The 115,343-nt window shown below is 44.7% G+C and carries 93 protein-coding genes and 2 tRNA genes (2 of these 95 running past the window's edge); 34 read left to right on the top strand and 61 right to left on the bottom strand.

Going from position 1 to position 115,343, the window contains the following annotated elements; translation table 11 throughout:
• The 8 genes from BMZ72_RS27100 to BMZ72_RS27065 all read left to right on the top strand — a co-directional run.
• On the top strand, positions 1 to 472 hold the 3' end of the coding sequence (locus BMZ72_RS27100; RefSeq protein ID WP_177222945.1) for a serine hydrolase domain-containing protein. It extends 1,163 nt beyond the left edge of the window; the window shows 472 of its 1,635 coding nt (coding positions 1,164-1,635); its start codon lies off the left edge, out of view; the stop codon is at positions 470 to 472.
• 213 nt (positions 473 to 685) lie between these two features.
• Positions 686 to 1,552 (top strand): diaminopimelate epimerase, encoded by an 867-nt coding sequence (dapF, locus tag BMZ72_RS27095; RefSeq protein ID WP_089812975.1) that lies wholly within the window; start codon positions 686 to 688, stop codon positions 1,550 to 1,552.
• Between the two features lie 473 nt (positions 1,553 to 2,025).
• Positions 2,026 to 2,607 carry an RNA polymerase sigma factor gene (locus BMZ72_RS27090; RefSeq protein ID WP_089812973.1) on the top strand — a complete coding sequence of 194 codons (582 nt, stop codon included), beginning with the start codon at positions 2,026 to 2,028 and terminating at the stop codon, positions 2,605 to 2,607.
• 77 nt (positions 2,608 to 2,684) lie between these two features.
• On the top strand, positions 2,685 to 3,788 hold the full coding sequence (locus BMZ72_RS27085; protein ID WP_089812971.1) for a FecR family protein: 1,104 nt from the start codon (positions 2,685 to 2,687) through the stop codon (positions 3,786 to 3,788).
• Positions 3,789 to 4,008: 220 nt separating this feature from the next.
• On the top strand, positions 4,009 to 7,395 hold the full coding sequence (locus BMZ72_RS27080; RefSeq protein ID WP_218155290.1) for a SusC/RagA family TonB-linked outer membrane protein: 3,387 nt from the start codon (positions 4,009 to 4,011) through the stop codon (positions 7,393 to 7,395).
• 10 nt (positions 7,396 to 7,405) lie between these two features.
• Positions 7,406 to 8,791 carry a RagB/SusD family nutrient uptake outer membrane protein gene (locus tag BMZ72_RS27075; RefSeq protein ID WP_218155289.1) on the top strand — a complete coding sequence of 462 codons (1,386 nt, stop codon included), beginning with the start codon at positions 7,406 to 7,408 and terminating at the stop codon, positions 8,789 to 8,791.
• 86 nt (positions 8,792 to 8,877) lie between these two features.
• Positions 8,878 to 9,963, top strand: a complete 1,086-nt coding sequence (locus tag BMZ72_RS27070; protein WP_177222944.1) for a TlpA disulfide reductase family protein — start codon at positions 8,878 to 8,880, stop codon at positions 9,961 to 9,963.
• Between the two features lie 20 nt (positions 9,964 to 9,983).
• Positions 9,984 to 12,791 (top strand): M16 family metallopeptidase, encoded by a 2,808-nt coding sequence (locus BMZ72_RS27065; RefSeq protein WP_089812964.1) that lies wholly within the window; start codon positions 9,984 to 9,986, stop codon positions 12,789 to 12,791.
• A gap of 62 nt (positions 12,792 to 12,853) precedes the next feature.
• Here the strand turns inward: BMZ72_RS27065 and BMZ72_RS27060 are convergent, their stop codons facing one another.
• Positions 12,854 to 13,288: a hypothetical protein gene (locus tag BMZ72_RS27060; protein ID WP_089812962.1), complete on the bottom strand. Its 435-nt coding sequence runs from the start codon at positions 13,286 to 13,288 to the stop codon at positions 12,854 to 12,856.
• Between the two features lie 1,759 nt (positions 13,289 to 15,047).
• Between BMZ72_RS27060 and BMZ72_RS27050 the strand changes: the two genes are divergently transcribed.
• On the top strand, positions 15,048 to 16,136 hold the full coding sequence (locus BMZ72_RS27050; RefSeq protein WP_089812960.1) for a 3-oxoacyl-ACP synthase III family protein: 1,089 nt from the start codon (positions 15,048 to 15,050) through the stop codon (positions 16,134 to 16,136).
• Between the two features lie 944 nt (positions 16,137 to 17,080).
• Here the strand turns inward: BMZ72_RS27050 and BMZ72_RS27040 are convergent.
• The 4 genes from BMZ72_RS27040 to BMZ72_RS27025 all read right to left on the bottom strand — a co-directional run bounded on the left by BMZ72_RS27040 (position 17,081) and on the right by BMZ72_RS27025 (position 23,209).
• A complete protein-coding gene (locus BMZ72_RS27040; protein WP_089812955.1) occupies positions 17,081 to 19,969 on the bottom strand; it encodes a hypothetical protein in 2,889 nt (962 codons plus the stop codon).
• Positions 19,970 to 20,828: 859 nt separating this feature from the next.
• Positions 20,829 to 20,912 (bottom strand) — tRNA-Leu (locus tag BMZ72_RS27035).
• 160 nt (positions 20,913 to 21,072) lie between these two features.
• Entirely contained in the window at positions 21,073 to 22,224 is a 1,152-nt protein-coding gene (locus tag BMZ72_RS27030; protein WP_089813815.1) for a glycoside hydrolase family 76 protein, read from the bottom strand.
• A gap of 172 nt (positions 22,225 to 22,396) precedes the next feature.
• The gene (locus BMZ72_RS27025; protein ID WP_089812953.1) at positions 22,397 to 23,209 is read right to left on the bottom strand and encodes a 2,3,4,5-tetrahydropyridine-2,6-dicarboxylate N-succinyltransferase; all 813 of its coding nucleotides are present in this window, start codon (positions 23,207 to 23,209) and stop codon (positions 22,397 to 22,399) included.
• A gap of 90 nt (positions 23,210 to 23,299) precedes the next feature.
• On the opposite strand from BMZ72_RS27025, the gene BMZ72_RS27020 reads away from it, so the two are divergent.
• The 5 genes from BMZ72_RS27020 to miaA all read left to right on the top strand — a co-directional run bounded on the left by BMZ72_RS27020 (position 23,300) and on the right by miaA (position 28,166).
• Entirely contained in the window at positions 23,300 to 24,430 is a 1,131-nt protein-coding gene (locus tag BMZ72_RS27020; RefSeq protein ID WP_089812951.1) for a glycosyltransferase family 4 protein, read from the top strand.
• Positions 24,431 to 24,433: 3 nt separating this feature from the next.
• The gene (locus BMZ72_RS27015) at positions 24,434 to 25,003 is read left to right on the top strand and encodes an L-threonylcarbamoyladenylate synthase (protein ID WP_089812949.1); all 570 of its coding nucleotides are present in this window, start codon (positions 24,434 to 24,436) and stop codon (positions 25,001 to 25,003) included.
• A gap of 30 nt (positions 25,004 to 25,033) precedes the next feature.
• Positions 25,034 to 26,467 (top strand): CCA tRNA nucleotidyltransferase, encoded by a 1,434-nt coding sequence (locus BMZ72_RS27010; protein WP_177222943.1) that lies wholly within the window; start codon positions 25,034 to 25,036, stop codon positions 26,465 to 26,467.
• Positions 26,468 to 26,587: 120 nt separating this feature from the next.
• Positions 26,588 to 27,163 carry an IS1096 element passenger TnpR family protein gene (locus BMZ72_RS27005; RefSeq protein ID WP_089812944.1) on the top strand — a complete coding sequence of 192 codons (576 nt, stop codon included), beginning with the start codon at positions 26,588 to 26,590 and terminating at the stop codon, positions 27,161 to 27,163.
• 100 nt (positions 27,164 to 27,263) lie between these two features.
• Complete coding sequence (gene miaA / locus BMZ72_RS27000) at positions 27,264 to 28,166, top strand: tRNA (adenosine(37)-N6)-dimethylallyltransferase MiaA (RefSeq protein WP_089812942.1); 903 nt, start codon at positions 27,264 to 27,266, stop codon at positions 28,164 to 28,166.
• A gap of 143 nt (positions 28,167 to 28,309) precedes the next feature.
• Here miaA and BMZ72_RS26995 read toward each other — a convergent pair whose 3' ends face one another.
• Both BMZ72_RS26995 and BMZ72_RS37115 read right to left on the bottom strand, forming a co-directional pair.
• Positions 28,310 to 29,896 carry an OmpP1/FadL family transporter gene (locus BMZ72_RS26995; RefSeq protein ID WP_143087798.1) on the bottom strand — a complete coding sequence of 529 codons (1,587 nt, stop codon included), beginning with the start codon at positions 29,894 to 29,896 and terminating at the stop codon, positions 28,310 to 28,312.
• Positions 29,897 to 29,987: 91 nt separating this feature from the next.
• A complete protein-coding gene (locus BMZ72_RS37115) occupies positions 29,988 to 31,010 on the bottom strand; it encodes a hypothetical protein (protein WP_143087797.1) in 1,023 nt (340 codons plus the stop codon).
• Between the two features lie 232 nt (positions 31,011 to 31,242).
• Between BMZ72_RS37115 and proS the strand changes: the two genes are divergently transcribed.
• From proS to BMZ72_RS26975, 3 genes are all read left to right on the top strand, one after another.
• Positions 31,243 to 32,724: a proline--tRNA ligase gene (proS, locus tag BMZ72_RS26985; protein ID WP_089812936.1), complete on the top strand. Its 1,482-nt coding sequence runs from the start codon at positions 31,243 to 31,245 to the stop codon at positions 32,722 to 32,724.
• Positions 32,725 to 32,794: 70 nt separating this feature from the next.
• Positions 32,795 to 35,722, top strand: a complete 2,928-nt coding sequence (locus BMZ72_RS26980; protein ID WP_089812934.1) for a sensor histidine kinase — start codon at positions 32,795 to 32,797, stop codon at positions 35,720 to 35,722.
• Positions 35,719 to 36,480: a LytR/AlgR family response regulator transcription factor gene (locus tag BMZ72_RS26975; RefSeq protein ID WP_012793534.1), complete on the top strand. Its 762-nt coding sequence runs from the start codon at positions 35,719 to 35,721 to the stop codon at positions 36,478 to 36,480. The genes BMZ72_RS26980 and BMZ72_RS26975 overlap by 4 nt, the downstream gene beginning before the upstream one ends.
• A gap of 134 nt (positions 36,481 to 36,614) precedes the next feature.
• Here BMZ72_RS26975 and BMZ72_RS26970 read toward each other — a convergent pair whose 3' ends face one another.
• The gene (locus tag BMZ72_RS26970; protein WP_089812932.1) at positions 36,615 to 38,153 is read right to left on the bottom strand and encodes a trypsin-like peptidase domain-containing protein; all 1,539 of its coding nucleotides are present in this window, start codon (positions 38,151 to 38,153) and stop codon (positions 36,615 to 36,617) included.
• A gap of 309 nt (positions 38,154 to 38,462) precedes the next feature.
• Entirely contained in the window at positions 38,463 to 39,458 is a 996-nt protein-coding gene (locus BMZ72_RS26965) for an acyl-CoA reductase (protein WP_089812930.1), read from the bottom strand.
• 95 nt (positions 39,459 to 39,553) lie between these two features.
• Between BMZ72_RS26965 and BMZ72_RS26960 the strand changes: the two genes are divergently transcribed.
• The 5 genes from BMZ72_RS26960 to BMZ72_RS26940 all read left to right on the top strand — a co-directional run bounded on the left by BMZ72_RS26960 (position 39,554) and on the right by BMZ72_RS26940 (position 44,083).
• The gene (locus tag BMZ72_RS26960) at positions 39,554 to 39,901 is read left to right on the top strand and encodes a 4Fe-4S dicluster domain-containing protein (RefSeq protein ID WP_012793531.1); all 348 of its coding nucleotides are present in this window, start codon (positions 39,554 to 39,556) and stop codon (positions 39,899 to 39,901) included.
• A gap of 180 nt (positions 39,902 to 40,081) precedes the next feature.
• Positions 40,082 to 41,071, top strand: coding sequence for a D-alanine--D-alanine ligase (locus tag BMZ72_RS26955; RefSeq protein ID WP_089812928.1), 990 nt, complete (start codon positions 40,082 to 40,084; stop codon positions 41,069 to 41,071).
• A 37-nt stretch (positions 41,072 to 41,108) separates the two neighbouring features.
• On the top strand, positions 41,109 to 41,930 hold the full coding sequence (locus BMZ72_RS26950; RefSeq protein WP_089812926.1) for a PASTA domain-containing protein: 822 nt from the start codon (positions 41,109 to 41,111) through the stop codon (positions 41,928 to 41,930).
• 57 nt (positions 41,931 to 41,987) lie between these two features.
• A complete protein-coding gene (locus BMZ72_RS26945; RefSeq protein ID WP_012793528.1) occupies positions 41,988 to 42,296 on the top strand; it encodes a rhodanese-like domain-containing protein in 309 nt (102 codons plus the stop codon).
• 155 nt (positions 42,297 to 42,451) lie between these two features.
• Positions 42,452 to 44,083: an FAD-dependent oxidoreductase gene (locus BMZ72_RS26940; protein ID WP_089812924.1), complete on the top strand. Its 1,632-nt coding sequence runs from the start codon at positions 42,452 to 42,454 to the stop codon at positions 44,081 to 44,083.
• Here BMZ72_RS26940 and BMZ72_RS26935 read toward each other — a convergent pair.
• The 8 genes from BMZ72_RS26935 to BMZ72_RS26900 form a co-directional block, all read right to left on the bottom strand.
• Complete coding sequence (locus BMZ72_RS26935; RefSeq protein ID WP_089812922.1) at positions 44,078 to 45,277, bottom strand: hypothetical protein; 1,200 nt, start codon at positions 45,275 to 45,277, stop codon at positions 44,078 to 44,080. The two genes, BMZ72_RS26940 and BMZ72_RS26935, sit on opposite strands and share 6 nt — an antisense overlap.
• A 41-nt stretch (positions 45,278 to 45,318) precedes the next feature.
• Positions 45,319 to 46,164: a type 1 glutamine amidotransferase gene (locus BMZ72_RS26930; RefSeq protein WP_089812920.1), complete on the bottom strand. Its 846-nt coding sequence runs from the start codon at positions 46,162 to 46,164 to the stop codon at positions 45,319 to 45,321.
• 17 nt (positions 46,165 to 46,181) lie between these two features.
• Positions 46,182 to 47,282 (bottom strand): carboxylate-amine ligase, encoded by a 1,101-nt coding sequence (locus BMZ72_RS26925; RefSeq protein WP_089812918.1) that lies wholly within the window; start codon positions 47,280 to 47,282, stop codon positions 46,182 to 46,184.
• A 215-nt stretch (positions 47,283 to 47,497) separates the two neighbouring features.
• Positions 47,498 to 48,619 carry an ATP-grasp domain-containing protein gene (locus BMZ72_RS26920; RefSeq protein WP_089812916.1) on the bottom strand — a complete coding sequence of 374 codons (1,122 nt, stop codon included), beginning with the start codon at positions 48,617 to 48,619 and terminating at the stop codon, positions 47,498 to 47,500.
• A gap of 81 nt (positions 48,620 to 48,700) precedes the next feature.
• On the bottom strand, positions 48,701 to 49,408 hold the full coding sequence (locus tag BMZ72_RS26915; RefSeq protein WP_089812914.1) for an alpha/beta fold hydrolase: 708 nt from the start codon (positions 49,406 to 49,408) through the stop codon (positions 48,701 to 48,703).
• A gap of 174 nt (positions 49,409 to 49,582) precedes the next feature.
• On the bottom strand, positions 49,583 to 50,428 hold the full coding sequence (locus BMZ72_RS26910) for a hypothetical protein (protein WP_089812912.1): 846 nt from the start codon (positions 50,426 to 50,428) through the stop codon (positions 49,583 to 49,585).
• A gap of 13 nt (positions 50,429 to 50,441) precedes the next feature.
• Positions 50,442 to 51,302 carry a hypothetical protein gene (locus BMZ72_RS26905; protein WP_089812910.1) on the bottom strand — a complete coding sequence of 287 codons (861 nt, stop codon included), beginning with the start codon at positions 51,300 to 51,302 and terminating at the stop codon, positions 50,442 to 50,444.
• A 228-nt stretch (positions 51,303 to 51,530) separates the two neighbouring features.
• On the bottom strand, positions 51,531 to 54,743 hold the full coding sequence (locus BMZ72_RS26900; protein ID WP_218155288.1) for a TonB-dependent receptor: 3,213 nt from the start codon (positions 54,741 to 54,743) through the stop codon (positions 51,531 to 51,533).
• Positions 54,744 to 55,195: 452 nt separating this feature from the next.
• Here BMZ72_RS26900 and BMZ72_RS26895 point away from each other — a divergent pair, with 452 nt between their 5' ends.
• Positions 55,196 to 56,398, top strand: a complete 1,203-nt coding sequence (locus BMZ72_RS26895; RefSeq protein ID WP_089812906.1) for a bifunctional 3,4-dihydroxy-2-butanone-4-phosphate synthase/GTP cyclohydrolase II — start codon at positions 55,196 to 55,198, stop codon at positions 56,396 to 56,398.
• A gap of 288 nt (positions 56,399 to 56,686) precedes the next feature.
• On the opposite strand, the gene BMZ72_RS26890 is transcribed toward BMZ72_RS26895, so the two are convergent.
• From BMZ72_RS26890 to ggt, 6 genes are all read right to left on the bottom strand, one after another.
• Positions 56,687 to 61,471: a translocation/assembly module TamB domain-containing protein gene (locus BMZ72_RS26890; protein ID WP_089812904.1), complete on the bottom strand. Its 4,785-nt coding sequence runs from the start codon at positions 61,469 to 61,471 to the stop codon at positions 56,687 to 56,689.
• 204 nt (positions 61,472 to 61,675) lie between these two features.
• Positions 61,676 to 62,554, bottom strand: coding sequence for a TraB/GumN family protein (locus tag BMZ72_RS26885; protein WP_089812902.1), 879 nt, complete (start codon positions 62,552 to 62,554; stop codon positions 61,676 to 61,678).
• Between the two features lie 2 nt (positions 62,555 to 62,556).
• Positions 62,557 to 63,603 (bottom strand): pyridoxal phosphate-dependent aminotransferase family protein, encoded by a 1,047-nt coding sequence (locus BMZ72_RS26880; protein ID WP_089812901.1) that lies wholly within the window; start codon positions 63,601 to 63,603, stop codon positions 62,557 to 62,559.
• Positions 63,604 to 63,610: 7 nt separating this feature from the next.
• Positions 63,611 to 64,054 carry a hypothetical protein gene (locus tag BMZ72_RS26875; RefSeq protein WP_089812899.1) on the bottom strand — a complete coding sequence of 148 codons (444 nt, stop codon included), beginning with the start codon at positions 64,052 to 64,054 and terminating at the stop codon, positions 63,611 to 63,613.
• Positions 64,055 to 64,059: 5 nt separating this feature from the next.
• Positions 64,060 to 64,590, bottom strand: a complete 531-nt coding sequence (locus BMZ72_RS26870) for a DUF1572 family protein (protein ID WP_089812897.1) — start codon at positions 64,588 to 64,590, stop codon at positions 64,060 to 64,062.
• A 21-nt stretch (positions 64,591 to 64,611) separates the two neighbouring features.
• On the bottom strand, positions 64,612 to 66,312 hold the full coding sequence (gene ggt, locus BMZ72_RS26865; protein WP_089812895.1) for a gamma-glutamyltransferase: 1,701 nt from the start codon (positions 66,310 to 66,312) through the stop codon (positions 64,612 to 64,614).
• Between the two features lie 194 nt (positions 66,313 to 66,506).
• Here ggt and BMZ72_RS26860 point away from each other — a divergent pair, with 194 nt between their 5' ends.
• The 3 genes from BMZ72_RS26860 to BMZ72_RS26850 all read left to right on the top strand — a co-directional run bounded on the left by BMZ72_RS26860 (position 66,507) and on the right by BMZ72_RS26850 (position 72,448).
• Positions 66,507 to 69,281: a TonB-dependent receptor gene (locus BMZ72_RS26860; protein WP_089812893.1), complete on the top strand. Its 2,775-nt coding sequence runs from the start codon at positions 66,507 to 66,509 to the stop codon at positions 69,279 to 69,281.
• Positions 69,282 to 69,454: 173 nt separating this feature from the next.
• On the top strand, positions 69,455 to 69,859 hold the full coding sequence (locus BMZ72_RS26855) for a toxin-antitoxin system YwqK family antitoxin (protein ID WP_089812891.1): 405 nt from the start codon (positions 69,455 to 69,457) through the stop codon (positions 69,857 to 69,859).
• 75 nt (positions 69,860 to 69,934) lie between these two features.
• The gene (locus BMZ72_RS26850) at positions 69,935 to 72,448 is read left to right on the top strand and encodes a M14 metallopeptidase family protein (protein ID WP_089812889.1); all 2,514 of its coding nucleotides are present in this window, start codon (positions 69,935 to 69,937) and stop codon (positions 72,446 to 72,448) included.
• Between the two features lie 227 nt (positions 72,449 to 72,675).
• Here the strand turns inward: BMZ72_RS26850 and BMZ72_RS26845 are convergent, their stop codons facing one another.
• The 10 genes from BMZ72_RS26845 to BMZ72_RS26800 all read right to left on the bottom strand — a co-directional run bounded on the left by BMZ72_RS26845 (position 72,676) and on the right by BMZ72_RS26800 (position 82,649).
• Entirely contained in the window at positions 72,676 to 73,278 is a 603-nt protein-coding gene (locus BMZ72_RS26845; protein WP_255373302.1) for a redoxin domain-containing protein, read from the bottom strand.
• 703 nt (positions 73,279 to 73,981) lie between these two features.
• Positions 73,982 to 74,953 carry a YihY/virulence factor BrkB family protein gene (locus BMZ72_RS26840; protein WP_177222942.1) on the bottom strand — a complete coding sequence of 324 codons (972 nt, stop codon included), beginning with the start codon at positions 74,951 to 74,953 and terminating at the stop codon, positions 73,982 to 73,984.
• Positions 74,954 to 74,966: 13 nt separating this feature from the next.
• Complete coding sequence (mltG, locus tag BMZ72_RS26835; RefSeq protein WP_089812883.1) at positions 74,967 to 76,025, bottom strand: endolytic transglycosylase MltG; 1,059 nt, start codon at positions 76,023 to 76,025, stop codon at positions 74,967 to 74,969.
• Positions 76,026 to 76,093: 68 nt separating this feature from the next.
• Positions 76,094 to 76,447 (bottom strand): preprotein translocase subunit SecG, encoded by a 354-nt coding sequence (secG, locus tag BMZ72_RS26830; RefSeq protein WP_089812881.1) that lies wholly within the window; start codon positions 76,445 to 76,447, stop codon positions 76,094 to 76,096.
• Between the two features lie 10 nt (positions 76,448 to 76,457).
• The gene (locus tag BMZ72_RS26825) at positions 76,458 to 77,732 is read right to left on the bottom strand and encodes a hypothetical protein (RefSeq protein WP_089812879.1); all 1,275 of its coding nucleotides are present in this window, start codon (positions 77,730 to 77,732) and stop codon (positions 76,458 to 76,460) included.
• Between the two features lie 47 nt (positions 77,733 to 77,779).
• Positions 77,780 to 78,295: an LptE family protein gene (locus BMZ72_RS26820; RefSeq protein WP_089812877.1), complete on the bottom strand. Its 516-nt coding sequence runs from the start codon at positions 78,293 to 78,295 to the stop codon at positions 77,780 to 77,782.
• Positions 78,296 to 78,337: 42 nt separating this feature from the next.
• Positions 78,338 to 79,597 (bottom strand): sigma-54 interaction domain-containing protein, encoded by a 1,260-nt coding sequence (locus tag BMZ72_RS26815; RefSeq protein ID WP_089812875.1) that lies wholly within the window; start codon positions 79,595 to 79,597, stop codon positions 78,338 to 78,340.
• Positions 79,598 to 79,668: 71 nt separating this feature from the next.
• Positions 79,669 to 81,090, bottom strand: a complete 1,422-nt coding sequence (miaB, locus tag BMZ72_RS26810) for a tRNA (N6-isopentenyl adenosine(37)-C2)-methylthiotransferase MiaB (RefSeq protein ID WP_089812873.1) — start codon at positions 81,088 to 81,090, stop codon at positions 79,669 to 79,671.
• Positions 81,091 to 81,175: 85 nt separating this feature from the next.
• Positions 81,176 to 81,799: a response regulator transcription factor gene (locus tag BMZ72_RS26805; RefSeq protein ID WP_089812871.1), complete on the bottom strand. Its 624-nt coding sequence runs from the start codon at positions 81,797 to 81,799 to the stop codon at positions 81,176 to 81,178.
• The gene (locus tag BMZ72_RS26800; RefSeq protein ID WP_089812869.1) at positions 81,783 to 82,649 is read right to left on the bottom strand and encodes a sensor histidine kinase; all 867 of its coding nucleotides are present in this window, start codon (positions 82,647 to 82,649) and stop codon (positions 81,783 to 81,785) included. Before BMZ72_RS26800 ends, BMZ72_RS26805 begins: the two co-directional genes overlap by 17 nt.
• A 683-nt stretch (positions 82,650 to 83,332) precedes the next feature.
• Here BMZ72_RS26800 and BMZ72_RS26795 point away from each other — a divergent pair.
• The 4 genes from BMZ72_RS26795 (at position 83,333) to BMZ72_RS26780 (ending at position 86,686) form a co-directional block, all read left to right on the top strand.
• Complete coding sequence (locus BMZ72_RS26795; RefSeq protein WP_089812867.1) at positions 83,333 to 83,830, top strand: lysozyme; 498 nt, start codon at positions 83,333 to 83,335, stop codon at positions 83,828 to 83,830.
• A 197-nt stretch (positions 83,831 to 84,027) separates the two neighbouring features.
• Positions 84,028 to 84,900 (top strand): helix-turn-helix domain-containing protein, encoded by an 873-nt coding sequence (locus BMZ72_RS26790; protein ID WP_089812865.1) that lies wholly within the window; start codon positions 84,028 to 84,030, stop codon positions 84,898 to 84,900.
• 300 nt (positions 84,901 to 85,200) lie between these two features.
• Entirely contained in the window at positions 85,201 to 85,671 is a 471-nt protein-coding gene (locus tag BMZ72_RS26785; RefSeq protein WP_089812863.1) for a hypothetical protein, read from the top strand.
• A 67-nt stretch (positions 85,672 to 85,738) separates the two neighbouring features.
• A complete protein-coding gene (locus BMZ72_RS26780; protein ID WP_089812861.1) occupies positions 85,739 to 86,686 on the top strand; it encodes a hypothetical protein in 948 nt (315 codons plus the stop codon).
• Here the strand turns inward: BMZ72_RS26780 and BMZ72_RS26775 are convergent.
• From BMZ72_RS26775 to BMZ72_RS26765, 3 genes are read right to left on the bottom strand one after another with little or no spacing between them, the layout of a single operon-like run.
• A complete protein-coding gene (locus tag BMZ72_RS26775; protein WP_089812859.1) occupies positions 86,631 to 87,194 on the bottom strand; it encodes an adenylyl-sulfate kinase in 564 nt (187 codons plus the stop codon). The two genes, BMZ72_RS26780 and BMZ72_RS26775, sit on opposite strands and share 56 nt — an antisense overlap.
• Before the next feature lie 4 nt (positions 87,195 to 87,198).
• Positions 87,199 to 88,149 (bottom strand): hypothetical protein, encoded by a 951-nt coding sequence (locus tag BMZ72_RS26770; protein ID WP_089812857.1) that lies wholly within the window; start codon positions 88,147 to 88,149, stop codon positions 87,199 to 87,201.
• A complete protein-coding gene (locus BMZ72_RS26765; protein ID WP_089812855.1) occupies positions 88,149 to 88,829 on the bottom strand; it encodes an aspartyl/asparaginyl beta-hydroxylase domain-containing protein in 681 nt (226 codons plus the stop codon). The genes BMZ72_RS26770 and BMZ72_RS26765 overlap by 1 nt, the downstream gene beginning before the upstream one ends.
• 113 nt (positions 88,830 to 88,942) lie before the next feature.
• Between BMZ72_RS26765 and BMZ72_RS26760 the strand changes: the two genes are divergently transcribed.
• Complete coding sequence (locus tag BMZ72_RS26760; RefSeq protein ID WP_089812853.1) at positions 88,943 to 89,395, top strand: hypothetical protein; 453 nt, start codon at positions 88,943 to 88,945, stop codon at positions 89,393 to 89,395.
• A gap of 17 nt (positions 89,396 to 89,412) precedes the next feature.
• Here BMZ72_RS26760 and BMZ72_RS26755 read toward each other — a convergent pair whose 3' ends face one another.
• From BMZ72_RS26755 to BMZ72_RS26705, 11 genes are all read right to left on the bottom strand, one after another.
• Positions 89,413 to 90,159 (bottom strand): hypothetical protein, encoded by a 747-nt coding sequence (locus BMZ72_RS26755; protein ID WP_089812851.1) that lies wholly within the window; start codon positions 90,157 to 90,159, stop codon positions 89,413 to 89,415.
• A gap of 59 nt (positions 90,160 to 90,218) precedes the next feature.
• Positions 90,219 to 90,956 (bottom strand): hypothetical protein, encoded by a 738-nt coding sequence (locus tag BMZ72_RS26750; RefSeq protein ID WP_089812849.1) that lies wholly within the window; start codon positions 90,954 to 90,956, stop codon positions 90,219 to 90,221.
• A gap of 66 nt (positions 90,957 to 91,022) precedes the next feature.
• Positions 91,023 to 91,949: a nucleotidyl transferase AbiEii/AbiGii toxin family protein gene (locus tag BMZ72_RS26745; RefSeq protein ID WP_089812847.1), complete on the bottom strand. Its 927-nt coding sequence runs from the start codon at positions 91,947 to 91,949 to the stop codon at positions 91,023 to 91,025.
• 18 nt (positions 91,950 to 91,967) lie between these two features.
• On the bottom strand, positions 91,968 to 92,561 hold the full coding sequence (locus BMZ72_RS26740; protein ID WP_089812845.1) for a hypothetical protein: 594 nt from the start codon (positions 92,559 to 92,561) through the stop codon (positions 91,968 to 91,970).
• Between the two features lie 121 nt (positions 92,562 to 92,682).
• Positions 92,683 to 94,248: a glycoside hydrolase family 28 protein gene (locus BMZ72_RS26735; protein WP_089812844.1), complete on the bottom strand. Its 1,566-nt coding sequence runs from the start codon at positions 94,246 to 94,248 to the stop codon at positions 92,683 to 92,685.
• Positions 94,249 to 94,431: 183 nt separating this feature from the next.
• Positions 94,432 to 95,526, bottom strand: coding sequence for a hypothetical protein (locus BMZ72_RS26730; RefSeq protein ID WP_143087796.1), 1,095 nt, complete (start codon positions 95,524 to 95,526; stop codon positions 94,432 to 94,434).
• A 45-nt stretch (positions 95,527 to 95,571) separates the two neighbouring features.
• Positions 95,572 to 99,465 carry a PAAR-like protein gene (locus tag BMZ72_RS26725; protein WP_089812840.1) on the bottom strand — a complete coding sequence of 1,298 codons (3,894 nt, stop codon included), beginning with the start codon at positions 99,463 to 99,465 and terminating at the stop codon, positions 95,572 to 95,574.
• 7 nt (positions 99,466 to 99,472) lie between these two features.
• Entirely contained in the window at positions 99,473 to 100,255 is a 783-nt protein-coding gene (locus BMZ72_RS26720) for a hypothetical protein (RefSeq protein ID WP_089812838.1), read from the bottom strand.
• A gap of 6 nt (positions 100,256 to 100,261) precedes the next feature.
• On the bottom strand, positions 100,262 to 100,750 hold the full coding sequence (locus tag BMZ72_RS26715) for a hypothetical protein (RefSeq protein ID WP_089812836.1): 489 nt from the start codon (positions 100,748 to 100,750) through the stop codon (positions 100,262 to 100,264).
• Positions 100,747 to 102,144 (bottom strand): DUF3289 family protein, encoded by a 1,398-nt coding sequence (locus BMZ72_RS26710; protein WP_089812834.1) that lies wholly within the window; start codon positions 102,142 to 102,144, stop codon positions 100,747 to 100,749. The genes BMZ72_RS26715 and BMZ72_RS26710 overlap by 4 nt, the downstream gene beginning before the upstream one ends.
• 14 nt (positions 102,145 to 102,158) lie before the next feature.
• Positions 102,159 to 104,000: a type VI secretion system Vgr family protein gene (locus tag BMZ72_RS26705; RefSeq protein ID WP_177222941.1), complete on the bottom strand. Its 1,842-nt coding sequence runs from the start codon at positions 103,998 to 104,000 to the stop codon at positions 102,159 to 102,161.
• Positions 104,001 to 104,186: 186 nt separating this feature from the next.
• On the opposite strand from BMZ72_RS26705, the gene BMZ72_RS26700 reads away from it, so the two are divergent.
• Complete coding sequence (locus tag BMZ72_RS26700; RefSeq protein WP_089812829.1) at positions 104,187 to 104,813, top strand: hypothetical protein; 627 nt, start codon at positions 104,187 to 104,189, stop codon at positions 104,811 to 104,813.
• Positions 104,814 to 104,904: 91 nt separating this feature from the next.
• Here BMZ72_RS26700 and BMZ72_RS26695 read toward each other — a convergent pair whose 3' ends face one another.
• From BMZ72_RS26695 to BMZ72_RS26660, 9 genes are all read right to left on the bottom strand, one after another.
• A complete protein-coding gene (locus BMZ72_RS26695) occupies positions 104,905 to 105,402 on the bottom strand; it encodes a hypothetical protein (protein WP_089812828.1) in 498 nt (165 codons plus the stop codon).
• Positions 105,371 to 105,901, bottom strand: a complete 531-nt coding sequence (locus BMZ72_RS26690; RefSeq protein ID WP_089812826.1) for a hypothetical protein — start codon at positions 105,899 to 105,901, stop codon at positions 105,371 to 105,373. Before BMZ72_RS26690 ends, BMZ72_RS26695 begins: the two co-directional genes overlap by 32 nt.
• Before the next feature lie 435 nt (positions 105,902 to 106,336).
• On the bottom strand, positions 106,337 to 107,023 hold the full coding sequence (locus tag BMZ72_RS26680) for a hypothetical protein (RefSeq protein WP_143087795.1): 687 nt from the start codon (positions 107,021 to 107,023) through the stop codon (positions 106,337 to 106,339).
• A 47-nt stretch (positions 107,024 to 107,070) separates the two neighbouring features.
• Positions 107,071 to 107,143, bottom strand: a tRNA-Gly gene (locus tag BMZ72_RS26675).
• A 118-nt stretch (positions 107,144 to 107,261) separates the two neighbouring features.
• The gene (locus tag BMZ72_RS36695; protein ID WP_177222940.1) at positions 107,262 to 107,420 is read right to left on the bottom strand and encodes a hypothetical protein; all 159 of its coding nucleotides are present in this window, start codon (positions 107,418 to 107,420) and stop codon (positions 107,262 to 107,264) included.
• An 8-nt stretch (positions 107,421 to 107,428) separates the two neighbouring features.
• Complete coding sequence (locus tag BMZ72_RS37225; protein ID WP_410492797.1) at positions 107,429 to 107,746, bottom strand: DUF6934 family protein; 318 nt, start codon at positions 107,744 to 107,746, stop codon at positions 107,429 to 107,431.
• 620 nt (positions 107,747 to 108,366) lie between these two features.
• A complete protein-coding gene (locus BMZ72_RS26670; RefSeq protein ID WP_089812820.1) occupies positions 108,367 to 109,119 on the bottom strand; it encodes a hypothetical protein in 753 nt (250 codons plus the stop codon).
• 258 nt (positions 109,120 to 109,377) lie between these two features.
• Complete coding sequence (locus BMZ72_RS26665) at positions 109,378 to 109,728, bottom strand: hypothetical protein (RefSeq protein WP_089812819.1); 351 nt, start codon at positions 109,726 to 109,728, stop codon at positions 109,378 to 109,380.
• A gap of 4 nt (positions 109,729 to 109,732) precedes the next feature.
• The gene (locus BMZ72_RS26660) at positions 109,733 to 110,137 is read right to left on the bottom strand and encodes a hypothetical protein (RefSeq protein ID WP_143087794.1); all 405 of its coding nucleotides are present in this window, start codon (positions 110,135 to 110,137) and stop codon (positions 109,733 to 109,735) included.
• A gap of 285 nt (positions 110,138 to 110,422) precedes the next feature.
• On the opposite strand from BMZ72_RS26660, the gene BMZ72_RS26655 reads away from it, so the two are divergent.
• Positions 110,423 to 110,974 (top strand): hypothetical protein, encoded by a 552-nt coding sequence (locus BMZ72_RS26655; protein ID WP_089812814.1) that lies wholly within the window; start codon positions 110,423 to 110,425, stop codon positions 110,972 to 110,974.
• A 205-nt stretch (positions 110,975 to 111,179) separates the two neighbouring features.
• Here the strand turns inward: BMZ72_RS26655 and BMZ72_RS26650 are convergent, their stop codons facing one another.
• From BMZ72_RS26650 to BMZ72_RS26630, 5 genes are all read right to left on the bottom strand, one after another.
• A complete protein-coding gene (locus BMZ72_RS26650) occupies positions 111,180 to 111,686 on the bottom strand; it encodes a hypothetical protein (protein WP_089812812.1) in 507 nt (168 codons plus the stop codon).
• Positions 111,687 to 111,730: 44 nt separating this feature from the next.
• Complete coding sequence (locus BMZ72_RS26645) at positions 111,731 to 112,354, bottom strand: FMN-binding negative transcriptional regulator (protein ID WP_089812810.1); 624 nt, start codon at positions 112,352 to 112,354, stop codon at positions 111,731 to 111,733.
• Between the two features lie 3 nt (positions 112,355 to 112,357).
• Positions 112,358 to 112,777, bottom strand: a complete 420-nt coding sequence (locus BMZ72_RS26640; protein ID WP_089812807.1) for a 4-fold beta flower protein — start codon at positions 112,775 to 112,777, stop codon at positions 112,358 to 112,360.
• A 65-nt stretch (positions 112,778 to 112,842) separates the two neighbouring features.
• Positions 112,843 to 113,622, bottom strand: coding sequence for a (Fe-S)-binding protein (locus tag BMZ72_RS26635; RefSeq protein ID WP_089812805.1), 780 nt, complete (start codon positions 113,620 to 113,622; stop codon positions 112,843 to 112,845).
• A gap of 27 nt (positions 113,623 to 113,649) precedes the next feature.
• Positions 113,650 to 114,972, bottom strand: coding sequence for a 4Fe-4S dicluster domain-containing protein (locus tag BMZ72_RS26630; protein ID WP_089812803.1), 1,323 nt, complete (start codon positions 114,970 to 114,972; stop codon positions 113,650 to 113,652).
• A 119-nt stretch (positions 114,973 to 115,091) separates the two neighbouring features.
• Between BMZ72_RS26630 and BMZ72_RS26625 the strand changes: the two genes are divergently transcribed.
• Positions 115,092 to 115,343, top strand: the 5' portion of a protein-coding gene (locus tag BMZ72_RS26625; RefSeq protein WP_089812801.1) for a phosphoribosyltransferase family protein. The gene runs 246 nt beyond the window's last position; 252 of the gene's 498 nt are visible here — the first part of the coding sequence; the start codon lies at positions 115,092 to 115,094; its stop codon lies beyond the right edge, outside the window.

Below are 115,343 nucleotides of genomic sequence, written 5' to 3'. Positions count from 1 at the left end.
CCTGTTTAGTCCGATGACAACAGCCGTACAAAAGTCGGAAGGTTTGCACCTGTTGAAATTCTTAATTAAACATTTTCCAGCAGATACTATCTGGCAAAGTCCTACCGCCTTTGATTTGATCGCTACGCTGGAAGATCGTGCTGTTTCGCGTTTTGCAGCTACAATTTCCCAAGCCCTTGTACGTGCCGGACAGCCTTTGCATCCGGCAACATTGTTTTACGCAGGCGTAATACAGGAAAAGCTACAGCACACAGCGGAGGCCATTAAGTTTTTTACCAGGCTTGCGCAGGGAGATGCTTATGATGAGCAGGGGTATAAGTTCGATGCATTAATGAAGCTGGCCAGGTATTTTCAGACATCGAACCCTACATTGTCCAAACAGTATCTGGGAAATCTAATGCGGTATAAAGAGTACATTAATGCCCAGGATGACCAGTATAAAGAAGCGAAAGCGTTAATGTCGAAGTTATAATGGGTTTTACAAAAAAATCGGATCATTACCAAGCAAGATGGAGATATCCGCTCCCGGTGAGGTTGATTGCGCTACATATTTTATTTAATGCCGCATGTAAATGCCATATATTTATATCTTTGAACCGGCAATGAAGGCGTGCTTTTTCAATGGCTTATTGGTCGTTAGCTTGCCCGTTTTAGTTATTTATCCAGGAAGTAAATTAATTAGTAAATGCAGAAGAATTCTTTTGTTAAGATCCATGGACTTGGTAATGAGTATATTGTAATTGATAGTCAAAATATTGGATTTGAGCTTACTACAGCGGCTATTCGGAGAATCTGTAATGTTAATTTTGGTATAGGCTCAGACGGTGTGCTGGTATTGGGTGGGTCTGAAACGGCAGATATTGGTTTGCGTATATTTAATCCCGATGGGTCTGAGGCGGAGAAAAGTGGTAATGGGTTAAGGATTTTCTGTAAGTATGTTTTTGATTACGGAGTAGTTACTAAAACAGCGTTTACTGTCGAAACGAAGGGTGGTATAGTAAGTGCGCAAATAGCACAGACAAGAAACCAGCGTGCGCATACGGTTACCGTAGAAATGGGAAAGGCTATTTTTGATGCAGCGTTGATACCTACGAAATTTGCATCAGAGCAGGTCGATGATACACTTATTTCAATAGAGGGTAAGTCGTTTTATGTGAATTGTGTTTCAGTCGGTAATCCACATTGCGTCGTACTCAAGGATGATTTAGTCATCGAAGAGATTAAGCATTATGGACCATTATTGGAGAACTATGAGATGTTTCCCAACCGGATCAATGTGCAGTTTGCGAAGGTGATCAACCGAAGTGAAGTTGAGATATTAATATGGGAAAGAGGCGCTGGCTTCACATTGGCTTCCGGCACCTCTTCCTGTGCAGTGGCAAGTGTATTGCGAAAAAAGGGGCTTATCGACGAACGCGTTACGATAAAGATGTTAGGAGGGACCCTGCAGATCACTGTTGATGATCTTTATAGGATCACGATGACAGGTGAAGTAAGGGAAATCTGTACCGGTGTGCTTAGCGACGAATTAATCGAGGACTTTAACAGTTAAATATATGCAGGTGATCGCACCATATTTATATGTTTTTATTGATCCGATGTTTTAAGATCAAGCAATGTCCAGTTAAGTTGTGATGCCCAGTCACCACCGTTGTATTTCAGTTTTGCTACATAATGCATTCTGATTATTGCTCCGAAGCTATTTTGGGCGTCAACATAGCTTTTTACGATGTATATGCCGTCGCCCTGTTATTCTGAGGTGAAATCCAGCATTGGGAAGTCTGCTGATCCGGGAGCTTTCTCCAGCTGAACATTCTTAAATGCTCATCCCTTCCCCAAATATAGATGAACCCTCCAATCGATACAGGGATAATGCAATTGAAAGCTACAGGTTTCATGTCCTATGGCGATATTATTATATGTATTGATCCTCAATTTGGAATGGTATTAATTGTATCTAAATAATTCTTAACATTTAACAATGATTTTTTATTTTGTTAACTTTATAGAAACAATTTTGCCGTTGTGAATGTATATCAGCAATTTACAGATCAGCAATTAGCGGACTTACTTAAGTCGGGGGACCAGCAGGCATATATTGAGATTTATAACCGATATATTTTCGTCTTACTGAACCATACTTATAATAAGACGGGTAATCGTGAAGAGGCAAAGGATATCGTACACGAAGTGTTTGCGAAACTTTGGGCCAACAGGGAACAGCTGCAGATCATGAGTAGTCTTGCGGGCTTCCTTTATACGTCTGCCCGTAACATTGTATTAAATCAGATTACGCATAAGAAGATAGAAGAGAAATACTTTAATTCCATTCAGCAATTTCTTGAACAACCTCAAACTATTACGGACCATCGGGTCCGGGAAAATCAATTGATTGCGCTCATTGAAAAAGAGATTGCCGCATTACCCCCTAAAATGCGTGAGGTCTTCGAACTCAGCCGTAAACAGCATCTTAGTCATAAAGAAATAGCCGAAAAACTGGATATTTCGGAGCAAACTGTCAGTAAACACGTCACCAATGCCCTGAAGATACTTCGTATTAAACTGGGCTTTTTCGCTTATCTGCTGTGGATCATCTACCCTAAATAAATTTTTTTTCATTTTACTTACCTGTTCCGCTTTAGTTAATTGTCATTCTAATATTAAGGAGACAATATCCTACTCTTATGCAGGAACAAGAACTTAAAGACCTTTTAGCAAGAATACATAACGGAACAGCTACCGATGCGGAAAGAGCCTTTCTGGAGACCTGGTATCTTCAATACCAGGAGCAACATCCTGCCGAGTACTCATCAGCCGAACTCGTAGAAGATGCAGATGCAGTCTGGGCAAGATTACAGCCGGCGATCATTCCTGCTAAACACAGCAGGCTCTGGCCACGGATAGCGGTGGCAGCTTCTGCATTAGCGGTGTTAAGTGTCAGTGCATGGTTGTTGCTCGATAGGAAAAATCAACCTGATCAGGCGGACAGGGATGTTGCCCCTTTCTCTGCTATGGCCATTCTGAAAACCGGCGGTAAGATCATTCTTCTGGACAGTACGGCCAATGGTAAGATCGAGCAGACCCAGGTAACGAAATCTTCAGGAGAGCAGCTGGCTTATGATGCTACGAATGGGGGATTCACTGCTGTCTATGATACAATAGAGATCCCTGCGGGGGGAAGGCCTTATACCGTAAAGCTCTCTGATGGCACCAGGATTACGTTGAATGCGGCCACTACCTTGCGCTATCCGGAGGCTTTTTCTAAAAACAGGAAAGAAGAGATTGAATTAATCAGTGGAGAGATATATGCAGAAGTGACGCACAATGCAGCTGCTCCGCTACAAATTAAAACCCCGGGACAGCTCATTACAGATATTGGCACTACATTCAACATTACTGCCTATACCGATGATCCTGACGCCCGTACAACGTTGATCGAAGGGGCTGTAAAAGTAAATGCTGCCGGACATGAAACGACTTTGTCGCCAGGTAGCCAGGCGATCTTCACAGGAGAGCGTCTTACGGAATCGAACGCTGATCTGACCCAGGCAACCGCATGGAAAGATGGGCTGTTCCGTTTCAATGGCGAATCCATCGATGCTATTATGCGTCAGATTTCCCGCTGGTATAATATAGAAGTCAAATATGAAGGGACAATCACCAATGAAGTTTTCTATGGCCGTGTGGCCCGTTCGCGCAACATCAGTGAGGTGTTGCGGATTTTAGAACGATCGGATAAAGTATACTTCAAAATAGAAGGAAGAAGGGTAACAGTATTAAGTAAATGATGAATCAACCAAATACCTGAAAAAAAACATCCCGGCGCCAACCAGGATGTAAGAAGGTCAACCAAAACGTTTAACATTTTAGAACCGCGCTCAGCCTCAGCCATCTTCGAAAATGCAAGGCAAAGCGCATTAAACCAACTTTGAACAAATGTACAATTTTTTCCCTGGAAATTCGGGGCGGGTGCGTTCGTGCCCCGCTGCCCGCAAACTCCTGCTGATCATGAAGCTTACCATTCTCCTATTGGCCACGGTCATGTTGCATGTAAGTGCGTCTTCCTTAGCACAGAAGGTCACGCTGACGGAAAAGAACGCGCCGTTGGTGGATGTATTTAATCACATCAGTAATCAGACCGGGTATGACTTTTTATTTACCGGTAGCGATCTTAAAAACGCGAAGCCAATTTCGATCAATATAAAGAACGTTGATCTGAATGACGTACTGGTCAGGATATTTGAAGGACAGCCATTGAATTATACGATAGAGAACAAGTCTGTTGTGGTGACCATAAAACGACCATCCATGATGGACCAGTTAACCGATCAGTTGAAGACAGCCCTTAAAGTACCTGCAAACATTGGCGGAACTGTAACTGATACATTGGGTAATCCTTTGGTGGGTGCATCTGTAGGGATAAAGGGAATAGCTTTTTCCGCGCAAACCGATAGTAAAGGGAATTTCAATATTCCGAATGTACCACAGGGAAAATATACGTTGGTAGCCACTTATATTGGGTATGAAAAATCGGAGGTCACCATTGTTAATAATGGCGCCGACCTGCGTATAGGGTTTATGTTGCGCCGGGGTACTTCTCAACTGGACCAGGTACAGGTGATCGCTTACGGGACAGCATTCAGACGTTACAATATCAGCTCAATGGCCACTGTTACTGCTGAAGATATCGAAAAACAGCCCGTCACCAATCCGCTGCTTGCCCTTCAGGGACAGGTGCCTGGATTGGCCGTCACTGCCACCAGTGGCATACCAGGATCGAAGGTGTTGGTACAGATCAGGGGACAAAATACATTGAATCTCAACCCTACGAATATCCCTTCCAAGCCTTATGATCAGCCTTTATTTATTATTGATGGTGTTCCGTTCGCTTCACAGAACAACAATGTCAATCAGTTTGCTTCCCTTGTGGCTGCACAATCCAATCCGGGCGGTGTTGCGCAGAGCGTTGGTCTCAGCCCTTTTAATAATATCTCTCCTGCGGATATCGAAAGTATCAGCATTCTGAAAGATGCTGCTGCCATCTCCATTTATGGGACTCAGGGCTCTAATGGTGTGATCCTGATCACCACAAAAAAGGGAAAACCCGGGCCTACTACTTTTAACCTGAATGTAAACACTGGTTTCAATTCAGTGGGTCGTCCCGTTAAGATGTTAAATACGGAGCAATACCTGCAATTGAGAAAAGATGCTTTTGCGGCAGACCAGCTTACGCCCAGTAGTAATCCAACCGATTATCTTGCTTATGCGCCTGATCTGACAATTTTTGATCAGCATAAATATACGAACTGGCAGAAAGTGATCTATGGACGTAATACCAGTAATGTAGATGTGCATGGAAGTCTTTCCGGTGGTTCTGCTAACAATACTTTTCTCATTTCAACCGGCTATAACAGGTCGAACTATAATTATCCGGGTGATTTTTCTGATCAGCGATATACCCTCCACAGCAATGTGACGCACCGGTCAAAAGATTACCGTCTTACAGTGGGTTTGACAACTGATTTTGGATATGAACAAAATAATTCCGCAGGATTTGGCGGTGCGAATGATGTAGTGTTACAACCTAATCTGCCGGATTTGCGGACTCCTTCCGGTAGCTTAAACTGGAATTATCAGGGGGTGGATTTGACTTCGTATCAGTTTTATAGTTCACTGAAGCAACCCACTCATCTGGAGAATTATAATTTCAATGCCGCATTCAATATATCTTACAAAGTGTTGAATGGTTTAACGATCAGTACGAATATCGGTTATAACCGGAACAATACGAATGAGCATTCCATAGAGCCAGGTGTGTCGCAGAATCCTTCGCGTATCAACAGACAGGCTAACTTTTCCACGAACAATTTTCAAACGATCAATATAGAGCCACAAATTAACTACAACAGGAATATAGGGAAAGGTAGTTTAAGTGTCTTGGTGGGTTCTACTTATAAAAAGAATACAAGCAATTCAAGTTATGTAACCGGACAGGGATATTCAAACGATAACTTTCTGGGATCAATTAATGGCGCTCCGATCGTAAACGCCATGGATGACGCTAATATTTACAGGTACAGTGCAGGTTTTGCCCGGTTGAACTATATCTATGATAATGAATTTATTTTTGATTTAACGGGGCGTCGGGATGGTTCCAGCAATTTTGGTCCGGGGAACCAGTTTGGTAATTTTGGTTCTGTCGGTGCTGGCTGGATCTTTTCTCAGCGGGAAATATTCAAAAAGATCGCGTCTGTATTCAGTTATGGTAAAATATCCGGTAGCTATGGTACTTCCGGGTCTGATGGTATAAAGGCATATCAATACCAGGCCTTATACAAGGGTTTCCCGCCTTATTTACCCAATTTCCAGGGGATCAATCCAAGTTATCCGGCAAACCTTTATAATCCTGATTATAGCTGGGCATTGAAAAAATCGTTGAATATATCTCTGGACCTTGGCTTTTTTGACAATCATCTTTTATTCAACACGACTTACTACAGAAACAGGGAAGGCGATCAGCTGGTAGATTATCCTCTGCCGATACAGGTTGGTTTGCCATCAGTATTGGGTAATTTGAATGCGACCGTTCAGAATAAGGGTTTTGAGTTCTCTATCAATTCTACTAATATTCAAAGAAAGAATTTTTCCTGGAGAAGTAATTTCAATATTTCATTCAACCGCAACAAACTGCTGGCATTCCCGGACCTGGCAAGTTCTTCTTATGCGAATGTGTATGAAATTGGTCAGCCAACGTCTATCGTCTATGGATACAGATATAAGGGCGTGAACGCGAAGACCGGTCTTTTTGAATTTTATGCCAAAGACGGAACTGTTACTTCCAATCCGATCTACGGGCCAGCTTCTACTGGTGGAGACCAGGTGCCTGTCGCCAATCAGGAGATCAAATATATGGGTGGCTTCGGGAACACGTTCACCTGGAAGCAGTTCAGCCTCTATGTTTTTTGTCAGTTTGCCAGTCAGAATGCGCCTAATTATCTGGCTGAAATATATAATGATAACCAACTGGGTTTTGCATATAATCAGCCTGTGGCCGTATTGGATAATTACTGGAAAGAGGCTGGTGATGTGAAACAGTTACAACGTCTGGGAAGCAGCTATAGTTCTGCTGCGATCGGCACCGCGCTGAAGTTTTCTCAATCGAGCGGCATTTATGGCGATGATACCTATCTGCGTGTGAAAACGTTTTCATTTTCGTACCAGTTACCCACTGCTTTTCTGAATAAGGCGCATATGAAAGGAGCAGGTATTTTCGTGAACGCGCAAAACCTGTTAACGTTTACAAACTATAAAGTAGGTGATCCTGAAACGCCGGGTTCATTCTCTAATTTCCCTGTACAACGTATCCTGGCATTTGGTTTAAATCTCAAACTTTAAGAAAATGATCATGCAGTTTAATATAAATAAAGTAATGATCAGTATGCTGATGGCTGCTGCTTCATTCACGTCCTGTAAAAAACTGATTACAATTCCAGAGACCCCACCTTCGTCCATAACGCAGCAACAACAATTTGCGGACAGTGCAACTGCCATCACAGCTGTTGCCGGTGTGTATGCGTATAACGTAGGAAATGGTTTTGCCTACAGCAGCGGTGAATTGACTACTTCCTGTGGCCTTTCATCTGATGAATTGTCGTACAACTATACAGATGACATGTTACAGTTCTACAGCTATAACCTTACCCCTTTGAACAATGGTATTATCAGTTTGTGGAGATATCCTTATCAAAGTATTTATCAGGTAAATGCGGTGCTGAATGGTATTAGCGGTAATGGTAATTTATCTGCCGGTTTCCGGCAACAGATTACGGGCGAAATGGAAGTGGTGCGTGCGTTGTATTATTTCAATATGGTCAATCTGTTTGGCGGCGTACCACTGGTAACTTCTATCTCCTATAAGGAGACACAGCGCCTGCCCAGGTCTTCTGCTGATGCCATTTATAACCAAGTGATAGCAGACCTCACGGATGCAAGAGGAAAGCTGACTGCCAGCTATCCATCAGCAAGACGGGCGCGTCCTAACGTATATACGGCTATTGCATTGCTTGCCAAGGTGAATTTATACCTGAACAACTGGCAAAGCGCCTACAATGAAGCCGATTCAGTGATTAAATCAGGTTTGTATGATCTGACGAACACGCCGCTGGCAGGCGTATTTCTCAGTGGTAGTCAGGAGGCCATATGGCAGATTCCCGGCAATCAGGGGTATTATGGTGTATCAGATGCACAGCATTTTGTTCCGAATTATCAGGGCGCTATTCCCAACTACATATTAACGACGTCTTTATTAACTTCTTTTGAAACCGGAGATAAACGTATGCAGTACTGGGTGGGCGTAACAACTGTAAACGGTACGACCATGTATTATCCGTATAAATACAAAAATGTATCGGCAGGCAGCACACCTACTGAGGATCAGATGGTCCTTAGACTGGCTGAGATGTATCTGATCAGAGCTGAAGCTGCTGCACATCTGAACCATCTTTCGGAAGCCCTGGCGGACGTAAATATCATACGGGCCAGAGCCGGATTAACTGAGAGTACTGCTGATCCGGCGTCGCAAGAGGCTGTGTTGAGTGCTGTGATGCACGAGCGCCAGATAGAGCTTTTTTGTGAATGGGCCAACCGCTGGTATGATCTGAAGAGGACCGGCACAGCCCAGACCGTACTGGATGCCGTAAAGACGGGTTTTAGCGCGAATGCTGCGTTATATCCTATTCCGCAGGCTCAGATACAGTTGAATAACTTATTGACCCAGAATCCGGGGTACTAAGCGTCCTTTTACTGACAATCATTCTTTTACAGGGTATGTTATATACCCTGTGGAGAGACCTTTATTTACACAAATCAAAATGTTATATGAAAAGAAAGCATTTATTAAGCGGTGTGCTGCTTATTTCATTGTCTTCATGCAGCTTGATAGCTGAAGCGCAGAATACAATACTTTCCGGTCAACTGAAAGGCTTATCCGGAGCAAACGTTGAAATCAGCTACAGGAAGAATGGTGTGCAGAAAACTGATACCGTTGCCGCTGTGAATGATATGTTCGTCTGGAAGGGTAATTTGAATGAACCGCAGTTGATTGGGATGACAATAAACCATAATGGTAATTTCTTCTATATAGAGCCGGGACATATTACGATCAGTGGTACAAAAGATTCTTCGGATTCGTTTGTCATAAAAGGCTCGCGGACGCAGGATGATGCGCATACTGTGGGGATGTCTCTTGAAAAATTATCAGCACAGCAAAATCTGTTACGGGCCGGATTTAAAGATGGATCAGCAACGGATAAAGCTGTATTAGATAAACAACTGAGTGATCTTCAGCTACAAAAGGAAAATGTGATCAGTCAATTTATTGCCAGTCATCCCAAAAGTTTTTACAGTCTGTGTCTGCTCGAACAGCGTATGTCATTTTCTACCGGGTACAATGAGTTGAAGCCTGTATATGACAAGCTTGATAAGTCGCTAAAACAGACTGACCTGGGTAAGAAGCTTGCGCAGACACTGGACTTATTGAAAAAAAGCCGGTTGGGAAAACAGATGCCGGATTTTGTACAGCGGGATACCAGTGGTGCTTCGATACGCTTTAACAGTTTCAGAGGAAAATATGTACTGGTGGATTTCTGGGCGAGCTGGTGCGGACCCTGTCGCGCAGAAAATCCTAATGTGCTGAAAGCTTATACTGCCTTTAAAGATAAAGGATTTACTGTCGTAGGCGTTTCACTGGATGACAAGGCCGCCAACTGGAAAAAGGCGATCCGCGATGATAAAATGCCCTGGACACAACTATCAGATCTGAAAGGATGGAAGAATGAGGTGTCTGCTGATTTTGGCATAGAATCTATCCCCAGTAATCTGCTGATTGATCCGTCAGGAAAGATCGTGGCAAAGAATCTCAGAGGCGATATGCTTGTGAATAAGCTGAAAGAGTTATTGAATTGATCATTCCTGAATAGAAAAAAATGAATATAAACTTTCGTATCACGTCGCTGACAATACTGGTGTGTACATCTCTTGCATCGTTTGCACAAACGTCTTCCAGACAGCCGAAAGCGCTGTCACTTGATCCGGCAGTACGTACCGGTAAATTATCTAATGGTTTTACTTATCATATCCGTCATAATGAAGAGCCTAAAAACCGGGTGATATTTTACCTGGCTACCAAAGCAGGCTCAATATTAGAAACAGATGAACAGCGCGGTCTTGCCCATTTTATGGAGCATATGAGTTTTAATGGGACCGCGCATTTCCCTAAAAATGAACTGGTAGATTATCTGCAGAAATCGGGTGTGAAGTTTGGCGCTGATCTGAATGCGTATACCAGTTTTGATGAGACAGTGTATCAGTTACCACTGCCATCTGATCAACCGGCATTGTTGCAGGGAGGATTGCAGATCATGCGTGACTGGGCCCATGAAGCTATACTGGACACGTTGGAGATCAATAAGGAACGTGGTGTTATACTTGAAGAAAAACGCCTGGGAAAAGGAGCTGGCCAACGGATGCGGGATGTGTATTTCCCTTTATTGTTGAATCACTCCCGTTATGCGGAGCGTCTTCCTATTGGTGTGGATACTGTATTGAATCATTTCAGGCCCGCTGTTCTAAAGGATTTTTATCAGGATTGGTATCGTCCTGATCTACAGGCGCTCATTGTAGTAGGTGATGTCAACGTGGATGAAATGGAGAAAAGCATTAAAGCGAAATTCGGTGATCTGAAGAATCCTGTGAAGGAAAAAGTACGCACTATTTATAGTGTTCCGCTGACAGGCAGGAATCAGTTCATTACTGTGACGGACCCGGAAAATAAATCCACTTTCGCTGAGGTCCTGATCAAACATCGTGAAGAAAAATTAAGTAGCGCTGCGGACTATCGTAACTCAATTATCCGTTCGCTATTCAACGACATGCTTAGCGCACGTTATGAAGAAATACTAAGACAGTCGGCTCCGCCTTATATTAACGGTGGTGGCGGTATCAGCAACTTTCTGAATAGTCTGGACGTCTACTCTGCAGTTGTAACAGCGAGACCAGGTGAATTGGAGCAGGGGCTGAAAGCATTATGGCGTGAAACTATAAGGGTAAAGCGATTTGGGTTTACTGCACCTGAACTGGAACGCGCAAAAAAGGGTTACCTGAATGTGATGGAATTCAATTTTAAAGAGCAGGGAAAAATTGCTTCCAACAGATATGTAAATGAATATCTGCAATACTTTTTAAAAGGCGTTGCTGCGCCAGGGATCGCGGAAGAATACCGGTTGACGCAAAGTTATCTGCCTACCATCAGTGTGAAGGAATTTGATGCGATTTCTAAAGAATATATCCGGTCAGTGGATCGGGATATATTAATCACGGCGCCAGAGAAGGAAAAGGCGGCTTTGCCTGACAGGCTTACTGTGGAAAAATGGTTGGCACAGGTGGAAGCAGAATCATTGCAACCATATAAAGACGAGGTAAGTAGTCTGCCGTTATTGTCGCATGTACCTGTAGCAGGTAAAATCGTTAAAGAGGAAAATGATGAGACGCTGCAGATCACTATGCTGACACTCAGTAATGGGGTTAAGGTGTTGCTAAAGCCGACGGATTTTCAGAATGAACAGATCATGTTCAATGGTTCTGCACCCGGGGGTAGTTCTTTGTATAGCGATGCTGATTTTGCCTCTGCCGCTTTTGCTTCTGCCGTTACAAGCATCGCAGGGGTTGGCAACTATAATGCGACCGAACTGAGGAAATATCTTAGTGATAAGCAAGCAGGAGTAGGGGTACAGATCAGTGAGCATTATCAGAGTATCAGTGGCGGCACGGTCATGAAAGATATGGAGACGGCGATGCAACTGGTATATGCCAATTTTACTGCGCCTCGTATAGATAAGGCGTTATTTGAGGGGTTTGTCAGCCGTAATAAGGCTAATCTTGCCAACCGGGCCAATGATCCCAATAGTGTCTTCAGCGATTCCGTTAACGCCGTCTGGAATCAGGGTAGTATGCGCCGTGCTGGTCTGTCAGTCAAGATGCTGGATCAGATCAATCCGGAGCGTTCGCTTGAAATCTACAAAGAGCTTTTCTCAGATGCCTCCAATTTTACGTTTATTTTTATTGGCAGTTTTAAGATAGATGAACTGAAACCGTTGCTGGAAAAATATCTCGGTGGATTACCTGCCACGCATCAGGAAGCACATTATAAAGACCTGGGTATACATCCGCCTGAAGGTCGGATTGAAAAGGCAATTTATAAGGGTACAGCAGCGAAAGCTACGGTCAACCTGGCTTTCTCAGGTCGTTTTGATTACAGTGCAGCCGAGAAAGTACAACTGGATGCCCTGAAGGAAGTGTTGCAGATCAGGCTCATAGAGCGCCTGCGCGAAGATGAAAGTGGTGTATATAGTCCCGGTGTGGGGCAATCTGTAACGAAAGACCCGGATGCACGTTACATGTTTACTATTTCATTTGGTTGTGCGCCGCAGAATGTTGACAAACTGATCGCGTCGGTATTGGATGAGGTAAATAAATTAAAAGTATCCGGACCTCCGCAGGTGAATGTCGATAAATATAAAGCAGAGTATCGGCGTACGCACGAGACCGAGCTGAAATCGAATCTATGGTGGTTTGATTATCTGGTGACCGGTTTGCAGAATCAGGCTGATTTGCATGAACTGAATAGCTATGAGCGTGATCTGGAGCAGGTGAGTCCGGCGAGTTTGAAGGTGCTGGCAGGCAAGTATCTGAGCGGTGAGAATTTTATAAGAATGGTGTTGTTGCCGGAAAAGTAAAAAAGGGTTGAGTGGAGTGATGAATACAGCGGCATTATCTTTAGGGATAATGCCGTGTGTCTTCAATTTCTTTCCTCAACGCTGATGTCCTCTATTTGATAAGAATTGTCAAGCTGGCAATATATATCCATATCCGGATACTCTTTTTTAGCTTCAAAAATGATAAGCACAATATTGTCAGGAAAGAAACACAGTCGTTCGACGAGCAGTGACGTTTCAAGATCAGCATAATCGCTCTCTGAAACCTGATAACCAGCACCACCATAAGCAGCATCGGTCAGTTCTTTGGCGATTTGTTTTTTTAGTATTTCAAAAGTCGCGGCGTTTAATCCTGTTGCCCAGCTGGTCGCGGTTGATATTAGCTCGGCAAAATCAGACGGTTCGGGGTGATCATGCTCTTCCAGATCGAATTCGGCGACAACTTTTAGAGACTCCGGCAGATTGAGATATCCAACCATGCGCCCGTCGTTTAATTGTAGATCATTGAATACTTCCATCTAGTTATCTATTTTGATTCATATTTAAATGTGGTTGAACTGGCTCTTTCTATTCTTAGCTATTCATACATTTTTGCTGCCATCAGGATATTTGCAAATGCTTTCCAATCTACATTTTGTGGAATAGGTAGATTCATATTTCTGTAATACCCATCTGAATCCTCTGTCCAATTTGCTATAACACCCAGATAAGATGCGAGATCTTTGTTTTCCTATTCACCTGGGTTGTTTTTTAAATTCCCCACTAACAATTCAACGAAATTAACAAAGTCTTCTTTTGTATTTAGATTATCTAGTTTTTCAATTAATGCTTTCATGATTTATTTTACAAGTTTATTTTTTCTGAACGTATATGCAATTAAGTGTGACCATACCATAAATTATCGACCGCTTCCCGGGGTAAATTCATTTTAGTTTTCTATCCAGTATGCAATTAAGTGATTTTTCAGTACATTTCTGATCCAGGGCTGTAAAAGCGCATACAGTTCAAGAAACTTGTTTTGTCTGGACATTTATCACCAGTTGCCTTTGGCTTTGTTGTACAAGTTGCGAAAGCTCATTAAATAGAGAATTTTCTATATTGTATACTTTTTGCTTTAGCCATTTCGTATTTATTAAGTATCCTCAAGACGTTACACCGTTTTTGGATATAGATTTTTCACTGAGCGCAATATAAAGTTAAATACATTTTTAGAATCAACTATATCAATAGCGTTTTGCAATGGCTATTTGTCATGCAATTTCATACATACATTAAAGTAATAGTGCCAGAAATAAAAAAGTGACCTATAGAGAATTGGATAGTCACGAGGGAAAGAGGGATGGAGATACTCAAGCCTACTAAACTTGAATATTTGAATTATGAAGATCTGATTACATTGAATGCTCTTCACAATGCCATGCAGTATGTTTTGAACATGTCTGTGAAATTAAAGACTTTTTTTATATTGGATCCAGAGACGGTGCGCAATCCTTTAAAGACTTTTTTTTAGCAGACATTGGTCCAGAAGAAGAAGTACTTCTAATAACCGATCCTCTGCATGATGAGAAAGTATTGGCGTATTTTAAAGCTGAAGATCTTTTTGATGTCTGTAATTGGTATGAAGCCACCTTGAAATGGAGCTTTTTTGACTATTCTGATTATTGTTTGATTATCCCGAGATTAAATCTGATTAAATTCCTGCACGATGAGCCTATTGTTATTGTCTATAAGGTAGACTAATTAGTTTCGCTGTCAAAAGAGAAGTTCATCTTTAAATCGGCTAACAATGCCCCTGATATAATGTCTGTAAAAGGTTTAGATATTTCTATAATGGCAAACGCCGGAGATTTTATCTCTGGCGTTTGCCATCACGTGCGCAGTAGCGGATTAATTTCGATTGCGCTGTGCAAAGTCCGTGAGGTGGGGATTTTTTTATGAAACACCTCGGAATTACCCGACAGGTAGCCAATCCTGTCCGACAAGGTCTAGTCAACTATCGGAAGCGAGTCTTGCGTAGTCATCTCTGCGGGGGAGCGGGGAGGTAACGATCCGCTCTATCCGGAACCAAATGATATTGATTGTCAGTAAATTAATCAGAACAGAAGAGGTCTATTGCAATGAATGGAGAAAGAGAGACTTTAGAGATCAAAAGGATTTAGGAAAATAAGATGATATAAAAGAATAGATTCTAATGTATTACATTTGTTTAAACTGTCATAGGTAAATCAGCCGTCATTGGTAGCTATTAAATGGGGTACATAATATCAAAGAATAATTATGGATACAAATTTCTTTACGGTAATCATCGGTAGCGGAAGCTATATTCCAAGTTTAAGGATCTCAAATGATGATTTCTTAAATCATGTTTTCTACGACAAAGATGGTATGGTGTTATCGAAGATGAATAAAGAGATCATCCAGCAGTTCTGCAAAATTACCGGTATACGTGAACGCCGATATGTTTCGGATGATCTGGTTGCTTCTGATATTGCGGGACTGGCGGCAGAAGATGCATTAAAATCAACAGGTATTGATCCCGAAAGCCTCGATTATATTATTGTTGCCCATAATTTTGGAGACATCAGGGCGGAAAGCAGACGTAGTGATTTTGTCCCCGCATTGGCGTCAAGAGTGAAGCATCATCTGGGCATTATTAATCCTCTCACTGTAGCTTATGATTTGACATGGGGCTGTGCGGGATGGCTTCAGGGTATCATTCAGGCTGACTATTTTATAAAATCTGGAAGTGCAAAACGAGTGATGGTCATCGGTACTGAAACTTTATCCCGGGTCTGCGATCCTCATGATAGGGATAGTATGATTTATGCGGATGGAGCAGGCGCTGTTATACTGGAAGCCATGGATAGCACTGTGCCTATTGGAATTCTTTCCCATGTATCAAAATCCTATACGGATGATTTGGCTTATGTTTTGGGAATGGGGTGTTCCTATAATCCTAATTTTAAAGCTGATTCCTTATTCTTAAAAATGAATGGACGGAAATTGTATGAAAATGTCTTGAAAACTGTTCCATTGACAATTAAGGATTGTCTTGAAAAAGCTTCGCTTTCGATTTCAGACATTGATAAGTTGCTTATCCATCAGGCGAACGAGAAAATGGATGAAGCGATCCTGAGGGAGCTATTCAATATGTATGGAGGAGAACATGAGGTGCCTGCGGATATCATGCCAATGACAATTTCCTGGCTGGGAAACAGCTCTGTGGCCACTCTTCCTACGCTTTTTGATTTGATATCTAAGGGAGAGTTTGTTAATCAGCAGATTACCAAAGGGACGAATATTGTATTTGCCGCTGTAGGCGCAGGAGTTAACATGAACGCAATAGCATACCGGGTTCCTTCTTAAGTATGGGCCTGGTGATGATAATGGAGGCAATCTGAATATTAGATTGCAAGACCCCAACACTTCCATACCAACGAGATTGGATCTAAAAATGGCAGTGTTTCCGCCACGGCCCTTTTGTTCTCCTAATATGCTAAATGAAGCATATGGTTATTTTGGAGCAGTAAGCGGTGATATTTCATCTCCAACTTTTCTAAATCCCACCCTCTGTTTATGAAAGTTAAATACCTTCTATTCGTTATTTGTTTAGCATTCGCAGTAAACTCTAAATCACAAATTGTATCCATCTCCTACAAGGATGATATAAAGTTCCGGTAATAGTATTATCTATTAACGGGCAGGACTATCGCTTCATCATCGATATGGGCGCAGAGGTCAGCATCATCCATTCCTGCTATGTTTCTCTTTCTCAGAGAGGTAAGGTAAGAGCAAATGATGCGAACAATACGTCTAAAACTATTACAAAAACAAAATAACATCTTTGGTCATTGGGGCCAACAAGGAGATTTCCATTAGCAATGTGATGGTTTACAGCACAGGAATCGATGAAAATATTTTCAATTGTAATGCAATAGCGGGTTTACTGGGCATGGATATTCTGGGGAATTATGTTGTAGAACTGGATCTAAAAAAGAAAGTGATCTCATTTTATAATGAAAGCCGGTAAAGAAAGATGCGATGTGGCATGGCGATGTGGCGCCGGTATTGGTTATTGATAGAAAAGGGCAAAGATTGACTATTGAAGATAAATATCAGTAAAGCCACGTCCGGAGTGGGGCAGAGAAATCTACAAACAAAAACGCCGGAGACATTATCTCCGGCGTTTGCCATTATGTGCCCAGTAGTGGTAGATTGTCGAACCAAATATTGTTGATTATTAGGTCTTTAATGATACGGGTCTAGTGTCAGATTAAGTTTCTGCCAGTGGATTTAAAAATAGACAGCGGTTATTGTATGAAATATCGGAAGTATATTTTTGCCAAATTTTTGTCATATTCAGCTTTTAGTTTTCTTGAAAGTGCTTCGGTTATTTTCTCGTTACCTTTCATCCTATTTAAAATGTATTCATTATTGGCAGCTTTTAGCCAATCTGTTTCGAATCTTTCGTAATCAAAGTCAATAGGGTTAGCTAACCAAGATTCGAAGTCTGATAAGTTTTTAAGAATTTTAAATTCCGGCAAGTTGAAATTTAGATTTAAGATATAAGGTATGAGCAGAAAATTATAGCATATGTAGTCTTCGAAATGTGTTTTCCCATTTCTGCTGCCGAGGTAACCAGCTTGTTTTGTTTTATTAACAATTTCTGCAAGTTGAGAAAGATATGTTTTTCGATCGAAGTTGATGACATTGTTTTTTAGCATCTGTTCGTATAAATCGCTGTTAAAATTTACATCCAGATGTTCCTCAAAGGTAACGCTTAATATTTGTTTGTTATCGTCGGACAGGATATGCCAAAGATGAACTAGTGGTGTTAGATCTGTTATTTTATCATTAATCGTGCAATTAAGAATTGCTTGTAATACAATATTTTTGTTGGCAATTTGTATATCCGTGTGAAACTTTCGCAAAGCGATTGAAATAGCAGTTATAAGACTGTTATATTTAAGATGGCGATTTCTATTTGTGTTTATTGAGGTTGATAAGAGCTCTAATAGTTGTTTACTAGAGAACAAGCCGCCTTTCTTTTTTATAAGCAAACTAAGGTGCTTTACGTCAGACCAGGACAATATTTCATCAACATTAATAAATTTGCAAATCCCAATGGCTGTTTGTTCAAATTCTTGGTCGGTGAATTGAATATATCTGAAAAGTATACATAAATTGCTGAAGATATTAGTATATAGGTCTCTAAAGCGATAACTTATTAGTTGTTTTTCCAGGTCTAAATCTCTAGTTGGCCCTCCCCCAATACCCTCCCGATAATATGATTTGAAGAAAACCACGGCTTTTTCTAGTAAAAGCGACCTGCCTTCGTCGTGAACGGATAATGCTTCTACTTCATGCAGAGTTTTTTTTAGTTTATCTGGAGTAATATACAGTATGGCTTCAGTAAGGTAAAAATCAGGGAAAGATATTATTCCGTGATCTGGTATTTGATAACTATAAATTAGTCCTTGAAAAACCGATTGTACTACATTTTTGTATGGCTCGTATATGTCATGTATGATATAATTTGAATGTATATATCGAAAAAGTGTGGCAAATTCCTCGCAAAGGTTATTAACGTAATTGGGCCCAGCAAACATTTGTCCGCCTGATTTATATAATAACATCAATTCCTTAAGTTTAACAACAAGTTCCGCTATTTTTTTCTCCGCACGATTGAAAACCCAGTTTTCTTTTATTTCAAGCAGCACTTTCCTGATATCTTGATCAATGAAAACTTCTATTTCCTCACTAAGGATTCTGTCTAGATCAATCGATCTTCCTTCCTTTTTTTTACCATCATTTTCGGCGTCATCAAATATTAAGTGGCAGATGTTTGCCAAATTGTACTTAGTAATAAAATATTCGATACATCTTTTGTCATTTCCCTTGGACTCGCTTTCTAATTTTTTATATATATGGTAGGACTTTTTGTAGTTGTCTGTAGCTAGCAAATAATGCCCATAAGCTATGCTCAATGTATGCTCTTCCTTTTTCCCTACAGTATCGTTCAGATTTCCGATTATTTTTTTGAAATTCAATGTGCGATATGTGCAATTAATACACTCGCATTTTTCCTGTACAGAGAAGTTTATATGGAAATTGAGACCGATACTGTCAGTTACGTCAAAGATATGTCTAAGGGAAAATCCAAGTACCCCCTTGTTATATCGTTCAATAACACTTGTATCTTTAACGGCCGTAATTTTATTAATTAAATTCTGGTTTAACTTTTTAAAAATATAATGTAATTTTTTCTGATATTCAATTGTGTTTTCTTTCTTGAGTGTTTCCTCGAATTTTTTTTTGATGATGATATTTCCCTCCTCCAATGCTACGTTTTCGAGTAATATATAAATTTTAGGATTTAACGTAAAAAGGTGCTGATATTCATAGTGCCAGACGGTGTTATCAAGCACATTAAACGGTTTCAAATTGCACAGTAACCATGGATTGACAAATGATAATTGGTCAAATTTATACAGGCAGTAATACAGTTCGTCAACGATATTCTTATGTGCTAGTATTTTTTGTTTCCTTTGTTTTTGGAACCAATGGAGTTTCAATGTAGGAGAGCTCTCTCCGTTGAAAAAACGATCTCGGTGAAAAAGAAATATAAATTCCTTAAGCTTCTCTTCTGAAAGTAAATCAGGTAATGTATATTTTTGATAGCGTGTTTGGTCGGTTGCAGCATAAATTCTTATTTCTTCCATATTAGTGACAACTATCCATTGACAGTAGCCTCCCATTTTAGAAGCATATAGGAATGCTTGGTCCACGGGTGTGATTTTGAATGCTTTTCTGTTCTGAGGCTTATCCAAATTGGATTTAGCATCCTTTACTTCAATCACAATTTGAATCTCATTGTTTATACTATTCTCACTTATATGAAACCTGCCTAAGACGCCATCGGGTTTTGTTCCGTCAACATCTGTTTTTAGTTCTTCTTGATATAACCATTTTTCGGTGTTTTTATAATTAAAACCTAGAACAATCCCGAATATCTCCATTAGGAATCTCGATTTAATTGCTTCTTCCTTGAATTTTCCCAGTTTCCCGTTACGAAGCGATTCGTTCCAGTTGATTATATAATCGGTTATCTGATTGATATTAACTACATGAGAAAGATCGAATGATAACAGATAAGGTTCGAGAAAATCATGACTGAAGATTGGAATGTGCTGTTTCATAATAGTATTGTTATGGGGAATATGCTGAATTTACAAGTAACCGCCTTACTCTATTTCTTTGTACAAGCAATTAATAGTAAAATGTTCAGATAAAAAACTACCTATAGGTGATTTTTTATGTCGAAGCAATGGCTTATGTTCCCGTAAGCGTAATAATGAGAAGTACCAATCCAATCATAGGTTAGTGCGATGTTGAAACAATATCTTAATGTACATGTTCAATAAGCAATGGTAAAAGTATAATTAGCCCTGTGCATCAAACTCAATTCCTTTAATGATAAAATCAGTGATTTTTTGATTGAAGACTCGAGAGTTTTTGTACTAGGACTTGAAAGATTCCTTCATAAAGGGGGTGTTTTTTGCGCTTAGATGCAAAAAGGCTCAAAGCATAGGACTGGGTATTCCAAATAATTTGCTAGTTGTTCTATGGAATTGGTAAGGGTATTCAGGCTATTAGGATGGCATTTTCTTTGACTGATCCTTTCATATTCCTCTTTTTTTTCTTTATAATTCAGATGATTAAAGATTTTTTCTCAGCGTCGCTGAGAGTGTATTTGACGGTGTTAGGGAAGATGTAGAATGTTACGGTTAACATCTAATCTGTTCGAGATGTGGGGAAGCTATTAAGTGGAAGTGAGTCAAAAGATAAGGGGGGATCTATTATTATGATCGTTTCCAACCCGTAAAGCTGTTTATAAATGCTATAACAGTGGCTAGAGGCGTTAAATTTTTTTTAAGCTAATCAAATTATATACATAGTGCTAATCCCCCAAGTTTTCAACTTGATCCAAGCCTATCGCGGGCTCAGACGACTATAAAAAGCAAAAGGTCGGAGAATTCTCCGACCTTTCCGCTTTTGTGCCCAGAACTGGATTCGAACCAGCACACCCTTGCGAGCGCTGCGACCTGAACACAGTGCGTCTACCAATTTCGCCATCTGGGCATCCTTGTTTCCGTGTTAGGGATTGCAAAAGTACACATTTAATCCAAACTGCCAAATTTTTCTTTAAAAAGATGCCTAAATAAGCTTTATACTATAGTTACCTTACGTTAGTGCTGCCTTTTTTTGGTAGCACTAACGTAAGGTAACTATAGTCAGACTATCAAAATACCCAGACACCATTCATCATTGCCACTCCGCAGGTCGTCTCAAATGAATTTACATAACTATCCGGCGTTCTTCTCCACCATTGCCCCCACATCAGTCCATTTGAATTCCGGTAGTTCCAGGCTTCGGCGGCGTTGTAATTCAGCCAGGCGGCGTAATTAGTCTGCAAATTATGATCTTTTACAAACCGGCAGGCCCAACGTGCAAAGATAGCTTTGAACCCCTGACAATCATCGCAGTCATATTCATCAGGCATCAGGCCCTGGGCGTTGCACATATTATTTTTTGTGTAGTCCATGGCCTTCATACCCATTGCTTTAAAGTTGGAGGAAGGGTAGGAGTTATGCAGCATGCTACAGGCGCCGATAAAAGTGCCCTGTGTATAGGTACGGGAACCTTCGGTGATGGTGCCGGCGGCATTGATTGCGCCTTTGACTTCTCCGGTGCCGGATACATATAGCCGGCTGACCATCCAGTCGGTGATCATTTTGGCTTTATCCCGGTAACTGACGTCGCCGGTTACCTGGTAGAGGTACATCGCGCAGATGGCAGCGGGGGCGTTTACGCAGGCATTTTTAGTGGCCTTGGTGGTGGTCCACCATAATCCGCCGCCAAGGTTGGTATCCCAGGCACGATTCCAGACCATATCAAAGTTGTTTTTAGCCATATCCTTCATCCCACCGTCATTGGTGATAAGAAAGGCCCGGACACACATTAATGCGCCCCAGATGACATCGTCATTGAAGGTATTGGAGGTCCAGAGTAATCCATAGGCATCGCGCATACCGTTGTAGAGGTAGACCATTTTATTCCGGAGATCTGCGTCATTGTTGACGTTGTAGGCGTCTATTAATGTCTCGATAGCTTCCGCCTGCCGCCAGAAATCCATTCTGCCGGTACGGTTGACGTCAGAATAGTAATAAGCTTTAAAAGAAGAGCCATAGGTGCCATATTGATTGTAAAATGCATTGTTATAGCACTGCATGGCTAACAGGGCTTCTGAGCGTACAGGCTGTATGGAATTGACGGTCACCAGACCTTTGGTACTCGTTTCAGTGGACAACTTTTCCATGCTACTGATCTCCTTTTTTCCGCAGCTTGCCATAGTAAGGGCCAGGAGTAATGCCGCAATCGGTGGAATTTTCATGTTTTTCATTTTTATGAGTGAAGGGTATTGCTAACGTGGAAAAAGTGCTCGTGGAAACCGGGTTTTCAATCTGCTACGTAAAAGGACAGAGGAATGGGGAAAACTACTTACAAGACCATAAAAAAAGCCGCTTCCGGTGAAGGAAGCGGCTTTTTCCGTATTTTCAGATAGCTTATACAGCTACGTTGAATTCTCTAAGGGTGTCGTTCAGACTGGTTTTCAGGTCTGTAGATGCTTTACGCTGACCGATGATCAGTGCACAGGAAACCTGGTATTCGCCGGCAGGGAATTTCTTGGTATAAGTACCTGGAATTACCACGCTGCGTGCCGGTACACGACCTTTGTATTCAATTGGTTCCGGACCGCTTACATCAATGATCTTGGTGCTCTGGGTCAGTACTACGTTCGCACCCAGTACCGCTTCTTTTTCTACGATTACGCCTTCTACCACGATACAACGGGAGCCGATAAAGCAACCGTCTTCGATGATTACCGGACTAGCCTGCAGTGGTTCCAGTACGCCACCGATACCAACGCCACCGCTCAGGTGAACGTGCTTACCGATCTGTGCGCAGGAGCCTACTGTCGCCCAGGTATCCACCATGGTACCCTCGTCAACGTAAGCGCCGATGTTTACATAAGATGGCATCAGGATCGCTCCTTTAGCAATAAAAGCACCGTAACGGGCAACTGCATGAGGTACAACACGTACACCCAGGTCCTTGTAACGGGATTTCAGCTTCATTTTGTCATAGAACTCGAAAGGTCCTACTTCTATGGTCTCCATTGACTGAATGCCGAAATACATCAGAATGGCCTGCTTAACCCACTCATTCACTATCCAACCGTTCTCTCCGGGTTCCGCCACTCTTGTTTTGCCTTTGTCTACAGCCTCGATCACGCATTTTACCGCATCACTGTATTGTGATTCCTGCAGCAACGCACGATTATCCCAGGCCGCTTTTATTAGTTCTTTTAGCTCCATCGTTGAAATTTTCTGCAAACATAAGGAAAACATGTTAGTAGTTGCAAGCTGGCAGCGATTCCTTACCTTTACCTCCCTTTAAACAATGCTATGAATATTGCCTTCGACGCAAAGCGGGCTTACCAGAATAATACCGGACTGGGGAACTACAGTCGCACATTGATAAGTTCTCTCGCTACCTACTTTCCGCAACACAGTTATTATCTCTATGCTCCCAAGCTGACTACGCTTTATCAGACGGCCGCTTTTTCCAACATGCAATCTGTATTACCTGAAAAACGCCTGCACCGCTGGTTCCGCAGCGCCTGGCGCAGTAAATACGTGGTAGGAGAACTAGCGGCAAAAGGCATTGATATTTACCACGGACTGAGTCACGAAATTCCTTTTGGTATACATACAAGCGGCGTGAAAAGCGTCGTGACCATGCATGATCTGATCTTCGAACGCTATCCCGGACAATATAGTCCCATCGATGTGCAGACCTACCGGCGCAAGGCAAAATATGCCTGCCAGTACGCAGATAAGATCATCGCCATCAGCGAACAAACTAAACAGGATATCATTCACTATTATAAAACACCTGCTGAGAAAATAGAAGTTGTCTATCAGAGCTGTGATGAGTCTTTCGCTGTAACACACAATGAAAGCCAGATCAGGCAGATGAAAACGCAGTACGGTTTGCCGGAGTCCTACTTTCTTTACGTAGGTTCCATCATCGAACGTAAGAACCTTATGGGCATTATTCACGCCATGCTCCAGCTGAAAGGAGACGTAGATCTTCCGCTGGTAGTGCTGGGTGGTGGCAGCAGCTATAAAAAGAAAGTGAAGGCATTTGCAGAGCGGCACGGGATAGCTGACCGTATTATCTGGCTCAATGAAAAGGCCCGTCTTGCGGATGCTGACCTGCCTTTATTGTATCAGGGTGCGGAAGCATTGATATATCCTTCTATCTTTGAAGGTTTTGGCATTCCTATTCTGGAAGCACTCTGGAGCCGTACACCGGTGATTACCTCTGCCGGTTCCTGTTTTGGTGAAACTGGTGGAGACGCAGCGCTGTATGTGAATCCATTGCAGCCGCCGACTATTGCGGATGCTATGCGGAAAGTACTGCGTGAGCCGTCATTCGCAGCAACAATGAGAACAAGAGGCTGGGCACATGCCCAGTTATTCAGCCGCGAAAAATGTGCGGCAGGTGTAATGAAGGTCTACGAAAGTTTATAAATTATGACTGAATTTGAAAATGACATAACCGCCTCCCTGCAGGTATTACGTAGCGGAGGACTGATATTATATCCTACAGATACGATCTGGGGGATTGGTTGTGATGCAACTGATGAAGAGGCTGTAAAAAAAGTATTTACACTCAAAGACCGGCCCGAGGCAAAGAGCCTGGTGATCCTGCTGGCTGATGTCAGGGACCTGCTGAAATATGTGGCGCACCCCAGTCCGGAAATAGCAGATATCCTTGCCGGATTTGACAGACCTACAACTGTTATTTATGAAGGCGCCCTTGACCTCGCTCCGAATGTGATCAACAGTGATGGTACCGTAGCGATCCGTATCGTAAAAGATACTTTTTGCCGCCATCTGATCAAACGTCTCAGGAAACCGCTGGTGTCTACTTCTGCGAATCTCAGCGGACAGCCATCACCGGCAACCTTCGCAGAAGTATCACCTGAAATCAGGAATGGTGTGGATTATGTGGTGTCTTACAGACAAGATGATACCACGCCCGCACAGGCTTCCAGGATTATCAAGCTGCTGAAAGACGGCAGTGTTCAGGTGATCAGATAAAAAAACTTACTTTTGCCGTTTTATTCGTTTATGATCAGTAGAAAGCCTATAGATATTCCCTGTACCTTACAGGAACGGAAAGTGTTGGAACAGATAGCATTAGCCGCCCATGAACTGGGCGTAGCCTGCTATCTGATCGGCGGCTTTGTGCGGGATAAAATACTGAACAGACGTACCAAAGATATGGATGTGGTATGCGTAGGGGACGGTATTGCCCTTGCACATAAAGTGGCTGAGTATTTTGACAATGCTAAAGTGAGTTTCTTCAAAACCTATGGTACTGCCCAGGTGAAATGGAACGAGCTTGAAATTGAGTTTGTTGGCGCCAGAAAAGAAAGTTACCGTCATGACTCCCGTAATCCTGATGTAGAACCAGGTACGCTTAAAGATGACCAGCTACGCAGAGACTTTACAATCAATGCCCTGGCTATCAGCCTCAACGAAGCTGACTATGGCAGTCTGGTAGATCCGTTTGGCGGGATTGCTGACCTGGAAGCTAAGATTATCAGAACACCCCTGGAACCGGCGCAGACGTTTATTGACGATCCGCTTCGTATGATGCGTGCAATCCGTTTTGCCTCCCAGTTACAGTTTACGATCTCTGAGGAATCTTTCAGAGGTATTAAGGAAAACGCGGAGCGTATTAAGATCATCTCCCAGGAGCGTATTACAGACGAATTCAACAAGATCATGTTGTCTCCTGTGCCTTCCGTAGGACTGGATCTGCTGTATAAGGCCGGCATTATGAAGATCATACTGCCGCAGATGGTAGACCTGGTCGGAGTGGAAACAGTGGATGGTAAAGGCCATAAAGACAACTTTTATCATACCTTGCAGGTGGTGGATAACATCGCCCGCAATACCAAAGACCTCTGGTTACGCTGGGCTGCCCTGTTACATGATATAGGCAAACCGGCTACCAAACGTTTTGAGCAGGGACATGGCTGGACATTCCACGGACATGATGCAGTAGGAGGGAAAATGGTGACCCGCATATTTACCAAAATGAAACTGCCCCTGCATGAGGATATGCGGTTGGTAAAGAAACTGGTAGAATTGCACCTGCGCCCCATCAGCGTAACAAAAGAAAATATAACCGACTCTGCTATACGCAGATTGCTCTTTGATGCAGGTGATGATATCGAGGGACTGATGATGCTCTGTGAAGCGGATATCACCTCCAAGAATAAGGCAAAAGTGAAACGTTACCTGGAAAATTTTGAACTGGTACGTCAACGCCTGAAAGAAGTGGAGGAAAGTGACCGTATTCGTAACTGGCAACCCCCGGTGACTGGAGAAATGATCATGGAAACTTTTGGCCTGTCGCCGTCAAGAGTAGTGGGTGACCTTAAAAATGCCATTCGTGAAGCGATCCTGGATGGGGTGATTCCCAATACCTACGATGCCGCTTATGCGTTCCTGCTTGAAAAAGCCAAATCAATGGATTTGACACCAGTTAAATAAAAATGTTAATTTAGTAGTGTTAATTAATGTTAACATTGCCCTTTTTCAGGATTGGGTGTGATGTTTGCACATATCACTTAATCCTGAAATACCAGATTATTAATAAAATCCTTTATTGTCATGCCTGTTTTGAAATTCAGAGTTTACTGGGAAGAAGATGAAAGTGTGTACAGGGATATTTCCATTAAACCGGACCAGACATTTTTACAATTTCATCAAACTATTTTACAGTCATTCGAATTTGACAATAAACATAAAGCGACTTTTTTCCGTAGCAATGATAACTGGCAACGGGGCAGAGAGATCATTCTTGAACAGGATGGTGCTGCACGTAAGGTTGAACCGCTCCTGATGGAAGATACGCCTATAGCCGCAGCTGTAAAGACGCCCAACCAGAAGTTCATATACCTGTATGACTATGCGAAAAACTGGACGTTCCTCGTAGAGCTGATCGGTGTGTCAAAAGATGAAAATTCAAAAATTGCCTATCCTTTCTGCACCAGAAAAGAAGGTCTCGCACCAAGCCAGTACGGTACCAAAGGTCTCGTAGGCGATAAACTCGTTGAAATGGAGGAGAAATATGACCTCAATAAAGAGGGCATGAGCGAAGACGGTTTTGGTGAAGAAGGAGAAGAAGATAATACCGAGTCAGAAGATGATGGCGGTGAAGATCAGGGCAACGACGATATGTTTTAAATCAATTAAGAATTAAAAATTAAGCATTAAGAATTATTGCAGCAACTGATAGTATTCTTAATGCTTAGTTTTTAATTCCTAATTCTTAATTGGGAAGTTTTTGAAGTCTATTATTATAGTCGCAGGCCCCACAGCATCGGGCAAAACGGCCAAAGCAATAGAAGTGGCCCAACACTTTAATACGGCCGTTATTTCTGCGGATTCCCGCCAATGTTACCGGGAAATAAGTATAGGTACTGCTAAACCCAGTCCGCAGGAATTACAGACAGTTCCCCACTATTTTATCAATTCCCACTCCATACAGGAAGAAGTCAATGCCGGTCTGTACGAACAGCTGGCCCTGAGTTATGCAGCAGAGATCTGGAAAGAGAATGATGTAGCCGTTATGTGCGGTGGCACAGGACTTTACATTAAAGCTTTCTGTGAGGGTATGGATAATATGCCCGTTATTCCTCCCGGCATCCGTGAGTCCATTCAGACCCGCTATGAACAGGAGGGGATGAGCTGGTTGCAACAGGAAGTTCAGGAGAAAGACCCGGGCTTTTATGCCGTTGCAGAAACACAGAACCCACATCGTTTAATACGGGCACTGGAAGTGCTGTATGCTACTGGTCAGTCTATTACCAGCTTCCGGACAGGTAATGTGGTAAAAAGGGATTTTAATATCATTAAAACAGCTATTACACTGCCTAAAGAAAGACTGCATGATAATATAGCCCGTAGGGTGCATATGATGGTAGCAGATGGCTTACTGGAAGAAGTACGCGCTGTCTTGCCCTATCGTACACATAACGCATTACAGACAGTAGGATATAAAGAGGTATTTGATTACCTGGATGGGAAGATCTCCTGGGCAGAAGCGGTTGAACAGATCATTATCCATACGCGCCAGTACGCAAAACGACAGTTGACCTGGTTTAAGAAGGATACCGGTTTTAAGTGGTATGAAGGAGGAGAAGGCTTGCTGGAGGATGTCGCCGGACAATTAAAAGCGAATCATTAGCGAGGTCCGGATGAGCGTCGGAACCCTGGATTGTTGAGAAGTCCGAAGATGATCACAAAAGAATATTTGCCTTATAAAAGAAAAGCGTCTGCCAACGGCAGACGCTTTTCTTTTATAAGGCTTAAATTAAATTCCTGTTTGCATTAGAATTTCCATCCGAAAGTCGCATTGACATTAGTAGACTGGCTCTTAACAGAGGCAGCTGCCGGAGTCGTATAATGATCTTCAGGATCAGCGTTGGAAGCAAGTACATATGGCTGGTTAGAACGGGTATTGTTACCCCATACCAGACCCAGGTCCATATAGAAACCACGGTTTCTGTAACCGATACCACCGGTATAGAACTCACGTTTGCCGTCGATCGCGCCGTTCTTGTAAGGACTTGCATATAATGAATAACCCAGTCTGAAGGCAATTACATGCAATTTCAGTTCACCACCTACGCGGATATTGGAAACACCTTTGTAAGTCGCTTTAATAGCCTCATTGCGTGCGTCTGAATCAGCTTTATCAAAAGACTGGTCATTACGGAAACGAAGTCTCATAGACGTATAATCCATATACTCATAGTCGAAGGACAGGAAGCCGGTTGGCTTTCTGGTATCTGCCGAAGGACTGAACAGGTAAGTCGCACTTAATACGCCTTTCCATGGTGTTCTGAGTGTGTATTTGGATTCGTCGGAGAAGCCGTCATAAGTATCTACAGAAGAGAAGGTACGTACACCCAGTGTTTTGGTGGAAGTCGTCATATCTGTTCTGTAAGTATCGGTGAATGTCATCCAGGATGGGCTATGGAAAGTTGCACCCAGGTTGAGTGATTTGATCGGTTTGAAGATACCGCCTATTTTCAGGTTAATACCTGTTCCTTCTGATTTCAGTGATTCGGTTACTTCGAAACTATTCAGGTCGGTCGGAGTCGTGTTCAGATTCGTTTCCTTCCAGGTCCTGTCATGTTTGTAGGTGATGCTCGGAATATTGACACTACCACCCAGGTACATCTTATCATCGTAGTTAGCGCCGAAAGCGAATGAGATCTCATTTGAACCGCCTCTGGCGTTGATGATGTTTTCCTGTTTTACAAAGATGCTCCTGTCTGTTGCCTGAGCGGCAGAGTAGAAGAAACCGTCCGGCTGGTTATTCCCATCCAGGTAGGGAGATATCAGACCTGTCTGATAGGCAAGCGCAGAAGTATGTGCCAGTGAACCAATGGTGCTGGAACCGCCCAGTTCATTATCAGGGTCTTTTACACCCGCTGCTTCCGCATCCAGATAATAATTCAGAGAAAGAGAAGAACTTTTGTTGTCGCCGGTATAGTAAATTCTTTCGTTGTAATTCTGTGTGCGGTTCAGACCCAGACCAAAGCTGAAGTTCTGCCATTTGCTATCAGGTCTTTTCCTGCGACCGCCGAATATCATAGAGATATTGGAGATAAGGGGAATAAACTTGTTGTCGCTGTCTGTCGTACCCAGGTAAGTACCTTTATTGTTAATATTCTGAAGACCAACGGTAAAGGAGAAATCGTTCGTCCTGAAAAAACCTACTGAAGCAGGGTTAGCGTACATAGAAGACGGTTCGCCGCCCAGTGCGCCCAGCGCACTACCTATTGATTGACCCCTTGTTGTTCCTGAAGGTGAACTGGTGCTGAATCTTAAAGCGTCGTCTATATTTTGCGCATGAAGGGAAACACATGTCCCTGTCAATGCAATGGCAACCACCATTCTTTTAATCATATAGTAGAATTAAAGGGTAAGGGTTAAAAAATACCCTGGCTTTTAGACCAGGGTACAGTTTAGAATATCAATGATCAAATCATTTGCGAGATTAGTTTCTGCCCCTTCCGCCACGGCCACCACCGCCGCCGCCGATAGAACCTCCACCGCCACCGCCAACTGATCTGGTAGGCGGATTATAGGATGGAGCCGGCGTGTAAGAACGCTGAGGCTGTTGTGAAGGCTGGTAGGATCTTGTCGGAGGAGTGTATGAACCGCCGCTGTTGCGACCACCACCATCATTACCTACAGGACGTTCACCTGCTGAAGGAGTGAAAGATCTTCTTGGTGTGTAACTACCATCACGACCGGTTCTGCCACCACTGTTGGAATCACCTGTTACAACACGACCACCAGGGTTTGTTCCGACTGTTCTTCTGGAAGGAGTGTAGTTACCATCGCGGCCGGTACGACCACCCGGATTAGGTGAAGTACCACCTACTACTCTGGTAGGGTAGGATGAACCGAAGCTGCCGCGTGTACGACGGCCTGGAGAGGAATAACCATAGTATCCGCCGTGACCACCCCAGTAGCCTGGATAACCGTAGTATCCGCCACCGTAGTAACCACCACCGTACCATGGGCTATAATAACCCCAGCTGTTCCATGGGTTGTAACCCCAGCCACCGCCCCAGCCGTAGCCAATGCCGATGCTCAGAGAAGGACCCCAGTAGGAACCATAATACGGATAACCTAATCCGCCGCCCCAGCCTGGATAACCATAGAAGCTGTTCATTCCCCATCCGCCACCGTAGTAAGGACTACCGTAGAAGCCGGAAGAATATACGTTCGGAGAATAATAATCGTAGTAAGAACCTGAATTGTTACGGCTGAACATGTCTATACGACGGGAGTAATCACCCTGATCACCATCATCGTAAGTAACATAGGTACCGTCGCCATTTGTGTCCGCATAAGCAACGTTATCATCGTTGCGATTATTGTTGCCTCCGTAGTCGGGTTTCACTCGCGGAGAGTAGTAAACGTCATCCGGCGTTTGCGTAGTTTTATATGCTGAGGAGCAACCGCCTAATATAAGCGTAGCCAACAAAGCAAGGTATGGAATTGATTTCATTGTCGGAATTTTTTAGCCTGATTTCTATAGTAAATTTACACTATTTTAACTCAAAGAAAGGTTAATGCTACAATAATATCTAACCACTCATAAATTTTTTTCAAATTGTTTGCACGTTTCTGATTTTCATGTAGGTTTGTGACATTTTACCTTTTGGTAATATATTTAGTGCAAATATTAAGCCAAATTAATATATTGTACCAGACAAGATTATAAATATTTCAATTATCATATGAGTAAAGAGATCACAGCCCGTTCTGAAGATTATTCACAATGGTACAATGATTTGATCATTAAAGGAGGATTGGCAGATTATTCTGCTGTGAGAGGTTGCATGGTCATAAAACCATACGGTTTTGGCCTGTGGGAAGGCATGAGAGACGTGCTGGACGCTAAATTTAAAGAGACAGGACATCAGAACGCTTATTTCCCCTTATTCATACCCAAAAGCTTCCTCAGCAAAGAAGCTGAGCACGTAGATGGTTTTGCCAAAGAGTGCGCCGTGGTAACTCACCACCGTCTGATGCAGAATCCGGACCCGAACGTAAAAGGACTGGTTGTCGATCCTGAGGCGAAACTGGAAGAAGAACTGATCGTTCGTCCGACTTCAGAAACGATTATCTGGAACACATATAAAGACTGGATTCAGTCATACCGTGACCTGCCGCTGCTGATCAACCAGTGGGCAAACGTTGTACGCTGGGAAATGCGTACCCGTCTGTTCCTGCGTACAGCAGAATTCCTCTGGCAGGAGGGTCATACTGCCCACGCAACTGCAGAAGAAGCAATCGCTGAAACTAAACAGATGCTGGAAGTATATGCTGACTTCGCTGAAAACTATATGGCACTGCCGGTAGTAAGAGGGGTTAAATCTCCTGCTGAACGTTTTGCGGGTGCGCTGGATACTTATTGTATCGAAGCCCTCATGCAGGATGGTAAAGCACTGCAGGCGGGTACTTCCCACTTCCTGGGACAGAACTTCGCCAAAGCATTCGATGTGAAATTCTCTAACAAAGAGAATAAACAGGAATATGTTTGGGCTACCTCATGGGGTGTATCCACCCGTCTGATCGGTGCACTGGTTATGGCGCACAGTGATGATGATGGTCTGGTGCTGCCTCCGCGTATCGCGCCATTACAGGTAGTGATCGTGCCTATTTATAAAGGTGATGAGCAGAAAGCTAAGATCGATGCCAAAGTGGATGAGATCATTGCTGGTCTGAAAAAGCTCGGTATCCGTGTGAAATATGACGATTCTGACAATGCCCGTCCAGGATGGAAATTTGCAGAATACGAAATGAAAGGCGTACCTGTACGTATTGCGCTGGGCGCACGCGACCTGGAAAACAACGTTGCAGAAGTAGCCCGCCGTGATATGAAAACCAAAGAAAGTCTGTCCCTGGATGGTCTGGCTGAACGTATCAGCGCATTACTGGAAGAAATTCAGGCGCAGATGTATCAGAAAGCGCTGACATACAGAGATGAGCATATCACTCCTGCTGACACGATGGAAGAATTCGAGCGTCTGCTGGATGAAAAAGCCGGCTTCATTGCTGCACACTGGGACGGTACAACAGAAACAGAAGAGAAAATCAAGGAACTTACAAAAGCAACTATCCGTTGCATTCCTTTGAACAATAAACTGGAGGCTGGTACCTGTATCCTTACAGGAAAACCGTCTACTCAGCGTGTTCTCTTTGCACGTGCTTATTAAAAGACTTGCCGGCAGTACCCAATAGTCAGGTGGTACTGCCGGTTTTTTAATCAAAATCCGACCCGTCTTGATGCCTAAGGTCCGTTACATATTCTTATGGTGGATGTTAATGGTCCTGAGCACAGGTTACCATGCTGTTGCTCAGGGGCTCATGATCCGTAACTATAACGTAAAGGATGGCCTGGCGAATGCCACTGTCTACGCGGCAGTGCAGGATAAGGAAGGATTTATCTGGTTTGCTACCCCCACCGGCGTCAGTAAATTTGATGGAAAACGCTTTCGCAATTACTCTAAGAAAGACGGTCTTACCGATAACGATGTCGTAAAACTCTCTGCGGATTCCAAAGGGCGTGTCTGGTTCTCCACCCTCAACGGACAACCTTCCTTCTACTGGAACTCTACGATTCACACTGCGCAGAATGACTCCTCCCTGCACGTGGATGCCCGCGGACAGTACATGCAGTTCATGTTTGAGGATTATGCCGGTTTTATCTGGTTCCTGAATACAGACAGCAGGATCATCCAGTATAGCGGTAGAAAGACGACCTATGATAAACTCGGTGCCCAACGTACCAACCTTTTCTACTTCCTCCGCAACGATACCATCTTCAAGCCGTTGCAGCCATACTTTAATATGGTCAACCTGAGAGATAGTTATAACCCCGATCAGCGCATTCTCTACTCCTGCAATTTTCCAATGGAACATGCTGCGGTAGAAAGAGCCCGTTCTTATCCGGTGATCATCGTTGATAATAATCTTTATACCTACAGCAACAAAGAAGCGATCTGCTTTTTCAATGGCGATGACTGGGGGATCCGGGAAGAGATCAGTAATATCTGTGTCGATAATGATAACCTTTGGATCGGTACACCCCGTGCACTTTACTATCTGAAAGGATTTTTCAGGGGAGAGCGGAATCCGGTTAAATTATTACAGAATCACTACATCACCTCCCTGCTCAAAGACAGGGACGGCAACATCTGGATCACTACTTTCGGAGATGGTGTATATAATATCCCCTACAAGAATTTTTACTTCAATTACCTCGATAATACCAACGGACTGTACTCACACTCCATTTTCAGTATTGCCAAAGATCCGAAAACGGAGACCCTGCTGGTTGGCCAGAACGCGGGTGTACTCAATACCATCGACAATAATAATAAGATCCGCCAGTTCAACCTCGATACAACCAGTGGCCGTAACAGTATCGTCAGTATACTGCCTTATAAGCCTAATGAAATGCTCATTGGCGCAGACAATGGTCTTTTCGTTTTCAATACGCTCAAACAGAAAGCATCCCTGCTGAAACCTATAAAGACATTAAAGGATGTGGATATCGGCCCTGGCGGAAAGATCAGGGTGGTGACCAAAGACCAGGTGATCACAGATGATTATAGCGTAGGAGTGGAGGATGACCTGATCACTTCTATTACCAGTATCAACGATTCAGCTTATTATGTAGGTACAAATGCCGGTTTGCTGTACGGAAGTGATGCCTTACGCACACTACGTATACCAGGAGAGGATTCTTCCCTGCATAGAAGTATTAAAGACCTGAAATGGATTGATGGTAATCTCTGGATCGGTACCAGTGACCACGGCCTGTACGTACTGCACAACAACCAGGTGATCAAACATCTGAGTACTGCGGATAAACTGGTCAGCGATATCTGTCAGCAGCTGTATTACGATGGGATCGGCCGACTGTATGTTTCGACCAACAAAGGCGTTTCTGTTATTGATGTCAAGACCCAGACCCTGATCCGGAATATTACTTCGAATGATGGCCTGATGAGTGATGATACCCGCGGGGTATATTATCAGCAGGGTATTCTATATATAGCTACGTCCAATGGCCTTAGTTATTTTCAGGACGACAAGATGCCTGTAGATACCGTACCACCGGCTATTTACCTGAATCACGTACGCTATGGCGACAGCACCTATCTGCCCGGTAAACAGTTTGTATTGCTGTACCAGCGAAAAGCGTCTTTTGAGGTGGAATTCGGGGCTATTGCCTATGATCTGCCCGACCTCGTTGAGTACCAGTACAACTTTTCCAGCGATACCTCCAGCGGATGGATCACGACAATGTCCAATATCGTACCTTTCCCCGACCTGCAGCCAGATACATATCAGTTGCAGATCAGGGCCAGAAAATACAGGAGCAACTGGAGCCAGCCTGTGAGCATCACGGTAACGATACTACCACGCTGGTACCAGCAGTGGTGGGCAAGAGGAATCCTGATTCTCCTCGGACTGACACTGGTGGCTTTTGTACTGAGAGATGTGATCAGAAGGATCCAGCGGGCGGAAATGCGCAAAACAGAGTACAACAGGCGGATCGCTGAACTGGAAGCCAAAGCCCTGACCAATCAGATGAACCCTCACTTTATCTTCAACTCTCTGAATTCAGTGCAACACCTGATCATGGAAAAAGAAGAGAAACAGGCGCTCAACTTCCTGGCTGACTTTGCCACGCTGATGCGGCAGATGCTGAACAATTCCAGAAAGTCACATATTTCCCTGGAAGAAGAGATCGCTTTCCTGACCCGGTATATCGAGCTGGAAAAGATCCGCTTTGCGAATGTGTTCACTTACCAGTTTATTCTACAGGATGACCTGAAAGATTATACGATCTATATCCCCCCTATGATTATTCAGCCAATTGTGGAGAATGCCATCAAGCATGGGCTGGCGCCTAAAAACGGCAGCGGCAGACTGGAAATGAAACTGGTGCTCCGGGAGGATATGTTATATTGCTCCGTGGACGACGATGGGATAGGTTGGGAACGTGCCAATGAGATCAAAAGTGGTCGTCTGATAAAGCACGAATCCACCGCTTTGAGTGTGATTAGGGAAAGGTTGCAGATTATAAAATCTTTTAATGGAAATGTTGGAAAGTTAGAAATAATTGATAAATTTAAGTCTGGTTTCGGCAATAAGGAGGGTACCCTGGTTGAAATACTGATTCCCATTGTTAAGATGTTATGAGTAATATTAAAGCTGCGATCGTAGACGATGAAGTCCGCAACATCCATATTTTGCGAAATATTCTGGAGAATTACTGTAAAGATGTTACGGTAGCGGGAGAGGCGCAGAACATTCATGACGCGGCGGAAATGATTAAAAATACCCAGATCGACGTACTGTTTCTGGATATTGAAATGCCGCCCCATAATGGTTTCCAGTTACTGGAAATGTTCCCTGTCCTGAATTTCGAAGTCATCTTCATTACAGCCTTCCAGGAATATGCATTGCAGGCGATCAAATTTGCTGCATTAGACTATCTGCTCAAACCTATCAAGGTTAGTGAGGTGGAAGATGCTTTGGAAAAAGTGAAGAAGAGCAAAAAAGGACGCCTCAACGAACTGGCTTCTATCCTGAAAGACTACGTTAAGAACAATGATAACGCTTTCTCCAAGATAGTCATCCCTGTTAACGACGGTTACAATGTCATCGATCTGAAAGATATTATCTATTGCGAAGCATTTGACAGCTATACTAAGATACAGCTGATCAATAACGTGTCTCACCTCATCTCCAAATCTCTGAAAGAGTATGAAGAGATGCTGTCCGACAAGGGCTTCTATCGCGTGCACAAGTCTTTCCTTATCAATATTCACCATATCGTTAAGATCATCAAAGGTCTCGGTACGGCCGTTGTCATGAGCGACCAGAAAAACATTCCGATTTCTTCCCGTAAGAAAGATGAATTCTTCGCACAGCTGAAAGGCGTAATCAATTTATAAGCAGGATATCTTTAAACTGTACACTTTAATACTGGCGCTGTAGTGGCGTCTTTTTGTGTTTCTATACAAAAAAGAAAGTCCCGGTATCTACACCCGGGACTCTCCATCCTTAACCTATAAACCTATATGAAATCTTAGAACTCCTGACCGTTGGCCAGATCGATGTTGTAGTAGTATACACCATTCAGTTCAGGGTATACACCTTCCATCTGGACTTTCTTCTCCTTATCGAGTATCTTCTTCAGATCTTCTATTGAATTCACAGGTTGTCCGCCTGCTTTCAATATGATGAAGGAACGCTTCATATTCGTCTGTTTCTTCAGGATACCACTGCTGATGTTATCTACATATACACCACCACGTACGCCTACTTTTGCAGCATCGGCTTTGTTCAGTGTAATGAGGTCCGCACCCAGTGCATCCAGTACGCTGCTCTTCACAATGTCTGTATTACCGTCTGCATTTTTCAATACAGTAGATTGTGTAAACTGTTTGCCTTCGCGCAGGTAGCTGATGCTGATCTTATCACCTGGTTTGTAACGTGCGATCTGCTCGGTCATCTGTGGGATGGAAGGAGTGGATACACCATTGATACCTGTGATGATATCGCCTTTTTTGATACCTGCAGCTGCTGCAGAACCAGTTTCCACTACGCCTGTAACTGCTACACCACTGATATCTCTTCTGATACCTGCCTCTTCCCATCTTTCTTCAGGGATACTGTTTGGATCCTGATAGTAGATACCCAGATAAGCGCGTTGTACGTTACCATACTTCATCAGGTCATTTACCACTTTCTTTACCAGGTTCACCGGAATAGCGTAGGAATAACCTGCATACGCGCCGGTTGGAGAAGCGATGGCAGAGTTGATACCGATCAGTTCACCGGAAGTGTTGATCAATGCCCCGCCGCTATTACCCTGATTCACCGCAGCATCTGTCTGGATGAAGGATTCAATCGCATTTCTTCTGACCTGTTTGTTGATACCAATGGTACGTGCTTTGGCACTCACGATACCAGCAGTCACTGTCGTTTCCAGATTCAACGGATAACCTACTGCCAGTACCCACTGTCCGATCTCAATATCATCGGAGTTGCCATACAGCAGATAAGGGAGGTTTTTCGCGTCTATCTTGATCACTGCCAGGTCCGTGTTCGGGTCTGTACCAATGACTTTTGCTTTGTAAGTTTTGTAGTCGTTCAGCGTTACTGCTATTTCATCAGCATCGTCTACCACGTGGTTGTTAGTGATAATATAACCGTCGTCAGAGATCAGCACACCGGAACCGGATGCCATCTGACCTGGGACGTAATATTTGCGGCCGCCACCTTCACCCTGGAATTCATCTCCGAAGAAATCATCTCCGAAAAGATCCTGTAAAACGCTTCTTCTTCTCTGGAGGTTATTGCTAACCTGCCTGGGATTAATTTTCGTCTTAATGTGCACTACACCGGGAACAGCGACTTTTGCTGCCTGGCTGAAATCAGTTGGAGGTGTGGCATTTTTCACTTCTGACCCTGGCATGTAACGGGCGTAATTGACAGGGATGTCCTGGGATCCATTTTGATAGGGGCCTGTCTGCCGGGGTTGGAACCTGTTGTACGCATAGATGCTGGCAACAGCAGTTGCCGCGCTGATAAGAACAGTTGCCGCAATTTGCCGGAATTTCATATGTTTCGTTGTTTAAATTTAAAAAGTTTGTATAAGGAATGAATAACAATTTACATGCCTTCTGACACAAATTTAAGGGGCCACGACACTGTACGTAAGGTAACCCTTTTACTTTAACACATTTTTATATGAATAGTTAATATGATCTTAACGCCGGGGCTGACAGATTGTTGCTTTTCATGACAAGATTGTGTCTGTTTATATAACAAAAACCGTCATTCTTACAGTTACTGGTGGCGGGATTGACCAAAATGACTACGGGCAGCATTCCAGGAAGGAAGCTGCCCGTATAAATATGGGGAAGGAATACTACTGTAAACCTGTCAGGAATTGCATGGTGTCCACGCCATCCGCGAAATCGGAAAGGCTGGGTTGCTGTGCAGTCCCAAAAGGAGTGAAGCCATGTCCTACGATACATTGCAGGTCATTATTAGCGTTCAGTTCTTCCGTCAATACGTTTTTATCTGCATAATGGCTGTAATGCAGTACGCTGAGTGGAGAGAAGAGGGAGGCAGATTCCTGTAAAATGATATTGTCGTTTGCCATGTATAGTCCGCTGTTCAGCAGGATCAGGGCAAGATTATAATCGTAGTTATTCTTGTACTTATGATGATCTGCGAGATAAGCATATTTCCGGAGTCCTTTGATCAGGGCTTCGAAATTGTATCCGTCCGGTACGAATATCTTCGTCACGTTTCTGCATCCCAGTCCGAAATACAGCATCACGTCATCTGCCAGCGCTTCCAGTTCCTCCGGGGTTTCCGTTCCATCCAGGATGGCCACAGAGGTACGGTTACGACGAATGATATGCGGATACTGTGCAAAGTAATATTCAAAATACCGTGCAGAGTTGTTGCTGCCTGTCGCGATGTAGGCATCACAATTCTTCAGCATTTCCTGTACAAGTGTCTGCTCTGCGTATTGCGGATACCATTCACTGATCTTATCTATGACATGCTGCATCAGCACCACATCTTTGGAAGACAGCTTCAGGCGTACCTGATGGCCGCTCAGGAAGCCGCATAACCAGTCATGGAAACCCACCAGCGGAATATTACCAGCTGCTACGATACCGACTGAACGGGGATTAACTGCCGGAGCAGGATAACCCGCGAGCCAGCTGTTAAGCCGGGTTTCGTCCAGGTAATAGCGGCAAATATTTTGCAGGGATAGGTCTATGAATTCGTGGGTAAACCATCCGTTAGCCTGAAATGCCCTGTCCTTCACAGCCTGTAACGCAGGATCGTTGCCTGACAGGTACTGACCCAAACGCACAAGGGCTGCTACTTTTTCTGTACTGCTCATGAAATCTCTATATAAATAATTAACTTTTTAAACCTAGATATTCTATTTTTGTCTGCAAAATTAATGGCTTACTACTTAAACAAAAAGTTTATACTATGGCAATCAAGATAACAGACGAATGTATTAATTGTGGTGCTTGTGAACCTGAGTGTCCAAATAACGCTATTTATGAGGGTGGCGTTGAATGGGCAATGGCTGATGGCACCTCTATTAAAGGCGGGTTCGTGATGATGGACGGTTCTACTATCGATGCTGACCAACGTAACGCGCCAATTGCTGTAGACAGTTATTACATTGTTCCAAACAAATGTACAGAATGCCAGGGCTTCCATGAAGAGCCTCAGTGTGCGGCTGTTTGTCCGGTAGATTGCTGCGTTCCTGACGAAATGTATCAGGAAACAGTGGATGATCTGCTGGCTAAGAAAGAAAAATTACATATGTAATATCATCATACAGGAAGCTTAAGGAACTACCCGGTAACTGGTCATCGATAATCATCGGAACGCATACCGGAACCTGAAGGGAAGAAAGGATCAAAACTTTCTTCCCTTTTCTTTTAACCTAAAAAAAGTTCACATCCACCATTTTTCTATTAACTTTATCCGCTTATTATTAAATTATATATGAAAAAGAACATCGCCCTGGTAGCCGGCGGATACTCCGGTGAATATGTAATTTCAGTTCAAAGTGCAGCCGTAATAGAGAAACATCTTGACAGCAGCAAGTATAATGTCTATAAGATCTCTGTTACCCGCGATGGATGGAACTACACAGGTTCCGATGGTCAGCTGATCGCTGTAGACAAGAACGATTTTACATTGACTATCAATGGGGATAAGGTGAAATTTGACGCAGTTTTTATCGGTATACATGGTACACCAGGTGAAGACGGCCGTTTACAGGGATATTTTGAAATGCTCGGTATTCCATTCACCAGCTGTGGAATGGTAACCTCTGCCCTGACATTCAATAAGAGCTACTGTAACAAGGTAGTAGCCTCTCTGAATCTTGTAAATGTTTCAAAATCAGTACATATCTTCAAAGATCAGCCTTATGATACCCAGGCTATCCTCCAGGAACTGAAACTGCCCGTGTTTGTAAAACCTGCAGAAGGTGGCAGCAGCATCGGCATGTCTAAAGTGAATACAGCGGAAGAACTGGCTCCTGCTATCGAAAAGGCCTTCAATGAAGATGTACAGATCCTTATAGAAGAGTTCGTGAAAGGCAGAGAGATCACCTGTGGTCTTTACAGATCAAATGGTGAGTTCACGGTACTCCCTGTAACCGAAATCATCAGCAGTAAAGAATTCTTCGATTACGAAGCGAAATATACCCCGGGTGTTTCCAGAGAGGTGACGCCTGCAGAAGCACCGGATGAAATAGTGAACCTGATCCAGGAGACCGCCAAAAAGCTGTACAGTAAACTGAACTGTCGTGGTATTGTGAGAATGGACTTCATCTGGGAAGAAGCCAGCAACCGCCTGTTCTTCCTGGAAGTGAATACGATGCCGGGACAGTCTGAAAACAGCATCGTACCTCAGCAGGTAAGGGCCGCTGGTAAAACCCTTCAGGAGTTTTACGGCACATTAATTGAAGAATGCCTGAGGAAATAACAACACCTGAGTTCATTTTAACGTTAAAATATAATCTGTGTTCAATTCAATAACTAAACGCTCCTTCGGCTTTAATCTGCTGGTTATCATAGGGATCTTTGCCGTTCTGGGGTTGCTTTTCTTTTCATTACTGGGAATTATCACAAAACACGGGGATACCCTTACCGTACCTGACGTTTATAAGAAAAATATACAGGAAGCCACTATGATCCTCGAAAAAGAAGGATTCAGCGTGGATGTAAGAGATTCAATTTATGTTGACAGTCTGCCAGGTCTGGCCGTATGGGAACAAACACCCGCCAGAGGATCTGTTGTAAAAGTAGGTCGCACGATCTACCTGACAGTTAACAAGGTGATCCCACCAATGGTACAGATGCCTGATCTGACCGGTCTGACCTTCCGCAGTGCTGAAATGACCCTGCATAGTCTCAGACTCAATGTTGGCGATACGATCTATAAACCAGACTTCGCTACCAATACTGTATTACAACAGCTGCTGAACGGTAAAACCGTTAAGCCTGGCAGAGATATTCCGGAGGGTAGTAACATCACCCTCGTACTGAGCAGTGGTACCGGTAATACAGAAAACCCTGTTCCGGACCTGACTGGTATGACCTACCTGGAAGCAAAAGAAACCCTGAGCGCCAGTAACCTGGGCCTCGGTACTGTGATCATCGATCCTTCCGTGACAGATACAGCAAATGCTTTTGTGGTAAAACAGATCCCGCTGCGTAAAAACAGCCTGAACGAAACAAATATGATCCGTGCAGGAGAAAGTATCGATATCTGGTTGTCCAACTCCCGTCCTGAAAAGGATAGTGGTGTAGCGCCGCCAGCTCCGGTAGATGAACAGCAGTAATAAGCACACAATACCTTAATATTGCTGTATAAATCAAAAACATAAAAATTTACAGCCATGGAAAATATAAGCGCAGCAGACGTGAAACAGCGCATTGACAGCGGCGAAACCCTGAACCTTGTAGATGTAAGGGAACCGCATGAACATGAAGATTTCAATATAGGCGGTAAGCTGGTGCCATTAGGCGAAATCCGTGCAATGCAGGTAGATGAACTGGAAGATCTGAAAGACCAGGAAGTAATTGTTTACTGCCGTAGCGGTGGCCGTAGCGGACAGGCAGCGATGATCCTGGAAACAATGGGTTTCCAGAATGTAAAGAACCTGACAGGCGGTATGCTGGCCTGGCAGGACCAGTTCGGTAAATAACTGATCAGTCGCACATCATTCATAAATGCCTTCCGGCTTGTACTTCGCCAACAGCGGGTCAGTGTCCGGAAGGCTTTTTTACAGCTATCCGCCTTCATGCGCATCGCCAACTGATGCTAACCCAGATCCCACGCTAACCCGTTAAATCCACTGTTATGAAACATATATGGATCCTTTGTTTCTCCTCCCTGCTGACTTACACAGACACCATCGCCCAGACCACTACAGAAGCTGATATCGTTATCTATGGCGGTACATCTGCTGCTATCACTGCCGCTGTGCAGGCCAGCAGAATGCATAAGTCTGTTGTAGTGGTATCGCCTGACCAGCATCTCGGCGGACTATCAGCCGGCGGCCTCGGATTCACTGACACTGGTAATAAAGAAGTGATCGGTGGACTCGCCCGTGAGTTCTATCATCGCATATATATGCATTATCAGCAGCCTGCTTCCTGGAACTGGCAGGAACAATCTGCTTATGGCAACAGAGGCCAGGGAACACCTGCAATAGATGGTACAGACCGTACGATGTGGATCTTCGAACCTCATGCCGCAGAAAAGGTATTTGAAGATTTTGTAAAGGAATACAAGATCAAAATTTACCGCAACGAATGGCTGGACAGAAAAGCCGGTGTGACTAAAAAAGGGCAACAGATCACAGCGATCAAAACACTCAGTGGCAAAACCTTTAAAGGAAAGATGTTCATCGATGCTACCTATGAAGGAGATCTGATGGCAGCTGCCGGCATCTCTTATAGTGTTGGTCGGGAAGCGCGTAGTGAGTTCAATGAAACCTGGGCTGGTGTGCAGACAGACGTGTTTCAGCATGGACATCATTTTAAGAAACCGGTTAGCGCATATCAGATACCTGGTGATCGTAATAGTGGATTGTTACCACTTATTTCAGATCAGGCGCCCGGTGAAAAGGGGAGTAGCGATAAAAGGATTCAGGCGTATTGCTTTCGGTTATGTCTGACGGATCTACCGGCAAACCGTATTCCATTCACCCGTCCTGCAGATTATGACTCCACACAATATGCTTTGCTGCTGCGCGTATTTGCAACCGGCTGGAATGAGGTCTTCAACAAATTTGATCCCATCCCCAATCATAAAACAGATGTCAATAACCACGGTCCTTTCAGTATGGATTACATTGGTATGAACTACGATTATCCGGATGCCTCTTATGAGAAAAGGAAGGAAATTATCGCAGCGCATACAGCTTATCAGCAGGGATTATTATACTTTATGGCCACAGACCCACGCGTGCCGGATAGCATCCGCATACGTATGGGGAAATGGGGCCTTTCCCGCGATGAATTCAAAGATAATGGCAACTGGCCTCACCAACTGTATATCCGCGAAGCAAGACGCATGAAAGGGCTGGAGACGATGACGGAAAATGAAGTATTAGGCAGGAATAAAGTATCCAACGCTATCGGTATGGGTTCTTATACACTGGACTCGCACAATGCGCAGCGTTATGTAAAAGAAGACGGCACTGTGCAGAATGAAGGTGATATTGGCGTGGAAATACCTGTCCCTTATCGTATCAGTTATGGCTCCATCGTACCGAAAAAGGCAGAATGCACGAATCTGCTGGCACCGGTATGTTTGTCCTGTACACACATCGCTTACGGTTCTGTGCGGATGGAACCTGTGTTCATGATTCTCGGACAAAGCGCTGCTACTGCCGCCATTCAGGCCATTGAAAGTAAAAAAGCTATACAGGATATTAGCTATGAGCAACTGAAAGCCCAGCTGCAAAAAGATAAGCAGCGTTTATAAGGCGTCTTCAAAAAAGGCACAGCTGCCGCCGGTCCAGTTCTGCGGTTTACCCTGTGATACGCCGATCATTTTACTTTTACTGATACGGGCGAGGTTGTGCGCCAGAATAGGTACCGGACTACCATCCGGCCAGATGTACATCATGCGTATTTCGCAATAGGCAGGACCTTCTGGTGTTTCTATGGCAGGAGCGTATTGTACTTTATGTTGCAGTATCCAGTTTCCCGGATCGGTGATCTTATCAATATCCGCTTGTGTGACGTCTATCAGGACACCTTGTCCTGCAAAGGAGAAGAGCGGTTTTAATACATAGTTTTCAAGATCGGAAGGGATCACCGGTAATTCATCCAGAAACCAGCTTTTGGGCGCATATTCACTGTGTATGAATGGTAATATGTATTTGCTGATGCGGTAAAACCAGTTTGGATGTGTGATCCATTCAACGTCGAGGTCCTGGAACAGGCTGACGTGTTTTCCTAATTTATCATGCTGCCGGTGCAGGTCATCAAAGATCACACGGTTGTAGATCCTTTTGATCTGTATTCTCCGACCATCCTTTTCATAGTACAGTTTCTTACCCTCGTGTATCAGTTCTGTCACGCAGACAGGCTGAATACCTAACTGCTTTTCAGTATAATAAAAGTCGATCCTTGTTTTTTGTTCGTGTGGCTTTACTTCCAGCAGTACTACTTCTTCCGGTTGATATTCGCCAAGGATCACATCTTTCAGTAACTGAAAATAGCTGTCTGCATTGAGTCCGCCGAAGAAGTTATTCACCGTATCAGGAATATTGAAATGTGTCCTGAACTGTCTGGCCATTAATTCCTGGAATGCATACAATGATGGGAATCCCTGTAATTCTATCAGTCTTGGCGTCAGCGCACCTTGTTCATCGCGACATACTGCAAAGTCGATCACCATGAAATGAGGATGATCGTTTTCATGTGGTACTTTCAGCTGGTGGGGAATAGCATTCTTTGTCAATTCCTTAAAGTCGGGACGCAGGATCACTTCAATGATCTCATCACAGGCTTTTTTGAGTTGGGCCGTCAGTTGTGCAGGAATGAACACGGGTGTTTCCGCTACTTTAAAAACAGGCGCTTCTCCTGCTTCCGCAGCAATGCCTTCGAGGAAATCCTGGTATTGTCTGTGTGTGAACTGATGGTTATATGCTGTACGTATTGAAGGGATCATGGTTGTGAGTTAAAGTCCACAGGCCGGTATGCTGCACTGTCTTACGCTTCAATTGTGCCAGAAACGGACTGTTTAAAAATAGCATTGTCCAGGAATGCGGGAATGAATTCGTCATGGGTGAGCATGATCTTATCCGGATCGGAAAGGTGTTCCAGCATGCTATAGTATTTCTCAGCACCATAGTTGGTGATGACCTGGTTCTTTTTTTCCTGTTGTAGCAGATACATCCGCATACCGGTAGCATCTGCTTCCGGATGGAACTGTGTACCAATGCAATAGTCACTGAAACGGATGGCCATCGTTGCTCTTTCCAGCGGTACATGCGGCCTTTCTTTTTCAAGTGCCAGCACGGTAGCGCCGGTGGTGGCCATTTGTTCCTGATCGAGTTCTATGACCTGCCAGTTGCGGCTGTCTACGATGAAGTAAGGATCGGGTAGTTCGTTGAATACCAGTTCGCCTTCACCAGCCGTTGTTTTATGAACGGGAAACACGCCGAAAGCAGGCGATCTGCGGCGGCATACATTCCCTAATTTCAGATAACGGCACATCAGCTGAAAGCTGTGGCAGATCAATAATACCTGTTTCTTGTCGTCCTTTGTTTTATTCCATTGCCTGATCTCTTCCATCAATCCGAAGTAGCGGGTTTCCCACTCGCTGCCTTCGCTGTCCAGCGGACTGCCAGGGCCACCGGTGGAGATGTATATATCATAAGAGAGATCGGGTACCTGTTGCGCTATCCGTACTTCATATTCATGGAATACCACGTCCAGTGCATGCTTTTCTGCATAGCTGGTCAATATCTCCCGTATACAGCGCATGCCTTCATTAGGCACCTGCTCGTACATGTCCAGGATGGCAATTTTCCAGTGCTGCTTAGTCGGTATCATACTGCAAAGGTACACGTTTAGCAGTCTTTCAGAAAGCTATTGGTGATGAAGTCGGTAACCGACACCAGATCTTTGGTGTCGGTGTATACTTTTAACTGCTGATCCGCACCCGTACCGTTTTCGAGAATATTGAGGGTACGCTGTATATAATGACGGCTGCCCAGTTCATCCACTACGTCGTCCACAAAGTCGAGCAGTTCATGGATCAGTGCTCTGGCATTGACTTCTGTTTCCTTCCCAAAGTCGATCAGGTTACCGTCAATACCGTAGCGGGATGCCCGCCATTTGTTTTCATTGACCAGTGCCCGGTTATAGATGATGAAGTTGAGATTCTGCATGCGCAGTTTGTAAATCTTTGCGCAGACAGCCTGGAACAGTGCCGCGAGTGTACAGGTTTCCAATACGGTAAGCGGTACGTCGCAGATGCGGAATTCCACTGTATTGAAGAAAGGATGTACCCGCAGGTCCCACCATACTTTCTTGGGGTTATCAATACAGTTGGTTTTTACGAGCAACTGGATATATCTGTCGTATTCTTCGATACTGGCAAAGTAATCGGGGATGCCGGTACGGGGGAATTTATCAAATACCTTGGTACGGTAAGATTTAAAACCGGTGTTACGGCCTTCCCAGAAAGGGGAGTTCGTACTGAGCGCAAATACGTGCGGCAGGAAATAACGTACCGAGTTGGCGATATGCAGGGCCATTTCCCTGTTTTCCATGCCCACGTGCACATGTAGTCCGAAGATGAGGTTGGAGCGGGCGGCATCCTGCATTTCATTGACGATCTCAAAGTAGCGGGGATTGTCTGTAATGTGCTGGAACTGCCATTTGGAGAAAGGATGTGTACCGGAAGCGCCAATGCTGTATCCCAGGTCACCAGCTATGCTGGCAATTGTCTTGCGCAGCATGGATACATCTTCGCAGGCTTCATCGATGTTGGCGCATATCTCTGTGCCTACTTCTACAACTGCCTGGTGAAACTCGGCTTTTACTTTATCTCTAAGCACCTTGTGGGCTTGTTCTACGATCTTTTGTTCATGAGATCTCAGTTCTCTGGTCTGGGGGTCCATGACCATGTATTCCTCTTCAATACCGAGGGTGAAGTTGTTGAGCATGCGGTGATTCAATTAAGAATTAGGATTTATGAAACAGGAATTGAGCGTAAATAGCTGACACTTCAATTACGAATTGCTGATCCTAATTCCCCCAAAGTTATTCTTTCTTTTCAGTCGAAAATCATGTGGGGAATAATTTAGAAACAGGAGTCCGGAACTGCCGGTTCAGGGCTTTGACGATCAATTCCTGCTATGTAATTCCTAATTGAATACAATTACTCTTCTTTCTTTTTTGTCTTCTTCACGGCCGTCTTTCTGGCCGGCGTCTCTTTCTCTTCCACTTTCGGCGCCTTTGGCTCCTTCAGTGTTTTGGTATCTTTTGGCGGCTTGGCAGGAGAGACAGCAGTCGGCTTTTTAGCGGCTACTCTCTTTGCCCCGGGTACGATCGCGGTTTGCTGGCCCTGAATAGCGTGTTGCAGGAAATTCCCCCAGGTCAGGTTATCTGTGCCTGGCGTCTGCTGTTGCGCACGCTGTATGGCGTAGGTAGCCGCAGTTTCCACCACCCATTCAAAGTTCTCTGTACCAATCACTTTTTCATTTGTTTCAGGAGCGGGATTCCAGAAGTCGATTACATAAGGCACACCGTTCTGAATGGCGATTTCAACGGAATTGAAATCATATCCGAGGTATTGGTTCAGTTGTGCTACCTGGTCGGCAATGGTATTCAGCAGCGTGGTATCGCCTGAGTCTTCCGTCAGGTAACGCTGGTTTTCCGGCTGATATGGATCGTAAGGTATTACGCGTACATATCTGCCGCCTATGCAATAACAACGATAGTAAGACTGGTATTTGATCTCTTCCTGCAGCATCATGACCAGCTGTCCGGTGCGGGCATGTTGTGCAAAGAACTCCTCACGGTCATGTATTTTATACACATGTTTCCAGCCACCGCCATTGTATGGTTTCATGTAGGCAGGAAAGCCGATATGATCAAAGATAGCATCCCAGTCGAAGGGGTAGACCAGGTTTCTGAAGGATTGATCGCTTGTATTGAGGGGAAGATCTCTGGAGGGGATCAGTGCCGTTTTAGGCACTTTTACACCGGTGCGGTGTGCCAGTTCATTGTTGACGAATTTGTCGTCAGCACTCCACCAGAAAGGGTTGTTGATAACCGCAGTACCATCAAGTGCGGCCTGTTTAAGCCAGGTGCGATAGAAGGGTACGTCCTGGGAGATGCGGTCAAGGATGACAGTATAGCCGGAGGGGGTACCCTGTATCACTTTCTCGATGGATATTGCTTCTGCTGTGATTCCGTCTATCTGTTTGTCATTCACACGATCGATAAAGGCCTGCGGAAAGCCATTTTCCTGGCCGAAAAGGAGTCCTATTTTTTTCATCTGTAAAGAGTTTTACTGTTTGGTTATCCGTCGTTTACAACAGCCGCCGATGAAAATCAATATTCGCGCCAACAGTAGAGGCTATTTGATCAGGGACAGGTAGTAAGGCAGCATCTCCAGCCAGGTGGGCCAGTCGTGTGTCTTGTTAGGCCTTACGTCCAGCCAGTGCATAATGCCTTTATTATGAAGGATGCCGGACATTGTCTCATTCTGGCTACGGGTAATGTCTTTTTCAGCTACGCCCAGGATAATTCCCATCCGCCAAAGGGCTTCATGCGGATTAGCCGGCATAAAATCTACCGGGTTATTATAATATACATTGTCGTCATAATGGCCGTTCAGCCGGGCTTTTACGTCAAAAACACCGCTGAGACTGAACAGATAAGAAACTCTTTCCGGGTACCGGAAGGCAAAGTTTGCTGCATGGTAACCACCGAAACTACAGCCGGCTACTGCAATACGCTGAACGCCTGTTTCTTCAGTCACTTTTTCCAATATCTCATGCCGGAGCATATTGTCATATCTGATGTGATGAAGGGCTCTTTCAGCCGGGGTGATGTGTATATTATACCAGCTATGTACGTCCACTGTATCGGGACAGTACACTTTGATCAGCTGGTTGTTGATAAACCATTCCAACGCCTGTATTACACCTCTGTCCCTATGTTCATAGTGCCTTCCCATGGAGGTAGGGAAGAGTATCAGCGGATAGCCCTCTTCTCCATACACCAGCATTTCAAATTCATGGCCCAGGTGCGGGGAATGCCATTTGTAATGTTGTTCCAGCATGGTTATAAATATAAGGAAAAAAAATTAAGCACCCGACCTGCAACAGATTGACATACCATGGTTTTTGACGGACGGTTAATGGCATAAAGAAAAGGCGTCCAGCTATATAGCGGACGCCTTCCTTCTGTCTTAATATATTGGTACAGGTTAAAGCGGATCTTGACCTGTGGTAAATTACAGATCGCTCGGCAGCAGGAACGTATACTTCAGATTGTATGAAGTCTTCCTGCTGGAAACTATTGTGCCACCTCTTGTCAGCTGCTCATGCTGACTCATAGAGGTGGCAAAGTTATCAGCGTCGTAGGTATAGGCATTGGTGATGGTCTGTACAGAACCATCAGGATATTGTGTTGTTTTGGTGATCACGTTGTTGGAAGACATCCAGCCGGCGCTTTCTTCTGCGTCGAAAATGAAGTGCGTGAAGGAAGCTCCTTTATAGTTCGGCTTCTCATCATAAGTATAAGAGATCGTTGTGATACGGGTGCTTTCGGTATTTCTGTATACCGGTATCTCGCGGCGATCAGTTACCCGGCCTCTGGCGTCTCTTACCATCAGATCTTTACGTGTCAGCAGGTAAGGAGCGATCACACCGTCTATCTCATAGTGATAAATACCTACGATCTTGTTGCCGTTATCATACGCAAGACTATCATAACCATTTTTCAGGCCGCTATAGGAAGAGAATAATATCACTTTCCCCACTCTGCCTTCTGCGTCATACTCTACTTCTTTGGCTTTGGCACCTACGTTGCCGAACTCATTGGAAACGTAAGTAAAAGAAATCCTGCCTGTAGTATCGAAGCGGATCATTTCGGAATGAAAATCCTCCGTTGTAACATCTGAGGTCTCGAAGATCGCTACCCTGTTACGTCTGTCGTAAGAATAGGAACTGGTTTTCAGCGCGCGATCGTTCTGAGGCTCCATGGTGGAAAAAGCTCTTTCTCCCTGCGGACCGTCGTCCTTCTTACAGGAAGCAAAGCATGTGATAAATAAAGCTGCAGTTAGTAGAAGTCTAATCATGTATTATGAGCAGTTATTTGTCGAGAATTTTGTACTTGATAGCAAATTTGCTGGTATTGTTGTACACTTCGGCGCCGCCCTGAGTAGCCTTTCTGGTGCGAAAGATGGAGTCCGGGTAGTTGCCTCTGTCGTAGGTGTATAAGTTATTGATTGTAACCACAGAATCGCCTGCAGGATATCTTGTTACCTGCGTAAGCGGATTATTGGCTGATAACCAGGTGATACCGTTGTTCAGATCCATTACGAACAGGTCCGCTGGTTTTATCATGAAATTGATCGCATCGTCATAAGTATAGGTAGCTGTGCTGATGGTATCCTTGCTTTCGGTATCGCCGGATAATGGCAATATGTGTCTGGCAATGATGTTGCTTTTGCTGTCCCATACCATTGTCTCCTTGCTATAAAAGGCAAATTGAGGAGTGACGTCGTTGTTTGGTTTACTATGATAAATGGCGGACAGTTTTCCCTCACTGTTGTACACCAGGCTGTCGTAACTCAGCCGGTTCCAGGTAGTAGGGGATATATGATTGATAATGACCAGTTTATTATTGCTGTTGTAAGCGAAGGTGATTGTTTTCAGCAGGGCAGATGGATCAGCTTCCGTATTTGTGTTGATGCCGGTCATACGACTGTCAGCATCAAATATAGGGTCCTGTCTGAAGTAATAATTTCTATTGAGATCGGCTATTATGTAGTAATCAACCCTTTGTTTGTCATCGAGTTGCAACATGGTGTAGTTCTTCATATTACCGCCGTCGAGGGTAAAGAATACCCGGTCCTTTGGGATAGGATCTTCCGTAACGGGTGCATCATCCTTTTTACAGGATGCGAACAATGATGTAAGGAGTACTGCGCTTAGCAGGATCTTTCTCATAGAGTAATAGGGAACCATTTATAATAGCCGGATCGCATCTGAAGATACGGATCCGGGTACAAATATATGTCTTATTTTAAATGTGTGTATCACTTTGTGGGCCTGCAATTGCGCTAAATTTAGGTTAACGCGAACGGGGGTTCGTTAAGTCGTTCAGTGTGAACAGGTAGCAAAAAAAAGGTCCCGCCATAGGCGAGACCTTTTTTTATATTTTTTGCTGAATACTGCTTATCTGAAGATATAGCGGAAGCCCAGCTGACCCTGCCAACGAGCAGACTGTAAACCGAAATCATCGATCTGGGCAACAGTCTTGTTGTCGTATTTGGTAGGAGCTTTAAAGTTATAAGTCGGAGTAGTTCCGTTAGCCGCAAAACCAACGAAGTCGATCAGACCGTAGTTGTTATAGCTCATACCTGTACGGGTAGAGTATACGCGACCCCAGTCATTATTGATCATGTTACCCAGGTTGAATACGTCGAAGGAGATCTGTAAAGTATGACGTTTACCATTTTTCTGGGTGATGTAGATATCCTGTGCAATGTGCAGGTCAAAGATGTGTGTGAACGGAGTTCTCAGACCATTCTTTGGTGCATATTCGCCTCTGTGTTTGCTCAGATAGCTATCACCATTGATGAACGCATCCAGTGCAGCCCACTGTTGTTCAGGAGTAACAGTAGCACCGTTAGCCTGGTAAGATACGAGGTTGATCTCTGATGCACTTCTTGGGATGTAGATCAGGTTCAGGCCTTTATCACTGCTGGAACCGTTGTAGTCACCAACGATGTTGGTGTTAGGAATATCTCTGTAACCGTAAGAGAATCTTTCGCCGGACTGACCAGTGTAATACAGGGTAACAGTCGTACCGAAATGTTTCAGGTATTCTTTCTTGTAAGTTACAGAAGCGATGATCCTTGAACCGAGGTCGAAGATAGAGTTACCCAGGTCGATATCGTTACGGCCTCTGATGTTAGCAACTCTCCACTGAGAAGAGTTCTGAGAAGATTGACCGTCGTTGATGCTCTTGGAACGGCCGTAAGTGTAAGCAGCCATTGCGCTGAAACCACCATAGAAGGTTTTCTGTAACTGAGCAGTCAGGTTGTAAGAGTAACCTTTGCTGGTGTTATCAGCATACATGATATCAGTGTAGTTACCCAGAATGGTTTTACCTACATTTTTCCACATCGGACGGTTGTCGCTACCGCTACCGGTTACATTAGTACCAGCAGGGATGTATGACAGATTGTAGTAAGCAACGTTGTTGATGTTCTTAGTGTAGATTGCTTCTAAGCTACCCACCATACCCCAGGGCAATTTCTGATCAACTGCGAGGCTGGTTCTGAATACCTGAGGGAATTTGAAGTCTTTTGCAAACAGATCGATCTTACCTGATGGCGCAGCAGTGATGCTAGGCTGAGCATAAGGATCAGATACAAAAGGAATCGGGTTGTTGGTACCGCCGGTTGGTTTGGTAGAATCGTAAGCGAGTCTCATACCACCCAGGGTAACACCATTGTTATTATAGATACCACCTAACCAAACATAAGGGATACGGCTGGTGAAGATACCGGCACCACCACGGATCTGGGTGGTCTGGTCACCTTTCACGTCCCAGTTGAAGGCAAAGCGTGGAGACAGCAGGATCTTAGCGTCTGGTTTAACACCTGTCTGTGCGCCTTTGATATCCCATTTACCGGCAGCAACTACCTGAGGCAGTACGTTGGTATTGAAATCATTGTTTACAGCGGGATCAGTCAGCAGCATAGGGAGGTCAGCACGAACACCCAGTGATAAACGTAAACGATCAGTTACCTGGTAGTCGTCCTGTGCATACAGACCCAGTTGCAGTGCTTTGAATTTGGCAGCACCATTGGTGTTATCACCAGTAGTTTTATCTACAGCTGAGAAGGAACGGTTGTACTGGGTTGGTGATTTGTCATTCATGAAATCATCCAGGGTAGCGAAAGTATAAGAACCAAAGTTCTGACCGATAAATACGTTGGTCATATTATAGAACTCGTTACTTGTACCCAGGGAGATGGTGTGTTTACCTCTGTACAGTTCCAGGTTATCAGTCAGGGTCAGTACGTCCTGTTTCAGCAGGTTAGCTGCAGAAAACTCTTCAGTACCAAAGCTGACAGATTCTCTTGAAATGAATACGGAAGTATATGGAGCGCCGGTGATACCACGGTCGTCTCTTACGAAGTTAGCACCTAACAACAGGGAGTTGGACGCCCTGTTGCCGAACTGGCTTTTCAGCTCAGCAGTGGTAGCGTTGGTGGTAGAAGGGAAGGAGATACCCTTGTTAGAGAAGGTGATAGTTGAAGCGCTGGATTTACCAGGGCTTACGCTTTCACCATGTGTATACTGGTGACGGATAGTGAATTTGTTGGATTCGTTGATGTTCCAGTCAATTCTTGCAAAGAACTTGCGGCCATCCAGTGTGTTTTCAGTTGTTTCGTATCCACCCGGATCGTAACCCGCTGCACGCAGTTTAGCTTCCAGTGCATCCAGCTGAGCTCTTGAAGCCGGAGTAGCACGGCCGTTCGCATATGTTTCGTAAGTGAAAGGCTGCGGACGGTTTTCTTTCTGCCACTCTGCGTTGATGAAGTAGAACAGTTTATTTTTGATGATTGGACCACCTAAACGTGCACCGTATGTTTTGGAAGAGAAATCTGCCAGTTTGGTACGTTTGCTTTCGTCTTTGGTGGGTGTTTTACCAGCAAGGCTTTCATTACGCACAAAGTAGTATGCAGAACCTTCTATTTCGTTGGTACCGCTTTTAGTTACAGCGTTGATAGCGCCACCGGCGAAACCACCCTGTTTAACGTCGAACGGAGATACGTTGATATTGAACTGGTCAATGATGTCAATACTGAACGGAGAAATACCGATCTGACCACCATTGGTACCATTTTCAGCCAGACCGAATACGTCGTTCTGTACCGCACCATCAACGAAAGTAGCGTTGTACTTGTTGCTGGTACCTGCGATAGAGATAGTCTGGTTACCGCTACCGTCTTTGGTCAGTTTCGCCTGAGGCGTTAAACGTACAAAGTCGGTCAGGTTTCTACCTACGGAAGGCAGGGCTTCAACCTGTGTACGGTTCAGAGTAGTCTGTGCACCCTTACGGTTAGAATTGAAGACAGTGCTTCTCTGGCCAATAACCTGTACTTCTTTGATATCCTGGGCTTTTTCGCCAAGGCTGATGTTCAGTCTGAATGGCTGACCGAGTGCGAGGAAGATATCGCCCTGGTTGTATTCAGTGTAACCGATAAAGGTTGAAGTTACTTTGTATGGACCGCCAACGTTCATGTTGGGGATACGGTAGTAACCTTCCGCATCGGTTGTTGTTCCGTATTTGGTACCTGAGGGCAGATGGATCACAACAACGGTAGCCCCGGGTAACGCCTCCTTCGCAGGACCGGTGATTCTACCAATCAAGCTACTGGTAGTTACCTGTGCAAACGAAGTGATTGTGCTAAACAGAACAATGAATGTAAATAGTAGTCTTCTAAATCCCATATAAGAGCAGTTTGATTTATGACGCAAAATTGGGGAATAAATCCTAACGAATTTTAACTTGAAATTAACAAATTGTTATGCGATTGATCCTATTAGGTTTATAGGATACAATTTTGGATGGTTGCCACTTTTAACAGCCATTTGATCGAGTTTGTTCAAGAAACTGGCTTGGAATTTCTAAAAAATCGAATAGAAAACTTTTAAATACCTTAAATATAGTCGCGTACGTCGTAAAATTATCCAGTTTTAGCATTGATGGATTGATATACATATAATAATATATGCATCGGCTTACCTGAAAGTAACCAGAAAGGAAAGTGAACAGTTCTTATTTTACCATAACTTTGCACATTAATCTATAATAAAGCTCTATGTTAGATACAATAGAATCAGCCATAGAAGATATCAGGAATGGTAAGCTGGTAATAGTGGTGGATGATGAAGACAGGGAGAATGAAGGAGATTTTGTTACAGCAGCAAGGAACGTTACACCGGAGATCATCAATTTCATGAGCCGTTACGGCCGTGGTTTAATATGTGCCCCCCTGGTGGAGGAGCGTTGCGAGGAACTGAAACTGGAAATGATGGTGCGCGACAACACTGCCCTGCACCAGACACCCTTTACCGTATCCGTTGACCTCCTGGGTCACGGTTGTACCACCGGCATCTCTGCACATGACCGCGCCAAGACCGTACAGGCCCTGATTGATCCTAATACCCGCCCGGAAGAACTGGGTAAACCAGGACATATCTTCCCCCTGAAAGCAAAAAGTGGTGGCGTACTTCGTCGTACCGGCCATACGGAAGCAACGATCGACCTGGCCAGACTGGCTGGTTTTGAACCTGCTGGCGTACTGGTGGAAATTATGAACGAAGACGGTTCCATGGCTCGTCTCCCTGAATTACGCCAAATTGCCGACCAGTTTAACCTGAAACTGATCTCCATAAAAGACCTGATCGAATACCGCCTCGCAAAAGAAACCCTGATCGAGGAACAGGTAACCGTAAACATGCCGACTGAATACGGTGATTTCGAACTCGTCGCTTTTAAACAGCTTAACTCAGGCGAGCTGCATATGGCACTGAAAAAAGGTACCTGGGAGAAAGGTGAACCTGTACTCGTGCGTATTCACTCTTCCTGCGTAACCGGCGATATCCTTCATTCCCTCCGTTGTGATTGTGGCGAACAGCTGCACAAAGCCATGGAAATGGTAGAACGTGAAGGAAAAGGCCTGATCCTGTATATGAACCAGGAAGGTCGTGGTATCGGTCTGCTGAACAAACTGAAAGCTTATAAACTCCAGGAAGAAGGCCGCGATACAGTTCAGGCTAACCTGGAACTGGGCTTCAAAATGGATGAACGCGACTATGGCGTTGGTGCACAGATCCTCCGTCATATGAACATCTCCAAGATGCGCCTGATCACCAATAACCCACGTAAAAGAGCCGGTCTGAATGGATACGGTCTTGAAATCGTGGAGAATGTAGCGATCGAGGTACATCCGAATCCGCATAACGAGTTCTATCTCAAGACCAAACGCGATAAGTTGGGTCATGAGATCCTGAAAGGGTAATTCAAATGCAACAGAGATCGTTGCGAAAGTTAATATAAAAGCGAAGGCGCTTCCGTTCCGGAGGCGCCTTCGCTTTTATATATAAATACAGATCGTATTTGTGCTTACTTAAGTTGTCCTGATCTTGCCCTCTACATCGGCTCAAGTCCACCTCATGTCCCGATCAAGTCCACCTCGTCTTCCCCTTTATATCGGCTCCGATGTATGTCTGACTTACCTTAACGCCTACCGAAGTCTATCCCTCCTTTATCACTATCTCTGACTTATCAATACTTAAGTGCCTGACAGTTAATTCTTCACTCTCTTTATGGAATCTTCCCTTCTGTCTTCCCGTTCTTTCTCCTCCAGTCTGGCTGCTTCTGCTCTACGCATAGAGTCCAGCATACGGCGCCGGTTCCGTTCATTGAACAGTTCGGAAAACTTGTTATACTCACGTACATAAGAGATACCCAAACCCGCCTTGTTACGGTTTACCAGGTTATACACATCATAATCCGACTTACTGAACGCATTGATACGTACACGTCCCTCTGGTGTCAGCAGGTACTCTGCCCGAAAGTCACCCGCGAAACGGTTCGCATTAGCAGACGTATTCGCCTTACCCCAGTCATAGTCACCACCCACATACAGTCTGATCCTGTTGTTATACAGGTTACTGGTCACACCGGCGCTCACCTGGTTACGGTCCAGAGACGCATTGTCCTGGTTACCAATGTTATAAGCGCGATAATTTACGTTGATGCCGATACCACTGTTCTTGAGTAGTACACCGGTGATATTGTTCAGGATGGCAGATGCCTGTGCACTCAGTGCCTGTCCCACACTGTTCTTACCGGTAGTCGCCACGTTTGCACCGCCGGCGGAGTTAGGATCTTCCGGGAGGAACTGGTTGAACAACAGGAGACCCGCCATCTGTTGCAGGGCTTTGTTCTGGTCCTGGTTCACCTCACGGAGCTTGGCAGCGACACCACTTTCATAGGCCAGGGAGCCTACTTCTGGCAGATTGATCTCATAAGTGATATCCGGTTTCATCAGCTCATTACGCAGGTTGATCAGGATATCCACTCTTTCAGTACGGGTAGCCAGCTTGTCACTTGCGGTGGATGCCGTTCCTACCAGGTTATACAGACTGACTTTAGGCAGGGTATATTTAGCGTGTACATCTACTTTTGCTTCATTAGGGTCACCATTCCAGGTGATGGTACTGCTTTTATCAATGTCAAACTTCCAGCTGGTCAGTCTTTGCAGGGTAAAGTTATAAGACCCGGATACGATCTCATAGTTACCGAACATATTGAAATCACCCTCCGTATTTACCATGATCTGGAGGTTACCGTTACCATTTGCAGAGATCATATCACCGGAAGCAGCATCCATGATCACATCGATCTGTGCATCCGGCGTAGCCGAAATATCCAGTTTCACGTTCAGACGCACGTTATCTTTCTTCTTTTTCTTTTCTTCCTTCAGCTCTGTACCATAGCTCTTAAAGGTGATATAATCCGAACGGCCGATATCTTTACTGTCCGACAATGGCAGATAGAAATGGGTGCCCTTACCCGGTCGGGCCTGTATGCGCAACTGTAGATCATTCAGCGGACCAGAGAAATACACCTTACCATCTGATATAACATCACCATAGAACAGGTCGCTGTCTGCCGCTCCCGTATTCAGAAATACAAAGTTGCGGGCAGTCACATCAAAGTCGAAGTTCAGATTATTGAAATGATCGTGAGAAATATAACCGCTGGCGCTTGCCCTGCTGTTATTCTTATCAACGATAGTGAAGTTGCCAAACTCAATCAGGTTATCATCCACATTCACATTGAGTCGCGGGATCGTATATTTGGTGCCCAGGTATAACACCCTGACCCCAACACTGTCAATACGCAGATTTCCCCTTACCGACGGTACCTTGGTCGTACCGGCAACAGACAATTTTCCGCTTACATTACCCTTCAGATCTGTTACATACTCGTTTACAAAGCGATCGAGTATACTGAGCGATGTACCGTTCAGTTCTACGTTAGCTTCCAGTCGGTTATTGGTTTCGGACACACCGATCAGCCCTTCTGCAAAGAGATTCTTTCCTTTATTTTCTGATCTTACAGAAAAGGTCACGTCATCTGTTTCCTGTCTGTATCCACCTTCAAAGGCTACCAGACCAATGGAGTCATTATCGATACGTAATTCGCTGGTCGTGATATTGGCATCAACGGCCAGGCTATGTATAGGATCAGAAATATCGATCTTCCCGTCAGCAAAGCCTTCTATGCGTAAAGCAGTCAGCTGGGAAGGGATCACATCACTCAGATTGAGGTTTTTCAGGTTGACGATGAATCTGGACTCATCCGGGTTAAACTCATTGGTTTCAACTGTGATACTCTGCTCATTCCTGGTCACCTGCAGGTTATTGATCGTCAGGAAGTCTTTGCTCCAGTAGATCTCATTACCCGGTGTTACATTCCATTGCCGCTCATTGACTGTAAAGGCGCTGTTCAGGAAACTTACCTTTACACCTTCCGGCACGGTCACTACCCGGGCATAGAATCCATCCAGGTTGGAGGAGTCACCAGCCTGGAGGTCTACCTTGATATAGGAGGTATCTCTGCCGGAGTTGGCCAGTATCAGGGGATGCTGTAACCATACACGATCACCGGAAGATACTTTCCCGATGCTTGTGCTGATATCGATCTTATTGAAGGTGCCGGAGCTCTTCAGTTGCAGGTCTTCAAAATGAAAATTCCGGTAGGAGGCCAGCGGCACATTCACCTGTAAGGCCAGATTCCCTTTGATCGTATTCAGTGAACCTTCTACGGTAGAATTATCAAAACCGGAAATATCTTTGGAGAAGCCACGGATCAGTTTGTCCACCTGCCCCATCTTGAAGGCAAAAGAGAAGTCCTGCTGGATATCATCTTTTGGTGCATCCGGGAAGTAGCTGGGATAGTATTTGTTCAGCAACAGGCGAAAGGCATCAGGTAATTGCATGAAGCTGTAATTCCCTTTTACATATCCACCGATCTCACTACCCTGTATGGCCAGTACTTTCACATTGTTCTCAAAGTGGGTAGACACGTTGAGTGAGTCAAATTCCAGTCTGCGTTGATCTTTGAAAAGGGAGACGTTATATACTCTGGCGGAACCGTTAAAGTTGTCAATATTGCTACCGGCGAAGTTAAGCGCCAGCTTGGATTGTAATACAATGGAGTCCTGGGTCAGCTGTAAGGCGCGCAGATTACCATGACGGATATCAGCATCAAAGTCAAAGACAGGCACGTCTTCGTTGAAATCAATGGTACCGGCAAAGTCCATATCCAGGTTCGGATCATTAGCGGTCAGTGAACCATTGAAGAACTTACGGTTCATGTCGCCTTTTGTCTTGATATTGCTGTAAGAATATCCGTTGAGGGTGATCTGTTGTACATCTGCATCTACCGCTGCCTTCAGGGTTTTGAAGTTGAAGCCTTCTCCGTTCAGCTTTGCACTGAGGGATGTGCTGGTCAGTTCAGGTACGCCTAACAGGCTGCCGACGTTAAAGGCATCTGTTGTCAGACTACCAGAATACACGGGTATATCCTTGCTTGTTTTGAAGTTGATATCCGAGTTCAGGTTCCCCAGGTTGGTCTGGAACTTACCATAAGCAACGAAGTCATTCACGAACCCCGTGAAGCTACCCGCGAAGCGGATATTGGTCAGACGGTCCAGTCGCAGGGGATCTGTATTCCTCAATTCAGGGGCGATACTAAGGATATCTGCACCGGTGGTCAGCAGTTCATCTGCATGAAAATCAATAGAAGTGTTGTTGATATCCGGCAGGCCTCGCAGTTCGATACCACCGAGTAAGCGGGTGGTTGTGCCGGCCTGTAATTCAATGTTATTAGCTTTCAGATTGCTCACAGGGCCTCTGGCGTCTCCGTTCAGCAGGATTTCTCTTTTCCAGTCTGAAAGGATCGGGGCAAAGTAGGCGATATCATCAGAATGCAGTTTACTGTTCACGATATGGGCGCGCATATAAACGGCATTGACATAATCGTTCATATCGCTGATATCAGCATACTGCATAGTATAGTAGTCCCGCAGATGGCTGCGATTCGTCATGAGGTCCATATGGGAGAACTCCATTTCAACGGGCGACATCTTAAAGCGCGCGGTCAGTTTCTTTACCTGGAAACCGCAGCGCTCTTTGGTGCTCATGGTCAGATCACCGAGGATGCTGTCCTTAACCATACTGGTATTCGCCAGAGAGAGGTTGATACTATTGAAACGAATATGATTCGGAGCAAAATAGCCCTCTTCGATCTTTGTAGAATCTTCCAGGTCATCTACTCCGAGGGTACCGTCCTTGATGGAAAGCTCTTTCACCAGCAGCTTCCAGTTGGCGCTGTTCCAGCGTAAGGCCGGGATGGCAGCAGTATCTGTCAGCTCCGGAGCAGGAGGCGCGGGTCTCTTTTTACGGAGTGGAGAAGCCGGGTACCGGGTAATGATAAACGTAGGTTTGTCCAGCGTCAGTTCCTGGATATCAATGTTATGCAGATTAAGATCGATGTTCTTGGCATCCACATAAATGCGTTTAGCAGCCACACGCATGTCTTCGCCGATCCAGGCATCGATCTGATTAATACGGACATTACGCAGGTCCGTTTTACGTAGATCAAGGGATACGCCGCCACTTCCTTCTTTCTTTTTGTGTGTGGTATCCGGTGGGGCACTGAATTCATCGATAATGAACTGATAGTTCCACAATGAATCATTTCTGTGACGGATCAGGTTCACGTCCGCGTCCTCCAGCCCTATGAACTTCAGTACTGGTTTTTCCTGGAAGAAGAACCAGTCTGTAATACGCAATTGTAATACACGGGCATACAACAAGGTGTCTTTGTGACGGTCCTCGATCAGGGTTCCCTCCAGCCGCAGACTGTTAAAGAGCCGTATGTTAACGTGCTCTATTTCAACTTTGGTCTTCAGTTGTTGGGATAGCCGGCTTGTGGCCTCATGCACCAGGAAGTTCTGTACCACCGGAATATTTACCAGGACGCTTATCAGGATAACAAGGGCCAGTAAACTCAGCAAGATTACAGTTAATATTTTGCGTACTTTTTTCAGGCTGCGAGATTTAATCCGGCAAAAATAGTTGAATTAGTCCATAGTCCATAGCTGAATAGTCTATGAAAACAACGATTTAATATCCGGTGATGTGTTGATAAAATCCCAATGAGAACGCGGGATCGCTGCCTGTCGTCTGTAAAAAGTAAATTATGGCAATGTTTTAACAGTTTATTGTACGGGTTTCACCGTATATCCCTGCTTGCGTAATAACGCAATCACACCGGTATTTCCACCCAGGTGTCCCGCGCCTACCGCAAAAAAGGTTGGTTCTTTTGCCGCTGCCGCTGCAATCAAAGGCACCCAGTTACGGTTACGGTCATCCAGCAGGATATCTTTATAACGTACCATATCTTCTGTTTCTGTCATCAGCTTAGCCAGTGCTGTAACGTCCTGTTCACGGTAAGATTTCAGCATCTGTGAATAGGTCTCGCGTGTTTTCTCAGGTTCACCGATCGTTTTCAGGATCATCTGTGCCTCTTCTTTATCAGGGATGCTGTCAAAGATAGCCACCTGGTCCAGCGCCTTTTCCAGTCCGTGAACAGGCAATTGCTGTTCCTGTGCAAGCTTCACCAGTTCTGCTTCACAATAGGCAGGGTTCTGGCAGACGGAAGTAAAGTACTGTCTGGTGATCAGTGATAACAATACGAGTGGTTTGAACCTGTCCAGTACTGCCACGTCCATATGCATGGAGTCCTGGCACCATTCTTTTAATTGCTTGTACTCGGCATCACTAACGAAGCTTTTAAAGGAATAGCCTTCGGGCATCATCATGGCTGCCTGCAGGGACTGCATTTCCTCCTGATCGGACATGTTAATCTCAAGGAACAGTGATTTGGCTTGTTTGATGGCTTCCTTTGTAGCGGTGGAGAAGTGCAGATCGTCCTGACAAACGATATGGATGGTGCCATATAACCAGGATGGGCTTTTAAGGTCTTTACCGGAGATTTCCCATAAGAGGGAAGACTTTTCTTTGGGTTGTTGCTGAGCTTTGGCGGTTAACAATGAAAAACTGCAAAGCAGCAGTGTACCGATCTTTTTAAGTAACATACTTATTGGTTTATGAGTAATGTGTGCAATACTTCCAGATCTTTGTCACTATGCTGGGCTGAAATGATGATCCGGTTCACCGGCGGACTATCAGGATTCGGATAGCCAAAAGAAGAGATCATAATGTCATGGTCCAGCAGGTATTTTTCTATGCCTGAACGATCCTTTAACAGAAATATGGGTAAATGAAAAGGATTGTACAGATACCCGATCCCTGTTGCCAGTCCTTCAAAGTGCCTGATCTTATGCTGTAGCAACGCAAGCTGTGCAGCATGTAAGGGAAAGCTTTGCAGGAATGCCCAGGCATTGGCGGGCATCATCGGTGTTGCTCCTGTGAACAGGGGCGTTTTTTTAATCGCGGCAACATCTTTTGCATGTCCGGCCACGACGCCTCCCTGTGTACTGTAAGCCTTTGCCAGTGACGCGGAAAGCAGATAGCGTACCGCAGATAATTGCGGTAAACGGCTGACAATACCACTGCCGTCATCAGAGACAATTCCTATGCCATGCGAATCGTCGATCAGTACCAATACCTGCCGTTTTATTTCATTCAGCCAGCTGAAATCATTGATAGTACTGGTTAAAGGATTCACTCCGTCCGCAACGATCACAAAAGTATGATCCGGATGCGCATTTACTTTTTCTGTTGTTTTGGCAGCCCAGTCCGCCCACGTATCTGTCGGGATGACTGGTTTCCCTGTTCTTAATGCCGGATGGGCATTGGGTGCATACAATAACTCACCCTGTGTGGCAGCATACTGTACCGCTGCCTGCGAGGCCAGATAACCTGAAGAGAATGTGGCGGAAGCCTGTTGCCGGAGGTGCACAGCCAGTGCATGTTCCAGTTCTTCGTAAAGATGTAGCCGTGTATTAGCGATCCTGGAAGAAATGAATACTGTACCATACCGGTCAATACCTTCTTTCAGCAATACATTGAAAGCCGGATGACTATGCAGTCCCAGATAAGAAAAACCGGAAAAGAAGAGATATTCTTTTCCGGCAATGCTACTGGTGCTGGTGGGCGTGGAATGTGTGAACTGTGCCTCCATGCGTATATTACTCAGCTTTTGTTTTCAGTATGAAATAGTACTCGCCTGTATACACTTTCATATCAAAGTGTGTGGCGTCCAGTTTTACGATCGTTACCAGGTTTTCAGTGACCTTGTCCGCTGAAGAACGGAGTCCGTTGGCAGCCGTCACCGATATGATCTTCCCGTCGCTCAGCAGTGTATATCTACCGGTATCAGGTCTGTTATCAATAGTGGCGATGAATAAATTGTTATCCAGGAACTGATAATACACATTGGTGTAGTAACCTCTTTTCAGATCGATCGCCTGTGTGATCTGTGTGTTGTCATACGGACTTTCCGGCGGCACTACTACATCGTATACACGCCATTTCTTATGAATGAGCAGTTCGTTGTTGCGACGGCTGTTGCAGGCGCTGAATACGATGGCAGACAGGGCCATGAGCAGGAGTATCCGTGATGGGATGCGCATATTTATTATTGTTTTTTGCCGAACATTTCCTGGTTGAAATCCTGTGATTTCCCTTTGGGAATAGACAGACTTTGCCAGTCGTTCTTCTTAATCATTTTACCAATGTACACAATTTGCCCTACATGATAGGGGAGGTGAGCCAGTTGTCTGTTGATAGCATCGATCACGATATGCGGTTCACTACGGATGTATACCGTCTTCTCCAGATCCTCCGGCTGCAATGCGCTGATCGCATCCAGCATACATTTCCAGCCGTCTTCCCACAATTGTTTAATGGCAGCTGCGGATAGCCCGTCTGCTTCAAACTCCAGATCCCTGTTACGCCAGGGTTTTTCTCCGTCGCTGGTCAGGAAGTCTGTCCAGCGGGAGCGCATATTACCACTCATATGTTTAATGATGAGGCAGATGCTGTTAGGCTCGCCTTCGGGTTGCCAGTATAATTGCTGTTCTGTCAGCACAGTAATGGTCTGATCACCTAATGATTTATAATAGGCAATTCTTTTCAGTACGCTATCCAGATATATTTTTCCTATCATGATAAATAGTTTTTGCTGTTATCAATAACCAGCGGCGCTGTCATCGCCCCGCTTATCACCCACAGCCTCCAGCTGACCTTTTCCATTAATCCTGATCAGTTCCACGCGTCCGATCGGACTGCTCGGTTCGATCTTGTAGCCCATCTGTTTCAGGCCATTCAGTGGCGTCTGATCGAAGTCAGCTTCTACATATACTTCATCCGGCAACCATTGGTGGTGAAACTTTGGCGCGTCTACTGCCTGTTGTGCGGTGAGATTGAACTCCAACAGGTTGAGCAGGGTCTGGAATACAGAAGTGATAATGGTGGAACCGCCCGGGGTACCAGTCACGATATAGGGTTTACCCTGTTTCAGCACGATGGTAGGCGTCATGGAACTGAGCATGCGTTTGCCTGGAGCAACCGCATTGGCCTCTGCGCCGATCAGTCCGTACATATTAGGTACGCCTGGTTTTACGCTAAAGTCGTCCATTTCATTATTCAGGAAAAAGCCTGCACCACCTACCACTACTTTGGAGCCATATCCACCATTCAGGGTAGTGGTGACAGCAACAGCATTTCCTTCATTATCCATTACGGAAAGGTGTGTGGTTTCTTTACTTTCGTAGATGTTGCCTGCAGTAACATTTGTGCTGACGCTGGCTTTTTTCAGATCGAAGTCCTGCATACGCGCCTGCAGATAAGCTGGATCTGTCAGCTGTTTTACGGGTACTTTTACAAAGTCAGGATCCCCCAGGAATTTTGCACGATCTGCATATGCGCGTCGTTCTGCTTCAATCATCAGGTGCATGGCTGCAATGGAATGGAAACCCCAGTCATGCAGCGGATATTTCTCCACCATGCCCATCATCTGCTGTAAAGCTACACCACCGCTGGAAGGTAATGGCATGGTGACGATGTCGTATTTTTTATAAGCGAAAGTAACCGCTGTTCTTTCTTTTGCTTCATAAGCTTTCAGATCAGCAGCAGAGATCAGACCATGGCCGCGCTGCATCTCAGCTACGATCAGACGGGCCGTTTCTCCTTCGTAAAAGCCTGCTTTGCCATTATCTCTGATCCTTTTCAGCGTGGCGGCCAGGTCTTTTTGCAGGAGTGTATCGCCTGCTTTCCAGGGAGTGGGTTTTATAAAAGCATTGCCCTGTGTATTTAATTGTTTAAAATCTTCCTGTGTTCTGTTGAGTGATTTTGCTTCTCTGTCGGTAATCGCATAGCCTTTTTCTGCTAACAGGATAGCTGGTGCAATGAGCTGCTGTATCGTCAGTTTCGCATAAGGGAGAGAAGCAAACAGACCGGCAACTGTACCGGGTACGCCTGCTGCCAGGTGTCCATCCTGACTCAGGTCGGTATTGGCATTACCACTGGCGTCGATATACATATCCCTGGATGCGGCGCCGGGCGCCTTTTCTCTGTAGTCAATTGTTACGTTCTTTCCATCTTTCAGATGTGCGACCATGAATCCGCCTCCACCGAGATTACCGGCCGCAGGATATACTACGGCCAGTGCCAGTTGTGTGGCAATGGCTGCATCTACTGCATTACCTCCCTGCTGCAACATCTGCAATCCTGCCTGACTCGCAAGGGGATGGGCAGATACGACCGCTCCACGCGAAGCAGTGACCGTTTTTTCTATTTTGTAGTGATATGCGTCATTCTTTACAGGACGCTGCTGAGCATAAGCTGTACTGGTGAGGGTTATAGCCAGTAATAATGAAACCTTGCGCATGTTACCTGGATTTTCCTTAAGTTATCGTGACTGGATTATTTGCAAGTTATTATAAAATGCGCTTCCAAATTAGTATTTTAGATGTAGACCAGGAACAGTGCCAACACATGTAGCAACAAAACAGGAAGACCGACTTATAACCATAAAAACCCGGATAACCGAAATCTTTAAACACTAAATCTAAATCGAACCCTATGTTACACGTGGTAACCCACCTGAGAAGCATTGTGCTTCCATTTCTTGCATTTTTATGCCTGTCAACCCTTACGTATGCGCAGACGGGCACCATTACCGGTACAGTTACAGATGGCAGAGGCCCTTTGTCCAATGCAACTGTCCATATTGAACATACCAATAAAGGCGGTTACACCAATGCCCAGGGCCGTTTCTCGCTTGAGATAGTACCCGGCACACATACAGTGCTCATCAGCTATGTAGGCTTTGTTTCACAACGTAAAACGATAACGGTGAGCGCCGGACAAACCACCTCACTGGAGGTGGTACTCGCATCCAGTACGACGATGAACGAACTGGTGGTACTGGGCTCGCGTAACCTGCCCCGTACGCAGACAGAAACGCCTGTTCCTGTTGACGTGATCGATATTAAAAGGATTGCGGCGGATGCGCCCCAGGTATCTATCAACCAGATCCTCAACTATGTCGCACCTTCTTTCAGTTCAGGTACGCAGACAGTGGCAGATGGTACTGACCATATCGATCCGGCTTCCCTGCGCGGTCTTGGTCCGGATCAGGTGCTGGTATTGGTCAATGGTAAGCGCCGGTACAATACTGCCCTGGTCAATGTAAACGGTACATTCGGTCGTGGAGCGGTTGGTACGGATATGAACAGCATCCCTACTGCTGCCATTGACCGTGTGGAAATATTACGTGATGGCGCTGCCGCACAGTATGGCTCGGATGCCATTGCAGGCGTGATCAACATCATATTGAAAAGTTCCGTGAACAGGTTAACAGTGAATGTGACGACCGGTGCGAACATAACTTCGCAGGCAGATAACAATATCGACGGACAAACCGTGCAAACCGGTGTGAATTATGGTATCCCTGTCGGACAAAAAGGTGGTTATATCAACTTCGGCGGTTCTTATGACTATCGTAATTATACCAACCGTTCCGGTCCATGGGAAGGGGCTATTTACAGAACATATCCCGGTGGTGTTGACAAAACAGATTCTTTCCTGGTGGCTAATAATATCACCCGTAATGATATCCGTATGCGCGCCGGACAATCCAGATTACGCAGTGCACAACTCTTTGTAAACGCCAATATCCCACTGGAGAATAATGCGGAAGTTTATTTCTTCGGAGGGATTGGCTATCGTAACGGTGATGCTGCCGGTGTATACCGTCTGCCACATGACAGCCGTAATATCATCGATATCTATCCACTGGGCTTTCTGCCAATGATACAGAGCGATATCTATGACCGCTCACTGGCAGCGGGTATAAGAGGTAATCTTGGGGACTGGAAAGTCGATTTCAGTAATACGTATGGCCGTAATGAATTTGGTTTCAAAGTGGAAAACTCACTGAATGCATCGCTACAGAAAGCTTCTCCGACACGCTTTACCTGTGGAGGGCCTATATTCACCCAGAATACAACGAACCTCGATTTCTCCCGTCGCCTGGATGTATTACAGGGACTGGACATTGCTTTTGGTGCGGAACATCGCTTTGAGCAATATGAACTGGTGGCTGGTGCAGAAAACTCCTATACCGACTATGGCCGTGCATCGCAGCTGGGTACGGATGCCAATGGGAATCCTATTCTGATCCCTGACCCACAGGGCGCTATCAATACGATCTTTGGTCCCGATGGTACAGCAAGACCCGGCGGCGCGCAGGTATTCCCTGGGTTCCGTCCGGAGAACGCTATTAAAGCGACCCGCAGCGCTATCTCCGGCTATATGGACGTAGAGGCAAACTTCACAAATGCTTTCCTGTTGGGTGGTGCAGTACGTTTTGAGAATTATAACGATTTCGGGAGTACGCTTAACGGTAAACTGACTACCCGTTATAAACTGAGTGAAAAGACCGCTGTCCGGGCATCTGCCAGTACCGGTTTCAGAGCGCCTTCCCTGCATCAGCGTTATTATTCTTCTACCTCTACTTTGTTTGTGGATGGCGTACCTTATGAAGTGGGTACTTTCACAAATGATAGTCGTCCGGCGCAACTGCTGGGTATTCCTGAGCTTAAGCCAGAGAAGTCGAAAAGCATCAGTGCCGGTTTCACCGGTAGTTTCAGGAAATTTAATCTGACCCTGGACGGTTATTTCACACGTATCAATGATCGTATCGTATATACTGACCAGTTCTCCGGCAACAACGCGGATACTGCCACTGCGATCGATAAGGAAATATATCAGCTGTTGTCGCTGGCCAATGCCAACAGGGCGGCCTTCTTCGCCAATGCCATTAACTCTGAAACAAAAGGTGTGGACCTGGTATTGACCTATAGCACCCGTTTAGGTACGGGTACCTTCCGCGCCGACCTTTCCGGTACGTATAGCTATACCCAGCGGGTGGGTGAGATCAAGGCCTCCGAAAAACTGAAAGGCAAGGAAAGTATCTATTTCAGCAGGGCCAGCAGGATCTATCTGGAACGAAGCGTTCCCCGTGAGAAGGTGAACCTGACATTGTCTTATAACATTGGTAAGTTCAATGCTTTCCTGCGCAATGTGCATTTCGGCAGTGTAGAAGAGGCGACCAATGATCCAAAGTTCTACCAGACCTTCTCCGCGAAAGTGGTGACAGATGTGGCTGTTGGATATAAACTTACTCCTGCCCTGAAACTGAGTGTCGGATCTAACAACGTTTTCGACGTTTATCCGGACCTGGTAGAGAATCCGGCGAATACGACCAACAACCAGTTTCGGTATTCCAGGAGGGCTACCCAGTTTGGCTATAATGGACGTTTTCTGTTCGCAAGACTGGAGCTGAATTTATAACCAAATGAAAATCATACAGTACCAACACAATAATTAGGCACAAAAATCGCTTATACTCTTGTGTAAGCGATTTTTGTTACCTGCCCTTTCTTTATATTAATATATTTCTATATATTCGATAGGGCTTTTTTGAGGACAATATCAGCATGGCATAGCCCTGCGAACATATTTCTATGACTAAATACGGAAGATTACTTTCAGGATTACTGTTGCTGTCTCTGACAAAGATGGAGTCAGGCTGTACGGATGCCGTAGAGCAGGATACCCAATTGCTGCGTCAGGTGATGCGTGAAGAGAACGGATGTATCCGCTGGAAAGTATATGGTTTCCGGGACGATCCAAATAAGGAGAAAGTAGAACTTTACTTCACCAATGGTAAGCTCAGAGAAGTATTTTACCGTTATCAGGGCCAACTGGAAGGTGTAAGAAATGTTTTTTATGATAACGGAAAATTATCAGAATCCGGTAACTGGCATGCTGATAACAGGATAGGTGAATTCCGTTATTACCGCCAGGATGGAAAGCTTGAATGTGTTCAATATTACGGCCTGATAGGCGAAAGCGTTGAAACACCCTGATCTCATCTACATACGTTATCCACACTTATAAGGCTGCAATTGATTATCTTAGGTAAATAAACCTAAGGATCAATTATGCGCAAATTGCTGTTATCATCCCTAATACTGCTCTTCGTGCAGATGGGCTTTTCCCAGGCCCTGCCTACACCTGACCAGTTTCTCGGTTATGCGCTCGGGACACAATTCACGCCCTATCACCGCGTACTGGACTATTTCAAAACCGTTGCCGCTGTTACGCCCAACATGCAGTTAACCCAATACGGTACAACTTACGAAGGCCGGCCACTGATGCTGGCGGTTATTTCTTCTCCGGAAAATATGGCTAAGACGGAACAGATCAGACAACACAATCTCGACCTGTCCTTTGGTACCGGCAAACCTGCTTCCGGTGATCCTGTTATTGTATGGCTTAGCTACAATGTACATGGTAATGAAGCGGTGTCTACAGAAGCTGCCATGATCACCCTGTACCTGCTGGCCAATAAAGGCAATACGGAAACACAGGAGTGGCTGAAGAACGTTGTTGTGCTGATTGATCCCTGTCTGAATCCTGATGGAAGGGAACGTTATGTTAACTTCTACAACCAGGTACATACCCGTTATGCCGATCCGTTGCTGTTTGCACGTGAGCACAATGAACCATGGCCGGGTGGAAGAGCGAATCACTATTACTTTGACCTGAACAGGGACTGGGCATGGCAGACGCAGCGTGAATCACAGCAGCGTGTCGCTCAGTATAGTCGCTGGATGCCACAGGTACATGTGGATTTCCATGAGCAATCTATTGATGCACCTTACTATTTTGCACCGGCAGCGGAACCATTTCATGATATCATCAAGCCCTGGCAGCGCAGCATGCAGATGCTGATCGGTAAGAACAATGCGCGCTATTTCGATAAGGAAGGCTGGCTGTATTTCACAAAGGAATTCTTTGATATGTTCTATCCCAGTTATGGCGATACGTATCCGACTTACAATGGTGCTATCGGTATGACCTACGAGCAGGGTGGTGGCGGAAGGGCCGGTCTCGCCGGACTTAAACAGGATGGTGATACCCTGACCTTATCCCAACGTATCGCACACCACCGCACTACGGGTTTATCCACAATAGAAATTGCTTCACAGCAGTCCGCACAGCTGCTGAATGAATATTCCAGATACTTCTATGAGGCTGTTCATACACCGGAAGGACCGTATCAGTCATATGTTGTCAAAGCGGCTGGCAACAACGAAAAACTGGCCACATTGGGCGCTCTGCTCAACAGGAATGGTATCCGCTTCGGATATGGGGCGGGTGTAGCTAAAGCTACCGGCTTTAACTATTTCAACGGTAAAACAGAAAGTTTTACCATTGATAAGGAAGATATGGTGATCAGTGCTGCGCAAGCCAGATCCAATCTCCTGAAAGTGCTGTTTGAACCAGATTCGCGTCTGACGGATTCCGTAACTTATGATATCACTGCATGGTCTTTACCTTATGCATACGGTTTGCAGACCTACGCCTTACGTCAGCCTTTGACGCCGGCAAAAGATAGTTTGCAGGTGACGGTGAATACTGCCCTGGCAGCTGCCCGTCCATATGCCTATCTCGCACGCTGGAATAGTATAAAAGACGTACGTTTCCTTTCTGCATTGCTGCAAAAGAAGATCCGTGTAAGATATGCTGAAGGAGACTTCATGGCCGGCGGTAAGAACTTCCCTGCCGGTACACTGATCATCACCCGTTCCGGTAATGAAGCTGCCAACGGACAGTTTGATGAACAGGTGGTCAATCTTGCGAATACCTATAAAACTACCCTGGATGCTGTCACCACCGGCTTCGTAGAAAAAGGGGTGGATTTCGGTTCTGAGAAAGTGCGTTTCATCAAACCTGTCAGGATCGCCGTGGTAATGGGAGAAGGCGTTTCTTCGCTTGCCGCCGGGGAAGTATGGCATTTCTTCGAACAGCAGATCAATTATCCCCTGACTGTTGTGGATGTCAAACAACTGCCTAATGTAAACTGGAAGGCGCTTGACGTACTGATCTTACCAGACGGTACCTATCGGCACCTGGCGGATAAAGATTTCGCTAACAAGCTCCGTGACTGGGTTACGGGTGGTGGTAAGCTGATCGTCATGCAGGATGCACTGGCCCAGGTAGCCGGATTGGATTGGGGTATTCACCAGAAGAAACTGGATGAAGACAAGGACGAAAAGAAGGATGAATATGCGCTGTTGAAACCGTACGCCAATCGTGAACGTGAAGGGGTAAAACAGCTCATTCCGGGCGCTATCTATAAGGTACAGCTGGATAATACACACCCGCTGGCATTTGGCTTTCCTTCGGTTTATTATACCCTTAAACAGGATAGCAGAATATATGAGTATCTGGAAGAAGGCGGCTGGAATGTTGGTATCATCAAAAAAGACAATTACCTCAGTGGTTTCGTAGGAACAGAGATGCGTAAGAAACTGAAGGATGGTCTGATCTTCGGTGTGAAGGAAATGGGAGAGGGGAAGATCGTGATGATGGCAGATGACCCGTTATTCAGGAGCTTTTGGGAGAACGGTAAACTGCTGTTTGGCAATGCGCTTTTTATGGTGTGGTAATGGAGTAAAATAAAGATTATATAAGGATGGAAAAGCCTGACAGATCATATTGCTGTCAGGCTTTTTCGTTCTAATTGATACTGTTATTATTTAGCTGATTTACAGTTATTTATATCAAAAATTCTTTCGGCAAATTTTCGTTGTTGCCAAAAGAACAGGTACTTTTGATGCAATTTTACGCCTCCGTATCAGACGCTTGCCAAAGCAATCGCATTTGCCAGCAGCAACTAAAACCGCTTAATATTACACCCCAACGCCATTGTTGAATTCACCTTCACTGCCTTGCCTGCCAGCATATCATTGATCGCATTATGCAGATGCCGCATCTTCACCGCGTCGGCATTACCCGGATTATCATCAATAGCGCCCTTATAGACGAGTTTTGCCTGCTGGTTGAATAGATAACACTCAGGCGTATGATTCGCCTCAAAAGCGTCTGCTAATTCAGCATTTTTATCTGCCACATAATACCAGTTATACTGCTGACCGGTGGCATATGTTTTCATGGCCGCCAGGATGGCTTTTTCATCTGCTGCTGCAATATTGGAATTGATCAGTACCACGCCAATATTATTACTCAGTGCATATTTACAGATCTCCTGTGTTCTCAGCTGATTTCTCTCGATATAGGGACAGTTATTGCCGGAAAACATCACCAGCAACCCATTATTCATTCTTGCTTTGTTCAAAGTAATTTCCTTGCCGGAGCAATCCTGTAAGACAAGATCCCCTTTCGGTAACGGCGCACCTATCTCCAGCGGTAGATCAACCGGAGCGCGCATGGCTACCAGCCAGCAACTAAGAAAAAGTAGACAGTGTAGTGTTTTCATAAATATAGGTTTCAGGTTAACGATGTCCCTTTGCATCTTTGCTCAGGGAAAAAACAATGTCTGGAATCCGACCTCAGATTCCATTACAAAGATACAAAATATGTGATGTTTTTATCTAATTTATGTGGGTTGTTCTTTCAAACTTAAAGGTGCAGAATCCTCCCACAGTAAAGGATTTCAGCCGATCCTTAATATAAAAATGTCCCTCTTCAATAGCTATTGAGATCCAGTGTTTTGTGGTGGTTTCTCTGTGTTTGCCGGGGGGCTTCCTCTGCTACGGGGCAGGTGTAAATCTCTGGTTGTAGTTCTTTGAGGTTCTTACTATGGTGCTGGTGTTGAAGGTTTTGTGATAATCTCTCTTTGTTTGCCGGGCCTTCTGCTGCTGCGGGGGCAGGTGTAAATCCCTGGCTGTCGTTCTTTGAAGTTCCTTACTATGGTGCTGGTGTTGAAGGTTTTAGCGGTGGTTGGTTGATTAAACCCCTGGGTGCATGTGCTCAGCAGACTTCAAATAACTAAGGCCATGGGATTTCACCTGCACCCCTGCGCAGTCAATAAGAGGAGTCGGATTTTACTGGTTTTAGTAGAAAGAAGTTGAAGGAATAAGCTCGGATATGGTGACTATGGAATGAGAAGGATAGCAACGGGGAGGAAGCAAAAAAGTAGTGGTAAAATAGCAGCTATATCGATGGTGATTATAGTTGTCTCAGGACAATCCCTGTACCTCCATTGGCAAATCTTCTTTTCGCAGATTTGCAATTTCTTTGAGGATACGAATGCTCGCATTCAACTCAAATCCGATCAGCAAAATGAAGGAATAGAAATAAACAGACAGCATCAATATCAGGATCGTTCCGACAGAGCCATAAATCTTGTTATAGTTCCCAAAGTTATTTACGAAATAAGAGAAGAGGATCGTTACCAATATCATTAGAACTGCTGCAAACGTCGATCCTGCAGTAATGAACTTCCACTTCTTTACAGTCGCTGGTACAAAGCGATAGATCACGGACAGCATTGAGAAGAACAGCAAGCCGATTAACAACCATCTGGCTACATCCGCCAGGGAAAGGATACGCTTATCTGTGATACCAAAATAATTGAAAATGTATCCCAGTACGGTACCCTGCGCGATGATAAGAATGATGGTAATGAGCAGCAGGATGATGAGAATAAGTGTCAGCTTCAATGCCATCAGTCGCTTCTGCCACCACTTTCTGCGGCGGAATCCCGGGAGCTTTTTATTGAACGACCTGGCGATACCCATTACTGCATTTGAAGAGGTAAAAAAGCCCATAATAAACGCGATGGACAGCAAGCCATTATGGTGGGTATACAGGAAGTCATGGATCATGTCCCGTATGATGATGTAGGTATTGTAATTGGGGGTCACATCTTCCGCTAGTTCATACAGCGTTGCCTCTACATTTTGCATAGGGATGTAAGGGACGAGTGTGAAAAGGAAGATAAAGAATGGGGGAATAGCCAGCAGAAAGTTGAATGAAATGGCTGCTGCCCGTTCCCCCAGGCTTTGATTACGCATTTCTTTCAGAAAGAACTTGATCACATCATACAGCGGCACTCCCTCAAATCCCGGTAATACCAGTGTTTTGCTGATATCTACGAGTTTGCGGAAAGGCTTTGAATTGAAGATGATGTTTTCTGGTCTGAAAGGCATTGTGTATTGCTGGTTATATACCTCTCGCGTTGAGCGCCTGATGGAATGCATGTGCATTTTTCATGTGCTCTGCGTAGGAGGCGGCAAAGGCATGATATCCGGAGAAGTCGGCCTTCGCACAAAAATATATATAATCAGTTTCAGGCGTGTTCAGTACAGCTTCTATTGATTTGATAGAAGGGGTACAGATGGGTCCTGGTGGCAGACCGGTCACCTGATAGGTGTTGTAAGGAGATTCGAATGCGATGTGTCCTTCGCGGATCCTTCGGATGGAGAAGTCCTGCAGCGCAAATTTTACGGTCGGATCTGCCTGGAGACGCATGCCTTTACGGAAACGGTTCAGATATACGCTGGAGATCAACGGTTTCTCGTCGTTTTTGTTGGTTTCTTCATCCACGATGGAAGCGAGGATAATCACCTGTACAGGCGTCAGTCCCAGTCGCTGTGCTGCGGCTTTACGGGTATCATTCCAGAAAGCATCGCTTTCCTTTTCGATCTTTTTGAAGGCACTTTCTGCGCTGGTGTTCCAGTAGAACTGGTAAGTATTTGGCAGGAAGGCGCTCATGACTGTATTGGTATCGAGTCCGAACTGGCGGAGGTATACCTGGTCGCTCAAAAGGGCGCGGAAGGTAGCGGAGTCTGCTTCAAGATTCGCGCAGATCTTCCTGACCAGGTCCTGTTTTGTGCGCAGTTTGGTAATGGTCAGGTTTACGGGGGCCTGGTGACCGGAACGCAGCAGTTTTACGATCTCGAAATTGCTCATGCCTCTGCTGATCTTGTATTTACCAGCTTTCACACGGTCACGGTATCCTAACTGGGTGGCTACGACCTCAAAACTGAGTCTGCTGCGGATAATGCCCTGTTCTTCCAATCCTTCCAATACGGTGCCATAGGTGCTGCCGGTGCGGATGTAAAAGAACTTGCTGTCGCCAAAGGCTTTAGTATTCGGACCAAAGACATAATATACAACGTATACCAGCAGGCCGGCAATGATGGCGGCGGCAGCTACGAGCAGACGTTTGATCCACAGGTTTTTAGTTGGACTTTTTTTTGCTTTGCTTTTCTTTGCCATAGGGTGGTATTCAATAAAAAACCTCGCTTGTGACGGCGAGGTTAGTAAATAGCTTTAACAGCGGGAAATTATGGTTTCGGAGCAGGAGCCTGCTGACCAGCCGGAGTTGGATTTACCGGAGTTGCAGGAGTCTGTGCCGGAGCTGGTGCGGTTGCGTTCTGCTCCATGATTGCTTTTCTCTGTTCAGCAGTAGTACCTCTGGAGATAAACAGGGAAGAAGTGAGACACAGTACGGCAATGATAGCTGACAGCACCCAGGTACCTTTTTCAAGTACATCTGTAGTCTGGCGTACGCCCATCACCTGGTTACCAAATCCACCCAGGGTACCGGATAACCCACCACCTTTCGGGTTCTGTACCAGTACGAAAAAACCCAAAAGCACACAGGCCAGGATGATTAAAATGCCGAAAATCAATAACATAGTATATAAGTTAACTTTTTTCTGTTAGTAACTGAAGTTCTTTAATCTTTTGCGCAAAATAAGCGCTTTTGTTGGGATTAAGCAAACTTAATTTTTGATATATATGGATAGCTGTCTGGTACTGTTGCTGACGTGCCCAGATCTCCGCGAGGGTCTCTGAAACGATGTCATTATTCAGTGTGATAGACTCCATTGCCATCTTTTCAACTTTCTCGGATACTTCCGGATTGGAATCCTCATAGCTCCGCTGCATCTGCTCCTGGTACCATTTCTTACTGGCCTTGTCTGCAAAGGTCTGTTTCATATCTCTCAGCCACGAAGTGAAGCTCTTCATTTCTGCGGCACCTTTCTCATTCAGACCTTCCGCATGCGCCGGGTCTTTCAGACGTTTATAGGCGAAATAGTCATCGCTGTACAGTGGCTGGAAGGTGAGTGCATCGGCCGGGTCTGAGGAGGTATCCAGCGGGAATATTTTGATCGGCTCTACTTCTGCAGCTGTTTCTTCCATCGTCTGGGCTACAGGCTGTGGAACAGGAGCCGGTTCCTGAACGGGCGCTGGTTCCGGAGCTGGCGTAGCTACCGGTGTGGCCATTAGAGGCGCTTCAGGTGCCGGAGAGGCGACTACTTCACTGGCAGTAACGGTGATCTCTTCTTCCTGAACAGGTGCTATTGCCGCTGGTGTTTCAGGTATGTAGGCAGGGATGCTGGTTTCCTGTACCGGATTGGCTGGCTGGTTGGCTGCGATAGTGGCAGTTGTTACAGGCGCTTCCGGAGCAGCCACGGCCTGTAAAGGCTCAGGTGCTGCTGTTACAGGTGTTTCCACCACTGCCTGTGGTAAAGGTGTTTCCGCAACAGGTACAGGCGTCGTCTCAATGGTCGATGCCGTAACCGGTGCTTCCGGTGGTGCAACCGGAGCAGGCTCCGCTACTGGTGTATGCGCAACCGCTTCCACTACAGGAGCTGCTGGCTGACCGGCAAATGTGGTTTTCTCCTCTTCCTGTGCAACAGGTGCAGGCACTACCGGTGCTTCCTCTGGTACAGCGAGGCTTTTCTCATCTGTAGTGACAAAGCGGTAGAAGTAATGCATGTTATTGCTGTACTGCTGTGCCTTCTTAACAGCCGGGGACAGCAGATTCTTATTCACAGTGTATTGCTTGCGCGCCAGCAGCAGGCGGGCAGCCGTAAAATACGGATAAGAGGATACCAGCCTTTCAAGGGCCGACTCATCAACCTGCTTGATATCAGGTTGTTGGAATATGTGTTGGACGATCCTATTTGCGGTCATGCTGCTAAAGTATGAAAAAAAGTTAAATACGAAAGTTTTTGTAATACTTACCAGTTAGCGAATGCTTTGTTGAAAATATCATCCACGACCTGCGGCAGAATATTGTTCTCAAGCAGCCCGTTTTCTACCGTTGTCGGCAGTTGTGAAGCTGAGAAATCGGCGGACCGGGTAAATGACTGTGAATAGCCTTTTTTGTCGCCCACTCTTTTTACCAGGGTAATGTTTACAGTCACGGTCAGCCTGGAGGTAGCTGCCTGATCCACATTTGTTACCGCTGCGTTGCTGAAGGAGTAACCGGTCACCGCGCCTTTGAACTCATAATCTGCTCCGTCTTCATTGATCTGTACCAGGCTGGTCTGGGATTGTACCTTGGTACGTAAGCGCTCGGTCAGGTTCTGGCTCAGCGTCGGGTTATTGATCGGCGCCTTGTTCTCAATAAATCTTACGTTGACGGTCTTTGCGCCCGGTTCGATACTTGCGCCGGTAGCGGAATAATGAACGGAACATCCGCCCAATACAAGCAGTAAGCTGATGGTAGCTATCCCCTGAAGTAATCTGATCATCGTAAAAAAATTAAAGCTGTCCGCCGGTGGCGGACAGATATCTTATTCGTTAATGTTGTATTCTTTTAATTTCCTGTACAGTGTTCTTTCGGAAATGCCCAGGTCCAGCGCTGCGTCTTTCCTTTTACCCTTGTGTTTTTTCAGGGCCTTGACGATCAGTTCTTTCTCTTTGTCGGCAATGGACAATGTTTCCTCTACTTCTTCGTGGTGATCTATCTTGTTGTTATCCTGTTGTAATATGATAGGTTGTGGAGAAGAGATAGCGTTCGGTACCGGTACCGCAGTGGATGTTACTTCCGGCTGCGGATGGAAGCTATGCAGTACATGATTGTCCTGGAAGTTGCCGGTATGTGCCATAGCGGGGTTCTGAAGAATGTCGAAGAACATCTTCTTCAGTTCTGTCACGTCTTTCTTCATATCGAAGAAGAGTTTGTACAGGATATCCCGTTCGCTGGCAAAGTCGCCGTTACTCTTACCCTGTGGCGCTGCGATCATCGGCAGGCGGGAAGGTTCCGGTACATCGGGTAGGAAACGTCTGAGTTCCTGTGCGTTTACGAATTTGTCCTGCGCCAGTACGGAGATCTGCTCCGCCATATTCTTCAGTTCACGTACGTTACCTCTCCATGTATAGTTGATCAGTATATTGCGCGCTTCCTCATCCAGCTGGATGGCGGGCGTTTTATAACGTTCAGCGAAGTCTACACAGAATTTACGGAACAGGAGTATAATATCTTCTTTCCTGTCTCTGAGGGCAGGTACGCGGATCGGTACAGTGTTGAGACGGTAGTAGAGGTCTTCCCTGAACTTACCCTGTTGTGTATGTTCGAGCAGGTCGCGGTTGGTCGCTGCCACAACACGCACGTCAGTTTTCTGTACTTTGGAAGAACCTACTCTGATAAACTCGCCTGTTTCCAGTACGCGCAGCAGGCGGGCCTGTGTGCCCAGTGGCATTTCTCCGATCTCATCTAGGAAGATCGTACCACCGTTCACGGTTTCAAAATATCCTTTGCGACTGTCTACGGCTCCGGTAAAGGAGCCTTTTTCATGACCGAAAAGTTCTGAGTCAATAGTCCCTTCAGGAATGGCGCCGCAGTTAACGGCGATGAAAGGGTTATGTTTACGGGCACTCAATGAATGGATAACATTTGAAAACGCCTCTTTACCAACGCCACTTTCCCCATTTATCAGCACTGTCAGGTCCGTGTTGGACACCTGCGCTGCAACCTGCAGCGCGTAATTCAATGCTGGTGAGTTTCCTATAATGCCAAACCTGTTTTTAATGGACTGAATGTTATTATCCATATCATCCTCAATTTACCCATTTACCGGCTGTGAAGCCCGTAAATGGTGCTGTGATCCAATTAATTTGTCTTTTAAGCTCGCCCTGTCGAAGTTCCCAGTAAAGTGCCGGCAGTACAATCTTCTACCTTCACCCATATGTATTCCCCTTTACGGAAATCCTCTTTCGGGAATACCACTACCTTATTATGATCTGTTCTGCCAAAAAGTTGATCTTCCGAACGTTTGGAAACGCCTTCGATCAGCACTTTAAACGTTTTACCAACATCCTGCTGCATGCTTGCCAGTGATTGTGCGCGATGCAGATCCACTATTTCTGACAGCCTGCGTTTCTTCACTTCTTCCGGAACATCATCCTGGTAACGGCGTGCCGCCAGTGTACCCGGGCGTTCGGAGTAGAAGAACATATAGGCCAGGTCATATTTGCCATAATCCATCAATGTCATGGTATCCTGGTGATCTTCTTCGGTCTCTGTACAGAAGCCGGTGATCACGTCGGTGGACAATGCACAACCTGGCAGTATTTCGCGGATGCGGTCAACCTTTTTGATGTACCATTCCCTGGTGTATGTACGGTTCATCAGTTGCAGTATACGGGTACTTCCACTCTGCATTGGCAGGTGAATGTATTTGCAGATGTTTTCGTATTTCGCCATGGTGTGGAGTACATCATCGGTAATGTCTTTCGGATGAGAGGTACTGAAGCGTACTCTGAGCAGTGGGCTGATCAGGGCAACCGCTTCCAGCAGATTGGCGAAGGTGGTGATATCATTGTCGTTGTCCGGACTTACCCAGTAATAGGAATCCACGTTCTGGCCCAACAGCGTTACCTCACGGTAGCCTCTGTTGAACAGATCGGTCGCTTCCTGGAGAATGGACGCTTTGTCCCTGCTGCGTTCACGTCCGCGGGTAAACGGTACTACACAGAAAGAACACATGTTGTTACAGCCACGCATAATGGATACGAAGGCAGTAACGCCATTGCTGTCCAGTCTTACCGGACTGATATCGCCATAGGTCTCCTCGCGGCTGAGCAGTACGTTAACGGCTTTCTGGCCGGTTTCTGCTTCTTCAATGAGGGCTGGTAAAGTTCTGTAAGCATCAGGGCCTACTACCATGTCAACCAGTTTTTCCTCTTCCAGCAGTTTGGCCTTCAGTCGTTCAGCCATACAGCCCAATACTCCCACCAGGAGTTCCGGGTTGCGCTGTTTTATTTTACGGAATTCTGTTAAGCGTTTGCGTACGGTCGTCTCCGCTTTTTCGCGGATCGAACAGGTATTTAATAATACCAGGCTCGCTTCCTCCACGTTACGGGTAGGACCGAAGCCTTCTTCTTTCAGGATGGATGCCACGATCTCACTATCGTTGAAGTTCATCTGGCAACCATAGCTCTCTATATAGAATTTTTTAGTATAAGTCTGTGATTCTCCGGCCACAGGCGCGTAAGCCTCGCCCTGGCGACTTTCGTCATGCTCTTTTGTAACCTGTTCCAGCATCCTTTTCAAGTAATTTTAGGAAAGCAAAACTAAGCAATAAAATCCGAAAATGACAGAATGACATGGCAGGTACTGTGGCTACCGGTTACAGCCCTTTTTCGAGGAGAAAACGGGTGAGTGCCGCGGGACTTTTCAGTTGTAATTTCTGCATGATATTTTTCCGGTGGGTCTCGACCGTATAAATGCTCAGATACAGGTGTGTGGCAATTTGCTGATTTGTAAATTGTTGATTAATAAGATGTAGTATCTCCAGTTCTCTACGGGTCAGATTGAATTCCCGGAAGGAATGATCGGTTTCGGGCTCCTGGATCCGGGGTAGCTGCGGAAAACAGCTTTCTCCCCTGATCACCCGGGTAATTGTTTGCAGCAGATCGTATTGATTACAGGTCTTCATCAGGTAGCCGTCTGCGCCATAACTACGGGATAAAGATATCAGATGAGGATCACTGTAGCTGGAAAGTATGATGGTCCGGATATGGGGCATATCTCTCCGGATGATCTTCGTGACTTCCAGACCATTGAGCACCGGCATACTGATATCCAGGATCGCAAGATCCGGCTGATGCCGCTGTAACATTTCGATCAGTACCTGTCCGTTGGAGGCGATCCCCTGGACAGTAATATATGGCGTCTGTTCAAGCAGAGAACGGATACCGTCGGCAAAGAGGGTGTGATCATCCGCAAGGATGATGTTAACAGGGGGCTGCATGTTGTGGAATTACGGGAATATGAATGATAAAGGTTGTGCCAGAAATGCCTGAATCAATGTGCATTTGTCCTCCCAGGGATTTGACCCTGGTTTTTACGCCTGAAAGTCCGATACCCGAAGGACGACCATTTAATGGCAGGCCTATTCCGTCGTCCTCTACCAGTATCTCCAGGTATTCGGGAAAATAAAGCAGTTGAATGGTCGCTGCGGATGCCCTGGAATGTCTGATAATATTGGTCGTCAGTTCCATGACGATCCGGTATAACATGAGTTCCTGCCGGGCATCGAAGCAGGGGTGATATTTGTTGCTGCAAAAATGGAAGAGTACTTCCGGGGTTCTTAGCAGACTAAAATATGACTGAAGAATATCTGTCAGGGGAATATGTCCGAAAAGGGGAGGGACCAGGTTATGCGCGGCTCTTCTTACATTCTGGCTGGTCTGGTCTACCAGTTGCAGCAGACTACTGGCTTTTTGCTCATCCTGGGCAGTTCTGTAATGGAGACTTTGCAGATTGACCCGGATCGCGGCCAGGTTACTGCCTATTTCATCATGAATATCCGCAGCAATCCGTTTGCGCTCCGCTTCCTGTATACTCACCTCCTGGATGGCCATCATGGCTTGTTGCCGTTCCAGTTGAAGGATTAGTTCATGTTGTCTTTTTTGGTATACGTCCAGCCGTTTTATCATCACAATGATCCATAACGCGACGATTCCCCAGCAGATAGCTGGCAGGATACCGGTAGATAAAAGAAAACTGCCTACGGGGTAAGTAAGCCGTAAGGAATACATGATCGGTTCCTGGGTAACCGTTATTGAGGGGATCAGGTGCGTCAATATTTCCTCGCTCATAGTACAGAGAAATAAGAGGATATAAATAGTAAAATTTAATAGCTGACTGACAGATTATCTACTGGGGTAGTGCTGAAAAGTTTGTCCCTGAATTCTGTTACAATTCTACAAAAAAAAGTGTTGCCACGGTAATTTAATACAACCTTTGTTCAAAAAATAACATGGAAACCCTGAAATATATAAGCTTCATTATCAGTGTAAAACAAGGGAGCACAGCTTTTACGGAGTACCGGCTTCCTTAATATCGCATCAGAAAACCGAAGGCATGTCTTAATTGGGTCTTCCCGGTAGTTACCGGACTTATTTAAACAAGAAAAGCTGGTTCGGTTTTGTTCCCTCTTTCTGATGATCTGTTTGCTATTTATACAGGTCTCCATTTTGACTAAATAGTACTCACATATTGGTCATCCTTCGTTAATCCTTCGTTACAGGAACGAAGGATTAACGAAGGATGACCAATATCTAACCAATATCAGACTATGCTCATAAAGGGGCCAGGTAATGCCCTCTTATACGGTTGGCAAACAATGCTTTTTCCTTATTGCTACTATCTGTCAGGAATATCGGCAGATAAAAATATCTCAATTCACTAATATATACATTCCTTGATACTCTTATCCTTGATAAATAATAGAAATATTATATCTTTATCATCTAACAGTCATAATATTTAATCTCAAACTATGGAATTAGGCGCAAACGGGGAAAAGCTCATTAAACACTTCGAGAAATGCCGTCTGGCAGCATATCAGGACAGTAAAGGCATCTGGACAATCGGTTGGGGTAATACCGTATACGAAGACGGTAAAGCAGTTAAAAAGGGAGATACTATTACACAGCAACGTGCGGATGCACTGTTTGCCAATATTAAAAAAGGCTTCGTAGCAGATGTTAACAAGCTCACTGCGGGCGTAAAAGGTCTGAAACAACAGCAGTTTGACGCGCTGGTATGTTTTGCCTATAACGTAGGTAGCGACATGAATAAAAACGGCATCGCGGAAGGTCTCGGTGACAGTACCCTGCTGAAAGTAGTGAAAGCTGATCCTAAAGATCCTTCTGTAGTGATGGAGTTCCTGAAATGGAATATGTCAGGTGGTAAAGTGCTGGATGGCCTGACCCGCAGACGTAAAGCAGAGGCTTACCTCTACATGAGCGGAGAAGTTGAGTTCTTCGATTATTGATCGCATTTTTCCGGTGCATAACCATATGCCCGTATGCATATCGGCCTTTCCCTGGAATGATCTGTATTGTACAGCTGATTCCCGGGGAAAGGCCGGTTTTGATTTACGACCTGCTTCCCCAACGAATTTATTAATTTAGCCTGCCGTTGTTATCTGCAACAGGTCAACGCAATTTCAGATTATCTCAAGCTGTAAGGATGGTAAAAAAGGCATTTCCGGTATATGATGTAAGTACGCTCACAGGGTATAAGCACGATGATATTCAGATCAGCAGATTTGCGCCTTACCTCAGCGTGCATGAGAATCTCCGTGATGCACACAAACACAATTTTTATCACGTTACGTTATTCACCGAAGGCGCCGGTACGCACACGATCGACTTCAAAACCTTTACTGTAAAGCCTTACCAGATCTACTTCATGATTCCCGGTCAGGTACATAGCTGGCAGTTTGAAGGAAAAGTGGATGGTTATATCATCAACTTCTCGTTTAATTTTCTGCAATCGCTTTTACAGAAACCAGATTATCTTGAACAGTTTCCTTTCTTTACCGGGAAGGTTGATGAAGCGGTGATCAATCTGCCGGAATCCCTGCATATACCCATCACCAGGATCTTTGAAGAACTGATCCGGGAGAGTGAGCAACCTGCGGATATGTCGGTAGATATGATACAGGTACTGATGTTGCAGGCGTTTATTCTTATTGGAAGACTCAGTTTCGAGCAATCGCCGGTGCAGCCGAATAACTACAATTATATATTGCTGAAGAATTTTCAGAAACTGATTGAGAAGAATTATACGACCCTGAAGTTGCCCAGAGAATATGCAGAATTACTCTACATTACTCCCAATCATTTAAATGCATTGTGTAATAGTACACTGGGTATGTCCGCGGGAGAACTGATCCGTAACAGGATCATACTGGAAGCAAAAAGATTGTTTGTGAACAAGGATTCTACTATCTCTGAAATAGCGTATCAGCTGGGTTTTGCAGATAATTCTTATTTCACGAAATTTTACAAGAAATACACGGGACAAACGCCTGAAGAGTTCAGGAAAAGCCTCCGTTAAGTCTTTTGTTTCACTTTACATAGAAAGCACCACCGCAGCTCCCGCCAGGATAATGGTCAATACTATTTCGATCGTGATTTTACGTGCCATCCGCTGTTGCTGAACGGTAGCATTAGCTGTTGTGGAATTCATAATTATGGAATTGTACATTGGTCAAACTTTCATAAGTTAAATCAATATACTGAAAAAAGTACATAATGAGTAGAAATTGAGCACTTTTTGACGTATCAGAGGAGAATATTTAGCTGAGACCGGCATGAATCCTTACATTCGAAAGGGACAATTACCCACATCTGACCGATGAAAAAGCTCCATGTATACCTCATTGCCCTTATAGCCTGTATTGCCTTTCAATCCTGTGCCTGTGTGACCCTGAAAAGGATGAATGACAGGCGTATCACCCGTTATGTAGCAAAACATCTGGAGGATGTATACGCTGTATCCGACACTTTACGCCTGATGGCTGCTAATCCCACGCAAAGATTTCCGGTGAATAGCCTGCCGGATCACCTGCGTAAAAAGGTGGCAATACTGGGGGAAGAGGCCACGGTTAGTTTTCAGGAAAATTACCCTTACCGGCAGGGCGAACCCTGCGACAGTGTCGTTGTGTTTGAACATGTCAGCATACTGCTGGGCGTCAGGGAGCTTATCTATGATTTTTCGGTGGTAACGCAGCCGGTGAATGAAAACAGGCAATACAGGGACTGGTATGGCTTTATCAGGATTGCTCCCCGGATTTACATTCGCAGAAGCCAGATCCCGCTCATGTAAATCACAGTTTTCAGGGAGGAGGGAATCTGGCAAAATCTGTTACCTTTAATCCCGCTAGTATAAACATATGAAACAATTATTTATTGGATTACTGTGTAGTCTGGGCGTCGCGACAGGCTGCTTTGCACAGGATGGAGAATTATTGAAAAAGAATATCAGCGACACGATGTTATCTCCCACACGTGTATTAGAAATCCCGGAACCTTTTGACGGACAGCAAGCATTGTTGAAACTCTTCCCCGGCAAACATTATAAGATCGTTTCGGGTGATTATACCAATGAGATGATCAACTGGGATTGCACCAGCTGTAAAGCCAAATCTTACATCGATGCCAACGAAGACGCTGCATACGACTTTCCTTATGCGGAGGGCGTGGCAACCCGTTTGCTGAATGTGATCAGCTATAAGGATTCTTCCGGTACGCAGTACAAAATGCTGACGTTTAATCATTCTGAGTATGATGCAGATGGTGCGCAGGTTTCCCGATTTACCGGTGGTACATTGGGTATTGCGAAATTTGCATTATCTGGTAAAGTGTGGTCGATGAAATTCTTTCAGCCTGCTATCGGCGCATACGGTGCATTTTCAAATTGCCCTGATCCCAAGGCGCTGATGATCGGTCATGACCAGTATGCATTTATGCTGAAGGTAGTGAACGGTCCTGCCGGCGGACCATTCGGAGGTGTATTATACCTGATAGCAGGTACCGGTGGTACTTACAAGCAGGTGATGGCGATGTATGATGCGGAACGCACGGAAGTATCGGAGGAAGAAGGGTTGGCTTCCTGGGACTGTACATATAGTTGTCCGGAAAGCGACAAACGTTTCTTCCGCGATATCATCGTAACAATTAAAGGAAAATATACGGCTACTGATCTTGAAAGTCTGCCGGATGAAGTAAGACCTTACGCAAAAACAAATAAGAAAGGCACTTTCACACTTGCAAGACGGTATGTCTTCAAATGGGGGAAGGGCTATCAGTTGCAGGGCCCTGCCGGCGTAACTGTTGATTAAGAAAATCAACCGCCACAGCAAGCGCTTCATGGGCGTTTGTATGGCCTGTATCAATGATCAGATCCGGACTGAGAGGTATGTCAAACGTATCATTCAGTCCGGTGAGATTATGGATCTTTTCGGGATGATCATCCGGTAGCAATGCCTTTTTATACAATCCTTTGGGATCTCTGCTGATCAGCGTGTTGATATCACATCGTAACCAGACCAGTGCAGCATCATACAATTCCTTTAGCTTCCTCCTTCCTTCTTCATACGGATTGATCGCTGCAATGATGACAAAGTTATAGTCCGCCGCTATCGTCGCTGCATAAGCGCCCAGGCGGGCAATATTTTCCAGCCGGTCAGCTTTACTAAACCCCAGATCTTTACAGAGTGTTTGTCTGTATACATCTCCGTCGATCAGTTTAATTGCAATGTTATTTTCCTGTCCCCATGTCAGCAAAGCGGCTGACAGTGTAGTTTTACCGGCGCCTGAGAGGCCGGTGAACTGAATGATCTGTCCCATCCCGTTATTTTATCTGTGCATTCAGCTGTTCGTAAGCAGCATGACAATCTTCGTGAAAATACTTTGCATCATCAGCAGCATCCGGTTTGAATACATCGCCTTTATACTTACTGTGATATTTTAACCGATCGCTTAACAGTGCAGCGTCTTTGATAGGAATGCGGGAGAATGCGCTGAACGCTTCCATCATTTCAAATACGCCGTCTGCATAGTCAAAGAATCCGTTAAGCGGATGATGCAACTTATGGATCGCCTGTAGCTGTACATAGTACTCATACAGCACAGCGGAAGTATACCTGTTGAAATCACTGCCAAAACGCGAGATATCATCTATTTTCAGCAGGGCAGGATTGATCAGTCCGGGAACTGCCTGTAAACCTCTGCGTTTATCATGAGAAGCGACTACCTGGTCAGGCTGGCGATAGAGGAAGAAAAAGGGTGTCTCCGGATACCACGATCTCAGTAGTTCATAGAAATGAATATGCCAGCTATCCAACTTGATAATGTAATCGGTCTCCCGGGCATTACGGTGTTGTCCCATCAGATTGACAGCTGCTTTGAACCAGTCTTCCCGGTTCTGTGGGTCGAGATCTGCCTGTTGCTCGGTACTACGTAGTATTTCATCGAGCAAAGGCGCTTCCGCCACCACTATATTTTCCTCAGAAGTAGTGAAGGCCTGCGATACCAGTGTCGACCCGCAGCGCGATACATGAAATACAAAAGCGGAAGGCTGTAATCCGGGGAGGTCTTTGCAGACATCCATCAGGAAATCAGCGGTAGAAATGCTTTGCACCCGTGATCTTTCCAGCTGTTTTATTCTACACAGCTGAATGGTTTCATCAAAGAAAGGCAGGTCCATGCGTTGATCGCCGAGGTCCAGCCATTTTACCATCCATTCCTTCTCTGTATACGTGAGTTTATAGGGAATCCAGTTATTGATAGGGGGGTACTGCATTATTGTTCTGCTTTTAAACGGGCAATGAGCGCTCTGGCGGTATCGGTATCCATTCTCTCCAGTTCTGCTATCATAGCGGCACGCGTAGCCGGATCCATCTGGGGGGATTTTCGTGTGGCAGCAATATCATACCCATGCGCTGCAAATAACTGATCGCTCCATTCGTTCCGGATACAATCTATGATGAGGTGTACCCTGGCAGTATACCCTTTGTTGACGATCGCGTGTGTACAGCTGAAGTCCATGTACCAGCATTCTCCGGGCTGCAAACGCAGTTTTTCCTCTTCCAGCATAAAGTATACTTCCGGGTTGGTCATGATCGGAATATGTATTCTGAAAACGCCATCCTGGTAACCACATCCGGGATCTTTATGTGGTTTGATCTCACTGCCTGGTGATAAAGACAGCAGTCGTACCGCTTCTTTTTCACATTGCCAGGAATCGATGATCTCTTTGGCATAGGGCATCATCGCGAGCACTGGTGTGTCCTGGTACTGTGCATCCGGATGAGCCAGTATATCCTGGCTATTTCCGCTGGCAGAGCGGAGGGATATGCTGCGCCATTCTCCGTTAAAATCACGGGTATTAAAATGGAGTGGCCAGTCCTGTTGGAGGATGTTTTCCAGTTCAGCGCAGAGCTGCTGGTGATTATAGGTAGAGGAAAACCTGATGTAATTCATTGGAAATCTTAAGATAAGGCTAAGATAGGGGTTTAAATTGATTCAATTATGAGTATTTTATTAAAGTATTTTTAAATGCATTAATTTGGAGGTTTTAGTAAAAGAACATCCCTATGGATATGTATATCCGGTCAAGCCGTCGTTCTTATGATCCTTTTTTAATGGCGGGCGGCATTATTATACTTGGCGGCATTGTGGCTTTTTGTATGAAAGGCTATGCGTGGCTATATGAATTGATCCCCATTGCTATTATTGTTTTTATCGCTACGTCCAATACATTTACCATGTCTGTCAGATTAACGGATGAGCGTATCACCGTGGAGTATTACCAATATCTGCGGAAGCGCCGGATAAGTGTGGAAACCCGTTCGGCAAAGCTATTGCTGGAGCGGCAAATTGCCATGACTGGCCGGAATCAGCAGATACCGCTTATCAATTATCTGATCCGGATTTCTGAAAACGGACAGGAGAAGTATGTGATCAATAGTCAGGAAGGGTTTGAGGAGAAACATTTGTTTGAGTTGGTGAATATGTTTAGTCAGCATGCGCCTGTGAACAGGATATGATGAAGCGGATGACCGATTTAGATCCAGATCTTTTTAAGCAGGGTAGTATCAGTGGTTACCAGCACGCTATCTTTCATCAGGAAGAGCATATCAAAATCCTCAAGTGTCTTTACCTTTGATATAATCATATCGTCACTCCTGTGTCCTGCAATCTTCCTGTAGTGCACCATAATACTATCATGAGATACATTTATACGGGAATTGAGCTGTTCGAAATTGATATTATCACTCATTAACCCCTGCCAGTAGCATTCAAACAGGTAAGGTGTTTTTTCCTGTGGACGTATTTCTTTAAACAGGTATAGTGTGGTGCCATTATGTGCAGTTCCTCCATTGCAGGTTCTTAGGAAGAAGTAATCGCCTAGTTTTCCAAAACCGAAGACGCCGTGCCAGCAGCTACCATAACTGCCATGAATATAAAGTTCATGCGTCTGAATATGTCCCCTGTCGCTTGTTTCAAAAAGCAGCATGGATGCGTCGGCATTTTCTGTACAAACTATGTAATGCTGACCTTTGAGATAATATTTCGCAATGGGTGAACTTTCAGGTATATCATTCCATTCACTGGCCTGTCCGGTAGTATCCATCAGCTTTTCTGACAGGAGATAGGGAAGCATTGTTTTTTTGGTGAGATAACCGGAATCTCCGGAGAAAATACTGGTGATTGCAGGTGAGTGTTCAGGTGTTTTTGTCTTATTGCTTTTACAGGCAATCAGCGTAAACAGGCAGCAGATGAAACAACTTATCGGAAACAGTCTGGTCATGAAGCGGAAGTAGTTTTACGGTAAGGGAATGGGCAGGATGTCTATCTGTAAAAATACATTTAGTTCCGGTATAACGTGATCTTTGCACTATCAGTAGCGATCCATTGTTTGTCTTTCATCAGATATACTACGTCAAAGCTATCTATTGTTTCTCTTGCTGTGCGAGGTCCGGCAGGTACTTTTTCAATCTCCTGTATGATGGCATAATGAGCATTTATGCTATCGTGTGAAATGTGTATAGTCGCCTGTAGTTCCCGATAAATGCTGGTATCTCCCTTTACCAGCCCTCGCCAGGAGGATTCAGGAATGCTGTTAAGTGTTTCCTGCGGTAACACATTTTTGAAGAAGGTAAGTTCACTACCTGCGTAAAGCGAACCCCATACACAGGATCTGATAAAATAATAATCCTGCATTTTTCCAAAGCCGGATATTCCTATACCGGTACAACTGTTTTGAGCTAAGCTTTGACCATAGTATGTATGAACTCCGATATGTCCTGTATGATTGGTCTCGCAGAGTATGACCGAAGTTGCAGCGTCGCTCAGGTTGTTTATACAGATGATATAATTGCGTTCGTTTTTATAGTATTTCCCGATAATAGTACTATCCTGGAGCTCGTTCCATCGTTGAGAGGTTCCGCTCGTATCCAGTAATTTTTCGGACAATATGTAGGGGAGTAGGTACTTTTTGGCAAGATAACCGGAATCACCGGCAAGGATAGTGGTGATTTTCGGTGTATTGGTATGCTGGCAGGCTGACAGGCATAGCAATAGCAGCAGATAAAATACCTTGTTCATATGTACTGAAAATTAGTAATAAGGAGTCCACCGAAGCAGCTGTTACCTGTTTCAGCGGATGACGCATCACGCACCCTTCATATAAGGATGATCTGCTATTGTTTCCATCGTTAGACCTGCATGATGCAAAGCTGTATAGAACTGTGCTTCAAACTCATCATGAGATACCGGTAAGTTTTCTTCTGCTGTAATATGCCAGCAATAGCCTTCAGAGAAAACTTCCGGATCGTGGGACCATTCCCAGGAGTTGCGGCTCTTTTCAAATCTCCACTTATTCCAGCTTTTTTCCAGTGAACCAGTGGGATAAAGTTTCTTCAATTGCCCGGAAAATAGGCATTGTATTCTTTCCTGTTGCACATTGCTTACTGCAGATTCCTTCATTAATGCATTGATGGTTTTCTCACATACCGTCTCTGTAAACGCTGGATTAGCCAGCAAATGGATCAGGTCAAAAATGTCCTTGAAACGTGCTCTTACCAGCGTCTGATGTAATTTCCAGGATACCTGCAGCGACAGGGGGACAGTACTGGGAACTATAAATGACGGTCCTCTCATCGGCTGGTATAGTAGGGAAACCGGCTCATCTTCTATGTCCAGGTTGAAGGAGATATCTATAGATATCCGGTCACTTTCGCCATCGATCGTGTAGGCAAGGTCGGTATTTACGGTCGGGAAATCATCTGCCATAAAGTAATCTATTCTTCTCCAGAAGGCGTCTTCTCTGAAACTGCGGAACCGGACACCATCCTGTGAATTGATATCTGGTTCGGTTACTTTTATCGCCCAGTCATCAAAAGTATTTTTAGCCGTTTCCTGATCTTCTACCCGCTCAAGATATACCCAGTCGAGGTCATTTGGTATTCTCATAGTGGGGTCTTTAAAATACTGACGTGTTACATAACTTCCTTTTAGCATAAAAGGATGACCGGTAAGCGATGCGCGGCGAATGACCGATTCGGTCGCAATGATCTCATTTCGGATAAAATTGTCCATGTGCTTTAGTTTAAGGGACTATTGAGTTAACCAGCCGCCGTCTAAAAATATATTGTTGTCGTATACGCAATACTCTGATTGCTGTTTAATAACATCCCATCCTCCTTTAGTGAGTGCTCCTGTGAGCTGACTGACCCGTTGCCGGAAGATATTGATATCTCCAAATTCCCGCAGGGTTATAAACCTTGTGTGCTGCGCCTGCTTAAGGGCATTCAGCGATAAATGTACCTGGTGAGTGGCACAACATGCCAGCAAATCATTTACATTGTCATACCTCACTTTTCCATGCCATTCGAAGTAAGGAGTAAAGTTTGCAGAGATATCAGGTACGGCGTCAAACCGATTTGCCGGGACTTCCACCTTTAGTCTTTTTACAGGGAAACCGCTTGTCTGTAGTATACCAGACAGCATAGTAGCATCCATCAATGCATCCTGAAGGGACGATGTGGTTACAATCTTGTTCATCATCGGTTGATGAATATACGTTCCTCTGTAAAGCTCAATTATCATCGGTTTGGCTTCCTGCTCTACGCAGCAATTGACAAAGTGTTCAACATCAGAGGTTAACAGATCATTCACCGTGAGGTGCAGTTCAAATGGGATCTTATTCACGAACAAACATTATTTAGGTATAGTTGTATATATAGTTACAAAACTAGGTAATTCCTTTTGAAATACCTGTTATTGCTATACCGGGATGCGTTCTTGCCATGTAGAACAGGCTCTGAATGGTCTAGTTTTTCTTCCAGGTAGATGTTTCCCATCCTTCCGGTTTCTCCGGTACGGAATTACTAAAACGGATATTATCGGTCAGTTCTCCGGAGATATTCACCACAACCTTATTGGCGGGGTTGATAATGTGTACTTTTTCAAAAGTAATATTCCTGCTGTCGGTAAGTGTTAAGGCGGAATCTGTTGTGTATATGTTTGCGTTGGAGATGCTGATACCATTGGCGTCTATACTCTGCACGAACCTTGTACAATGTGCTTCTACATTTTCCAGGTGAAAGCCTGTCATGGGCGATTCCGGAATACCATCCACTCTTACCAGTGCTCTGGCGCTGTCTACCACAATGTCTCTGGCGTAAATATTCCGGTATACCGGCGTCAGTTTATTGACAGGTAAGGCCGGCAGGCGATCTGCCAGTGCGCCTACATACATTCTTGCGCCGAGCATATCCCATCTGAATGCATCGAGTCGCAGTCGCATACGGATACGTTCATAATGCAGATTTTCACCACCACCACCGCGGGGGCGTCTTGTTTTGAAACGGAGACCTACTTCTGTATCGTCAAAGACCACATCATGTACATAGAGGTTCCGGATCATGGCGGCTGTCTCGCTGCCAACAGTGATGCCACCGTGTCCCTGACGTGCCAGTGAATGACGGATAACGACGTTTTCTGTTGGTCGGCCGATACGTAAACCATCTTCTCCGCGACCGGCTTTTAATGTAAAACAGTCATCACCACAGTTGAGTGTACAATATTCTATCAGTACATTTTTGCTGGACTCGATGTCAATACCATCGCCGCTGGGAATACCGACAGAATTGACTGTTATGCCCCGTATAATGACGTTATCGCAATAGATAGGTACAATATTCCAGAAGGGTGTGTTTTCCAGCTGCAGGCCCTCTAAATATACATTTTTGCAATTGACCGCAGAAACGAACATGGGAAGGTACACCGGACCACCGTCATGACCATCATATATGCGCTGGGCAACAGGTTTATTGGCCGCTACCACATTTTCTATTACATCCTGGCGCATGACCTGTTTCCTGACAGGGCAATTAGCCGGCGGACCAACCAGTTTTCCTTTGCCGGTTACGGCGATATTGCGTTGTCCGTTTGCATAGATGCAGGCGCCGAGAGACATGACTTCGACCCCCTCTGTACGCGTGAAGACCACCGGTAGATAATCGCTTATTTCTCCACCAAATTCCAGTACGGCGTTTTCTTCCAGGTGAAGATTGACATTGGATTTCAATATGATACGACCTGAATGCCAGTTGCCCGCAGGTATAATAACTGTTCCGCCACCCTTTTTGCTGACGGCATCAATGGCCTGCTGGATCTCTTTTGTTTGTGAGTTGCCCTGTCCTTTGATGGTAACTGTGTATTTCGGGAATACAGGTTTTTTAAAAGCCGGTACTGAAAAAGGTGCGTGCACAGGAGCTATGTCAGCAGGGAGCCTGGTGGCGCCTACTTCATCGATTGTGGGAACATGGACATTCAACTGGGCAGCAGCGGACAGGCTGATGCATAGCAGGGTGGCAGTCAGTAACTTTTTCATAACCGGAATTTGGGGGTAAGATAGGGAATTATTATTGTTTATTTGACACTTGATTGCTGGACAGAATTACCAGGTAGGAAACCAATAGAGTAGGTAATAAAATATAAAAAATTACGCCTTATTGACCTGGACAAAGTCAGTAAGGCGTAATTCATTTATTTCAGATTGTTTGAACAGGCGAATTTACAATCTCGCACCAATTTCCTTCTTCAGATAATCCTTCGAGAAATAATTATTCTTAGCAATATACTCTTCCAGTCCCTGGTCATACACTTTCAAATTATCTATCAGATTCGCTACTGACCATTTACCCGGATTCGCCGCTGCATATTTTTCATTTAACGGCATCCAGGTATTGATAATATAAGCTGCTATCTTCCGTTTCTGTTCCTTATCCCAGTAGGTATTAGGATTGTTTTTCAGACTACGGGCAGCGTCATTGGTATATAAAGAGGTGGCATAGTCATAAATAGCCAGTGCCATCCTGTTTTCATTGGCATCTGAATGATCGGTGATCCATTGCAGGAGACCTTCCCGGATCTGCAATTGTCCTTTACAGTCTTTTACGAAAATATATTCACAGACCTTCGCAATCTCTTCATCATTTGATCTTCCGATATCATTCATCGCAACATCATTCAGTTTCTGATCGGCGGTATATCCGAAGCGCAGTACCAGGCTTTTGATGAAAAGTGTATCCTCTGCCAGGAGATAGGCCAGATCGGCTTTACTGTCATTCAGCAGATAACGGTTCCTTGCCACCTGTACAGGGGAGAGGTTGATCTTGTAATGGGTGCTGTCGGTGAAAGTGACAAAGTCGCCCAGGAATGGCATCGAGAAAAGGAAATTGTTTTCTTTGGAGACCATGATGTTGTCTTCCGTATAATCAAATTCATCTCCATGTTCCTTTGCCAGTACGGTATAGAATTTATCATGCTGTTTCACGCCGCAGTAGTTCGGTTGTAAAGCCTGGTCGCCAAAAAGACTACGGATCTTCTGCTGAAACGCTTCATTGGAGGGCTGTACAAATTTCTTTTCTTTCAGGGCTTCCGCCAGGAGGGGAATAGCAATGTCTACATCCGCATCTGTGTAGCTGGTCCGGTTGTTCTCATCTTCCAGGTGCTTTTGCAGCTCCATGTGTTTTTTTATTGCCGCCACATTCATGTCGTATAATTTTTCTACTGGCTTTATTGTGTCTACTAAATGAGTGTTAGCTGTACTGTCGCTATCGGTACCGGTTCCGGCGGACTGACAACCTGCACAGTATACTAAGCTCATTATGATTAACAATTGTTTCATATATCGTTATTGATCATTTATCTGCTATCTCAATCCAATATGGAAGTGGTTCTGGTGCACGCTATGCGCTGCATCCTTTGTGTTTTTGATGCCTGATTTGTAGGCGTAATTGGTATTAAAGCCCCACTTAGAGGCAATACTAAGGATATTTTCCAGTGCTTCCACAAATTTTTCTTCACTTGCGTAACTCTCTTTCGCTTTCGACCATAATACCTCTCCGGCTTCATCGGTACTACCCGGATAACGGATATCAATATCGTCACCGTTAACGTGTCCTTTGTGTCCCAGGTTACGCTGGTTACTGGCAGACATGTCATTGAAGTACAATTTACCGGTGTAACCATTCTTTGGCAATGAGTAAAAGAATCCCAGTGCAGCAGCGGCTACTTTCGGATCGGAATAGTTATCGTCTCCGCCGTCTCTGCCGCCGAAACGACCCCAGTTAGGTCCGCTGTCAGGGAAGGGCAGGAGCTTCTTGTCATTGACATTCTTCAGGACGGTAGCCGTCAGTTTGCCGCCGATATAAATATCAAACTGGTACTGTTTGGAAGCATCGTTTTTCTTCACCAGTTCATATTTGAAAGCATCCACATCGATCTTGTAGAGATTGTTGTCTCCTTCAGGTACCAGACCGTATGTACATTGTTTTACTTTAAAGAGTATAGAGGTGTTTTTATCGAAAGCCTCTTTCTTTTCAGTGTAAGCATCTGTGCCATCAGGCCGTACTACATTCTTTCCCACCTTGGTACTGATTGGTTTTACTTCCATCTTACCATTGGCGAGCTGCTGGAGTCCTTTCCATTTCCAGAAAGCCATAGAGGAGAGTACTGCGATCTTTACATCAGATACTACCAGGTCCGGATTGGCCACAATATCTGCATTCTCTTTTTTGGTGTAAGTATTGGCGTATTCGTAGGCGGTACGGCCTGTCAGCTGTACCAATCCCTTTCCACGGAAATCCCAGCCGTCATTAGCGCCTGTATTGCCCAGTTCTTTGCCTTTGGCAGCGTCCGGACCATAGGCGTAATTGGCGATGTTCTTTTCATTCTCCTGAGTTACACCCGGAATGGCCGGTTTTCTTACTGCACGTCCCCAGAGTTGCGCCTTTTCCTTTCCGATGGTGGTGCGGAACGGAGGGAAGAGACCGTCCAGGTCTTCCCAGTAATAGTTAAAGCTTTCGCCGCTTTTCAGATGGAGGGAAGGGCCGGATTCGACGAATGTCTGTGCAAAGAAATGCGCTTTGTTCCAGCAGGTGTTCATCCCGATCTCCCGCATATATTTATTGTAGGTATCAGCTACGCTTTTCAGGGTAACATCGTCCGCCTGTTTGAAGACCTGTTTCAGCATCGCTGGCGTGATATCCTCATTACACCGCGGACAACCGGTTTTGTTTTCTTCTTTTTCCAGCGCTTCACCCAATACCGTAGGGGCGATATCTTTGGTCAGTTTATTCAGGTTGTCTGCTGATGCATTGGACAATTTGATATGCTGATAAAAGCTCACGTTCCTCGGATCGAAAGTGTTGGCGTCTGCGACTTCTTTCGGGAATTTAAAGGTATCGCCATTTTTCTCTTTGATGAGGGCGAAGTAGCTACGCAGACCATCATCGATCTTTTTGTTACCGCTTTTCAGTTTATTGGTATCCAGTTCTACTTCCCATATCTCTTTATCATCCGGTTTTCCCTGGAATTCCATAACCATCTTATCTTCCTGCTTGTATCCATTATGCCAGATCTGTAGTGTCAGGTCCTGGGCAGCCAGGTTGCGGGTCTGTACGCGGATCTTTATCTTTTCTCCGTATTTATAGACTTTGTAAGCAGGGTAATTGGTACTGTCGATGAAATTAACACTGACTACTTCTTTCTCCGAATTGATATAGACATATTTGCCCAGTTCACTGCCACGCTGGTTACTTTGTTTTTGCGGGAAGAGGAAGGACTTGCCATCCGCTTCCACTGTCTTCATGCTGGCGAATTGTATTCCGTTGGGTTTCGACTGGATAGCAAACAAAACATCATACTCCTTGCCTTCAAAGTAGAGTTTATTCAGCATAGGTTTGATGTCGTTGGTATTCAGATCAGCTTTCAGTTCGCCGTTGGCATCAAACTTACAATTCGGTATCTCCTTGATGTAATTAAAGCTGGACCGGTCGGCCTCCAGTATATGTACACTTACAGTCTCTCCGGCGGCGGCAGGGCAGTTGATAATGATCTTCAGGGTTTCGTTCCAGCCGGCGCGAGGTTTGTACACGCCATCCTTATCGCCAAAATACCAGCTGGTGATTTCCGCTGTATCCGCTTCTGCCTCCAGACTTTTAGTCTTGCCATTTAAGGTGGCTGTCACGGCTACCTTGCCTTTATGCGTGGCATAAATACCCGTGGCCTTATTGGTATGGCTACCGGCAGGGGACCAGGTAATGGGACCATCCTGGGCTGCCTGATAAGGCATCAGGGTCAGTGCTTCCAGGTTATAGCGTTTCCCGACTACCCATTTGGCGCCTCCGTTTTCTACTTTGATCGCGGTGACTTCATTCTTCTTTACCGCGAAGCGGCAATCATCTTTCTGGTGACGGGAAGAAGGAGCGCCCTTCTTCGCATCCCAGGCATCCGCTTTCATGACATAGGCTTCTACAACGTAGTTGCCTTCCCGCGTGAAATGCTCTCCACCGAGACTGATGGATTGTCCGGTACCAACATCTTTACCATTCAGCTGCCATTTGATACCGGTGGTTTCAAACTCCTGCAGCTGCGTGAAGTAGGTCATTTCAGTTACCTGGAAACTCATAGCCGTACCAGGTCTGACCACTTCTGCTGCCGGATTACTTTTGATAGCGACTACACCATTCCCTTCAGATGTCAGTTCTCTTGTAATGATCTGTCCATCCATACTGATGGTCACCTTGTAGGTGGCTGCGCCATTCGCAGGAGTGAAGGTAATAGTATCTTCTCCCTGTTCGCCGGCGGCCAGTATGGTGCCATTCATATCTGTGACCTGCATGCTTACCAGCTGTTTTTCTTCCGCCAGGGCAGGTTCAATTTCATATTTTGCGGCGATATTTACAGGCACGCCTCTTCTTACACGATAGTCTTTCCCCACGATGCGGCCCATGCCTGCGCCGAGTTCAATATCTCCTTTAAGTCTGTTCACTGTTACATTAACATCTATTGTACAGCGGACATCCGTTCCATCTGTACCATAGGCCATTACCCGGTAACTACCCACCGCATCGAAGTTCATCTGCAGTTCGGGACCTACTTCTTCGAAGGACATGGCTTCAGCCTCAAAATTGTGCCCTTTGTAAATCTTCCAGCTGACCTTATCCTTGTCTGCTTTCGCTGTATTGTAGTAATCCTTTACGGTGAATTTCAGCTGCTCATTGACACGGGCCGTCATCATCGGCACCACCTTACTACTCGGAATTTCCAGGGCAGGTCTGCGTGTCTCGATTTTACCGCTAATGGATTTTACTTTAGGTATTTCCTTTCCGCTTGCGGGTTTAGGCGCCATCGGATTGAGTGCGGCCATTGTCTGCACTTCTACATTATCGAAGTGTGTACTGGTAACGGCGGCTGTTTGTCCGTGGAAAGTGATAGATATGCAGGGCGATCCGGAGACGGAGCAGATTGCTTTACTTTCTTCCGTCAGGATCTTCCCTCCGTTGGTCAGCGTTACTTTTTCATAAACGCTCTGCCATTGGGTGATGGCAGGACTACAGGAACTTCTGGTGATGGAACAGTTGCCGAAGGTCTTTGCCTCCAGTGGTTGTCCCAGGTCTTTATTACTGGCAATGGGTTTGGCTCTGCCATCCCCATCATTGATATAATCGCGGTCGTTGGCGGATATTTTCAGTTTATCCGGGGCGCCACCGAAGTTGCATTTACATGCGGCTCCCTGTACAACAAAGTGTTTTTCGGCCATACTACAATTAGTTTATACGATGATCGTCGCTGTTGATGCAGGAGGCTGTCAGCGTTATCTGCGCAGCCTGTTTTCCTCTTTCTGCGTTCAATTGTGCCTGCAATGACTGTATCAGACCATGTATCTTATGAAAAGTGTATTTTATTTCGAGATTACCGTTTCCTGTTTCCTCCTTTCCGGTTTGCCGGAGATTATTCATCATCCTGTTACCCGTAGGGATCACATCATACACAACAGGGGGCTCAAAAGGAAACAGGCAATAGGAGGCTTTGAAACTATCCCGGTTACCCGCGCACTGTATCTGGAAGTAAACGGAGAGGAAGAGATCCTGTCTGATAGCATTCAGGAGGGTACTTGCCTGTCCAAGCGTATCGCCGGTAGCGTCGATATAGCTATGTGCTTCCGGTCCGGTGAAATATTGTTTTAACCGGACTATCTTCTCATCCCAGCGTTGCAATATTTCCGGATGATTCAGGATCGACTGCATACTACCATCCTGTCTGATCTGTATTTGCAGGGGATAGAGGACGCTACCACATTGCGCTGCAAGATCAGAAGCAATGTAATCGGTCGTATCTTCATCATTGACCCTTACATCGGACCGGGTGATCTGGAAGTATTGGCTCGTATCATCGCCGACAGTCATCCGGCTGATCTCCGTATTGAATTTTAAGCGTGTATCGGCATCACCGTGATAGGTTAACGTAACAGTATAGATGTTTGGGTCATGTACCGTTACTTTCTTCTCTGTCTTGCCGGTAAACATTTTTCTGACAGAAAACAGGGGCATATCGGGTTAATTTTTGCAGTTATTCTGTAAGGTATCCCGTCTGAATACTTCAGCGGATTTTACTTCCACACTCCATACGCCTTTCAGTGTATCTGTCTGACAGGCTTCATAGCGATATTCTCCCCGGTAATCTTCCATTTCCTGTGAAATGTCGTTATGCAGGTCGAAGAAGTCGTCTTTTCCCTGCATATAACTTTTCGTTTTATCAGAATAGTTGAAGAACTGGATGAAGTAACGGGCGTAGCGTCCTTCAATGTTGGATTTATGTACCATGCTATCGCAATAGCGGACGATGACCTTTTGCAGACTATCGATGTTTTCAGGCGGATTTTCCAGCAATGCATACTGGTACCATACGGGTTTCAGTTGCAGGTCAATATCTGCAATACCTTTGTGGTCCAGTTTTTCCAGGTAAATGACTTTTGTACCGTTGCTATTGTTTGTACAACTGCACCATAGCAGGGTGTAGCATAATATGATAAGACTGATTCTCATTTTGTTCTTTTATTTTTCCTTTCCTGTGCGCCTTCGGTGATATTGCCGGTGAATTCTTTTTCAAATCTTACTTTGGTCAGAAAGGGTTTGTAACCTCTCAGGTGCTGTAACAGAAACCAGGCTCTGAAGCCGGCGCCATAGGAGTAAAACTTTTCCATATCAGGCAGATCGAGACCGAAGTGGTCCCAGAGCAGTACCTCATATTTTGCTTTATAGTTATTGCCTGTGATCTTAAAATAGGTCATCGTGACCTTGTAACACCAGACGTCATTGATGGCAATGGTCAGGCCTTTCACGAGGTTATAATCACGGCTGTAAGGAAAGGAGGGATGGCCGTAGGGATGCTTTTTATTGTAATCAGCTTCCTTGCCATAATAGATCTTCTTATCCTCCATCGTGATCAGTTCACCCCCTGCTTTTTTGATACGATCGGCCATTTCATCTTCAATACCGGTACAGAACCGGATGGTGGAAGGATTGGCCATGACTGCTGCTGTTAGTTTTGCATTCTCATAGATACCGCCTTCGTTCCTTTCGAACTTGTCGATCATGTTATGAATGTTGTCATTCAAGTCACTTCTTGCCATGAGATCTACCATATCCCTGAACTGCCGGAACAGGCTGTTGTTGTCGGAATAGGCATTGGAGAACTGCATTAATCTGCCGGTATCGAGGATCTGTTTTTCATTATAGATACTCTTAGTTCCTGCACCGCTATTAGCATATTTCGCATCTGTGGCAATGTCGAATCCTTTGTCCAGATAACTGGTTTTGTAGGAGGTCAGTTCGCCGCCGTTGTATACCGGTTTGGCGGACTTCCCTCTACCATACGCCATATCATTGGCAATATCCGAGCCATCTTCATTTAGCCCAGGTACGCGATAGGCATCTACTACGAGGGGGAGGTAGATGACTTTGGACGTGACTTTGACGTTGGTATCCGGTTTACGGAAATAGGCGTATACAGTGACTTCTTTATCAACGGTATTGCCATCAACGGTGATGAGTTTATAGGCAATTCCCTTTTCTGCGCGGGTGGTACCGGTTTTAAAGGGTTCTATTGTTTTACCACCATCGAAAGAGTAAGCCCAATGGACCAGCATCAGCTGATTATCGGGTACTTTTTCACTGAAGGCGGTGGCACTGAATTCGTAGGTATTATGATTGACGACGCTTTTAGGACCTGTTACCTGTAATACTTTGATGGGGGTGGCAGCATTCAGGTTGACAGGGTCATTTTTATGAAAGGTGACACCTTCCTGTTTACCTGCCATCCTGATACGTTTACCAGATTGCAGGCTGGTTTCACCCGCACTGTTCCAGCGGATATTCTCACCGTTTTCAGTATAATTTTTACTGATGATAACGAGGTTACCAACATTATTTTCGCTCATAGGACACGATTGGATCAGAACAATTTAGATTTCTCTGCGCTCTTGATGGCAACGGACTTGCCGGAGTTGATGGTCATCTCTTCTTTGGAGCTGTCTACCTTCATTTGTTCGGCTGTCTTCTCAATTTTCTTTGCCTGCACGTCCATGTTTTCCATGGCGATCTTTGTAATGTTGGTGGCACTCAGCCGGTAGTCGTTTACGGAGTACTGACTCATGCTATCGCCTGCATTATGCAGTATATTCATGCCTGCGGAGTGGGTCATATTCATGCCGGCAGCATTTGTGATATGCATACCTGCATTGACGTCGATACTTTCTGTGGCCTGGAAGGTGATATTACGGGCATTGATACTGATATGTTCCTGGGCGGAGATGGAGATGTTTTGTCCGTTGGTATCCATGACAATGGTATTGCCACCTTTATCAGCAATGGTGATAAATTCCTGTCCGCTGGAATCATCGAGTTTGATGGTATGTCCGCTGCGGGTACTGATCACTTTTACATTGTTCATGGTATCGCCGAAGTTGGTCTTTGCGGTACCATTGTAAGCAGCGCCGGTGGCAAAAGGTGCTTCCGGATTACCACCTTCAAAATCCACCCAGACCTCTTCACCTACTTCCGGGATGAAATAGAAGCCTTTATCCCCGCCTCCGTGTGGCTGCATTAAACGGATCCAGGGAGAGGTACCGTTTTGCCAGCTGAATCTCACCCGTATACGTCCCAATCCTTTAGGATCGAAGTTTTCTACGACGGTGGCGCTCTGGGCTTCTGCGAAAGGATAGTTGTCCAGGTCCAGCGGTGGTACGGCTGCGGCTACCGGTGTTCCTTCGAAGATGTTATGGTATTCACCGTTACCGTCGCAGTGGTGTTCCAGGGCGGTGATCATATATTCGCCGTGGTCTTCGTTGGAGAAGATATTTTCCTGGATACTGATGGTATCTCCTAATCGCAGGGCGGTACTCTTGCTTTTTCCTGTTACTACGACCATTTGTGACATCTGGGCCTGTTTCTGGCGTTTAGCCAGCAGTTCCAGTTCTTCTTTGGCGTTGCTGCTGAAAGCGTAGGGGAGTTTATACTGAGAAGGTTTGGTATATAATTTATCGCTCTGGGCCTGGGCGTGCTGCGTCAGACTATCTACACCACCTTCGGCTATACTGCCGGTATTGTTCTCGACAAAGGAGTACTGGCGGTATTCCATTCCTTTCAGGGCGATCCTGTTGGGAAGGGTGCGAAGGGTCAGGCTGAAATCGACGAGATTAACCTGGTGGTAGAGGATGGTTTTCTGCGGACTATATTTCCCGAAAATGATCTGCTGACCATTGTAAAAGAACCATTCACCATAGCGTTGGGCGAGACGTTGGAGAAACTGGTAGCCGGTTTCCCGGTACTGTACGATATACTTCAGTTTGCCACTGTAGGCGGGGTTAATTTCCAGTCCGCCGGGAGAGGCGCTGCTGGATTTCGCCACGGTACCAGCAATGGCTGCAAGGTCCTGTTGTTCATAGGACTGTATATGCGGATTACCATCCAGGAGGATGGTCGGGCTGGTGGCAATAATAGTACAGTGTCCGTTGATGCCATTACTGGCTTTACCAAAGGTAACTGAACTGACTATACCATTGAAAAAGAGCGGTTTAAGGTCGTTACTACCTTCTATCGCCTGAACGGACATACGTAATTCCTTGCCTAAGAAGGACTTACCGGAGGATACAGGGTCTTTACCTGTTCTTAATAGCCAGTCGTAGCCAATACTGAGTTTGAGTTCATGGTGTCCATCCATAGATTGTTTAAGAGACAGTGCATGGAATTGCTTGAATTCTTCATCCCCAATTGACACGGCGGTTTGAGTGTACAAGGCCATCGGTTTACTAATTGATATGGTACGCGGTTAACTAAATAGGTAATTAATACAAACAGGGAATGAAGATATAAAATTATCGGGAAATGGGTGTTGGAACTTTTATCGCGTGCGGGCATACGTAAATACTTACTGAATTTTATTAATATTACGTGTATTGTTTAATCCTAATACACCTAGCCTATGATTTTTGGTACAATGTTTCTCGGAGGCGTTAAAAAATTTAAAGATCAGAAGATCCAGACTAAGTTTTTATTGATCGGTATTCCGATCGCTCCTATTGAGGGAGATTCCATGTTGGTTACTAAAGTGGTTCCTGGCGGTCGTCAGGGGATCCCTTTGAAACTGAATACGCAAAGTGTAATAGCAGGTTATACCCGTGTGTTGACGTTAGTAGGCGCTTTTATGCTGATCATGCTTGGGTTGAATAACCATGTTCCTGTGATGACGGCATTGGGTGTGTTGCTGGCTGGACTGGCGGTGTATCTCTATTTCTTTTTTGGACGTAGTACAGCGCAGGAGAATGAGATGCGGGAGATGGTGGGAGATCTGACTGGTTTTTATGTGATGCCGGAATGGCTCGAATCAGCAATGGCGTATCATCTTTTTAATAGTCTGAGAGCGGCGTATGAGACGGGTGGGCGTCTCTGGCAGGATGATGTGAGGAATGGGGTGAGGCTGGATGTGAGGTGTATGTATGTGCTGGCGTTGTTGTATGCGGTGTATGATCCTTGTGAGGGGAGTGAGCAATTGAGGGCGAAGGCGAGGGAGTTGTATGAGGGAGGCGGGAAGTTGGTGGCGATGAGGTGATTGTTAAAGATAATAAACGAAGAGGCGTGCTAATATCAGCACGCCTCTTCGTTTATTTGTCGATTTGGTGATAGAATGTGAGATCCTGATTTTATGCCTCTTCAACATTATCGGAGCTAAGTGCTTCACTAAGCATTTCTGCCCTTATTGCGGTAATTCTTGTAGTTGTTGGCATGTGGATTTTTTCACAATATGATTTTATGTCTGTCAGGTATTTTTGCGCTCTGTTGGAATATAATGTATCCGGCATATTGGTATCGTATCTGGATGAATATGACAACTCCAATAATGTGCTATAGGACTTACCTATATTTTTGCATTTGTAAAATACAAGATCCATCATTAGCTTATGCTTGTTGTCATGACTTCCTATGCAATTTTTATAGGCGGCGATATCATTTACCAGTTTTTTCTTCCCTTGTTGTAAACATTCATAAGGAAAAATAACTGAACTGACATAATGCAGTGCAGCATAAAATGCAGTTGTGATGACCCAGTCAGGAAATGTATTATTTTCTTTTAAGAAGTTGCACGCATTTTCGTTATGCCGGGCAAGATCAAGATGTTGTTTTGGTATATTTTGGCTCATAGTGCATTGAGAAGCCGTCGGCGTCCATCTTTGATAAACTCAGGCCTTTGGTTTTTGGGAACAGGTAAAGGTATATAGAGAAAGTATCTGTTAAATGCATTCTTCTAAGCTCGTGAGCTTGTTCATGGGCATAGTCCAGATTATCTGAATTATAGAACTCTTCGTCGAGGACAAAAGCTACATCAAAAGAAGAGATTGAGTTTACACGTAAGCGTATATGTGGATCTGTGTCAAATCCTTTTAATAATAACCTGAATTCTTCTGCTATTTCTGTGGCTAACTTAAGATTAGTTGTTATTTTTTCAATCAGGATTTTTTGATTTAAATTTTGTTGAACAATCATACCTTCTTGTTTGCCCATTTCATATGCGGAGAGCACATCATTAGAAGTAAAAACTGTTGTTGACCTTTCCCAGTTTTCGGGAATGGTGATGACGGATTGTTTCGAAGTGGACAATGTGTACATGTTCTTCTGTTTTGGGATGGTAATGGATTCCATGTGTAAGAATTGTTTTGATAGGACAAGTGAATAACCTGTTTATAGCAGCTTAAATCCATTTAAAGCTTCATTGCATTGGACTGTTTTTGCAGCACAAGCCTTAGTAAGATTAATGTTTGATTGCTGACAATAGATGATTAGTCTTACCTCTTGATCAGGGAGACCATTCTTGTGTTTAATGGTTTTCTTCTTCATAGATGCGAAATTAGTTACAAACACGAACTGACGTACACTCGTTTGCAAAATGAACAAACTGCTTTTGTGGGCTATATTATTTTGAGAATGAACAGATCACCGTTTGAAATTCTCCAGTATATGAGAGATTAGTACCGTTTACTGCTTAAAGGTGAGCCAGTGCTTTGGACTTAAGTTGGTAGTATAGGGAATCGGTACCGCGACCTTTAGTAGCTTGTCCGTGCATGGAAAAAATATTCACTATTGTATTTCAGTGTAAAAACTGACATCGGGAAGCCCCTTAAAAACAGCGGTATCCCAAAGTTCTTCACAGCAGTTTTTGAGTGTTTTATAAGGTATTGTGTCGTTCCCCTCATAGAATTCCATTAAAGTTTCTCCCATCGGGGAAAGAAGCTCAAATGATGCGCCACGGTGAAATCTCAGTGAATCGCCCTCCCATGTATAACAATCTTTTGTATTCCTAGTGTAAACCCCTCCGACATAGAAACTAAGAATATGTTTGCTGATAGTATCGTATTGAATGTTCATAAGACTGAGATCAGGTCTGTAACATAGTTTTCCTCCTTTGTTACTTAGAAAAACAACGGGCATACATTGCCCATGCATGTTGGGGTGATTATAAATTACCAGATCTTTATAGCTATCTGCATTTAAATCCATAGTGTCGTTAAAAGCATATAAATAAAAGTACTCCAGGATGGTGTCGGTCTTTGTATTCTCCTGAGAAAAAAGCAGCAAAGAGTCTGAGATATTCACTATCTCAATTTGTCGGTTATTGACCAACTTTTTTAGAATGACAATACTGTCGGTCCTTATGAATTCTTCTATAAATGGAGGCTTCGATCTAGGTTGTGAACAGGCGCTAATGACAGCCCAAAATAAGAGCATGCATTGTAATGAATTAGGTATAGGATTATTTGATTTCACAGTAGGAAGATATTTCTTTAATGGCAAATTTATAATTAGAATTTTTGAGCGGGAAACGGGACTCGGACCCGCGACCTTTAGTTTGGGAAACTAATGCTCTACCAACTGAGCTATTCCCGCTTGTTTGCCAAAGCTTTCCTGGCTATTTAAATATAGCAATTATTTACACAAAAATCTGCCAAAAGAAAAGCCACCTGATGTAAATCAGATGGCTTAATGATATTTGATGACGGATAATTTAATCTGGAAACTTCACGCCTTTTAAAGCTTCATTAACTATTGCCAATTTTAAAGGGGCCATCTTCCTGAGGTCGATACCCGTTTTTCTTTCATCTACGGTCAGCTTTATCACTTGATTAGAAAAGCCGCTTTTGTATTTGACAATTTTCTTTTTCATATTGCAATTTATAATTTTCTTTTTATTAGAAATCCTTTTGTGTGTATATTTTTCTTAAATGGAACAAAACCGTTATCTGTTTGAGAATATATGATCAAATTTTTGGAAAGCTCTTCAAAATTTAATGTGATTACCATCCTATATAATCTGGTTCTTACTAGCGTATTACCAGTAAAGTAAATCGATCGTTTCGGATACTTATTCAAATGAATGCCTATGATATTAATTACAGTGGCTAATATCTTATTTCTGTCTCCATTATCACTAACTTTATATTCGTCTATTTCATCATTGGCATTTACATCTCCTAGAATAAGAGCATAAATATTTTATATTCCGTATTGGAAAATATAGCTCTTTTAAGAATAACACCTCTATTCCCGATACTGAAAAATTCAAATATATTATACTCCTCTTTGGTATTGATATTGGGATAAATTTCGGATTGCATATAGCTTGAAATGGTTAACAAAAAATGTGGCTGTAAAATTAGTACTAGCCATTGATGTAGTGTATTTTTGAATGTAGAATGAACAAAATGATTTTAATGAAATGGCGTTTTTAAAATGGATTTGGTTGTGACGTGTTTTTCAGTAATGCTTTTTTTTGTCGTTGAACGATGAGCAGAACGCTCAGGTAATATTGTATAGGTGATATAGGCTGATGGTTCTAATGAGAGATTTTTGTCAATGTCTCTGTAGCTGACTTACCTGGCATAGGAGAAACAAATGTTGCATACCAGCTGCATAATAGAGATAACTGTGGACTTGAGGTTATGGTGATCGTCTGAGTGATAATTGTAGCGGGAAGTAGTTAATATGATGTATCTGGCGTATTAGAGAAATGCCAATGCTGCTGTAGCGTAAGCAACAGCGTAATTCAGGGAATGTAAGGAATAGGTAAGTGGATGTGGCTCAACAAAATATATACTTCTGGCGATTTGAAATTATTCTTTTTGAATGGCAATTGTTTGATGATGGACGTGTAAGCTGGGCAACGCCGGGTGTAATTGCGTTATTGTGCGCAATGGATGAGTATGTGCCCTGAAACGTTTAGGTCGGATCGGTGGTAATACTGCAATGATATCCGCAGCTGTATATTGCCTGTTACGTGTAAGGCCTCCCTGGTCTATGCCCCTTATCTGTATTGTCAGCAGGAGGGTACCTTCCCCGGAGACATATAAAGGAATATTGGCGCCACAGAAAGGCTGCTGTGGGTCAATCAGCATATTTACAGTGTCGGTACCGGTTACCCGGCGGCTACTGAAATCAATACGCACTGCGATTGCTTTTATTTCCAGTGCTGTGAAGCCTTCGTTATTGATATGCTGGGGTGGAATATGCAGCATGCCGTTTCTGGAGAACTCAGGTAGAATCTTGAGGAACCGATCAATGCCTGTCTGCTTGTTGAAACGGAAGCCTTTAATTGCTGTATGATCACCAGCAGATTTAATAAGCAGTTTGTTCAGGCGGTTGACATGGGTACTGTCACATTGAATATCCAGGTCAGGATAAAAGGCATGACGGATCGATTTTGCCTGGGTGCTATAGATGCCAAAGCGTTTTGATGCCCGGCGGGTGGCAGAGGATTGTCTGACTGTCTGAGGGGTACTGCGGAAGAAGTATTTACCGTTACGCTGGTACCCGATTTTGTCACCGAGTTTACCGGTGAGCAGGATGATGGATTTTTGTCTGGCCATTGTGTATATTTTGAGGTATGTGAATTTAAGGGAAATAGGGGAGAGGGGTGGTGGAGAGAGAGGGGAGATTATCCACTGAAATTATGAACGGTGTGGATAACTGGTAAAGCCGAATGACGCATTAATATTCCCGCAATATTCTAAATCGATTACTTATGTAGTAAATGTATACTTTTTATATATGAAATGAAAGAAATGGCCTGTAAATGATTTCCTATGAAATGATCCCAGGCCAATTTTTCCAGGTATCATAATAATTTAAGCGCACGTAACAATCTCTGATAATTGGCAGCCAGACTGATTGATTGTAGTTGTTTTAGCACTATTCCATTCCATCTCTGCATCTAAGATTCTAAGAGATGAATCAGAAGATATAAATACGATATTATCCGTCTCATATAAAGATTCAAATTCCAGAGAAAGAGGAATCCAGGCATTATCTAACGCTAGATTATTGTAATATTCAGATACTGGGGTTAATTCTACAACATGCACATGAATTATGTCATTAAATGCATATTTAATATTGACAGCTTTGAATGTATCTGCTAATGCATTCAATTTATTCCTGATGAATTCTACAGGATTAATATTGGCGTTATTGGTCATAATGTTATATTTTATTTATTAAAGAAATTATGCTCGTAGCGGTTTGAAATGCTTCATAGACTTCTTCCTGCTTAATAAATTCAGTTGAATAATCTGCTTTTTCCCGTAACCGTTTTAATTGAGTGTAAGATTTCTGGAACCATTTATAATTCCTGAAATCATTATTAGCTATTTCGTTGCTGATTAGTTTATATGCCTGAATATGTGAGCTGACGCCGGCATATTTTCCATCTGCTATAAATCTGGTATGATTGATCTCTTTTTTAGTGAACAAAACATGGAAAATTGTTTGCAGACAAGTATAAAATGAACAATGAACACTGCTGCAATAAAAGTTTTTATTAATCAGAAATTGTGCAGAAAGAAGATTTTGTTTTGCCCTTTCTTTAAAACCTGGTGTGTTACTCATGTGAATGTCTAAGTTTATGCAATGAAATGGATAGATCATTCAGGGATGTACAAAACATGTATAAAGGTGTCTATTACAAAGGACGGCTTATGAATGATGGGTTCTATATCCTTGATAGAACAGATTATTTTTTACGTTTATTGTTTTTAAAATTACTGATAAACATCAACTAAATTATATACGCCAACAAAATGAACAAACTGGTTTTTGGGGAAATGAAAATTTGAGAATGAACAATCACAGCTGATTCCCCATTAATCAATACCTTTACCTACATCCTTTATCATGACATTGCCCATCAAACATCGCTTCTATGCCGTCACTATGGATTTTTCCGTCATACCATGTGACACCCAGGATGACTGCATCCAAATCGAAGATTTCTTATACGGAATAGAAGAAGTCTATGCGGACAATGATATGCAGTCGCCACAGGCCATAAGTCTTTTCGACCATCGTAAACTATCTGTTTTGTTAAATGAAAATGGCTGGAGAATAACTTCGCTCAATATGGTATTTCAGTCCTTGAATGATGGATATTCAAGTCATATACCGACTATAGATATCGAAGATCCTTCAGGAGTTATACGTACGTTAACGGCAGATAAGGAAGGCTATGAAGGCTGGATGCAACTATATCAGCTTTTCAGGTACCATTCTATTGCAGCTGATTGGGAGAAAGTAAGACGGCGTGAGGAAACAATAAAGCATACAATGAATCTGAAGAAAATATTTATCCGCCTGAAAAATGGTCATACAATTAGGGATAGCATACAGATAAACGATGACGAAGAATATCAGATTAATCTTTCCTATCAGAACGATTTATTCAAATGAACAGCTGTATTGTTGAGGGTGATCTATATATAAATGATATTTATAAAAATCAAGAAGAATATAGAACGGCAGACTTTAATACGTTCATCTACACTATACTGGAGAAGTTTCCCAATATCAACCTGATAATATAAAAAGCAATAAAAACAAAAATCTCCCGGCATGCCACTACACACCAGGAGATCCTCAATAATCTTTCACCTTCTTAAACCAGCGAAAATTTCTTCGCCAGCCAGCTCTCTTTCAACGGCATTAACCATTTCTCCTCCAATTCCCCCTTAGTCAGCACCGTATTATTCAAATACAAAGTATTCTCATCAATAAATCCTTTTTCCAGCGCATAAGGCACCTGTTGCATCGGCAGCAATTGTACTTTCTCTTTCACGATAAACGCCAGCAACAGTCTGTCAAACATATTCACTTCATACTGACGTTCGATGCTCTTAATGATACGCACGGAGCTATCGGTACTACAACCGCTGACAGCCGTCATGGACTCATCCGCAATAAGTACAATCACCTGGTTGAACAGCAGCTTACCCCATCCTTTTACAGGGGCGCCATGTGCCTGCCAGTGTGCTACGAATTGATCCAGCTGCTCCTGTACCTCTAAGGCTTCCCTTTCCTGGAAAGGGCGGTTACTCTGATATATCCAGACCCGGGAGGACGGGTGAAAGTCCGCCGGTAATAAGTTGTTAATTTCCTGTTTCATCCTGCAAATTTACCAAAAAAATGATAGTTGTCGGCTGACCGCCGTCAGTCGGTGTTTTGTTCCAGCCTCTTCCGCATGTATTCAGCGGTGAGCAGAGCGGTGCTATCGGTGTTAGCGGACAGATTTTCAATGATATTACGCTGTTCCTGGAGGGTTTTATTCTGACTGAGCTTCTGTTTGGCCTGTAGGTCGTCGACTTCGATTTCAAAAGCGACAATGCCGTTCAGGAGTTTCAGCTTAAAATCGGGTGGTAATTCCTGCCATTGCTGCATGTAGGAGGGTTCGTAGTCATGGATACTGTTTTCCAGCAGGGCCATTACGGCGTCTGCTTCGGAGATGATCCGGGCCTGACCGTAGGCGTGGACGGAGATATAGTTCCAGGTAGGGACTTCCAGGCGCTTTTCGTAGTTGGTGGGCGAGATATAAGCATGTGGCTCACTGAAGATCACCAGCGACCGCGACCTTTCCAGGCACTGCCACTGGTCATTGGCTCGGGCGAAGTGCGCGGTCAGGAGTAATTTATCGTCACGAAAAGAAATGTGGAAGGGGAGGTGTGTGGCCACCGGCACATTGTCAATGCTATGTATGATGGTGGCAAAGCTGAAGCGTTGCATAAAGGCAGCGATCTCCTGTCGGTCTTCCATCACATTGAGCCTTGGGATATACATGTTTTACTTTTTTATGCCATTGAGGAGTAGCTCTTCGAAGGAGTCGTCCGTCCAGTCTGACTGTCCATACACTTTATACGGTGGATAGCTTTGATTTGCTTTGTATGGCTTGTACTGTTTGTAGCTTTTATAAGGTTCATACTGTGTATATCTGTTGGTAGCCTCTTTGGTGCTGCCGATGATCTTTCCTTCATGCGTTCTTACTGAGCCTTTATCGTACCATCCGAGGTGCTGACCATTGAAGCCATATACATTGTCCTTCTCGATATAGGCAACGGGTTTGCCATCATAAAGGTATATTGACATTTCATCTTTGGTATCGATATAGGCAATGGCTTTTCCATCTTTATTGAAAAGGCCGATTTCCTGTGCGTGTACTGAACAGCAGGAAAAAAGGATGGCAAGGGTGTATAACAGTTTCATAAGTAAAATATAATAAAAAATCCCCTGAAATGAGGCATTCCAGGGGATGAATATGATGAATGGAGTTATTGCATCTGTTGTGCGATCATTTCCGCGATATCCAGCACCTGTACGCTGTCTTCTTTACCCTGTTCTTTCACGCCATCCGTCAGCATGGTCATACAGAAGGGACAATTCGCAGCAATCACAGACGCTCCTGTTCCTATCGCTTCTTTTCCGCGTTCGAAGTTGATACGGGTGCTGCCTTTTTCTTCCTCCTTGAACATCTGTGCACCACCTGCACCACAGCAAAGGCCATTGCTACGGCAACGTTTCATTTCTACCAGTTCAGCGTCCAGGGCTTCCAGTACCTTGCGGGGTGCCTCATAGATATTATTGGCACGGCCCAGGTAACAGGAGTCATGGTAAGTTATTTTGCGGCCTTTGAAGGTACCGCCTTCCTGCATCCGGATCTTTCCTTCGTCAATCAGTTGCTGGAGGTAGGTCGCGTGGTGTATGACTTCATAATGTCCGCCCAGTTCAGGGTATTCATTGCGGAGTGTATTAAAGCAATGGGGGCATGCCGTAACGATCTTTTTCACTTCATAACCATTCAGTACAGCGATATTGTTCTGGGCCATCATCTGGAAGATGAATTCATTGCCCGCTCTGCGGGCCGGATCACCGGTGCAGCTTTCTTCTTTACCGAGTATTGCAAAACGGATTCCGACTTTATCAAGGATAGTGGCAAAGGCTTTGGTGATTTTCTGCGCACGTTGATCAAAACTGCCGGCACAGCCCACCCAAAACAGGATTTCAGGGGTTTCGCCATTGGCGAAGTATTCGGCCATCGTTTTTATTTGCATGTTATATCAGTTATCAGTTTAACGCTATTATCCATTCATTTCCACGGCCCATTTGTCCCTGTCGTCCGGACTCATTTTCCAGGGGGCCATGTTGTTTTCGATGTTGCTGAACATCATATTCCATTCCTGCGGCGCACTGGATTCTTCCATGACGAGGTGACGGCGCAGTTGCAGGATGATGTGCAGTGGATTAATACTTACGGGACACTCCTGTACACAGGCATTGCAGGACGTACAGGCGCGGAGTTCTTCTTCAGAAATATAATCGCGGAGCAGGGTTTTACCATCTTCGCTAAAGGAGCCGTTCTTTGCTATCTGCAGACCAATCTCCTCAGCACGGTCACGGGTATCCATCATGATCTTACGGGGAGACAGTTTCTTGCCAGTAATGTTCGCCGGACAGGCAGCCGTACAGCGGCCACATTCAGTACAGCTATAGGCATCGAGTAAGTTCTTCCAGGTAAGGTCAGGTACGTCTTTGGCGCCAAACTTAGGAATATCGGTAGCTGGCGCTTCATTAGCCGCCAGTTCCGGCTGTAACATGAGCTGTACCTCTTTCTGCACAGCCGGCATGTTTTCCATTTTCCCTTTAGGACGGAGGTCCGCATAATAGGCATTAGGGAATGCCAGGATGATGTGTAGGTGTTTGGAGTAAGGGAGGTAATTCAGGAATGCCAGGATGCCCAGTATGTGCAACCACCAGCAACCTCGTTCTATAGCTACCAGGGTACTGTCGGACAATCCGCTGAACAGCGACACGAAATTACCGCTCACCCAGAAGGCGCCGGTATTGATATAGTGTTCGTGCCCATGCAGTTGTAATGCCTGATCCGCCGTGTTCATGGTGAGGAACAACAACATCAGGACGATCTCGGTGATCAGGATGTAATTGGCGTCAGAACGGGGCCATCCATCCAGCTCATGCTGATTCAGGCGTTTTACCCGTACAATGTTCCTGCGCACCAGGAAGATCGCACAACCGATCATTACCAGCGCTGCCAGTATCTCAAAACAACCGATCAGTACAGGGTACAATCCTCCCAGCAGAGGAGCGAACAACCGGTGTTTGCCAAGAATACCATCCAGGATGATCTCCAGGATTTCCACATTGATGATGACAAAACCCGCATATACGAAAAAGTGAAGGACAGCAACCAGGGGGTTACGAAACATCTTCTTCTGTCCGAATGCGAGTAACAGTACATTCTGCCAGCGTGCGGCAGGTTCGTCATTGAGTGATACATCCCTGCCAAGCAGTATGTTTTGCCTGATCTGGCTGGCCTTTCTGTAAAACAGGTATACAGCAATGCCAAAGGCAATTACAAATAAAAGCTCCTGAATTATATGCATACGTCAGATTTGACTTCCTAATTTATAGCAATGTAACGAAAAATAGATGATCATCCATCGCTCAGGTCTTGTTGACTATGGACTCTTTTTCCTAATTTTACTTCGCTTAAATGACCAATATGGAAACTAAGAACGTGATCCTGACCCAGGATGTGATAGAGAAAAAGATCAAACGTATCGCTTACGAGATCTATGAACATAACAGTGATGAACAGGAAATTATCATCACCGGTATCTGGGACAGGGGAATGATACTAGCAGAGAAAATTGCGAAGATCCTGCAGGAGATATCTCCGCTGCAGATCAAATTACTGCGTCTGGACCTGAATAAACAGCGTCCTGAAGGGGTAACGCTCTCCGAAGAAATAGAT

It is taken from the genome of Chitinophaga sp. YR627 (genome assembly GCF_900114995.1).
GTDB lineage: Bacteria > Bacteroidota > Bacteroidia > Chitinophagales > Chitinophagaceae > Chitinophaga.
Note: the sequence above shows the minus strand (reverse complement) of the source record. Positions and strands in the feature narration are given on the sequence as shown.

Coding starts and splice junctions, on each gene's coding strand:
- dapF (WP_089812975.1), top strand. CDS start 686: ATGCAGAAGAATTCTTTTGTTAAGATCCATGGACTTGGTAATGAGTAT.
- BMZ72_RS27085 (WP_089812971.1), top strand. CDS start 2,685: ATGCAGGAACAAGAACTTAAAGACCTTTTAGCAAGAATACATAACGGA.
- BMZ72_RS27080 (WP_218155290.1), top strand. CDS start 4,009: ATGAAGCTTACCATTCTCCTATTGGCCACGGTCATGTTGCATGTAAGT.
- BMZ72_RS27075 (WP_218155289.1), top strand. CDS start 7,406: ATGCAGTTTAATATAAATAAAGTAATGATCAGTATGCTGATGGCTGCT.
- BMZ72_RS27070 (WP_177222944.1), top strand. CDS start 8,878: ATGAAAAGAAAGCATTTATTAAGCGGTGTGCTGCTTATTTCATTGTCT.
- BMZ72_RS27065 (WP_089812964.1), top strand. CDS start 9,984: ATGAATATAAACTTTCGTATCACGTCGCTGACAATACTGGTGTGTACA.
- BMZ72_RS27060 (WP_089812962.1), bottom strand. CDS start 13,288: ATGGAAGTATTCAATGATCTACAATTAAACGACGGGCGCATGGTTGGA.
- BMZ72_RS27050 (WP_089812960.1), top strand. CDS start 15,048: ATGGATACAAATTTCTTTACGGTAATCATCGGTAGCGGAAGCTATATT.
- BMZ72_RS27040 (WP_089812955.1), bottom strand. CDS start 19,969: ATGAAACAGCACATTCCAATCTTCAGTCATGATTTTCTCGAACCTTAT.
- BMZ72_RS27030 (WP_089813815.1), bottom strand. CDS start 22,224: ATGAAAATTCCACCGATTGCGGCATTACTCCTGGCCCTTACTATGGCA.
- BMZ72_RS27025 (WP_089812953.1), bottom strand. CDS start 23,209: ATGGAGCTAAAAGAACTAATAAAAGCGGCCTGGGATAATCGTGCGTTG.
- BMZ72_RS27020 (WP_089812951.1), top strand. CDS start 23,300: ATGAATATTGCCTTCGACGCAAAGCGGGCTTACCAGAATAATACCGGA.
- BMZ72_RS27015 (WP_089812949.1), top strand. CDS start 24,434: ATGACTGAATTTGAAAATGACATAACCGCCTCCCTGCAGGTATTACGT.
- BMZ72_RS27010 (WP_177222943.1), top strand. CDS start 25,034: ATGATCAGTAGAAAGCCTATAGATATTCCCTGTACCTTACAGGAACGG.
- BMZ72_RS27005 (WP_089812944.1), top strand. CDS start 26,588: ATGCCTGTTTTGAAATTCAGAGTTTACTGGGAAGAAGATGAAAGTGTG.
- BMZ72_RS26995 (WP_143087798.1), bottom strand. CDS start 29,896: ATGATTAAAAGAATGGTGGTTGCCATTGCATTGACAGGGACATGTGTT.
- BMZ72_RS37115 (WP_143087797.1), bottom strand. CDS start 31,010: ATGAAATCAATTCCATACCTTGCTTTGTTGGCTACGCTTATATTAGGC.
- proS (WP_089812936.1), top strand. CDS start 31,243: ATGAGTAAAGAGATCACAGCCCGTTCTGAAGATTATTCACAATGGTAC.
- BMZ72_RS26980 (WP_089812934.1), top strand. CDS start 32,795: ATGCCTAAGGTCCGTTACATATTCTTATGGTGGATGTTAATGGTCCTG.
- BMZ72_RS26975 (WP_012793534.1), top strand. CDS start 35,719: ATGAGTAATATTAAAGCTGCGATCGTAGACGATGAAGTCCGCAACATC.
- BMZ72_RS26970 (WP_089812932.1), bottom strand. CDS start 38,153: ATGAAATTCCGGCAAATTGCGGCAACTGTTCTTATCAGCGCGGCAACT.
- BMZ72_RS26965 (WP_089812930.1), bottom strand. CDS start 39,458: ATGAGCAGTACAGAAAAAGTAGCAGCCCTTGTGCGTTTGGGTCAGTAC.
- BMZ72_RS26960 (WP_012793531.1), top strand. CDS start 39,554: ATGGCAATCAAGATAACAGACGAATGTATTAATTGTGGTGCTTGTGAA.
- BMZ72_RS26955 (WP_089812928.1), top strand. CDS start 40,082: ATGAAAAAGAACATCGCCCTGGTAGCCGGCGGATACTCCGGTGAATAT.
- BMZ72_RS26945 (WP_012793528.1), top strand. CDS start 41,988: ATGGAAAATATAAGCGCAGCAGACGTGAAACAGCGCATTGACAGCGGC.
- BMZ72_RS26940 (WP_089812924.1), top strand. CDS start 42,452: ATGAAACATATATGGATCCTTTGTTTCTCCTCCCTGCTGACTTACACA.
- BMZ72_RS26935 (WP_089812922.1), bottom strand. CDS start 45,277: ATGATCCCTTCAATACGTACAGCATATAACCATCAGTTCACACACAGA.
- BMZ72_RS26930 (WP_089812920.1), bottom strand. CDS start 46,164: ATGATACCGACTAAGCAGCACTGGAAAATTGCCATCCTGGACATGTAC.
- BMZ72_RS26925 (WP_089812918.1), bottom strand. CDS start 47,282: ATGCTCAACAACTTCACCCTCGGTATTGAAGAGGAATACATGGTCATG.
- BMZ72_RS26920 (WP_089812916.1), bottom strand. CDS start 48,619: ATGAAAAAAATAGGACTCCTTTTCGGCCAGGAAAATGGCTTTCCGCAG.
- BMZ72_RS26915 (WP_089812914.1), bottom strand. CDS start 49,408: ATGCTGGAACAACATTACAAATGGCATTCCCCGCACCTGGGCCATGAA.
- BMZ72_RS26910 (WP_089812912.1), bottom strand. CDS start 50,428: ATGATTAGACTTCTACTAACTGCAGCTTTATTTATCACATGCTTTGCT.
- BMZ72_RS26905 (WP_089812910.1), bottom strand. CDS start 51,302: ATGAGAAAGATCCTGCTAAGCGCAGTACTCCTTACATCATTGTTCGCA.
- BMZ72_RS26895 (WP_089812906.1), top strand. CDS start 55,196: ATGTTAGATACAATAGAATCAGCCATAGAAGATATCAGGAATGGTAAG.
- BMZ72_RS26885 (WP_089812902.1), bottom strand. CDS start 62,554: ATGTTACTTAAAAAGATCGGTACACTGCTGCTTTGCAGTTTTTCATTG.
- BMZ72_RS26880 (WP_089812901.1), bottom strand. CDS start 63,603: ATGGAGGCACAGTTCACACATTCCACGCCCACCAGCACCAGTAGCATT.
- BMZ72_RS26875 (WP_089812899.1), bottom strand. CDS start 64,054: ATGCGCATCCCATCACGGATACTCCTGCTCATGGCCCTGTCTGCCATC.
- BMZ72_RS26870 (WP_089812897.1), bottom strand. CDS start 64,590: ATGATAGGAAAAATATATCTGGATAGCGTACTGAAAAGAATTGCCTAT.
- ggt (WP_089812895.1), bottom strand. CDS start 66,312: ATGCGCAAGGTTTCATTATTACTGGCTATAACCCTCACCAGTACAGCT.
- BMZ72_RS26860 (WP_089812893.1), top strand. CDS start 66,507: ATGTTACACGTGGTAACCCACCTGAGAAGCATTGTGCTTCCATTTCTT.
- BMZ72_RS26855 (WP_089812891.1), top strand. CDS start 69,455: ATGACTAAATACGGAAGATTACTTTCAGGATTACTGTTGCTGTCTCTG.
- BMZ72_RS26850 (WP_089812889.1), top strand. CDS start 69,935: ATGCGCAAATTGCTGTTATCATCCCTAATACTGCTCTTCGTGCAGATG.
- BMZ72_RS26845 (WP_255373302.1), bottom strand. CDS start 73,278: ATGAAAACACTACACTGTCTACTTTTTCTTAGTTGCTGGCTGGTAGCC.
- BMZ72_RS26840 (WP_177222942.1), bottom strand. CDS start 74,953: ATGCCTTTCAGACCAGAAAACATCATCTTCAATTCAAAGCCTTTCCGC.
- mltG (WP_089812883.1), bottom strand. CDS start 76,025: ATGGCAAAGAAAAGCAAAGCAAAAAAAAGTCCAACTAAAAACCTGTGG.
- secG (WP_089812881.1), bottom strand. CDS start 76,447: ATGTTATTGATTTTCGGCATTTTAATCATCCTGGCCTGTGTGCTTTTG.
- BMZ72_RS26825 (WP_089812879.1), bottom strand. CDS start 77,732: ATGACCGCAAATAGGATCGTCCAACACATATTCCAACAACCTGATATC.
- BMZ72_RS26820 (WP_089812877.1), bottom strand. CDS start 78,295: ATGATCAGATTACTTCAGGGGATAGCTACCATCAGCTTACTGCTTGTA.
- BMZ72_RS26815 (WP_089812875.1), bottom strand. CDS start 79,597: ATGGATAATAACATTCAGTCCATTAAAAACAGGTTTGGCATTATAGGA.
- miaB (WP_089812873.1), bottom strand. CDS start 81,090: ATGCTGGAACAGGTTACAAAAGAGCATGACGAAAGTCGCCAGGGCGAG.
- BMZ72_RS26805 (WP_089812871.1), bottom strand. CDS start 81,799: ATGCAGCCCCCTGTTAACATCATCCTTGCGGATGATCACACCCTCTTT.
- BMZ72_RS26800 (WP_089812869.1), bottom strand. CDS start 82,649: ATGAGCGAGGAAATATTGACGCACCTGATCCCCTCAATAACGGTTACC.
- BMZ72_RS26795 (WP_089812867.1), top strand. CDS start 83,333: ATGGAATTAGGCGCAAACGGGGAAAAGCTCATTAAACACTTCGAGAAA.
- BMZ72_RS26790 (WP_089812865.1), top strand. CDS start 84,028: ATGGTAAAAAAGGCATTTCCGGTATATGATGTAAGTACGCTCACAGGG.
- BMZ72_RS26785 (WP_089812863.1), top strand. CDS start 85,201: ATGAAAAAGCTCCATGTATACCTCATTGCCCTTATAGCCTGTATTGCC.
- BMZ72_RS26780 (WP_089812861.1), top strand. CDS start 85,739: ATGAAACAATTATTTATTGGATTACTGTGTAGTCTGGGCGTCGCGACA.
- BMZ72_RS26775 (WP_089812859.1), bottom strand. CDS start 87,194: ATGGGACAGATCATTCAGTTCACCGGCCTCTCAGGCGCCGGTAAAACT.
- BMZ72_RS26770 (WP_089812857.1), bottom strand. CDS start 88,149: ATGCAGTACCCCCCTATCAATAACTGGATTCCCTATAAACTCACGTAT.
- BMZ72_RS26765 (WP_089812855.1), bottom strand. CDS start 88,829: ATGAATTACATCAGGTTTTCCTCTACCTATAATCACCAGCAGCTCTGC.
- BMZ72_RS26760 (WP_089812853.1), top strand. CDS start 88,943: ATGGATATGTATATCCGGTCAAGCCGTCGTTCTTATGATCCTTTTTTA.
- BMZ72_RS26755 (WP_089812851.1), bottom strand. CDS start 90,159: ATGACCAGACTGTTTCCGATAAGTTGTTTCATCTGCTGCCTGTTTACG.
- BMZ72_RS26750 (WP_089812849.1), bottom strand. CDS start 90,956: ATGAACAAGGTATTTTATCTGCTGCTATTGCTATGCCTGTCAGCCTGC.
- BMZ72_RS26745 (WP_089812847.1), bottom strand. CDS start 91,949: ATGGACAATTTTATCCGAAATGAGATCATTGCGACCGAATCGGTCATT.
- BMZ72_RS26735 (WP_089812844.1), bottom strand. CDS start 94,248: ATGAAAAAGTTACTGACTGCCACCCTGCTATGCATCAGCCTGTCCGCT.
- BMZ72_RS26730 (WP_143087796.1), bottom strand. CDS start 95,526: ATGAGCTTAGTATACTGTGCAGGTTGTCAGTCCGCCGGAACCGGTACC.
- BMZ72_RS26725 (WP_089812840.1), bottom strand. CDS start 99,465: ATGGCCGAAAAACACTTTGTTGTACAGGGAGCCGCATGTAAATGCAAC.
- BMZ72_RS26720 (WP_089812838.1), bottom strand. CDS start 100,255: ATGCCCCTGTTTTCTGTCAGAAAAATGTTTACCGGCAAGACAGAGAAG.
- BMZ72_RS26715 (WP_089812836.1), bottom strand. CDS start 100,750: ATGAGAATCAGTCTTATCATATTATGCTACACCCTGCTATGGTGCAGT.
- BMZ72_RS26710 (WP_089812834.1), bottom strand. CDS start 102,144: ATGAGCGAAAATAATGTTGGTAACCTCGTTATCATCAGTAAAAATTAT.
- BMZ72_RS26700 (WP_089812829.1), top strand. CDS start 104,187: ATGATTTTTGGTACAATGTTTCTCGGAGGCGTTAAAAAATTTAAAGAT.
- BMZ72_RS26695 (WP_089812828.1), bottom strand. CDS start 105,402: ATGAGCCAAAATATACCAAAACAACATCTTGATCTTGCCCGGCATAAC.
- BMZ72_RS26690 (WP_089812826.1), bottom strand. CDS start 105,901: ATGGAATCCATTACCATCCCAAAACAGAAGAACATGTACACATTGTCC.
- BMZ72_RS36695 (WP_177222940.1), bottom strand. CDS start 107,420: ATGAAAAAGAAAATTGTCAAATACAAAAGCGGCTTTTCTAATCAAGTG.
- BMZ72_RS26670 (WP_089812820.1), bottom strand. CDS start 109,119: ATGGCCAGACAAAAATCCATCATCCTGCTCACCGGTAAACTCGGTGAC.
- BMZ72_RS26665 (WP_089812819.1), bottom strand. CDS start 109,728: ATGACCAATAACGCCAATATTAATCCTGTAGAATTCATCAGGAATAAA.
- BMZ72_RS26660 (WP_143087794.1), bottom strand. CDS start 110,137: ATGAGTAACACACCAGGTTTTAAAGAAAGGGCAAAACAAAATCTTCTT.
- BMZ72_RS26655 (WP_089812814.1), top strand. CDS start 110,423: ATGACATTGCCCATCAAACATCGCTTCTATGCCGTCACTATGGATTTT.
- BMZ72_RS26650 (WP_089812812.1), bottom strand. CDS start 111,686: ATGAAACAGGAAATTAACAACTTATTACCGGCGGACTTTCACCCGTCC.
- BMZ72_RS26645 (WP_089812810.1), bottom strand. CDS start 112,354: ATGTATATCCCAAGGCTCAATGTGATGGAAGACCGACAGGAGATCGCT.
- BMZ72_RS26640 (WP_089812807.1), bottom strand. CDS start 112,777: ATGAAACTGTTATACACCCTTGCCATCCTTTTTTCCTGCTGTTCAGTA.
- BMZ72_RS26635 (WP_089812805.1), bottom strand. CDS start 113,622: ATGCAAATAAAAACGATGGCCGAATACTTCGCCAATGGCGAAACCCCT.
- BMZ72_RS26630 (WP_089812803.1), bottom strand. CDS start 114,972: ATGCATATAATTCAGGAGCTTTTATTTGTAATTGCCTTTGGCATTGCT.